Source organism: Peribacillus sp. B65, from assembly GCF_058513295.1.
In genome coordinates this window covers 1,569,896-1,685,238 of the sequence record NZ_CP195840.1, presented here as the reverse complement: position 1 = coordinate 1,685,238, position 115,343 = coordinate 1,569,896, and the positions used below count along the sequence as shown (strand labels likewise).

The 115,343-nt window shown below is 40.5% G+C and carries 109 protein-coding genes, 1 other RNA gene, 1 pseudogene, 1 riboswitch and 1 other annotated feature (1 of these 113 cut by a window edge); of the genes and pseudogenes, 12 read left to right on the top strand and 99 right to left on the bottom strand.

Annotated elements, in window-relative coordinates:
* The 5 genes from ACSR9O_RS08230 to ACSR9O_RS08210 form a co-directional block, all read right to left on the bottom strand.
* On the bottom strand, positions 1-241 hold the 5' portion of the coding sequence (locus ACSR9O_RS08230) for a YrhC family protein (RefSeq protein ID WP_230177044.1). The gene continues 26 nt to the left of window position 1, outside the view; 241 of the gene's 267 nt are visible here — the first part of the coding sequence; it begins with the start codon at positions 239-241; the stop codon falls past the left edge of the window.
* Between the two features lie 113 nt (positions 242-354).
* Complete coding sequence (locus ACSR9O_RS08225; protein ID WP_230177045.1) at positions 355-1,491, bottom strand: bifunctional cystathionine gamma-lyase/homocysteine desulfhydrase; 1,137 nt, start codon at positions 1,489-1,491, stop codon at positions 355-357.
* A 1-nt stretch (position 1,492) separates the two neighbouring features.
* Complete coding sequence (locus ACSR9O_RS08220) at positions 1,493-2,416, bottom strand: PLP-dependent cysteine synthase family protein (RefSeq protein ID WP_230177046.1); 924 nt, start codon at positions 2,414-2,416, stop codon at positions 1,493-1,495.
* A gap of 94 nt (positions 2,417-2,510) precedes the next feature.
* Positions 2,511-3,206 (bottom strand): 5'-methylthioadenosine/S-adenosylhomocysteine nucleosidase, encoded by a 696-nt coding sequence (mtnN, locus tag ACSR9O_RS08215; protein ID WP_101222634.1) that lies wholly within the window; start codon positions 3,204-3,206, stop codon positions 2,511-2,513.
* 16 nt (positions 3,207-3,222) lie between these two features.
* Positions 3,223-3,861, bottom strand: a complete 639-nt coding sequence (locus ACSR9O_RS08210; protein WP_230177047.1) for a class I SAM-dependent DNA methyltransferase — start codon at positions 3,859-3,861, stop codon at positions 3,223-3,225.
* Between the two features lie 159 nt (positions 3,862-4,020).
* On the opposite strand from ACSR9O_RS08210, the gene ACSR9O_RS08205 reads away from it, so the two are divergent.
* Positions 4,021-4,233 (top strand): DUF2536 family protein, encoded by a 213-nt coding sequence (locus ACSR9O_RS08205; protein WP_048682770.1) that lies wholly within the window; start codon positions 4,021-4,023, stop codon positions 4,231-4,233.
* Positions 4,234-4,296: 63 nt separating this feature from the next.
* Here the strand turns inward: ACSR9O_RS08205 and ACSR9O_RS08200 are convergent, their stop codons facing one another.
* The 8 genes from ACSR9O_RS08200 to mltG form a co-directional block, all read right to left on the bottom strand.
* On the bottom strand, positions 4,297-5,004 hold the full coding sequence (locus ACSR9O_RS08200; protein ID WP_101222636.1) for a YrrS family protein: 708 nt from the start codon (positions 5,002-5,004) through the stop codon (positions 4,297-4,299).
* A gap of 87 nt (positions 5,005-5,091) precedes the next feature.
* A complete protein-coding gene (locus ACSR9O_RS08195) occupies positions 5,092-6,843 on the bottom strand; it encodes a peptidoglycan D,D-transpeptidase FtsI family protein (RefSeq protein WP_491724280.1) in 1,752 nt (583 codons plus the stop codon).
* A 120-nt stretch (positions 6,844-6,963) separates the two neighbouring features.
* Positions 6,964-7,440: a transcription elongation factor GreA gene (gene greA / locus ACSR9O_RS08190; protein ID WP_101222638.1), complete on the bottom strand. Its 477-nt coding sequence runs from the start codon at positions 7,438-7,440 to the stop codon at positions 6,964-6,966.
* A gap of 304 nt (positions 7,441-7,744) precedes the next feature.
* Complete coding sequence (udk, locus tag ACSR9O_RS08185) at positions 7,745-8,383, bottom strand: uridine kinase (protein ID WP_034308619.1); 639 nt, start codon at positions 8,381-8,383, stop codon at positions 7,745-7,747.
* 1 nt (position 8,384) lies between these two features.
* Positions 8,385-9,656 (bottom strand): peptidase U32 family protein, encoded by a 1,272-nt coding sequence (locus ACSR9O_RS08180; RefSeq protein WP_491724279.1) that lies wholly within the window; start codon positions 9,654-9,656, stop codon positions 8,385-8,387.
* A gap of 32 nt (positions 9,657-9,688) precedes the next feature.
* Complete coding sequence (locus ACSR9O_RS08175; RefSeq protein WP_491724278.1) at positions 9,689-10,618, bottom strand: peptidase U32 family protein; 930 nt, start codon at positions 10,616-10,618, stop codon at positions 9,689-9,691.
* The gene (locus ACSR9O_RS08170; RefSeq protein ID WP_101222641.1) at positions 10,605-11,270 is read right to left on the bottom strand and encodes an O-methyltransferase; all 666 of its coding nucleotides are present in this window, start codon (positions 11,268-11,270) and stop codon (positions 10,605-10,607) included. The genes ACSR9O_RS08175 and ACSR9O_RS08170 overlap by 14 nt, the downstream gene beginning before the upstream one ends.
* 260 nt (positions 11,271-11,530) lie before the next feature.
* Positions 11,531-12,667 carry an endolytic transglycosylase MltG gene (gene mltG, locus ACSR9O_RS08165; RefSeq protein WP_397315185.1) on the bottom strand — a complete coding sequence of 379 codons (1,137 nt, stop codon included), beginning with the start codon at positions 12,665-12,667 and terminating at the stop codon, positions 11,531-11,533.
* 458 nt (positions 12,668-13,125) lie between these two features.
* On the opposite strand from mltG, the gene ACSR9O_RS08160 reads away from it, so the two are divergent.
* Complete coding sequence (locus ACSR9O_RS08160; protein WP_230177103.1) at positions 13,126-13,308, top strand: hypothetical protein; 183 nt, start codon at positions 13,126-13,128, stop codon at positions 13,306-13,308.
* A 567-nt stretch (positions 13,309-13,875) separates the two neighbouring features.
* Here ACSR9O_RS08160 and ACSR9O_RS08155 read toward each other — a convergent pair.
* The 14 genes from ACSR9O_RS08155 to cymR all read right to left on the bottom strand — a co-directional run bounded on the left by ACSR9O_RS08155 (position 13,876) and on the right by cymR (position 27,422).
* Positions 13,876-14,166 (bottom strand): DUF1292 domain-containing protein, encoded by a 291-nt coding sequence (locus tag ACSR9O_RS08155; RefSeq protein ID WP_063232962.1) that lies wholly within the window; start codon positions 14,164-14,166, stop codon positions 13,876-13,878.
* An 11-nt stretch (positions 14,167-14,177) separates the two neighbouring features.
* A complete protein-coding gene (ruvX, locus tag ACSR9O_RS08150) occupies positions 14,178-14,603 on the bottom strand; it encodes a Holliday junction resolvase RuvX (RefSeq protein WP_034308633.1) in 426 nt (141 codons plus the stop codon).
* Complete coding sequence (locus tag ACSR9O_RS08145) at positions 14,603-14,872, bottom strand: IreB family regulatory phosphoprotein (protein ID WP_034311358.1); 270 nt, start codon at positions 14,870-14,872, stop codon at positions 14,603-14,605. Before ACSR9O_RS08145 ends, ruvX begins: the two co-directional genes overlap by 1 nt.
* 66 nt (positions 14,873-14,938) lie before the next feature.
* Positions 14,939-17,575, bottom strand: coding sequence for an alanine--tRNA ligase (gene alaS, locus ACSR9O_RS08140; RefSeq protein WP_491724277.1), 2,637 nt, complete (start codon positions 17,573-17,575; stop codon positions 14,939-14,941).
* A gap of 310 nt (positions 17,576-17,885) precedes the next feature.
* On the bottom strand, positions 17,886-18,962 hold the full coding sequence (locus tag ACSR9O_RS08135) for an AI-2E family transporter (protein WP_101222644.1): 1,077 nt from the start codon (positions 18,960-18,962) through the stop codon (positions 17,886-17,888).
* A gap of 226 nt (positions 18,963-19,188) precedes the next feature.
* Positions 19,189-19,404, bottom strand: coding sequence for a YrzR-like zinc ribbon domain (locus tag ACSR9O_RS08130; RefSeq protein ID WP_034311361.1), 216 nt, complete (start codon positions 19,402-19,404; stop codon positions 19,189-19,191).
* The gene (locus ACSR9O_RS08125) at positions 19,394-19,852 is read right to left on the bottom strand and encodes a PRC-barrel domain-containing protein (protein ID WP_101222645.1); all 459 of its coding nucleotides are present in this window, start codon (positions 19,850-19,852) and stop codon (positions 19,394-19,396) included. Before ACSR9O_RS08125 ends, ACSR9O_RS08130 begins: the two co-directional genes overlap by 11 nt.
* A gap of 147 nt (positions 19,853-19,999) precedes the next feature.
* Positions 20,000-20,773 carry a TPM domain-containing protein gene (locus tag ACSR9O_RS08120; RefSeq protein WP_491724276.1) on the bottom strand — a complete coding sequence of 258 codons (774 nt, stop codon included), beginning with the start codon at positions 20,771-20,773 and terminating at the stop codon, positions 20,000-20,002.
* Positions 20,773-21,342 carry a LemA family protein gene (locus tag ACSR9O_RS08115; RefSeq protein ID WP_491724275.1) on the bottom strand — a complete coding sequence of 190 codons (570 nt, stop codon included), beginning with the start codon at positions 21,340-21,342 and terminating at the stop codon, positions 20,773-20,775. Before ACSR9O_RS08115 ends, ACSR9O_RS08120 begins: the two co-directional genes overlap by 1 nt.
* Positions 21,343-21,422: 80 nt before the next feature.
* Positions 21,423-23,828, bottom strand: coding sequence for an SF1B family DNA helicase RecD2 (recD2, locus tag ACSR9O_RS08110; protein WP_491724274.1), 2,406 nt, complete (start codon positions 23,826-23,828; stop codon positions 21,423-21,425).
* Between the two features lie 36 nt (positions 23,829-23,864).
* Complete coding sequence (locus tag ACSR9O_RS08105) at positions 23,865-24,530, bottom strand: tetratricopeptide repeat protein (protein ID WP_214745126.1); 666 nt, start codon at positions 24,528-24,530, stop codon at positions 23,865-23,867.
* 121 nt (positions 24,531-24,651) lie between these two features.
* Positions 24,652-25,767, bottom strand: a complete 1,116-nt coding sequence (gene mnmA, locus ACSR9O_RS08100) for a tRNA 2-thiouridine(34) synthase MnmA (protein ID WP_101222649.1) — start codon at positions 25,765-25,767, stop codon at positions 24,652-24,654.
* 29 nt (positions 25,768-25,796) lie between these two features.
* On the bottom strand, positions 25,797-26,942 hold the full coding sequence (locus ACSR9O_RS08095) for a cysteine desulfurase family protein (protein WP_491724273.1): 1,146 nt from the start codon (positions 26,940-26,942) through the stop codon (positions 25,797-25,799).
* Positions 26,943-27,002: 60 nt separating this feature from the next.
* Entirely contained in the window at positions 27,003-27,422 is a 420-nt protein-coding gene (cymR, locus tag ACSR9O_RS08090) for a cysteine metabolism transcriptional regulator CymR (RefSeq protein ID WP_034308657.1), read from the bottom strand.
* Between the two features lie 666 nt (positions 27,423-28,088).
* On the opposite strand from cymR, the gene ACSR9O_RS08085 reads away from it, so the two are divergent.
* Both ACSR9O_RS08085 and ACSR9O_RS08080 read left to right on the top strand, forming a co-directional pair.
* On the top strand, positions 28,089-29,081 hold the full coding sequence (locus tag ACSR9O_RS08085; RefSeq protein ID WP_491724272.1) for a nuclease-related domain-containing protein: 993 nt from the start codon (positions 28,089-28,091) through the stop codon (positions 29,079-29,081).
* Between the two features lie 387 nt (positions 29,082-29,468).
* Positions 29,469-30,740 (top strand): replication-associated recombination protein A, encoded by a 1,272-nt coding sequence (locus ACSR9O_RS08080; RefSeq protein ID WP_491724271.1) that lies wholly within the window; start codon positions 29,469-29,471, stop codon positions 30,738-30,740.
* A 29-nt stretch (positions 30,741-30,769) separates the two neighbouring features.
* Here ACSR9O_RS08080 and ACSR9O_RS08075 read toward each other — a convergent pair whose 3' ends face one another.
* The 3 genes from ACSR9O_RS08075 to ACSR9O_RS08065 form a co-directional block, all read right to left on the bottom strand.
* Positions 30,770-31,417, bottom strand: a complete 648-nt coding sequence (locus ACSR9O_RS08075; RefSeq protein ID WP_101222705.1) for a DUF2642 domain-containing protein — start codon at positions 31,415-31,417, stop codon at positions 30,770-30,772.
* Positions 31,418-31,628: 211 nt separating this feature from the next.
* Positions 31,629-32,603, bottom strand: coding sequence for a hypothetical protein (locus ACSR9O_RS08070; RefSeq protein WP_101222706.1), 975 nt, complete (start codon positions 32,601-32,603; stop codon positions 31,629-31,631).
* Positions 32,604-32,628: 25 nt separating this feature from the next.
* A complete protein-coding gene (locus ACSR9O_RS08065; protein ID WP_260358148.1) occupies positions 32,629-32,757 on the bottom strand; it encodes a hypothetical protein in 129 nt (42 codons plus the stop codon).
* 615 nt (positions 32,758-33,372) lie between these two features.
* Between ACSR9O_RS08065 and tagU the strand changes: the two genes are divergently transcribed.
* Positions 33,373-34,302, top strand: a complete 930-nt coding sequence (gene tagU / locus ACSR9O_RS08060; RefSeq protein WP_491724270.1) for a polyisoprenyl-teichoic acid--peptidoglycan teichoic acid transferase TagU — start codon at positions 33,373-33,375, stop codon at positions 34,300-34,302.
* A gap of 228 nt (positions 34,303-34,530) precedes the next feature.
* Here the strand turns inward: tagU and ACSR9O_RS08055 are convergent, their stop codons facing one another.
* From ACSR9O_RS08055 to ACSR9O_RS07900, 32 genes are all read right to left on the bottom strand, one after another.
* Positions 34,531-34,935, bottom strand: a complete 405-nt coding sequence (locus ACSR9O_RS08055; protein WP_491724269.1) for a hypothetical protein — start codon at positions 34,933-34,935, stop codon at positions 34,531-34,533.
* Between the two features lie 4 nt (positions 34,936-34,939).
* Positions 34,940-35,176 (bottom strand): hypothetical protein, encoded by a 237-nt coding sequence (locus ACSR9O_RS08050; RefSeq protein WP_491724268.1) that lies wholly within the window; start codon positions 35,174-35,176, stop codon positions 34,940-34,942.
* Positions 35,177-35,252: 76 nt separating this feature from the next.
* Entirely contained in the window at positions 35,253-35,441 is a 189-nt protein-coding gene (locus ACSR9O_RS08045) for a hypothetical protein (protein ID WP_491724267.1), read from the bottom strand.
* Positions 35,442-35,535: 94 nt separating this feature from the next.
* Positions 35,536-35,667, bottom strand: coding sequence for a YwzD family small protein (locus ACSR9O_RS08040; RefSeq protein ID WP_260358157.1), 132 nt, complete (start codon positions 35,665-35,667; stop codon positions 35,536-35,538).
* A gap of 276 nt (positions 35,668-35,943) precedes the next feature.
* Positions 35,944-36,081: a hypothetical protein gene (locus ACSR9O_RS08035; protein ID WP_459734933.1), complete on the bottom strand. Its 138-nt coding sequence runs from the start codon at positions 36,079-36,081 to the stop codon at positions 35,944-35,946.
* Between the two features lie 491 nt (positions 36,082-36,572).
* Positions 36,573-36,677 carry an anti-repressor SinI family protein gene (locus ACSR9O_RS08030; protein ID WP_491724266.1) on the bottom strand — a complete coding sequence of 35 codons (105 nt, stop codon included), beginning with the start codon at positions 36,675-36,677 and terminating at the stop codon, positions 36,573-36,575.
* Positions 36,678-36,695: 18 nt separating this feature from the next.
* Positions 36,696-36,779, bottom strand: a riboswitch (cyclic di-GMP riboswitch).
* Between the two features lie 386 nt (positions 36,780-37,165).
* Positions 37,166-38,965: an ABC transporter ATP-binding protein gene (locus tag ACSR9O_RS08025; RefSeq protein WP_491724265.1), complete on the bottom strand. Its 1,800-nt coding sequence runs from the start codon at positions 38,963-38,965 to the stop codon at positions 37,166-37,168.
* A 199-nt stretch (positions 38,966-39,164) separates the two neighbouring features.
* Positions 39,165-39,647, bottom strand: coding sequence for a lasso peptide biosynthesis B2 protein (locus ACSR9O_RS08020; protein ID WP_491724264.1), 483 nt, complete (start codon positions 39,645-39,647; stop codon positions 39,165-39,167).
* A gap of 33 nt (positions 39,648-39,680) precedes the next feature.
* A complete protein-coding gene (locus tag ACSR9O_RS08015) occupies positions 39,681-39,965 on the bottom strand; it encodes a lasso peptide biosynthesis PqqD family chaperone (protein WP_491724263.1) in 285 nt (94 codons plus the stop codon).
* The gene (locus ACSR9O_RS08010; RefSeq protein WP_491724262.1) at positions 39,955-40,896 is read right to left on the bottom strand and encodes an HPr kinase/phosphorylase; all 942 of its coding nucleotides are present in this window, start codon (positions 40,894-40,896) and stop codon (positions 39,955-39,957) included. The genes ACSR9O_RS08015 and ACSR9O_RS08010 overlap by 11 nt, the downstream gene beginning before the upstream one ends.
* Before the next feature lie 192 nt (positions 40,897-41,088).
* The gene (locus tag ACSR9O_RS08005) at positions 41,089-41,220 is read right to left on the bottom strand and encodes a paeninodin family lasso peptide (protein WP_491724261.1); all 132 of its coding nucleotides are present in this window, start codon (positions 41,218-41,220) and stop codon (positions 41,089-41,091) included.
* Between the two features lie 15 nt (positions 41,221-41,235).
* Positions 41,236-43,176, bottom strand: a complete 1,941-nt coding sequence (locus tag ACSR9O_RS08000) for an asparagine synthase-related protein (RefSeq protein WP_491724260.1) — start codon at positions 43,174-43,176, stop codon at positions 41,236-41,238.
* A gap of 768 nt (positions 43,177-43,944) precedes the next feature.
* Entirely contained in the window at positions 43,945-45,171 is a 1,227-nt protein-coding gene (locus ACSR9O_RS07995) for a nucleotidyltransferase domain-containing protein (protein WP_491724259.1), read from the bottom strand.
* A gap of 845 nt (positions 45,172-46,016) precedes the next feature.
* Positions 46,017-47,054, bottom strand: a complete 1,038-nt coding sequence (locus tag ACSR9O_RS07990; RefSeq protein ID WP_491724258.1) for a GDP-mannose 4,6-dehydratase — start codon at positions 47,052-47,054, stop codon at positions 46,017-46,019.
* Positions 47,029-48,405 carry a UDP-glucose dehydrogenase family protein gene (locus tag ACSR9O_RS07985; protein WP_491724257.1) on the bottom strand — a complete coding sequence of 459 codons (1,377 nt, stop codon included), beginning with the start codon at positions 48,403-48,405 and terminating at the stop codon, positions 47,029-47,031. The genes ACSR9O_RS07990 and ACSR9O_RS07985 overlap by 26 nt, the downstream gene beginning before the upstream one ends.
* Positions 48,406-48,712: 307 nt before the next feature.
* Positions 48,713-50,221 (bottom strand): lipopolysaccharide biosynthesis protein, encoded by a 1,509-nt coding sequence (locus ACSR9O_RS07980; protein WP_491724256.1) that lies wholly within the window; start codon positions 50,219-50,221, stop codon positions 48,713-48,715.
* Positions 50,222-50,305: 84 nt separating this feature from the next.
* Positions 50,306-51,376, bottom strand: a complete 1,071-nt coding sequence (locus ACSR9O_RS07975; RefSeq protein WP_491724255.1) for a glycosyltransferase family 2 protein — start codon at positions 51,374-51,376, stop codon at positions 50,306-50,308.
* 18 nt (positions 51,377-51,394) lie between these two features.
* Positions 51,395-52,645, bottom strand: coding sequence for a hypothetical protein (locus ACSR9O_RS07970; RefSeq protein WP_491724254.1), 1,251 nt, complete (start codon positions 52,643-52,645; stop codon positions 51,395-51,397).
* A 38-nt stretch (positions 52,646-52,683) separates the two neighbouring features.
* A complete protein-coding gene (locus ACSR9O_RS07965; RefSeq protein ID WP_491724253.1) occupies positions 52,684-53,832 on the bottom strand; it encodes a glycosyltransferase in 1,149 nt (382 codons plus the stop codon).
* A 1-nt stretch (position 53,833) separates the two neighbouring features.
* The gene (locus tag ACSR9O_RS07960) at positions 53,834-54,376 is read right to left on the bottom strand and encodes an acyltransferase (RefSeq protein ID WP_491724252.1); all 543 of its coding nucleotides are present in this window, start codon (positions 54,374-54,376) and stop codon (positions 53,834-53,836) included.
* A gap of 15 nt (positions 54,377-54,391) precedes the next feature.
* Entirely contained in the window at positions 54,392-55,456 is a 1,065-nt protein-coding gene (locus ACSR9O_RS07955; protein WP_491724251.1) for a glycosyltransferase family 4 protein, read from the bottom strand.
* 1 nt (position 55,457) lies between these two features.
* The gene (gene wecB / locus ACSR9O_RS07950; RefSeq protein WP_491724250.1) at positions 55,458-56,582 is read right to left on the bottom strand and encodes a non-hydrolyzing UDP-N-acetylglucosamine 2-epimerase; all 1,125 of its coding nucleotides are present in this window, start codon (positions 56,580-56,582) and stop codon (positions 55,458-55,460) included.
* A 3-nt stretch (positions 56,583-56,585) separates the two neighbouring features.
* Positions 56,586-57,695 carry a capsular polysaccharide biosynthesis protein CapF gene (locus ACSR9O_RS07945; protein ID WP_491724249.1) on the bottom strand — a complete coding sequence of 370 codons (1,110 nt, stop codon included), beginning with the start codon at positions 57,693-57,695 and terminating at the stop codon, positions 56,586-56,588.
* Positions 57,696-57,795: 100 nt separating this feature from the next.
* Positions 57,796-58,827 (bottom strand): polysaccharide biosynthesis protein, encoded by a 1,032-nt coding sequence (locus ACSR9O_RS07940; RefSeq protein ID WP_491724248.1) that lies wholly within the window; start codon positions 58,825-58,827, stop codon positions 57,796-57,798.
* The gene (locus ACSR9O_RS07935) at positions 58,820-60,064 is read right to left on the bottom strand and encodes a glycosyltransferase family 4 protein (protein WP_491724247.1); all 1,245 of its coding nucleotides are present in this window, start codon (positions 60,062-60,064) and stop codon (positions 58,820-58,822) included. The genes ACSR9O_RS07940 and ACSR9O_RS07935 overlap by 8 nt, the downstream gene beginning before the upstream one ends.
* Positions 60,065-60,086: 22 nt before the next feature.
* A complete protein-coding gene (locus tag ACSR9O_RS07930; protein ID WP_491724246.1) occupies positions 60,087-60,938 on the bottom strand; it encodes an NAD-dependent epimerase/dehydratase family protein in 852 nt (283 codons plus the stop codon).
* Positions 60,935-61,570, bottom strand: coding sequence for a sugar transferase (locus ACSR9O_RS07925; RefSeq protein ID WP_491724245.1), 636 nt, complete (start codon positions 61,568-61,570; stop codon positions 60,935-60,937). The genes ACSR9O_RS07930 and ACSR9O_RS07925 overlap by 4 nt, the downstream gene beginning before the upstream one ends.
* A 111-nt stretch (positions 61,571-61,681) precedes the next feature.
* Positions 61,682-62,575: a UTP--glucose-1-phosphate uridylyltransferase GalU gene (gene galU, locus ACSR9O_RS07920; RefSeq protein WP_491724244.1), complete on the bottom strand. Its 894-nt coding sequence runs from the start codon at positions 62,573-62,575 to the stop codon at positions 61,682-61,684.
* 19 nt (positions 62,576-62,594) lie between these two features.
* Positions 62,595-64,415 (bottom strand): polysaccharide biosynthesis protein, encoded by a 1,821-nt coding sequence (locus ACSR9O_RS07915; protein ID WP_491724243.1) that lies wholly within the window; start codon positions 64,413-64,415, stop codon positions 62,595-62,597.
* A 295-nt stretch (positions 64,416-64,710) separates the two neighbouring features.
* Complete coding sequence (locus ACSR9O_RS07910; RefSeq protein ID WP_491724242.1) at positions 64,711-65,475, bottom strand: tyrosine-protein phosphatase; 765 nt, start codon at positions 65,473-65,475, stop codon at positions 64,711-64,713.
* Between the two features lie 135 nt (positions 65,476-65,610).
* Positions 65,611-66,291 carry a CpsD/CapB family tyrosine-protein kinase gene (locus ACSR9O_RS07905; RefSeq protein ID WP_491724241.1) on the bottom strand — a complete coding sequence of 227 codons (681 nt, stop codon included), beginning with the start codon at positions 66,289-66,291 and terminating at the stop codon, positions 65,611-65,613.
* Between the two features lie 34 nt (positions 66,292-66,325).
* A complete protein-coding gene (locus tag ACSR9O_RS07900; RefSeq protein WP_491724240.1) occupies positions 66,326-67,015 on the bottom strand; it encodes a YveK family protein in 690 nt (229 codons plus the stop codon).
* Positions 67,016-67,492: 477 nt separating this feature from the next.
* Here ACSR9O_RS07900 and ACSR9O_RS07895 point away from each other — a divergent pair, with 477 nt between their 5' ends.
* On the top strand, positions 67,493-67,822 hold the full coding sequence (locus tag ACSR9O_RS07895; protein WP_491724239.1) for a helix-turn-helix domain-containing protein: 330 nt from the start codon (positions 67,493-67,495) through the stop codon (positions 67,820-67,822).
* Between the two features lie 66 nt (positions 67,823-67,888).
* Here the strand turns inward: ACSR9O_RS07895 and ACSR9O_RS07890 are convergent, their stop codons facing one another.
* Positions 67,889-68,731: an SGNH/GDSL hydrolase family protein gene (locus ACSR9O_RS07890; protein WP_491724238.1), complete on the bottom strand. Its 843-nt coding sequence runs from the start codon at positions 68,729-68,731 to the stop codon at positions 67,889-67,891.
* A gap of 1,639 nt (positions 68,732-70,370) precedes the next feature.
* Between ACSR9O_RS07890 and ACSR9O_RS07885 the strand changes: the two genes are divergently transcribed.
* From ACSR9O_RS07885 to ACSR9O_RS07875, 3 genes are all read left to right on the top strand, one after another.
* Positions 70,371-71,894: a right-handed parallel beta-helix repeat-containing protein gene (locus ACSR9O_RS07885; protein WP_491724237.1), complete on the top strand. Its 1,524-nt coding sequence runs from the start codon at positions 70,371-70,373 to the stop codon at positions 71,892-71,894.
* Between the two features lie 867 nt (positions 71,895-72,761).
* Positions 72,762-72,980, top strand: coding sequence for a hypothetical protein (locus tag ACSR9O_RS07880; RefSeq protein ID WP_197483649.1), 219 nt, complete (start codon positions 72,762-72,764; stop codon positions 72,978-72,980).
* Positions 72,981-73,107: 127 nt separating this feature from the next.
* Positions 73,108-73,581: a VOC family protein gene (locus ACSR9O_RS07875; RefSeq protein ID WP_491724236.1), complete on the top strand. Its 474-nt coding sequence runs from the start codon at positions 73,108-73,110 to the stop codon at positions 73,579-73,581.
* Positions 73,582-73,630: 49 nt separating this feature from the next.
* Here the strand turns inward: ACSR9O_RS07875 and ACSR9O_RS07870 are convergent, their stop codons facing one another.
* The 19 genes from ACSR9O_RS07870 to ACSR9O_RS07780 all read right to left on the bottom strand — a co-directional run bounded on the left by ACSR9O_RS07870 (position 73,631) and on the right by ACSR9O_RS07780 (position 93,995).
* Positions 73,631-75,514 carry a S8 family peptidase gene (locus ACSR9O_RS07870; RefSeq protein ID WP_491724235.1) on the bottom strand — a complete coding sequence of 628 codons (1,884 nt, stop codon included), beginning with the start codon at positions 75,512-75,514 and terminating at the stop codon, positions 73,631-73,633.
* Between the two features lie 712 nt (positions 75,515-76,226).
* Positions 76,227-76,934 carry an ABC transporter ATP-binding protein gene (locus tag ACSR9O_RS07865; protein ID WP_101222746.1) on the bottom strand — a complete coding sequence of 236 codons (708 nt, stop codon included), beginning with the start codon at positions 76,932-76,934 and terminating at the stop codon, positions 76,227-76,229.
* The gene (locus ACSR9O_RS07860; RefSeq protein ID WP_101222747.1) at positions 76,934-77,716 is read right to left on the bottom strand and encodes an ABC transporter ATP-binding protein; all 783 of its coding nucleotides are present in this window, start codon (positions 77,714-77,716) and stop codon (positions 76,934-76,936) included. Before ACSR9O_RS07860 ends, ACSR9O_RS07865 begins: the two co-directional genes overlap by 1 nt.
* Positions 77,688-78,653: a branched-chain amino acid ABC transporter permease gene (locus ACSR9O_RS07855; RefSeq protein WP_101222748.1), complete on the bottom strand. Its 966-nt coding sequence runs from the start codon at positions 78,651-78,653 to the stop codon at positions 77,688-77,690. The genes ACSR9O_RS07860 and ACSR9O_RS07855 overlap by 29 nt, the downstream gene beginning before the upstream one ends.
* Before the next feature lie 13 nt (positions 78,654-78,666).
* A complete protein-coding gene (locus tag ACSR9O_RS07850) occupies positions 78,667-79,545 on the bottom strand; it encodes a branched-chain amino acid ABC transporter permease (RefSeq protein ID WP_101222749.1) in 879 nt (292 codons plus the stop codon).
* Positions 79,546-79,708: 163 nt separating this feature from the next.
* Positions 79,709-80,887 (bottom strand): ABC transporter substrate-binding protein, encoded by a 1,179-nt coding sequence (locus tag ACSR9O_RS07845; protein WP_101222750.1) that lies wholly within the window; start codon positions 80,885-80,887, stop codon positions 79,709-79,711.
* 463 nt (positions 80,888-81,350) lie between these two features.
* The gene (locus tag ACSR9O_RS07840; RefSeq protein ID WP_157831011.1) at positions 81,351-81,497 is read right to left on the bottom strand and encodes a hypothetical protein; all 147 of its coding nucleotides are present in this window, start codon (positions 81,495-81,497) and stop codon (positions 81,351-81,353) included.
* Between the two features lie 113 nt (positions 81,498-81,610).
* Entirely contained in the window at positions 81,611-82,318 is a 708-nt protein-coding gene (locus ACSR9O_RS07835; RefSeq protein WP_491724234.1) for an ABC transporter ATP-binding protein, read from the bottom strand.
* Entirely contained in the window at positions 82,318-83,097 is a 780-nt protein-coding gene (locus ACSR9O_RS07830) for an ABC transporter ATP-binding protein (protein WP_491724233.1), read from the bottom strand. Before ACSR9O_RS07830 ends, ACSR9O_RS07835 begins: the two co-directional genes overlap by 1 nt.
* Positions 83,072-84,043 carry a branched-chain amino acid ABC transporter permease gene (locus tag ACSR9O_RS07825; protein ID WP_260358219.1) on the bottom strand — a complete coding sequence of 324 codons (972 nt, stop codon included), beginning with the start codon at positions 84,041-84,043 and terminating at the stop codon, positions 83,072-83,074. The genes ACSR9O_RS07830 and ACSR9O_RS07825 overlap by 26 nt, the downstream gene beginning before the upstream one ends.
* A gap of 13 nt (positions 84,044-84,056) precedes the next feature.
* The gene (locus tag ACSR9O_RS07820; protein WP_101222754.1) at positions 84,057-84,935 is read right to left on the bottom strand and encodes a branched-chain amino acid ABC transporter permease; all 879 of its coding nucleotides are present in this window, start codon (positions 84,933-84,935) and stop codon (positions 84,057-84,059) included.
* Positions 84,936-85,011: 76 nt separating this feature from the next.
* Positions 85,012-86,202 carry an ABC transporter substrate-binding protein gene (locus ACSR9O_RS07815; RefSeq protein ID WP_491724232.1) on the bottom strand — a complete coding sequence of 397 codons (1,191 nt, stop codon included), beginning with the start codon at positions 86,200-86,202 and terminating at the stop codon, positions 85,012-85,014.
* A 190-nt stretch (positions 86,203-86,392) separates the two neighbouring features.
* Positions 86,393-87,154: a tRNA threonylcarbamoyladenosine dehydratase gene (locus ACSR9O_RS07810; protein ID WP_101222756.1), complete on the bottom strand. Its 762-nt coding sequence runs from the start codon at positions 87,152-87,154 to the stop codon at positions 86,393-86,395.
* Positions 87,155-87,265: 111 nt separating this feature from the next.
* The gene (locus ACSR9O_RS07805; RefSeq protein ID WP_491724231.1) at positions 87,266-88,372 is read right to left on the bottom strand and encodes a M20 family metallopeptidase; all 1,107 of its coding nucleotides are present in this window, start codon (positions 88,370-88,372) and stop codon (positions 87,266-87,268) included.
* A 259-nt stretch (positions 88,373-88,631) separates the two neighbouring features.
* A complete protein-coding gene (locus tag ACSR9O_RS07800) occupies positions 88,632-89,648 on the bottom strand; it encodes an NERD domain-containing protein (RefSeq protein WP_491724230.1) in 1,017 nt (338 codons plus the stop codon).
* Between the two features lie 433 nt (positions 89,649-90,081).
* A non-coding RNA gene (ssrS, locus tag ACSR9O_RS07795) (6S RNA) lies at positions 90,082-90,267 on the bottom strand.
* 86 nt (positions 90,268-90,353) lie between these two features.
* On the bottom strand, positions 90,354-92,123 hold the full coding sequence (gene aspS / locus ACSR9O_RS07790) for an aspartate--tRNA ligase (RefSeq protein ID WP_260358223.1): 1,770 nt from the start codon (positions 92,121-92,123) through the stop codon (positions 90,354-90,356).
* Between the two features lie 12 nt (positions 92,124-92,135).
* The gene (gene hisS / locus ACSR9O_RS07785) at positions 92,136-93,407 is read right to left on the bottom strand and encodes a histidine--tRNA ligase (RefSeq protein ID WP_101222759.1); all 1,272 of its coding nucleotides are present in this window, start codon (positions 93,405-93,407) and stop codon (positions 92,136-92,138) included.
* A gap of 99 nt (positions 93,408-93,506) precedes the next feature.
* Positions 93,507-93,743: a binding site (T-box leader), on the bottom strand.
* Between the two features lie 78 nt (positions 93,744-93,821).
* Positions 93,822-93,995 (bottom strand): hypothetical protein, encoded by a 174-nt coding sequence (locus ACSR9O_RS07780; protein ID WP_034308777.1) that lies wholly within the window; start codon positions 93,993-93,995, stop codon positions 93,822-93,824.
* A 129-nt stretch (positions 93,996-94,124) separates the two neighbouring features.
* Here ACSR9O_RS07780 and ACSR9O_RS07775 point away from each other — a divergent pair, with 129 nt between their 5' ends.
* Entirely contained in the window at positions 94,125-95,894 is a 1,770-nt protein-coding gene (locus ACSR9O_RS07775; RefSeq protein ID WP_230176811.1) for an N-acetylmuramoyl-L-alanine amidase family protein, read from the top strand.
* A 64-nt stretch (positions 95,895-95,958) separates the two neighbouring features.
* Here ACSR9O_RS07775 and dtd read toward each other — a convergent pair whose 3' ends face one another.
* The 6 genes from dtd to ACSR9O_RS07745 form a co-directional block, all read right to left on the bottom strand.
* Entirely contained in the window at positions 95,959-96,402 is a 444-nt protein-coding gene (gene dtd / locus ACSR9O_RS07770; RefSeq protein ID WP_137020406.1) for a D-aminoacyl-tRNA deacylase, read from the bottom strand.
* A 15-nt stretch (positions 96,403-96,417) separates the two neighbouring features.
* Complete coding sequence (locus ACSR9O_RS07765) at positions 96,418-98,616, bottom strand: RelA/SpoT family protein (protein ID WP_101222762.1); 2,199 nt, start codon at positions 98,614-98,616, stop codon at positions 96,418-96,420.
* A gap of 317 nt (positions 98,617-98,933) precedes the next feature.
* The gene (locus ACSR9O_RS07760; protein ID WP_034308789.1) at positions 98,934-99,446 is read right to left on the bottom strand and encodes an adenine phosphoribosyltransferase; all 513 of its coding nucleotides are present in this window, start codon (positions 99,444-99,446) and stop codon (positions 98,934-98,936) included.
* Entirely contained in the window at positions 99,437-101,812 is a 2,376-nt protein-coding gene (gene recJ / locus ACSR9O_RS07755; protein ID WP_101222763.1) for a single-stranded-DNA-specific exonuclease RecJ, read from the bottom strand. Before recJ ends, ACSR9O_RS07760 begins: the two co-directional genes overlap by 10 nt.
* A 146-nt stretch (positions 101,813-101,958) precedes the next feature.
* The gene (gene secDF / locus ACSR9O_RS07750; RefSeq protein WP_230176810.1) at positions 101,959-104,220 is read right to left on the bottom strand and encodes a protein translocase subunit SecDF; all 2,262 of its coding nucleotides are present in this window, start codon (positions 104,218-104,220) and stop codon (positions 101,959-101,961) included.
* A gap of 196 nt (positions 104,221-104,416) precedes the next feature.
* Positions 104,417-104,722 (bottom strand): post-transcriptional regulator, encoded by a 306-nt coding sequence (locus ACSR9O_RS07745; protein ID WP_157831013.1) that lies wholly within the window; start codon positions 104,720-104,722, stop codon positions 104,417-104,419.
* 171 nt (positions 104,723-104,893) lie between these two features.
* On the opposite strand from ACSR9O_RS07745, the gene spoVB reads away from it, so the two are divergent.
* Positions 104,894-106,456, top strand: coding sequence for a stage V sporulation protein B (gene spoVB / locus ACSR9O_RS07740; protein ID WP_101222766.1), 1,563 nt, complete (start codon positions 104,894-104,896; stop codon positions 106,454-106,456).
* A gap of 28 nt (positions 106,457-106,484) precedes the next feature.
* Here spoVB and ACSR9O_RS07735 read toward each other — a convergent pair whose 3' ends face one another.
* Entirely contained in the window at positions 106,485-107,165 is a 681-nt protein-coding gene (locus ACSR9O_RS07735; protein WP_101222767.1) for a DUF421 domain-containing protein, read from the bottom strand.
* 169 nt (positions 107,166-107,334) lie between these two features.
* Between ACSR9O_RS07735 and ACSR9O_RS07730 the strand changes: the two genes are divergently transcribed.
* Positions 107,335-107,706 carry a TIGR04086 family membrane protein gene (locus tag ACSR9O_RS07730; protein WP_174524159.1) on the top strand — a complete coding sequence of 124 codons (372 nt, stop codon included), beginning with the start codon at positions 107,335-107,337 and terminating at the stop codon, positions 107,704-107,706.
* A 46-nt stretch (positions 107,707-107,752) separates the two neighbouring features.
* On the opposite strand, the gene yajC is transcribed toward ACSR9O_RS07730, so the two are convergent.
* The 10 genes and pseudogenes from yajC to ACSR9O_RS07680 all read right to left on the bottom strand — a co-directional run.
* A complete protein-coding gene (gene yajC, locus ACSR9O_RS07725) occupies positions 107,753-108,037 on the bottom strand; it encodes a preprotein translocase subunit YajC (protein ID WP_076365002.1) in 285 nt (94 codons plus the stop codon).
* A gap of 42 nt (positions 108,038-108,079) precedes the next feature.
* A complete protein-coding gene (gene tgt / locus ACSR9O_RS07720) occupies positions 108,080-109,219 on the bottom strand; it encodes a tRNA guanosine(34) transglycosylase Tgt (protein ID WP_101222768.1) in 1,140 nt (379 codons plus the stop codon).
* Positions 109,220-109,255: 36 nt separating this feature from the next.
* Entirely contained in the window at positions 109,256-110,284 is a 1,029-nt protein-coding gene (gene queA / locus ACSR9O_RS07715; RefSeq protein WP_230176808.1) for a tRNA preQ1(34) S-adenosylmethionine ribosyltransferase-isomerase QueA, read from the bottom strand.
* Positions 110,285-110,322: 38 nt separating this feature from the next.
* A complete protein-coding gene (locus tag ACSR9O_RS07710) occupies positions 110,323-110,529 on the bottom strand; it encodes a DUF2905 domain-containing protein (RefSeq protein ID WP_137020415.1) in 207 nt (68 codons plus the stop codon).
* On the bottom strand, positions 110,526-111,524 hold the full coding sequence (gene ruvB, locus ACSR9O_RS07705) for a Holliday junction branch migration DNA helicase RuvB (RefSeq protein WP_034308811.1): 999 nt from the start codon (positions 111,522-111,524) through the stop codon (positions 110,526-110,528). Before ruvB ends, ACSR9O_RS07710 begins: the two co-directional genes overlap by 4 nt.
* An 11-nt stretch (positions 111,525-111,535) precedes the next feature.
* The gene (ruvA, locus tag ACSR9O_RS07700) at positions 111,536-112,150 is read right to left on the bottom strand and encodes a Holliday junction branch migration protein RuvA (RefSeq protein ID WP_101222771.1); all 615 of its coding nucleotides are present in this window, start codon (positions 112,148-112,150) and stop codon (positions 111,536-111,538) included.
* 343 nt (positions 112,151-112,493) lie between these two features.
* Positions 112,494-112,994 carry an intercompartmental signaling factor BofC gene (locus ACSR9O_RS07695; RefSeq protein ID WP_230176806.1) on the bottom strand — a complete coding sequence of 167 codons (501 nt, stop codon included), beginning with the start codon at positions 112,992-112,994 and terminating at the stop codon, positions 112,494-112,496.
* Positions 112,995-113,103: 109 nt separating this feature from the next.
* Entirely contained in the window at positions 113,104-113,703 is a 600-nt protein-coding gene (locus ACSR9O_RS07690; protein ID WP_491724229.1) for a YhcN/YlaJ family sporulation lipoprotein, read from the bottom strand.
* Between the two features lie 102 nt (positions 113,704-113,805).
* On the bottom strand, positions 113,806-114,762 hold the full coding sequence (locus ACSR9O_RS07685; protein ID WP_491724228.1) for a phosphotransferase: 957 nt from the start codon (positions 114,760-114,762) through the stop codon (positions 113,806-113,808).
* A pseudogene (locus ACSR9O_RS07680) lies at positions 114,743-115,343 on the bottom strand (hypothetical protein); the annotation flags it as partial. The gene ACSR9O_RS07685 and the pseudogene ACSR9O_RS07680, both read right to left, overlap by 20 nt.

Genomic DNA, 115,343 nt, shown 5'->3' with positions numbered 1-115,343 from the left:
CCATTTCGGCCAAGATCTTTTTATATTTTTTGGATAATGAGAAAAATACTATGGATATGCCCAGGAACGTTATTGTCGCTCCCATATAGACATATGTGTCAATGATCGCTTTGTCGCCAGAGGGAAGGATGGTTCCTAAATAGAAGAACGAACCCACACATAACAAAGTGATCGCAAATTGTTTAAAATCGACCATTTTCGAACGCAGCATTGCCGCCGTTTGTATTTTGCGGTTTCTCATGCCATTCCACCTTCTTTCAAGCTAATAAGATATCGATATCTCATTCTACCATATTTATTCCAAATTCCAGGGTGTAAATAATGGCAGTAAGCTTGGAAGCGTTCCCTCTCAGATTATCCTTGCAGCGCCTGTTCCAAGTCTTCCAACAGGTCTTCAACATCTTCCAGGCCAACTGAAATGCGAATCAACCCATCGGTTATTCCAAGCTCAGCACGGCGCTCAGCCGGAATGGAGGCATGTGTCATCAGGGCTGGAATGGAAATTAAGCTCTCCACTGCTCCCAGACTTTCCGCAAGTGTAAAGAATCTCACTTTATTCAAAACGGATGCGGCTTTTTCGGCACTGCCGACATCAAATGAAACCATACCGCCGAATCCACGCGATTGTTTTTTGGCAATTTCATGATTCGGGTGGCTTTCAAGACCAGGGTAATAGATTTTCGAAACGTCTTTATGCCCGGATAGGAAACGGACGATTTCGGATGTGTTTTTTTCATGCTCTTCCATCCGGATACCCAGCGTTTTAATGCCTCGCATCAGCAGCCATGAATCCTGGGGCCCTAGCACGCCTCCTGTAGAGTTTTGGATGAAATGAAGGTCATTGCCAAGTTTTTCATCATTCACCACCACAAGACCCGCTACAACATCGCTGTGTCCCCCCAGGTACTTCGTGGCGCTATGAAGCACGACATCGGCTCCAAGTGCAAGTGGATTTTGCCAGTACGGCGTACTGAAGGTATTATCCACAATGGTCAGGATGCCGTTTTCTTTAGCTATTTTTGATACTTCCCCCAAATCGGTGATTTTCAATAATGGATTCGTCGGGGTTTCAATGAACAGCGCCTTCGTATTGTCCTTTATCTCTTTTTCGATCGAGTGTATGTCACTCGTATTGATGAACGTAGCCTCCACCCCGAAGCGATTAAGCACTTTAGTGATGACCCGGAAAGACCCTCCATAAACGTCATCGGTCATCAATACATGATCACCTTGATTGAACAGCATCATAACCGCGGTCATCGCTGCCATTCCTGATCCGAAGGCAAAGCCTCTTTTTCCTTCTTCGAGATCCTTGATCAACTCTTCTAGGGCATGGCGGGTTGGGTTTCCTGTGCGGGAATATTCATAGCCCCGGTGATTTCCCGGTCCATCCTGTTTATAGGTGCTCACTTGATAAATCGGCACCGAAACCGCTCCTGTTTTTTCATCACCAACAATGCCGCCATGGATCAATTGTGTTTTTTTTCTCATTTTACATACCTCCCTGATAAATTTTTTTGCTTAAGTATCGTTCACTGGAATCCGGAAATATGACGACGATATTTGACCCACGTGGAGCCTTGGCTGCTTCTTTCATGGCCGCTGCAAATGCCGCGCCCGAAGAACTGCCGACAAGGAGGCCTTCTTTAAGCGCCAATTCCTTTACCATATGGAAAGCGTCATGATCGCTTATCGTATGGATTTGGTCAAAATACGTTGCATCCATATAGGTTGGCAAAAATTCCATCCCGATGCCCTCTGTTTTATGGGGTCCTGCTTTGCCGCCGTTTAAAATCGATCCTTCTGGTTCGACGATGACCGTTTTGACAGCAGCGTTCTTTTCTTTTATATATCGCGATGTTCCCATGAATGTCCCGCCCGTCCCGGCGCCGGCAACAAACACATCTACATCGCCTTCCATCTGTTCCCATATTTCAGGTCCCAGCGTTTTATAATATGCATCAGGATTGGAAGGGTTGGCGAACTGCTGAGGACAATAAGATCCCGGAATTTCAGCCAGCAGCGCCTTAGCCTTGGCAATCGCACCTGTCATTCCTTCCTCTGTCGGGGTCTGGATCACATTCGCTCCAAGAGCACGCATCAATTCCTGTTTCTCTGCACTGAATTTCTCCGGAACGCAAAAAATCACGTCCACGCCACTGTTTATCGCAGCCAACGCCAATCCGATTCCAGTATTTCCGGCAGTCGGTTCGATGATCGTCCCGCCCTTTTTCACCTTCCCTGTCTGTAACGCTTGAGCTAACAATTCCTGACCAAGCCGATCCTTCACACTGCCTCCCGGATTAAAGTATTCCAGTTTGGCAAAGATACGGACTTCATCCGGAAGCGGGAAATGGGTGATTTCCATCATCGGTGTTTCCCCTATCAACTCATGAATGTTTTTAAAGACTTTCATATTCGGACATCCTTTCATAGTTATCCTACCAATTTAATAAGGATTATGCAATAAAGAATGATCAGCGGAAAGGCTTCCGCTGATCACTTACCATTCATTTCATTTTTTCAACCATTTTCAAAATCAGTGCCGCTGAATGAAGAGCCGCAGTTTCCAGGAATTTATCAAAGGAAATATTGGACTCCTTACCTGCGATATCCGAAAGGGAACGAATGATGACAAACGGTGTTTTGAATTGGAAGGCTACCTGTGCAATGGCTGCCGCTTCCATTTCCACCGCGTATAAATCAGAGAATTTCCCTCTGACGAATTCAACCCTGACAGGATCATTCATGAAAGAATCCCCCGTAACGATCAACCCTTTCGCCACTTGAATATCCTCGATTTCTTTTGCTGCTTCTTCTGCGATTGCGAGAAGCTTTTCATCCGGGATGAAAGCTGCCGGAAGCTGAGGGACTTGACCGTACTCATATCCAAAAATCGTCACATCTACATCATGGTGGCGAACTTCCGTGGATATGACCACATCCCCTACATTAAGTGCTGGATGATATCCGCCGGCAGAGCCAGTATTGATGACTGCATCCGGTTTGAATTTTTCTAACAGGATCGTTGTTGACATTGCCGCATTCACTTTACCGATTCCCGATTTAAGCAAAATGACCTCGACACCATTCAGTGTTCCTGTATTGAACTCGGAACCGGCAATGGTCACCCGCTCCAAACCTTCCAATTTATCACGTAAAATCGTAACTTCTTCTTCCATTGCTCCGATTATGGCTACCTTCATTAGTAAAAACCTCTTCCTATAATTTTTCCGCCTCCATAATCCAGACAAATTGATTGCAGCGCTCGAAGTTCACCTTGTATCCATTTGCTTCAAGTGCTTTTTCCAAAAAAGGAATCGTAGTATAATATTCCGTTTGCAAATCGTTCGCCAAATTATGAAAGCCTGCCTGCCTTGCATCTTGAATCGCCCGTTCATGAGCTTCCCTTGATTGATACATCGTATCCGCAAACACTATTTTACCACCAGTATTCAGTAACTTTCCATAGTTGGCTATCGCTTTTTCTTTTTCTTCATCGGTTAAATGATGAAACGCATACGTGCTCACGATCGAATCGACCTGTTCCGGCTTCGGAAAATCGATAAAATCCCCATCTGCAATTTCTGTTTTTCCACGCAGCTTGCTTACCGCTATTTCCCTCATCGCAGGTGAGGGTTCAATTCCCGATACCTTTAGGCCTTTCCTCAAAAGCCTTTCCGTCAAATTCCCGGTACCTACGCCGAACTCCAGCACATGACCATGAGCCCGGTCCGTGACGCTATCCAATATCCTATCATAATGTTTAAAAACCTCTTGATACTCAATATCGTGTCCACTAACCGTATCATCATACGATTTCGACCATTCTTCAAATAAATCGATAAATTCTCTGCCCATTTTTAATCACCTTTTTATGATAAGATAATAAAACCTATAAGCATAATATGAAATAAACACAGAAACAGTTCTTGTTTTTTAGGCAAATCCATCATTCGGTTCAGATTCGGAGAAAATGGTGTTAAACTAACAGTATCTAAATGTTGGAGGGGAACAGTCATGAGTTTTCAACTTGACTTAAACTTATTCGAAGATAAAATAGAATTTTTCGAAGCAGAAAGCATCAAGAATCTTGAAGAAAAAATCCAATCACAAATTGAAATCAATAAAGCGATCATGCTTCAGGTGGAATCCGTATCACACCAAATGTATGTAAGTGAGGAAGGCAGACGTTTTTATAGTGCTGTCGTCCACTTTAAAGCAAAAAAATGATCACGATGAAAAACCCCCGAAAGCGGAATTCCTTTCGGGGGTTTTATGTTTATGATTTGAACATTACCTTTTATCGTTTGTCTTCAGTTCTTCGACTTTTACAGGTTTCCAACCTGATCCGTCCACCCATTCAATATAAACACGGAAGGTTTTAGGATTATCTCCTTCAGAAACGGTTCCGATTGCGGTGTTTGACGAACCGCCGTTTTGCAGCCACCATAGCTTCATGCTGCCTTCATCGATTCCAGCTCCGCTTGCTATGGCTTTACTCATTTCATTCCAATCGACCGAGCCCTTATCGAAGCTTGTAGTGTGCTCCCCGGATTGCTCAGTTCCTACTGGTTTCCAGCCTTCACTCTTATAAGTGGCCGCAACATTGCCATCACCGCTGCCTTCCACTTCCACAAGGTCGGCATCCCCTGCTTTTTCTGGATCTGCACCATCTTCTACGTTCTCTTCTGAATCTTCCTCTGTTGCTTTACTATCTTCTTCTGCATCTTCCTCTGTTGTTGCTTCACTATCTCCTACTGCGTCTTCCTTCTCTGAATCCGTTTCTTCCTTTTTGCCAGCAGGCTTGTCCGCTACCTTCCCTGAATCTGTATCGGCGATTTGCTTTGGTTCAGTCGTGGCTTTTTTTGTTTCGGTGCCATCGTCACTTAAGAAAATCGTGACTGCGACAATGACGATTAAAATGGAAACGATGGTGATAGCAATATTATATATTTTATTTACTTTTCTTTTTTGATCTCTCTGATTAAAACGTGAGCCCAAGGTCCATTCCTCCCTTACCTTTTCTTACTGCCTCATTTTAACATGATTTAGCTAGAGATAGAAGGGAAGGGTTTCCTACACTTTTCGTCAATTCTCGCTATTGTCCTGGTCCTTGGAGTACAGGACTTTTACAATATCTGAAAAAAGAGGCGTCATACTGGAACTGTTTTCCTTTGTTTCAAAACTTACGGTAACAAGAGCATATTTGGGATCTTTATATGGAAAGTAGCCCGCAAACCATTTATTGAGCTCCCCTTTTTCGATATTGGTCTGAGCTGTTCCAGACTTGCCGGCGACCTCAACAGGCAAATCTCTCAAGGCAGCGCCCGTCCCCTTCTCTTCCGTCACGACCTTCCTAAGAAGATGCTGCATCTTCATCGCCGTATATGGAGACAGTGTCTCGCCGCCAATACTTTGATTGGGAAAATCGACTACGGTCGTACTGTTGTTAAATTCGACCTTTGAAACGGCTTTGACCTGTTCTTTCTTGCCGCCGCGAGCAATCGTAGCCATCATATTCGCTATAGCGAGCGGTGTCGTTTGGACATCCTGCTGGCCAATTGCCGTTTTGGCAATCATTTTCGGATCTTTTTTTAAATCGTCATCATGCCAGACCTTACCGGCTTGTTCATGATGTAACTGAGTGACTTCGGTGTGATACACGTCCCCTTGCCAGCCCGTTTCACCAACCAGCCCTAACATTTTAGCATATTTATCCAAAAAGTCCGGATCCTTCTCGGATATTTCCTGTGACAATTCGGCAAACGTCCTGTTGCAGCTTTGGGCAAAGCTATTTTCAAAATTAAGCATGCCCAGTTCCCTCTGTTTATCCATTTTCCCGTCTATCGTCAAATTACAATTAAATGTCCGGGTGTGACTGGCGGCTTCATAATCGATGGCAGCTGCTGCCGTGACCGTTTTAAAGACGGAGCCCGGTGTTTTTTGAGTCAGCATCATATTGACGGCTCCTTCGCCATTCGGATCTTTTATATTAAGCGCCGGACGTGATACCATTGCGACGATTTCACTTTTTTCAATATCGATCAGTACAAGACCGCCTTTTTTTATCCCGCGTTCATCGACGAGCTTCTCCGCTTTTTCCTGAATTTCTTTATCGATCGTCGTCACGACCTTCACCGGGTAAAGCGGATTTGCAGGTTCCACATATTTAACATCGACACCGAACATTGGTCCTCCGCTGGCGTCCACGTGAAAAACGAGCTTCGATTCCCCAGCGGAAAGCAAGAACTCATCGAAGGTCCTTTGCAGCCCCGTATTGCCTATTTTCGTTTCAGGAGATAAATTCATGTCCGGATAACGTTTTTTCTTTTCCGCATCTGATATATTCGTCGTGCCAATCAATTGCGCTGCAGGAGTTTGATCATGATATAATTTCTCGTTCACGGCAAAGACCCCAGGAATCTTCAGTTCATTGATTGCCTTCGATTGGCTGGATGACAACTCTATCGGTTCATCCCCGCCAAATACGAATGGTTCTTCCGCTTGTTCTATCGCACGTTTTAACTCCGCTTCCGATTTGCCTATTATCGAGGCCACTTCATCTATAGGCCAAGTCATTTTTTTTAAAAATGGAAATAGGACGAGCGTCGGGATTTCTTCATGTGCAAGCGGTTCTCCATTTCTGTCATAAAACTTTCCGCGTCCATCATCAATCTTTAATATCTGTGAACGCTGATTCACGCTTGCCTCTAACAGGTTCACATTATGCTTTGAAAAAGATTCTGTCGATACAAGTTGGATGTAGGCAAGCCTGCCTATGAGCATCAGCATGAAAGCCGTCAAAAAAAGAGCCAGCAACCTCATTCGTTTCTTTTTCATAAAATACACCTCGTAACCATTGTTGACGAGGTGCGAATTTTTAAACAATTATGAACAAATTTAACGCGGCATTTTTCCATAAAAAAGAGGATGCCCAATGGACATCCCTTTTGCATTTAATTAGTCGATGGAAACAATCTTGACGCTCATTTCGCCGCCAGGTGTCATGATAGATACCTTGTCGCCGACCCTTTTCCCTATCAGGCTTTTCGCGATCGGGGAATCATTGGAGATTTTCCCTTCGAATGGATCCGCTTCAACGCTTCCTACGATGGAATATGTTTCTTCGTCACCATTTGGAAGTTCAACGAATGTTACCGACTTTCCAAGTGAAACTGTATCTGTATTCGAATCATTGCCTTCAATGATTTTTGCATTACGGATCATGTTTTCGATAGTTGTAATACGTCCTTCAACGAAAGCCTGCTCTTCTTTTGCGGAATCGTACTCTGAGTTCTCGGAAAGGTCTCCAAAACTGCGGGCGATTTTGATTCTTTCCACCACTTCTTTACGTTTAACCGTTTTTAACTGTTCAAGTTCCTGTTCAAGCTTTAACTTACCTTCAATAGTCATTGGATATTCTTTTTCAATTGCCAAAACCCTTCACTCCTTCAAATTCTTTACAGCAAGCATTCGCTGTGACAAGTTTATGTACTATATAGTGCTTAACCCTGAAATCGAGTCAGAATATATAATTGCGCGACTTAAAAAGTACGCGCTTCGATACTAAGAAACATCCGTTCCTTAGTATATAAACCGACTGCGGTGTGCAGCCGGTTCGTTCTGTATCAAGAATAGAGTATTGCGTTTTCCAACATTTGTCCAGTCTTTCCCAATAAATAGTTGGGATTATTTAAATAAACGGAGGAAAATGGCACCTATCATTATTTATGCTATGTTATTACAAAAAAGACTTTTGTTCAAGGATTGTTTGAATTTTTGTCACCATGAGGTCAATTGCCACATGGTTTTGACCGCCTTCAGGAATGATGATGTCGGCATAACGCTTCGTCGGTTCTATGAATTGATTATGCATCGGCCGAACGACACTGATGTATTGTTCGATGACGGAATCTATGGAACGGCCGCGCTCTTTAATATCACGGGTCATCCGACGAAGGATCCGCAAGTCTGCATCCGTATCAACATATAGCTTCATATCCATCAGGTCCCGGAGGCGCTCGTCCTCCAGCACAAGAATCCCTTCAAGGATGATGACATCCTGGGGCTCAACTGTGATGACTTCTTCCGAACGCGTATGGATCGAATAATCATAAACCGGTTTTTCTATCGTTTCATAGCGCAGCAATGCGTTAATGTGATCGATTAGCAAATCATTATCAAAGGCAAGCGGATGATCATAGTTCGTTTTCAAGCGCTCTTCAAAAGGCAGATGACTTTGATCTTTATAGTAATAATCTTGTTCGATCATCAGGATGGAATGTCCTTGAAAGAATTCAAAAATGGAACGGGTAACACTTGTTTTACCTGATCCAGACCCTCCGGTAACTCCGATGACCACTGGTTTCTTTCTTGTCATGTCAATTCTCCTTCCGCATCATATTGTTCACATAAACTCTATTATCTACTTGAATGCGGACAATTTGAAGCGGATGGCGGGCTGCCTCCAGCTCCTTACCTGACTCATCCCAGATCGTACCGATTTTTTGAGTGAAGTTTTCGATTTCCGGTCCAAAAAACTCCACTTCATCTCCAGGCTTGAAGAAGTTACGTTGCTGCATGGTAACGATTTTAGTTTCCTCGTCGTAATCAAGCACCAACCCTGCGAAGTCGAAGCGAGTCTTTACGGTATGATTCCCGAACATTTGCTGTTTATACCCAGGAATTTCACCTTCCATGAACGATGATGCCGTCTCACGATTCGCACACTTATCAAGCTCTTCCAGCCATTCTTGTTCAATCTTGAAATTGTCCGGATCGGCACAATACGCATCAATCACTTTACGATAGACGCTGACAACTGTTGCTATATAATGAATGGACTTCATTCTTCCTTCGACTTTTAAGCTGTCTATGCCAATTTCAATCATGCCTGGCAGTGATTCAATCAGCTTCAAGTCTTTTGGACTCATTGCGAATGGAGCATCTTCTTTATCGAATAAAGCCTTTTCCCCGTCTTGATCCAACTCATATAAATCATAATCCCAACGGCAAGACTGACAGCAGCCGCCGCGGTTCGAATCACGCGCCGTCATATGATTCGAAAGGGTGCATCGTCCAGAATAAGCAATGCACATGGCTCCATGAACGAAAGCCTCGATTTCGATATCGACCTTCTCCTTCATTTCACGGATTTCATCAGCACTCGTCTCACGGGCCAAAACCACCCGCTCCAAGCCTTCCTCTTTCCAATACTGAACAGCCTTCCAGTTCGATAGCGATTGCTGTGTGCTTAAATGGATCTCGACGTTCGGAGCGACACGTTTACAGGTTTCGATGATTAATGGATCGGCTACGATGATACCATGAACCCCAGCCTCCTGAAGTCCTTCCAGGTATTCATCCAGGCCATCGATATTTTCATTATGGGCGAAGATATTTGTCGTTACATATACTTTAGCGCCATACTTTTTAGCGAATTCGACGCCTTCCTTGATTTCCTCAAACGTGAAGTTGCCGGCATTGGAACGAAGACCATATTCCTGACCGCCAATGAACACGGCATCCGCGCCGTAATGGACGGCAATTTTTAATTTTTCAAGGTTGCCGGCCGGAGCCAGCAATTCCGGTTTTTTTACAATGACTCTCTTTCCATCAACGATCTTGGAAATTTTATCAGCAATAGCATTCAAGGCTATTCCTCCTCTTTCTCTTACCCTTTTCTTTAATAAACCGATTCTTTAAAGAAGAACCCGGTATCCAACTCGCGGTTATCCGGCTGAACCGCTTTGACCTTTTCAAAGAGCTCAGATTTCATATCATCATAACGGTCAGGGTCTTCAGCACATACGTCAATCGCTTCCCGATATAGCTTTGTCATTTCAATGATATACTCCGGTGTTTGCAATACCCCTTCGATTTTCAATGAATCGATTTCCGCTTCAATCAATTCCTGAAGTTCATCAATCATGCACATATCATTCGGACTCATGATATGTGTGCCATTTTCATCTTCATAAATCGGATATTTATTTTCACGTTCCTTATCATGCAAGAACATACTTCTATTTTCCTTCCGATTTTCCACTTCCATTGCCTTGCCTTGGTATTCAAAGTAATTACCTAGAAGCGTACGCTTCGATTGGAACATGCATGTCATGCCGTGCACTTGCACTTCAATCTCCACTTCGGCATTTTCCTTCATTTCCACTATCTCGTCCAGACTTATCTCACGGGCAGCCACGGCACGGACAGCACCGCGTTTCCCCCAGTAATTACATGTGTACCAGTTCGTTACCGTCATCTCCGTATTCCAGTGCAGGGGCATATCAGGTGCCACTGCACGGACAGCCATCAAGACTGCGGGATCACCGAATATGATCCGGTCGGCACCAGCTTCTTTAAGGAAAGTGACATACCCTTCAAGCTCGTCCACTTTTTCATTATGATATATGGCGTTCATGGATACATACACTTTCTTGCCCGCGGCATGTGCAAGCTCAATCGCCTTCTCGACATCTTCACGTTTGAACTCTCCTGCCAGCCTTAGTGCATAGCGTTGTTCGCCAATGACGAAGGCGTCAGCGCCTGCACCGATGAGTTCTGTTATATGATCGACACTTGTCGGAGTCACGAGTAATTCAGGCTTTTTCATTTTTGTCACCTCTATGTTTACTTATGGCCACACCATCACCAATCGGCAAAATTACGGTATCGAAATTGGGATGGTCTTGTAACCAGATGTTAAAGTCTCTGATTTTTTTGATGAGAGCTCGCTTTCTTCTCGTCATTTCCATTTCTTCAATGTTTTCGGCAACCAGGCCTTTGAATAAAACATTATCAGTAATGATTATGCCAGCACCAGCCAGGAACGGTTCAAACAGCTCAAAGAATCGCTTGTACTGCCCTTTAGCTGCATCAACGAAGATGATATCAAACGGACCATGTTCCATGACTTTCGGTCCAGCTTCAAGGGCATCCCCTTCAATGAGGGTGATCCTTTCCGACAGTCCCGCCTTCTTGAAGTTAGCTCTTGCCTGCTCAATACGGGCTTCATTCCGTTCAAGTGTGACGATTCGAGCTTCCGGAAGGGTCTCAGCCATCCTTATTGCCGAATAGCCAATCGCCGAACCAACCTCCAATATCGCCTTAGGCTGATGAAGCCTTAAAATCTGAAGCAGCACCTCAATGCCTTCGGGCTCCATGATCGGCACATTATTTTCCATCGCAAAATCTTCCAACTCCTTAAGCAAACCCGTACGCTCCGGAATTAAGGAATGAAGATATTGTTCTATTTTTCCGTTCAAAACGTTTCCTCCAATTATAAGGAAAACAAAAGCGCTTGGTCAGTATCATGAAGAAATTGATAGGTCAATTTCCTCACAAGGAGCAGCTGAAACAAGTATGCTTGACGATCTACATTTCCTTATCTTTCAAAATAAAACCCGGCATTCGCCGAGTTACGTCACCGATAGGAATCGGATCTAAAATTCACTTGTACTATTCTATCATAAAAACAAGGGGAAAGTAATATCTCTCCCCCCTCAGTCTCATTGCATTTTTTTATTTATTTATTGGAAATATGCTCTGCCTTTTTGACATTGTGGTCATCCAAGGTCTTCGAGTAAAGGACTTCCCCTTCAGGTGTTGCCAAAAAGTATAGGTAATCCGTTTTCTCAGGCTTCAGTACCGCATCGATCGATGTCGTTCCGGCATTTGCAATCGGCCCTGGAGGCAGCCCCTTATTCTTATACGTATTATAAGGCGATTTCACCTCAAGGTCTTTATAATACACCCTGCTCTTATGTGAACCTTTTGCATACAAAACGGTCGGATCCGTTTGAAGCGGCATATCTTCCTCGATACGATTGTAAAAGACGGAAGCTATTTTTCCGCGATCGACCTGTGCCGTCGCCTCTTCTTCAACAAGCGAAGCGAAGGTCAGCATCTCATGTACGGAATAATCGTTTTTGTCCATCTGGGTCTCGTATGCCTGCAACGTCTCTTCGGTTTTCTTCAGCATCTCGATGACGATCGATTCCAGTGTCGGCTTTTCCTCATAAAAGTCATAAGTAGCTGGGAAAAGGTATCCTTCAAGCGGATATAAAACCTTTTCATTTTCAATTTCCGAGGTCAAGAGCTGCGGAAATTTCTCTTGCATGGAATTAACGAATTTCTTATCATTCAATTTCTTAAAGACCTTTTTCGGATCTTCACCCGTCTTCACTGCGATGATATCGGCAATTTGAACAAGCTGCTTTCCTTCAGGAATCGTTATCTTCATTGCAGCTTCCTTCATGAGTTTTCCGGTTTTGATGCTTGTGACGATATCTTCAATTGGCATGGAAGGTGATAATTTATACTCTCCTGCCTGAAAACCGGATTCATTGCGGAATTTAATATAATATTTGAATACGCGTGCGTCCTTGATTATCCCCTGCTCTTCAAGCAGTGTTGAAATTCCGTTAACGGAAGAACCGATTGGGATTTTCACTTTCTTGATGGTATCATCATCCGGATCGACTGGTTTCATGGCTGAGTTGATATATAAAAAGCCCACAAGACCAACTATCCCAATTAGTACAATAAGCGAAGCAATCGTAATCATGATGATTTTACGAACCAGCTTGGCTTCTCCTTGCTGTTCTAACAATTTCATTCGGATATGTTCCTTTTTAGATAAATTTTTATCTTTTTCATCCATGTTCATTCCCCCTGCAAACTCACACCAACTACAGAATGGTTTCTAGATGATGCTTTCTCTAATTAATCTTTGCTTCGAACATTATACTAAAATCAACAAATAATTACATGTTTTTTGCAAAACTACATTCATCAATACTCTATTTATGGCAAAAACGCACTAGTTTTGTCAATATACAGGTGTGATTTAATAGGAAAATAGTGATATCTTTGTCTAAATTTTTTTTGAGGGTATATTGATTTTCGCTCCAGGCACTCGCTTTCCGCGGGCGGTCCGGGAGCCTCCTCGGCGTACGCCTGCGGGGTCTCCCCTAGACGCGCTTTTCCCGCAGGAGTCTCGCACCTTACTCTCCAATCAACTTTGTTTTAATTATTTACTCAGCTTAAAAATTTGTTTCCTGCATGTGTCAGGCATTTCAGGCAAGGGCAGGAATATTCATATAGGAATGCCATAAAAATTTGAAGAAAAAGAAAGGTGTGAAGGAGTTGGATAATTCTTATTTTGTAGGTTGGGGGACATTGGCACTCATAAACGCCGGACTTGCTCAAGGTAAAAATAGAACGGCGTTGAATTGGTTCTTGCTATCATTATTTTTAGGTCCGTTCGCTACTTTTATGCTTTTATTCGCAGAGAAAAGATAAGGTGTTACTGGTACATAAATGAAAAAACCGACTTCATGTCCACAGTTTATTACAGGTTTGTTGAACGTTGATTTCCTTTCCAAGCGCTCGATCCAATCGATTCAGATTGAAACCCTTTTGCCTAAAAAAGTGGCTCGGAATGTCACCACCGAACCATGAAATATTATTTGGTGGTGGACTTAAATTTCCACTCCAGGCACTCGCTTTCCGCGGGCGGTCTCGGGAGCCTCCTCGGCTTCCGCCTGCGGGGTCTCCTTAGACACGCTTTTCCCGCAGGAGTCTCGCACCTTCCGTTCCAATCGACTTTGTATTAAAAATTCAGATTGAAACCCTTTTGCCTAAAAAAGTGGCTCGGAATGTCACCACCGAACCGTGAAATATTATTTGGTGGTGGACTTAAATTTCCACTCCAGGTACTCGCTTTCCGCGGACGGTCTCGGGAGCCTCCTCGGCTTCCGCCTGCGGGGTCTCCTTAGACACGCTTTTCCCGCAGGAGTCTCGCACCTTTCGTTCCAAATCTTCCTCTTTTCAAAAAAAAAACCGACCTTTAAGGGCCGGTTTTTTCTCTTATTCTTCTTCCGCTTCTTCTTGGTCAAGGAATGTATTTAACATTTCTTCGACAAGATCCCACTCTTCTTCTGTTTCGATCGGTGTAAGTTCACCATCTTTATTATCTTCGCTTGGTACGAATGATGAAGCGTGGATTTCGATTTCTTCCTCATCATCTTCTGCAGACATCGGATAGTAAAGTACATAAGATTTGTTGAATTTATCTGAGTCGAATGTGAAAAGGATTTCGCAAAGCTGCTCGTTTCCGTTTTCATCTACTACTGTAATGTTGTTTTCGCCGTGTTCCATTTGTATTCACCTCATATTGAATTTGTTTGTCTGTCCAAGAATCCTTGCAGAATCATGACAGCCGCCATTTTATCAATGACTTTCTTGCGTTTGCTTCGGCTCACGTCCGCCTCAAGAAGGACACGTTCAGCCGCCATAGTTGTCAACCGTTCATCCCAGAGAAACACCGGCAGCTTGAATTTGTTTTCTAATCGTTTAGCGAAATCTTGGCTGATCTCGCCTCGCGGTCCAACGGTACCATTCATGTTTTTAGGTAAACCGAGGACAATTTTAGAAACATCATGCTCTTTTATGATTTCATTGAGGCGTTTAAAGCCGAAGTCATTTCCAGCTTCGTTAATTTTGATCGTTTCCAATCCTTGTGCAGTCCAACCCATCGCGTCACTCAGGGCAACGCCGATGGTTTTTGAACCTAAATCAAGTCCCATTGTGCGCATTAGTATTCCTCTCGATGGTTCTTAAGATACGACTTAACCAATTCTTCGATGATTTCATCGCGTTCAAGCTTACGAATAATGTTTCGAGCATCCATATGGCGCGGGATGTAGGCCGGGTCACCAGATAATAGATAACCGACAATCTGGTTTATCGGGTTATAACCTTTTTCCTGAAGTGCAACATAAACTTGAGACAATACTTCTTGTACATCTCTTTCGAATGGTTCTTCGGGAAAATTAAATTTCATCGTTTTATCAAAGGAACTCATAAACATGCACCTCTCCTCAGCGTCCAGAATCCACTATTACCTACATTGTACAACACTTTCCATTGATTATGAAATCGATAAGACCCATTCTTCAACAAAATTAAGCGCTGCATCCAATTTTTCAGGGTCTTTTCCGCCGGCTTGGGCCATATCTGGACGTCCGCCACCGCCGCCGCCGCAACGGGAAGCAACTTCTTTGACCAATTTACCAGCATGGAAGCCGCGGTCGATGTAATCCTTAGTCACCCCGGCAATCAAATTGACTTTATCACCTTGGGCCGAACCTAATACGATAATGACAGAATCGAGCTTTTGTTTCAAATCATCCGCCATGGCACGCAGATTATTCATGTCGGTAGCTTGAACCTTCGCCACCAATACTTGAACGCCATTTACGTCTTTTACGTTAGAAACAAGGCTGCTTGCTTCAATATTACTTAATTTTGAAGTAAGGCTTTCATTCTCACGATGAAGATCCTTCACTTCAGCTAGTACCGTTTCAATTCTTGAAGGTACATCTTTCAAGTTCGTTTTCAATTTGGCAGCCGCGTCTTTCAAGACACCGATTTGATCAGTCATCAATTTGTATGCCCCTGCACCCGTTACCGCTTCAATACGGCGAGTACCTGCACCGATGCCGCTTTCAGATACGATTTTGAACAAGCCGATTACCGCTGTATTCGGAACGTGGACACCCCCGCAAAGCTCGAGGCTGTAATCGCCGATTTGAACGACACGGACAATCTTGCCGTATTTTTCGCCGAACAACGCCATTGCGCCCATAGCCTTAGCTTCCTCGATGTTTTTATAGTCCGTATTCACTTGTAAGCTTTGCCAAATCTTTTCATTTACAATCGTTTCGATTTGTTCAATCTCTTCAGCCGTTATCTGGCCAAAATGAGAGAAGTCGAAGCGAAGGCGTTCAGCCTGTACGAGTGAACCTGCTTGATTGACATGTGTACCAAGCACATCTTTCAACGCTTGATGAAGAAGATGCGTCGCTGTATGATTTTTCGTGATATGGATCCGATTTTCTTGATTTACAATAGCAACGATATCGGAATCTGCTGTTAAAGTGCCGGCAGTAACTGTTACACGGTGCAGATTTTGGCCATTAGGAGCCTTTTGGACATCATGGACATCAACCTTCACTGATTCACTGGCCATCGTTCCTATATCGGCTATTTGTCCGCCGCTTTCCGCATAGAAAGGAGTCTTGTTCAGTATCACTTGAACTTCTTCACCTTCTTGTGCCTCCGTTACAAGCTCGCCATTTTTTACTATGGCAGCAACTTTGGCTTCGACAGCGACTTGATCATAGCCGACAAATTCACTTTCAACTTTAATATCTCCCAATACCCCGCCTTGGATTTGCATGGAATCCACATCTTGACGCGCTGAACGGGCACGTTCACGCTGTGCATCCATTTCCTTTTCAAATCCAGCATGATCGACCGTCATGCCTTCTTCTTCTGCATATTCTTCCGTTAACTCAATCGGGAAGCCATATGTGTCATATAAACGGAATGCATCACTGCCAGGAATGGTTGTACCGCCTTTTTCCTTTTCCTTTTTAATGACTTCAGAAAGGATGGCGAGTCCATCATTTAGAGTTTCATGGAAGCGTTCCTCTTCATTCTTGATTACTTTTGCAATGAACTCTTTATTCTTAAGGACTTCAGGGTAGAAGTCTTTCATGATTTCGCCGACGACCGTCACAAGCTCGAACATGAATGGTCGATTGATGTTGATTTGCTTAGCATACCGAACCGCTCTGCGGAGTAGACGGCGCAATACATAACCGCGGCCTTCGTTGGATGGAAGAGCCCCGTCACCTACTGCAAAGGCTACCGTACGAATATGGTCTGCAATGACCTTGAATGCAACATCTTTTTCTGAATCAACACCATACTTCACATCGGAAATCTCTTCGACTGCCCGGATGATCGGCATGAATAAATCTGTATCATAGTTCGTCGCCACATCTTGAACGACGGAAGCCATACGTTCAAGGCCCATGCCTGTATCGATATTTTTCTTTGGAAGCGGTGTGTAAGAACCATCCGGATTATGGTTGAATTGGGAAAACACAAGATTCCAGACTTCTAGATGCCGTTCATTTTCCCCGCCTGGATATAATTCCGGATCATTCGGACCATCGCCATATGCTGGTCCGCGGTCATAGAAAATCTCTGTGTTCGGGCCGCTTGGACCTTCACCGATATCCCAGAAGTTCTCCTTCAGGCGAATGATCCTTTCAGCAGGAACACCGATTTTCTTATTCCAGAGTTCGAATGCTTCATCATCTTCAGGATGGATCGTAACGGCCAATTTGTCTTTGTCGAACCCAATCCATTTTTCATCGGTCAAAAATTCCCATGCCCATGTGATGGCTTCTTCTTTGAAGTATTCACCAATGGAGAAGTTTCCGAGCATTTCGAAGAACGTATGATGACGTGCCGTTTTCCCCACGTTTTCAATATCGTTTGTACGGATGGCCTTTTGAGCATTTGTAATCCTTGGATTTTCAGGAATCACCCGTCCATCAAAATATTTCTTTAACGTCGCCACCCCGGAATTGATCCAAAGCAATGATGGATCTTCATGAGGAACCAATGACGCACTTGGTTCGATGTTATGGCCTTTTTCACTAAAAAAATCTAAATACATTTGGCGGATTTGAGCACCAGTTAAATACTTCATATATATATCCTCCTTTAAAAATTATGTAATTTTGAGCACACAAAAAACCCCCATCCCAAAAACAGGGACGAGAGTTGACTCGCGGTACCACCCTGATTATGGACGCAGGAATTCATCCCAGGTCCATCACCTTCATAAAAGCCTTAACGCGGCATGACGGCAGGTATTAGCTGCTCTCAGGACTAGCTTTCTGCTGCTCTTCACCTTGCAGCCCCTTTCAGCCTGGGGGACCACTCTCTTTTAGATGGACTTCAGCATACTTCATCCTTCAACGAATTATCTTATGTAATGGATTATATTCACAAGACTTTTATTTGTCAATAAGGGGCGGCTTCTTTCTAAAGTGAACGCGGGCATGAAGTACAAAAACTTTCAATACTGCCAATATGGGAATTGAAAGGACCATGCCCATGATACCTCCTATTTCACCCCCGGCCAATAATGCGAGCATGATGAACAGCGGATGCATATGGAGGCTTTTACCGACTATAAGCGGCGAAAGGATATTTCCCTCAAGAAATTGAAGTACAAGCACGATGACCGCGATGATCAACACCATCTTAACCGACATTGTCGCGGCGATGACCAGTGCAGGAATCGCCCCAATAATCGGTCCGAAATACGGAATGACATTCGTTATCCCGATTATCGCCCCCAATAGAAGCGGATATTGCATTCCGACTATCCAGAAGAGCAGCGAGGAAATCAAACCGATCACGACACAGACGATGATTTGTCCGCGGATATATCCGCCAAGCGACGCATCCACATCACGAATGAATGCCCGTCCCTGCTTGCGCCATTTTTTCGGCGTCATATACCATGCCATTTTTTTTAAAACAGTGAAATCTTTCAGGATATAAAATGCGATGAATGGAATCAATGCAATCAGGACGATGAAATCAATCATCTTCATTGCATACTCCATCGCCTTTTCAGGTATACGCTTCAACCAATCTTCGAAAAGGGTGACACCTTCTTCGAACCTTTCATGAATTCCGAACGGCCAGGCCGCCGTTTGATGATTGAGTTTATCGATGCTGCCCCGGTACTGTTCAACGAGTTCCGGCACGCTTTCCGACAGCTCGCGGACCTGGCTGACCATCACTGGGATACCTTTATAAACAGCAAAGCCGATCCCTCCGAAAAACAATAAATAGATGATTGTAATCGAAAGCCAGCGACGCATCCCCTTCTCATTTAAATATTCCACTACAGGGTGGAGCAAGTAACTGATGAACGCACCGATCAAAAAAGGCAGCAGTACCGTCACACATACAGCAACGACAGGTCCCCACATGGGCTTAAGTTTCATAAAAATATAGATAACGAAAAATAAGAGCAATAAAAAACCCAGGCGATAAAACCACTTTAGACGAATACTCACAATAAACACCTCCCGCTCATTTATTCTTCGAAAGGCGGGAGGTTTTCATACATAAAAAAGAGTGCCCTCATTATCAGGACACCCATTCCTGCTATAATAATGATTTTAATCTTTTGCGTATTTTCTTCATGTTCCGTTTAAACATCTTCGAGTTCATCAAGTCCGAACCCATATTCATTAGAGTATTGCGTGAACGTCTAGCCATTGCAAACACCTCTTCCGTTATTTACATACCGAAGCGGCGGTCATTTTCCTCAAACAAATCGTCCAATGAGCTTAAACTTCCATCTTCCTCGACTTGGTGCGTATTTATGAGCCCTTCGGATAGAGTCATTTCAATAAAGCAATTCCAACAATAATATTGATTTACGCCAATCTTCCCAACATCTTTACTGCGGCAATTCGGACATTTAATTTCCAAAATGGACACCTCACTGTTCATAAACTGAAACAATGATGGTATCCTTCCCTAATGCAGGCGGCTGTTTTGATTCTATCACTGTCGACTCCGAGAAAAACCCATCCGTTGTTTCATACGCTATAATCGTGCCCATTTTTTCCTTGAAATATACATCCTGCAGTAAACCAAGCTCTTCGCCCATTTCTGAAAAAAGCATGCGTCCCAATAATTCGTCCTTCGAGAGGCAAATGGAATCCGCAGGCACCTTCCTTAAGGTTGAATCCTGTTGCATGATGACGATCCCATCTGGACCGAATGAAGAAATATCGTCGAGTTTCAAATGAAAAGCTCTTTTGAACAATGCATGTTGATGAACGACCAACCCTGTTACCTGACCCATTTCAGAAATTGATAAATCGTGGACCGTACCGATTTTTTCTCCTTTGATTGTAAAAACCGGCATCCCTTTCAATAAAGAAAACGTCCGCAAGGTCATCCCGCCTTTCCGAACATTTTTATTATCTCTTTACTATTGTAAATAGATGTGCTGAAAGGTTTTCCATTGTTGGTCCCTCTTCCGGTAAAACAGAAACCAGGCCATAAAAAAAGACCGGTTTCCCGGTCTAATACACTTACTTTACCATCCTCTGCTGGCACCTCCGCCACCGGAACTTCCTCCGCCGCCGCCCCGTGGACCGCCGCTGCCGCCTCCACGGCCGCCGCCACCTCCGCGACTGATGATTATCAAGAGAATATTGATTAGCGTTTGAAGGAAAAATCCTTTAAAGAACTTGGCATCGAGGATGACTACGATGATGACTACGATGATAATGAGGAAAATCTGTAAACCTGATGGCTGAAAGGTTTCTGACTCGGGCTGAACGGAGAGATCTTGATAAAACTCGTCACCTAGGTCGTATTCCTTCGTGACATCGTTATATACAGCCTTATAGGTCTCCGTCAGGGCAACATCATATTTACCCTCTTTCAGCGCAGGGATAGCCACATCATCCAAAATCTGTCCAGATCTTATATCGGTAATGGCCCCTTCCAAACCGTACCCCACTTCAATGCGGATTTTCTGTTCTTCCATGGCCAGCACAATGAGGACTCCATTGTTCAGCTCGGCATCACCAAGCTTGAATGATCTAAATGCCTCGACCGAGTACTCCTCGATTTCGGATCCTTCCATCGAATCAACCGTCAAAATGGAAATTTGTGCTTTTGTGGCATCATCCAATCGTTTCCCAAGTTCGATGAGTTCGGATTTTTCCTGATCATCCAGGACTCCAGCAAAGTCCTGAACATATATATCCCCAACTGGTTCAGGGATGTTAGGTTGTGCTGCGGCTACGTTTGCTAAACCGAACGTGAGAATGAAGAATAGCGCAAACACAGCGAGTCTTTTCATTATTTATTGCTCCCGAAATCAACCTTTGGCGTTTCTTTTTCTTGATCGGTCACTTCAAAATATGGTTTGGCATCGAACCCGAACACTCCTGCCATCATATTCTTCGGAAAGCGTTTAATCATTTTATTATAGTTGGTAACTTCATCATTATAGTCTTTTCGTGCTACCGTCAGCCGATTTTCCGTTCCTTCCAAACTATCCATGAGACCCTTAAAGTTCTCATTGGCCTTTAAATCCGGATAGTTTTCGACAACCACCAAAAGTCGGCTCAAGGCCCCACTCAATTCTTGATCGGCATCAATCGCATCTTCAGTGGAATTGGCACCGGCCAGCTTCGAGCGTGCATCACTCACCGCTTTAATGGCTTCCGTTTCATGCGAAGCATAACCCTTCACCGTTTCGACAAGATTTGGAATCAAATCCGCTCTTCGTTTTAATTGATTATCCACTTGCGACCATTTATTGTCGACGTCTTCACTGGCACTTACAAGGCCGTTGTATGAAGATGCCCCATAAATGACAAGTAAAACGACAATGACTATTCCTATTATCCAACCTTTTTTCATCAAATCCCCCCTACTCTTTCACATATTAGTTATAATTCCACCAAAACTATGAATTTTAAACAAAATGCATCCTAAAGAACCCGCTACATAAAATCATAAGGCGTGACATTCTCCATCCCGATCATCGGGTCAGCATGCATGAGAATATCAAGATAACTCGATTGTTGCGGTACTTCTCCCTTTTCCGCCGGCATTTCTTCTTCGCTCAAAATCTCCCGCAGCTTTTCACGCAAAGTCGTTTTGCGGCGCATCTCATCATTACGCTCGATCCCTAAACGGAATGCATCTTCTTCACCACAAAGGATCAAGAAATTTTTACTGCGCGTAATCGCCGTATACAATAAATTACGTCGGAGCATCCGATAATAGCTTTTCACTACAGGTAAAATGACAATGGGGAATTCGCTTCCCTGCGACTTATGGATGGAGCAGCAATATGCATGTGTGATCTGGTTCAAGTCCTGCTTCGTGTATGTCACCTCGATGCCTTCGAACGATATGATTACTTTATCGACATGATCGGTATTTTCTTTAGCGAACAATATGGACACGATTTCTCCCATATCGCCATTAAAGACACCCTCCTCTGGCTGGTTCACCAGTTGAAGCACCTTATCTCCCGTTCTGTATATTACGTCTCCGAATTTTATTTCCCGCCGCTTTTCATCCGCATTGCTATTGAACACTTCCTGAAGCATTTTATTCAGTGCATCAATCCCGGCAGGCCCTCTATACATGGGAGCCAGCACCTGTATATCCTTGGCCGTGAAGCCTTTCGTCCTGGCATTGGCAACGACTTTCTCGATTACTTGGGCGATTTGACCGGTTTGGCAGCGAATGAACGATCGGTCTTCTTGCTGTTTCGTGACATCAGCCGGAAGCCTTCCCTTTTTGATTTCATGGGCCAATTCAATGATCGACGAGCCATCGGCTTGACGATAAATATGTTCCAGACTGACAGTCGGTACACAATTCGATGCAAGCAAATCCTTTAAAACCTGCCCAGGGCCAACAGATGGCAGCTGATCTTCATCACCAACCAATATCACTTGGACATTTTCCGGCAGAGCTTTAAACAATTGATGGGCCAGCCACGTATCCACCATGGAAACCTCATCGATGATTACAATACGGCCATCCAGCTGATTATCCTCATCATGGGAAAAGCCTTCACTCCCGTTCCACCCGAGCAAACGGTGGATCGTAACAGCGGGAAGCCCAGTCGATTCGGCCATGCGTTTCGCTGCCCGGCCAGTAGGAGCCGCAAGTACGAATGGAAATGGATCGCTTCCTTCTTTTTTATAATCGTTAATGTCCATGGATACGCCATGCAGCTCTGCATATAGCTCAACGATTCCTTTAATGACTGTCGTTTTACCGGTACCCGGTCCGCCCGTCAAGATTAACATGGGTGATTGCAGGGCCGTTTGGATCGCTTCCTTTTGGGCCGGGGCATAGGAAACATCCAGACGCTCTTCCAGCTCCCCAAGTGCAAGCAAGAACTCAGATTCGGGGAACTGGTCCTCATACTCGCTTTGAGCAAGCAGCCTCTTTATGTTCATTACGATTCCCTTTTCCGAATAGAATAGCGAAGGCGGATAAATTCGTTGATCCTCGACAACTATTTTCCCCTCTTGCGTCAATTCGATTATTTCCGAGGAAATGTTCGTGAATTCAATACGATCCCGTTTATTTTCCTCCAGCAGCCGTTTGACTGCTTCCAAAAGCTGCTCGGCTTCTATGTAGATATTTCCTTCCTGCAGGCATTGTGATTCAAGCGTATACAAGCATGCAGCCTTGATTCGGTCGGGATGGCTGCCGGAAATGCCCAGCTGATGCCCAAGCTCATCCGCCCGTCCAAAACCAATCCCTTCAATATCCTCTACGAGCTTATACGGATTCCCCTGAACCATCGTGATCGTATCCTGTTTATACATTTGATATATCTTCATCGACACCTGCGGACCGAAGCCATATTGATTCAGGGCGATCATCACCTGCTCCAGACCTTGATGCTCGACCAATGTATCATAGAGGCCCTTTGCCTTTTCACCGGATAGCTTCGGGATATCATCAAGCAGCGAGGGCTGAGCCAGAATTTTTGAAATTGCCTTTTCACCCAGTGTCTCAACAATGCTTTCAGCTGTTTTCTTCCCAATGCCCTTGAAAAGGTCACCTGATAAATAACTGACGATGCCTTCCTTGGATTGAGGCAAATCCTTGCGAAAATGCTCTACATGAAATTGAAGGCCAAAACGCGGATGTTCCTTCATGGCCCCATAAAAAATATAGATCTCATCCTCATGCATCCTTGGAAAATAACCAGTTACGACCGCTTCCTTCTCTTCATAATTCAGATTCGTTTCATGCACACGAATTCTTACAACCGAGTACATATTTTCTTCATTATGAAAGATCGTCACTAAATGACTTCCCTTCATGAACATTTTCTCTTCTGAAAACAAATCCAACGAGTCTTGCTGGCTCAACGCTTCTCCCCACCTTTCCATGCATATGCTTTTTATTTACTCTGCATTCATTTCTTCCAACAGTTTCTTACCGTGTGCAGCAAGCATATGGTCTGGCTGTGCTTCCAAAGCCTTGTCAAAATAAGCCATCGCTGCTTGAGCATCCTCACGATACCCTGCAAACGCAACACCTAAATTATAATAAGCATCCGCATGTCCCGGATCCTGTTCCACAACTAAATTCAGCTGATTGATCAATTCATCATATAATTCCGCATTAGCAAGACATAACGCATATTGGAATCTTGCATCAACGTCCTCAGGGCTCAGCTCCACAGTTCTCTGTAAATAAGGCATCGCCAATTTCGGCTGATCCAATGCCATCAATGTCAATCCAAGCATGAAGTAAGCATCGCTGTTATCCAGTCCCAATCGGATTGCCTTTTCGAACATATCCTTCGCTTCGACTAGTTTAGAATCTGATTCATAATATAAGTTTCCTAATGAATAGTAAGCCGCTGCCGCATTTTCATCCAGCTCGATCGCCTTTTTGTAAAACTTGACCGCTTTATCCGTTTCACCAACGGCAGTCAATACATTCCCAAAGTTTATGTAGGCAACAGGCTCATTCGGATTTTCCTCGATCGCCTCATTAAAAACCTTCGCCGCTTCTTCGTATTTCCCTTGCTGCATAAATTCAATTCCTTGTTGATTCTTATCCATATCCATTCACACTCCATTTTTATATTAAAAAGTATAGCATAAGCCAGTGGCCCAATTCAGGCGTATACCCGCAATCCAAAAGAAGTCCCCAACCGCAAACACAGCTGGGGACATGCTTATTTTACCCTACGTAAGTCAGTTTTTCACCTTTTTTAAATACTTCATCAATCGTACCGCCGCCAAGGCATACTTCACCTTCATAGAATACGACTGCTTGTCCAGGTGTGATCGCGCGGACTGGCTCGTCAAAGATGACTTCGACGTCACCATTGTCCAAGACCTTCACCTTAACACCGCTATCCTCTTGACGGTACCTGAACTTTGCCGTACATGTAAATTCACCCGCAGGTATATGTTCCGCTACCCAGCTGACATTCACTGCACGAAGGGAATTGGAATACAGTACATCATTATCAAAGCCTTGACACACATATAAAACATTGCGTTTCAAGTCTTTTCCCGCAACAAACCAAGGTTCGCCGCTGCCGCCGATCCCTAGACCGTGACGCTGACCGATGGTGTAATACATCAATCCGTCATGCTTGCCCATGACCTTGCCATCCATCGTGACCATATCACCGGGCTGAGCTGGGAGGTAATTGCTTAAAAACTCTTTGAAATTGCGTTCACCGATAAAACAGATGCCTGTAGAATCTTTTTTCGTTGCCGTGGCAAGACCCGCTTCTTTCGCAATTTCACGGACTTCCTTCTTATCAATGTGTCCAAGCGGAAACATGACTTTTTCCAACTGTTCTTGAGTAAGCTGGTTCAAGAAGTACGTTTGATCTTTATTATTATCGACACCGCGAAGCATTTTGTATTCGCCATCCCGGTATTCAACCTGTGCGTAATGACCTGTGGCCACATAATCGGCACCAAGGCTTACGGCATGTTCAAGAAATGCCTTGAACTTGATTTCCTTATTGCACATTACATCCGGATTCGGGGTGCGCCCCGCTTTATACTCATCCAAGAAATAAGTGAAAACTTTATCCCAATACTGCTTTTCAAAATTGACCGCATAATAAGGGATGCCGATTTGATTACAAACGGCAATTACATCATTGTAATCTTCCGTTGCCGTACAGACTCCGTTTTCATCTGTATCATCCCAGTTCTTCATGAAAATCCCGACCACATCATAGCCTTGATTCTTCAATAGCAGGGCTGACACAGAAGAATCCACGCCTCCTGACATACCCACGACGACGCGGGTGTCCTGTGGTGCTTTTCTCATTCTGTCACCTCATTTATTTAAAGTGAGAATTATCTTCTCACTAATCTATTAACGATTTTAACGGTAGTTTCAGCCGCCTGCCTTACTTCCTCTTCCGTGTTGTTCAGACCGAAGCTGTAACGAATCGAATTCTTCGTCCGCTCCGAATCTTTCCCGAACATCGCCACAAGCACATGCGACGGATCGATTGACCCAGCAGTACAAGCGGATCCGCTCGATACAGCAACACCTGCCAAGTCCATATTAACGAGCATCGATTCCACATTCGTACCAGGAAAACTAACATTCAGCAAATGCGGCAGCGACTGTTCCATAGCTCCGTTAATTTCATATTGTACATCCGCCTCATCCAAGACGGCAAGCAATACGTCTTTAAAACGCTTGTATTGCTCCTTTTTCTTTTCCATCGTGCTTTGTGCAATTAAAACAGCTTCTGCAAAACCGGCAATTGCAGGCACGCTCTCCGTACCAGCACGGCGCTTGCGTTCTTGTTCCCCGCCATATAAATGAGGATTCAGCTTCAAGCCTTCACGTATATAAAGAAAGCCGATTCCTTTTGGACCGTTGATTTTATGTGCGGATACGCTAAGCAAATCCACACCCAACTCACGGACGTCGATAGAGATCAAACCATATGCCTGAACCGCATCCGTATGGAAAATGGCTTGATGCCCCTTGAGCAGCTGCCCAATTTCAGCAATCGGCTGGACCGTTCCAACCTCATTATTGCCGAACATGACCGAAACCAAAATCGTGTCATCCCGCAATGCGGCCTTTAAATCGGCAATTGAAATAAGCCCCGCTTCATTCACAGGTAAATATGTGACCTCAAAGCCAGACTTCTCAAGGTATTGGCATGTATGCAAAACCGCATGATGCTCAATCTCCGTAGTAATGATGTGCTTTCCTTGTTCTTTATAAGCATTCGCAACACCAATGATCGCCGTATTATCCGCCTCGGTTCCGCCGCTCGTGAAAATGATTTCATTCCGCCCCGCACCGATGCTCGCTGCAATACTCGAACGCGCCTCATCTAAAACATGGCGCGCCTCCCGCCCGAACGCATGAATGCTCGACGGATTCCCGAAGTCATTGCTCATGACCGTCATCATCCTATCGATCACATTCGGATGCATCGGTGAAGTCGCAGCATGATCTAAATATATTCTGTCCACTTTTTTGTCGCCTCCATTAAAAAACGCAAGCGCCTACATAATAGGCGCATTGCTAATCACTTAAATATAGTACATATAAGAATCGATTTCACCCGTATCCTTGTAGCTCGCCAAATCCATAAGCGTCGTATTATCCAATACATCCTTCACAGCATCGCGAATCCGGATCCAAAGCTGGCGCTTCACCGGCTCCTCATCCTCAATTCCTTCAACAGGGGTAATCGGCCCTTCCAATACACGAATCACATCACCCGAAGTAATCTCCTGAGGATCCTTAGACAGGACATACCCGCCATACGCACCGCGCACACTCTTCACCAATCCCGCATTACGAAGCGGCGCAATCAACTGCTCCAAATAATGCTCCGACAGATTATGCGTCTGGGCAATCGATTTCAAACTCTTCGGGCCTTCACCATAATGTTTAGCAAGCTCGATCATAATCGTCAAACCATAACGGCCTTTAGTAGATATCTTCATACATATACACCTCAAATTATTTATCCGTTTCTAAATTCTTTTGAAATTATAGCATATTCCCGCCGGAAATGCATTCACCCGCCCTTCATTTGTCAAATTATCCTAATTGGAGAGGTAGGAAAAGATAAAAAAAGGTTGGGTTAGGACGGAATTTTGGCCTGGACGGTCGGATTTTTGCGGGGTTAGGTCGAATCTTTCACCCGGACGGTCGGATTATTGCAGAGATAGGTCGGATCTTTCGCTCGGACGGTCGGATTTTTGCAGGGATAGGTCGGATCTTTCGCCCGGACGGTAGGATTATTGGGTGCTAGAACGAATTTTTCGATCGGAAGCTGGATTATTTACGCTAGGTCGGATTTTTCGATCGGACGGTCGGATTATTGCAGAGATAGGTCGAATCTTTCGCCCGGACGGTCGGATTATTGCAGGGATAGGTCGGATCTTTCGCTTGGAAGCTGGATTATTTACGCTAGGTCGGATTTTTCGCTCGAACGGTCGGATTTTTGTGAGGATAGGTCGAATCTTTCAACCGAACGGTCGGATTATTGCAAGGATAGGTCGAATTAATACAAAAGTTCATCCATGCCACATTTAATTTCACTAAAATACAGGAAATCACTTTATTAACCGAGAATACTTCACTTAAATCTATAAGGAGTGGTTATCATGATTATTAAAAACTGCAAGAGGCCTTTAAAAATAGACATGCTCGAAGCTCTGATGAGACGCTTACCTCCTGGGCATGCGAAGCACCCGGCAATTATTGAAGATATCAAAAAAATCAAGGCTGGATACAACGGTGAAAACAGAGTCTTTCAATCTCTTAAATCCCTTCCTGAAAAAGAGTATCTACTCTTTCATGACCTCCGACTTATTGGATCACCTTTCCCCTTCCAAATGGACATCCTCATTCTCACATCCTCTTTCCTTTTAATCCTTGAAGTCAAAAACATGGCTGGTGAAATTTTTTTCGATAATGCATTCAATCAACTTATCCGTACAAATACAGATGGAAAAACCGAAGCTTTTGATGATCCCATATTGCAAGTGAGCCGGCAGCGCCAGCACTTGTTAGACTGGTTAAAAACAAAAAGAACGAACAACCTTCCAGTTGAAACTCTCGTAGTCAGTGCCAATTCTTCAACGATCATTCGGGCCGGGAATACGGATATTAATAGAATAGTGACACGTAAGGATCGGATTCTACTTAAAATTGAGGAATTAAAAAACAAGTATAACGAAGCGGTCCTTTCTACTAGAGCAATGAAACGATTATCGAATTTATTGCTTGATAGTCACATCCCTTATATTCCTAAACCGCTCGAGAATTATAGAATTCCGATTACCGCCCTCCAAACCGGAGTATTCTGCGATAAGTGTCATGCATTTTCGATGGAGCGGAAATCAAGAAAGTGGATTTGCCGTACCTGTTTGGATATTTCCCTCGATGCACACATTTCGGCACTATATGATTATCTATACCTCGTCAAACCTACCATTACCAACAGGGAATTTCGAAACTTCCTACAACTCCAATCCCCATCCAGTGCAAAAAAACTATTACTTTCACTAAAACTGAATCATTCCGGCCATACTAGAGGCAGATATTATATATTAAATTCTCTCATAGAAGGAGAGGTCGGATTTTTACGTCGGTAGGTCGGATTAGTCCTCTGGTAGGTCGGATTTTCCGCCGGTAGGTCGATTTAGTTCCCCGGTAGGTCGAATTCGTCTACCGCTAGGTCGGATTTTTACGCCGCTAGGTCGAATTAGTCACCTGCTAGGTCGGATTTTTCCGCCGGTAGGTCGAATTAGTCAACCGCTAGGTCGGATTTTTCCGCCGGTAGGTCGAATTAGTCAACCGCTAGGTCGGATTTTTCCGCCGGTAGGTCGAATTAGTCCACTGCTAGATCGAATTATCGATCTCACAGCATAAATTAAATCCCGAAACGGACTACTATAATAGGAATTCACCCTCTTTTACAGCATAATCAGCGCATTTCCCCCATCAGTTGTGATACCTTATATAAAAAGGAGAGGTGCGCAATGAATATTAAACCGCTTGCTTTCCGGATGCGGCCTCGGTCGATAGATGAGATCATCGGGCAGGAGCATCTGGTCGGTGAAGGGAAAATTATCGCAAGGATGGTGAAAGCCAAGCAGCTTTCTTCCATGATACTGTATGGTCCGCCGGGAATTGGCAAGACTTCGATTGCAAGTGCGATTGCCGGAAGCACGAAGTTTGCTTTCAGGACACTGAACGCGGTGACCAATAATAAAAAGGATATGGAAATCGTGGCAGCAGAGGCTAAGATGTCCGGAAAAGTGATTCTGCTGCTTGATGAGGTTCACCGGCTCGATAAGGCGAAGCAGGATTTCCTTTTGCCTTATCTTGAAAACGGGATGATCACCTTGATTGGTGCAACGACCAGCAATCCCTATCATGCAATCAATCCGGCCATTCGAAGCAGGTGCCAGATTTTCGAGCTCAAATCATTGGAAACCAATGATATTACCAAAGCTCTGGAACGGGCACTTCATGATGAAGAGCGCGGGCTTGGTGCGTATATAACGGATGTCAGCCTTGATGCCCTTACCCATTTCGCGACGGCTTCGAACGGAGATGTCCGCAGTGCGCTTAACGCTCTTGAGCTCGCCGTCATTTCCACCGAACCCGATGAGTCCGGAACGATACATATAGATCTGCAAATTGCCGAGGAATGCATGCAGAAAAAAAGCTTCTCACATGACAAGGATGGAGATGCCCATTATGATGTTCTGTCGGCTTTCCAAAAATCTATTCGCGGCAGTGATGTGAATGCAGCCCTTCATTATTTGGGGCGCTTGGTCGAAGCCGCCGATCTTGTCAGCATTGCCCGCCGCATGGTGGTCATTGCCTACGAAGACATTGGTCTCGCCAATCCGCAGGCTGGTCCCAGGGCCCTCGCTGCAGTCGAAGCCGCTGAACGGCTCGGGTTTCCCGAAGCCCGGATTCCACTTGCCAACTCCGTGATCGAGTTATGCCTATCACCTAAATCGAATACCGCCATTACCGCAATTGATGCGGCTCTTTCCGATATTCGCAGCGGCCATAGTGGAGATGTACCGGATCATCTTAAGGATGCCCATTACAAAGGGGCCACTGAACTCGGACGCGGCATCGGCTACCTTTATCCGCATGACTACGAGAATGGCTGGGTGAAGCAGCAATACTTACCCGACAAACTGCACAGAAAAAAATACTACAAACCGAAAAAGAGCGGGAAATTCGAACAAGCCCTTGCCTCGGTATATGAAAATATCGAGAAAAAGAAATAACTCCGGATCGCTTCAGACCCGGAGTTTCTTTATTGTGGGAAATGAAAACTTTTAACATGCCTCATGTTGACAAAAATCGCCTCCCCTTGAGCATTCACCATCTCAATGATGCCATCTTTCACTGCACTGATCATCCCGATATTCTGCGGATGCATCCCCAAGTCGAGCACCACCAGTTTATTGGTTAACTTTTTTACCTGTTCCTCCAATGTCCTGGCCCAGCTTAAAGATGAAACCTGTGCCAATTGTTCCCCTTTATTCAAACCGTATGGACCCTTTTCATCATTACAAACCGAAAGCCACTTTAAATGATCCATCGAAATGAACATCGTTTTAAATACTGGCGAATAAAAGACGAAATAGTTATTCATGATGCCCACGATATAACCATGAACCGAGTTTTTTTTCGTGAGCAGGATTTCAACAAACATCCCCTTCGCATTCATCAGTAATTTTCGGAACGAGGTCTCGTCAATCTCCGGCTCTCCTCCCGAACCAATCTCCTCATCGATTATAGGAAAGGAAAAATTCTTAATGTGCCGGAATGGAACGTAACGGTAGGCTTTTCCAGTATACAAAACGATGATGTCAGAACTTACTTCAATTAAAATCCCCGCTTCATGTATATTCCCTGAGAGCTCCAGTTCCATATACTGGCCTATATGTTTTGCTAACAAGCGACGCTTCCCCCTTTATATTAAGATCAACCAAACAAAATGGTTGCTTGGCCATTTTAAAAGCATTTGAACATAAACTTTTGCAAATGAAAAAATAAATCAAAGGTGTATTGAATCCCAATGAATCCATCTTTGGCAATAACGGCATGTCCACCTTCCATAAGAAGGCACAACAACTCGATTTTGGTTGCTGTACCTGTTTGGTATTTCTTTACCGGATATTTTGATTTGAAGCTTTGATTAAGTTCTCAATCCAAATTTGCTTGAATGCATTTGCACGAGGACTTCTGCGTCTTCCTGATCTTTCATCTGAGCTTGAGCTTGAGCTTGAAGAGCTTTCATATGAGCTTGAGCTTGAAGAGCTTTCATATGAAGAACTGCTCTCTTCTAATGAACTGCTTTCATCCTTTCTACTTCCGTTTGCTGAATTTCCATTTGCTGAATTCGCGTTTGATGCACCTCCGTCCGACGAACCTCCATCTTCGGAATTTTCATCTGTCTCCTCTTCAGCTTCTTCCTCTACCTTCACAGTTAAGGCAACGAATTGGACATGATCAGTTGGCACATAAAATAATTCTTCTTTATGCACAACGATAAGGTACGTATCAGCCACTTTCATCAGGATGCCCTCAACCCTCTCAGGTCCACCAGCGAAAACGGATACCCAGTTGTGGACTAAGCGAGTCAGAAGGCCATTAAGTGTATCGGTTCCGTTATAAACAAATTCAGGCAATAATTGTTCGTCTGATTCTTCGATCACTGTTACACTTTTAATATGGGAAATCGGGTATAAAACAAGCCCATCCTTCTCCGTGGATAAAACTAAAAATTCATCTTTCACATCTACAACCCGGCCAACTTTAGATCCCGGACCGCCGCCATTCACTTGAATGCAGCTAGTTTGAAGTGTTGACAGCACTCCTAAAAAACTGGTCGGAAATACTGTTTCTTCTTCCTCGGCCAATAAATCGACTTGTGACTTTTTCGCATTCGCGACAACTATTTTCAAATGATCCCTTGCGTAATACACAAGTTGAGTTTGTTCATCTTTCCCTGTTTGTAAAACGATATAATCGCTTAATACTCCTATAAGCCTGCCTTCTCTAGAATCAGGCCCGCCTTTAAACACCCTCACCGATTTTCCTGTTAAAGCATCAAGGTACGGTAAACCAACAGTCTCTGCCATTTTTCCTTTAGCCTCCAATAGTTATTTATACTTTAATGATATCCGTACTGCATATATATGCGCCTGCTTTCCAATACGGACTCTGCTTATCACCCATTTTGTAGGAAATCGTCGTACGCCTAGAAATTCCCTTTTGAAAAATCACTTTTTCCATTCTATTCAACTTTTAAAAAAGGGCCTTACTTTTTAATAAAAAAACTCGGGAATTTTTTCCGGAGTTACATCAACATATTTCTATATAGAATGAAATGGCTACACAGGAGCTTTACTTTGTCCGGATTTTGTCACGGTTCATGCAGCTTGCCAAACTATAACTTCGTTTACATCACAGAATAACAGGTGATTTTTAAATCTGATTCTGTATATAGCTCCACATACTGCTCAGCTGAAACATTTTGCGGAGCTGCCTCGATCAGCGGCGGATACCGTCCTTCCCCTACCGGGAATTGAAAAGGTAGCTGGAACTCACCGTTTTCAAAACAGCCTACCCTTCATAAATTCCACGACTATTTACCTAGAGGAAATCCAGACTTTTATATAGCCGTGCTGCTACAATGTCATAGCTTTAAACCCTTGCTATATCAGCATTCAATTCAAAAAAATTCAAACCAATTATAAAAAACAATTAAACTTTTAAGTCATAACAAAAACCTTTTATTGGCTTCCAAATATGTCAAAGGTATTATAAAGTAGCAAAATATACTATTCTTTTATTATGAAATTAAATATAATAGATGAAGTGGTTACAAAAAGAGGAAGGAAGTAAAATATGAGACATGAAAAAAAGAAGAAAAAGAAGCGGACATGGCTGAAGGTAGTCGGGGTAATTGTCCTACTATTCATATTAGCTGGGGGAGCCTTTGCCTACTCCGTATGGAATTCACTGACAAAAACCGTTGACACGATGCATACACCAATAGACCGTACCACCGATAAACGAAATAAGGACCTTGCACTATCAGATCAGGAGCCATTCTCGATGCTCATGCTCGGTGTCGATGAACGTGATGGCGACAAAGGCCGTTCAGATACTATGATCGTCTTGACGGTCAATCCACAAAAGAAATCGGTCAAAATGCTAAGCATTCCGCGTGATACACGGACTGAAATCGTCGGTCATGGAACACAGGATAAAATCAATCATGCATTTGCCTTCGGCGGCGCGAAAATGTCCATGGATACAGTTGAAAACTTCCTTGATATCCCAATCGACTATTATATGAAGATCAATATGGAAGGCTTTAAGGATATCGTTGACGCAGTCGGCGGTGTGACCGTACAAAACGATTTGGATTTCACATCCGATGGCATTCATTTTGCAAAAGGTACGCATACTCTTAACGGGAAAGAAGCCCTTGCCTATTCAAGAATGAGACATGATGATCCTAGTGGTGATTTCGGCCGTCAATCCAGACAACGTGCCATCATCGAGGCTGTCATCAAGGAAGGCGCTAGCCTTTCATCATTGACGAAATACGATGAAGTCTTCGCTGCACTCGGTAATAATATCCAGACGAATTTGACGTTTGATGACATGATGGACATCCAAAAGAACTACAGGGACGCAAGCAAAAGCATTACCCAATCATCTATAAATGGCAACGGTACGAAAATCGACGGAATCTACTATTATATCGTGTCGGATGAAGAAAAAGAAAAGGTTCAATCCGAATTAAAAGAACAATTATCCATCAAATAAGAAAAAATGAAAGAGCTGTCCGGACCCGCATCCTGACAGCTTTTTCATTTTCCCCGTCCAATATTCTGACAAAAAACGAACACCAATTGTAGAGATTTGTTGGAATTTTTGTTGTTTATTAGGCACTAAAAGACGGTATAATCTAATATGAGCTGACAATTCCATCTTCCCCTTGCCCCTATAATCACTTGACACTATCATTCACTGGACCCGGAATTCCATCAACCGTCATTCATCAACTATAATAAATAATCCTAAACCAAAGGAGTGGATTTGTATGAAAATCAAAGCAGGCAGCTGGGCTATGCTAAGCAAACAGGACAAAATGTTTATTCTGAAAGCCATCAGTGATCGATCAAGAATGAAATATGTTTCATGAGAAGTAGCTCTTTTCGGCAATACATGAGAGCATTGCCTCTCCCTTTTCAATAAAACGAACTCGATCCTGAAAAAGGAGAGGAATCTATTTAAACCGATAATCCCATAACAAACAGCATTCGCCTTTTTCTGTGAAAACATAGCTATCTTGTTCAAGATAAACACCACAATGCGAGAATTGAAGACCTGTGTAACTGGAATTTCATAGGCCGTTTTATGCTGCCCTCCAACCTTATCCAGAATCCAGTTCTTCATATTCTTAAGTATCGGCCTGCAAATCATACTGAAAGGACTTCACATTCATATGCTGTAAAAATACATGTGACCGATTTTGCACATAATCTGCACGATTCGGAAATCGAAGCTTTATTTTAGAACTTAACAAATCCCAGGACTTCCCGAACTCCGCCTCACTTTCATCACGCGCTTTTTGAACCGATCGAAAAAAAAGAATGATACAAACTCCTGCAGCTAACACCCCGAGAATAGCCGTCAATTCTCCTCATACTCATCGCCCTCACAGGTTATCATTCATTTATATATAAATGAAAACGATAAAAAAGAAGCATGTTTTAAACATGCTCCTTTAGTATATGTAACGGAAATGATTTCTTAAATTCATTGACGCCTTCTCCTTCGAAACCAGAAAAGAGAAAAGAAGATTCCCAGCAAACCGCCAAACGTGTCCGTGATAACATCCACAAAGGGACACGGCCACCGGTTAGTTTTTGATGCAGATCATCTGCACTAAAAGGCAACATATAAGAGCCCCTGAAAACGATAGAATAACATTCTATACAAAACTGCACCAAACAACACCCAACGTCAATAAGCCCGGGAAGAAGTATCTACGAATCATATACTATCAGGATGTTCAATGATCCCGCTTAATTTCTCCTTAATCTCTTCCACAAGTTCATTTACAGAAACATCTTGTCCAGACTCACCCTTAGCAAAAGTGTCTTTTAAAATATCAAAAAAATCCATGCGAAATTCCCACTCCAATATATAATTGAGCCACCATTTCATACTGTTGTCCTAATCCTTTTTTCAAAAATAAGGAATATAGCTCATTTATTTGATAATCACATATAAAGCGGGAATTGGCAAGCAGAAACTAGTTTAAAAACCAAAAATTTACCCAATTTTAACATTTCTGAAATATCCCTTAGGAATGAATACTAGTAAGTTTTAGGTAAATAGTGTGGGTATAAAAAAAACAAAAAAAGGACCGATCCCTCAGCCCCTTCGATAAACCGTATATTATGCTTGTCCCATAAAATATGTCATTAATGCAATTAAAACTAATGTAATGGTAATATAAGTCCCAATAAAAATTTTCTTGCTTCTTTGTTTCTTTTCATAAACTTCCTCGAACGTAATGAACCTGTTTTTTGTCATCAAATAATCTCCTTCTATTTTGATGGCAGCTATCTGACATCGCCTTTTGCGAAGTCCCTTTGCTTGATCTCTATATGTAGTATCGGCACATAACCAAAAATATTTAAGTATTATTAACTATTTTTTTATAGGCTATATTTCTTAGATCTGTAGAAAGTAACGACTAACGTATTATGTACTTTAACTAAATTCTATAATCTTCTGTTAAATCCTGCCTAGGTATCGTTTTAATATCTAAATTTGTTAAGCGCTTACTTTATAAAATTCATTATTATTTTTATCCATCCGCAAAATGATAACCATAACGGTACACTGAATAAAGTTCCCCATATTAACCCCTTTATAAAAGCACAAGGTACATCCATAATAAAAATCCCTCTCATTTAGGTTGCATTTTTAACATTGTCCCCTTGTTCTTTATTTCAGATACCTTTTACGGTAATAAAAATAAAAAAAGAAGACTGTATAACAGCCTTCCCTAACGTATTTTTTCATTTTACTTTGATGAACTCTCGCACTTCTTCAATAGATAATCCTAAATTTTTAGCTTCCAAAATTAGATAAACCCATTCTTCTCGTTCATTGTTAGCTTCCATGATAATTCCCACCCAACTTGTGGTAAAACAGCCGTCTTAGCATTTAGCCTTAGACCTGTAATTTTGCGTCCCTACTTTTCAATAGGTTTGCCTTTCTCAAGAATATTTCACAAAACTCTTCGATTCCCATGTAAACCATTATGCCTTAAAAAAATTTCCCCTTAATTAAAACTATATTAATGTTAATTATACTTAAAAAAGTAATAATAGCTCTTAATACTATTCGTTTTTTTATGTCATTTTTCAACACAATTCATCAAAAAGTGACATTATAATGTAAAAACACTGGTAGAATGCGATTTCTTTAAAACAATTTTATTAAAAGCAGGGATATAATCGCTATTATAATCTAGTATTTACTATTCCACAAAAGTAATCTTCGAATCAAGTAGGCTAAGTGATTCATTATTAATTTTTCTCCCCTAAGAAAAAAAGCCAGCATTACAAACCCTAAAATGGCTGTAACCTGACTCTCGTTAACTTCCTATTTATACTCTTGATTCCATTTGGATACCTAATAAATTGCTAAACATCCCTCTTTTTTCATTTGCTAACTGGTTATATTCACCGACCTGAATGATTTCTCCCTGATCCATGACCAGCACTTGATCGGCATTGCGAATCGTCGATAATCGGTGAGCTATGACGATGATGGTCATTTTTCCTTTTAATCTTTCAATAGCGGATTGAATCTTCGCTTCGTTCTCCGTATCCAATGCACTTGTAGCTTCATCCAAAACAAGGATAGACGGTTTGCGTAAGATCGCTCTGGCTAATACTAGACGTTGCCTTTCTCCTCCTGACAGTCGGACACCCCGATCACCAATGAGTGTATCCAGACCTTGTGGAAGCTTACTGACAAAATCAGCAGCTGCCGCGAACTCCAAAGACTCCCATATGGATTCATCACTTGCCTCAGGGTCAATGATCAGCAGATTTTCCCTTATTGTTGAATTAAAGAGAAATGGATCTTGCGGGATATAACTTATGGACCTCCGCAGCGATAATAGGCGGTCATTAGTAAGGGGAATATCATCTATTCTGACTTCACCTCTATTAGGATGATTCAATCCCATTAATATATCTATTAAGGTGCTTTTTCCGGCACCCGATCTGCCGACAATAGCCGTCATACGGTTTGAGGGAATGTGTATGCTTATATTTTTAAGGGCATAATTGCGCTCATTTTGATCATAACTAAAATAAACATTACGGCAATCTAACCCTCTTATAATTTCAATAGACTTGATATTTTTATAATCAGATTCATATAACTCTCTTGCTTCTCTACATTCGTTTTGTAAATCCGACAATGCTTTAAAAGATGGTAGTGTAGACCCTATTTGCTCTAAATTGGATTGAATGCTAGTAAACCTTGGCCATAACCTCGAAAAAATAACCATTATCAGCATTAATTGTGCTGGCTGGGCCATGAACATCTTTATTGAAAAAAACACAAAAATGGCAATTAAGACTGAAGATACAATTTTGAAGATCATCTGGGAGGTAGTATTTAAAATCGTTAACTTGATTCTATTTTTTTCCATTTTTCCACTTAAAGATAGAAACCAATTCAAATGAGATTCCTCTAGTGAATTACTTTTGATATCTTTCATTCCGTTGAGATGATCAGTCATACCCGCTAAATAGGTTTGTGTTAGCTGAAAGGTTTCCTTTCCAATAGACTGAGACTTTTTAACAAACTTCCGTGAAGAAAAAATAAGAATGATCCCAAAGGCTATTATAAAACTCGTCATTGGAACAGATAAATAAAAAGCTATTCCGATTTGAATTAAAGTAAAAATAAGAGAAGATATAAACTGTAAAAATAAATTTATCCCTGCACTTACATTGAAGGTTTCATTTGTCATGATGTTGATAATATCGGATTTCCTCTTTTTTAAGTAAAATCCCCAATTGACCTGCAGCAGACTTCCATACGCCTCATTCCTTAACTTTTTAACAAAACCTTGTTGGATTTTAACTCCCAAGATTGTTTGATTCCGCTTAAATATACTTTGTCCTGTCATTAATATCACATAAACACCAAGTATTAATAAAAGACTGAGCGTCTCCGGAATTCCTGTGAATAATTCATTAATCCAGCTTAAGAAAGGAATGTCATCCGTTTTTATGTCCATTACACCGGTCACCCCAATCAATGGGATCAATAAGAAAATTCCTACCCCTTCTAAAAAGCCTATTAAAATCATACAAATAAGATTGATATATAGTATTTTCCCGGAATAATCATGTATTTGTTTCGTAAAAAGTAAAAGATGCTTCATAACCATATCCTCCATTTACAGGCCATATTTAATCGTTTTCCTCCATGTTACTAGTGATAAAGCGCGAAAATGGAAGGAAAGGTATTGGGTATCCACTTTTCTAAGATTATTATTCACAATGAAGATAGTAAGGGGGGGATGGTGATGCGTAGACTCCTTGATTAATCTTGAGGGTTTATTTAGTTATGTTTTCAGGTTATTAACCAGATTCTTGTTCTTTCAGTCCTCTAACTCCGTTCTTTTTAGAGAACTTAGAAACAACAGTGAACCTATCCATCACTTCAGCTCCGGTTATATAAAAAGGTCCACTGCGTAGCCAAGCATGTGCAATGAGTCCTCCATTCTCATCTTTGGCTGTACCTAAATAAAGAGTGCTATCAATCTTTCGTTTTTCCAGCATCTTCATAGCCGCAATTGCCTTTACAAGACACTGGCTTTCCCATATGGTGTAGCGGCTCATCATATTTACAGCCCGGGAAACATTTGCTAAAATCTCTTTATTCTCTGCATTCAATTCATATGAAGACTCTTTCATCTGTTCACCAAGTGTTGGGGCAACTTTTGAAAAGGAAATGCTTTTAAGATAACGGGCCCAGCCTAAATGTAAAAAGGCTTCGATATACAGCAGCTTTGTCTTTAAATCTAATCGAAGAAAAGTCTGAGCTTTCTTTACGATAGTCATTGTTTTAGCCTCCTAGACTAAAGATTCATGATACTAGGAATGGATGCTAACTATGCCTTGTTCTAACAATTGTTTTAAAAAGTCAGTGACATGTGCCTGACAATCAGCTTGATCGACATTGTATTGTGACTGTAATGTTGCAACTAACTCTTGAATCGTGATGGGTTCCTTCATTAACTCCCAAATTTCCCCGCCCAGTTCACCTAAATTATAATATTTTCCGTTTGAAACGCTTAGCATGACTTTTTCCCCGTCCATGTCACTTACTATGTTTCCTGGGCTTTGGCTATATTTCGTATCAAGTTGATTAATAATCATGAACTCTTTCCTCCCTATTTAACACGTTTAAAATTATTTCCGATAAGTCTGGCGCAGTGAAACGGTTTGTTGGCCTACGTAATTGGAAAAACTCGATTTTCTTAATCATTTTGGCAGAAGTATTAAAATGCCAGTCCATCAATCCAGATTTTTGTATAAAAAAATTACGGTATGTATGATGATACAATTTGTAAAATCTTTGAAGAGATGATATTGGCTTAATTTCTATCTCGGCATTTTCACTCTTGATCAATTCAAATACACCAGCAAGCGGGAGTTGTTCGGTAATAAACTGACTTTGAACAGGAACAGCGAATTTATCTTCTCTAACAATAAGTGGCTGATAGTTATTTGAATCCATTTCAAAATGATTTAAGCTTTCCAGCCATAATTTTTGTTGTGGATATGATGGTGTTACAATTGGTATATTTTCATTATTTAGTGTTACTGGTATGACATCATCACTCATGAGCTTATAGCCCCTTTTTAAAAAAGCTGATGCAAGAGTGGATTTCCCAGCGCCAGAATCACCTACGATTGCATATGCCTTTCCATCTATGGCTACCGCACTTCCATGTATAGGAAGGATTTTTCTTTGCATCAAAATTCCACCCATGCATGTTCCGAGAATATAAAGACGAATCTCATCCTCTTGTGCCGCATCAATTGGGCAAAATTCTATTCTATTTCCGCTTTGGATCAAGAAAATGGCCGTCTTGGAAACATGGAACATAATCCAGTCTTCCTTAATGACAAAATCATCATCAGGAACTGAATGCTCCGACCATAATGTATGTAGATCCGCTTTTTCAATAACAATATCCGTTTTATCATCCACTATATTAATAGGAAGCAATTCAGGCAAAGCTATATCACTTGAAACGGTTAAACCATACGCTTCATAAATAGTTCTTGTTTTGATACCGATCATATAATTATCACCACTTTATCAATAATTCATCCGCTTATTCTAATTACATATTTGAATAGAGAGGTACTTCTTTTATTTTAGATAAAGACCCCTATTAACCAACTCCAATTAGGGGTCAATTTTTGCAACTTAATATGTATATTTTCTTCTAAGTTGAGTGCACAAAAAATTTCATAACAAATTAACTTTCGTTTAACTAAAAGTTACTTTACCCTTAGGAGTATCATTTGGAAATGCAGCATCAGTATACTCACCATCAGCTCCAAGCATTGTCATATTTACATCAAGAACTTCTAATTCTGGTTTCTTCCATTCTTTTTTCATATTAATCACCTCCTTTTAATCAAACTGTTTTAAAAATCTAAAAACAATTAAACTGCGCATTAAAAACTTATAATCAGGATCAGTAGCATATTCTGGCTTAGCTCCTTCTTTTATCTTTATAAGAGCTTTGTTTATCACTTGACCATCTAAAAATTCTAAAACTTTCTTATCTGTACTAAGTTGCTCAATCTCTTCTATAAATTCGCCCCATTTAGGGACCATACGGTGAACCCAATCAGCTCCTTGGACACCCCTGTACTGCTGATTTAGTCTCACTTTATCTGGTAAGTAATTTTCTGTGGAGTTTCGAATAAGTGCACGATCCATGCCATTTTGTACATATTGATCCTCTGGAAGAGATAAACAAAAACGAATTACACGTATATCATTGGTCGGATCTCGTTTCCACAACTTGTATCGTAAGGAGAGCTTTGAGGAAAGTGTACTCCCTGAATTCCATTGAAAGACATCTTCAAAGTGCTTTTTTCTTTCATTAAAAACATTAGAATTTGAATACCATCCAGTTTGATCAATTCCGTATTCTTTAAATTTGTCATATACGCCCGTCTTTTCTGCGAAGCAAGGATTTATTAAGGAAGGAATTTTATATGGAACACCTTCTGGAAAGATTCGATCAATAATTGGAAATCCAATTCTTGCAATAGTTTGCACCTGGCGTCGTCTAGACCCACCCACGTTTTTCCGATACTGGTCTAACTCTTGATAAAGGCGAATCAACTTTAATCTTTTTAAAAGGAGAGAGTAATACTCTAAGGGAAATCCCCATGAAATTGAAAAGTTACCTCTATCACCATTAAGTAATACCCCTATGTCATTCTCATTTGCCTTTTCAAACATCCCCTTCAACCAAAAGGAATTTTCAAAGAACTTATATGGCATTTCCATGATGTCAAGAAAATCTTTAATTTCAGAATAGGAGTCTTTTCCCTTAAAGTCACAATAATGATCTGTAATACTCCCAACATACTCAACTGTAGATGTAATGAAAGGTCGCTCATCTGCTAATAAGTATTTAGGAGTAAAGTCTTTAAAATCTTCGGGAGGAATATAGCTATATGTATGTAGTTTATTATTTTCACTTTGTAGCTTCTTTATAGCAAAGCCAACAACAGCTCCTGAATCTAAGCCTCCACTCAATTGTGCGCCAACTTTTCGATGTGTCCTTAATCGAGAAGTTACAGCCTCCAGAAAGACACTTTGAAATGCTTCGATATATTCTTCATTTGACTTTAGTTTTAGTCTTTTCCCTTGAGTTAAATAGGAATACCTTTTTAACGTCAGCTTATTTTTCTCAATCGTCATGCTATGAGATGGTGGTATCTGATTTATATATTTATAAGGCGTTATTGTAGAATCTACAGCATCAATCATTCCGGATATAGCCAAAAATTCAGCCAACCACTGCTCATTTAATTTTTTTTCAATAAATGGTAGCGACAAAAGGGGGTCTATAGTAGTACAAAAGGCAAATTTCTGATGATTTTGGTGGTAGTAAAGCGTCCTGCTACCTGAGAAGTCTCTTGCCCCAAACATCTTCTCTCTTTTTTCATCCCAAATCACAAAAGCAAAATCTCCTACTAAGAACTTAGGGGCTTCTTCCTCCCACTTATAGTAAGAAAGTAAAATCAGTTCACTATCAGTCATGCCTTTTTGATGCATTGGTTTTATTTGCAACATCTGAAATAATTCTTCACGATTATCAATAATAGCATCAGCAGTGATTGTACACCGCCTTTCAAAATCGTAAAACGGGAGCTGTTCACCCACAGATTCGGGAGTAATCCATTGAGCGTGACAACCGAGAAAAACCTTATCTGAATGCCATATTTGGATAGAATCAGCAGGATATTTTTGTAAACCCGTCATCATATTTCGACACTGCTGAAGATTTACAGGCTCTTCATTCAAATGATAAATACCGGTTATAGCACTCATGTTTTCCCCCTGTTTGTTTTGTTATGTATGGTTTTTGATAAATATTTTTTAAAATCCACTATATACACAATTTAAGAGAGACCATAGAGTATTATTACTTTATCTTTCTCCTGCGTTGGTTCATTACCTTGATGAAAATACTTCTATCATCTGACTTAAAAAATTTCACCCCAACTAACTTTAAAGGTGTCCATACTTCTTTCATTAGAAATAGAGGCATTTATATTCATCCTTTCCTTTTTAGGCAACTACCTTGTCTTATTTGTATCCTTACTAATTGGATAAAAGGCTTCTCTCAAGTATGTTTCCATATTTTCACCCGAACACCACAAAGAACTTTTTGTTCTTTATAACGAATTATATAAGCTAAAATTACCACCTATTTATTCCTATGTCAACAATATTTTTTCTTATTCATATATGTAAAAGTCCGTAATAAAATGAACTAATACTTTTCTACATTTAACCTTTCTTAAATGGAAATCAAATTATATCCTCCATTTTTTAGAAGTACTTTACAAATGTATGGAAGAACCCAAAGTAAACAGGTACTGATTCATTAAATAACTAACAAACTTTTAAACACTACTACATGATATTATTCAAAATTTTTTTCAAACACATTTTTTTGTTATACATTAAACAAGAAAATCCAACAATATTTTCTTCTCCAAAAAAACTCTCATCCAACACAGATCGTATATTAAACAACCCCATATGGAAGTAAAATTCTATTTTTTTTGCAATCTCATATGGGGTTAATCTTTATCAGGACTTCCTTGTCTTTCTCCAGAATATTAAAAAGGGACGCAAAGGAAAATATAAAAAGTAAAGGGATTTAGGTAACATCAATGTTTCCATATCCGAAGAATTTGGCTTTAATACTTTTGCAATAAAAATAATTTTCTGAATATTCGTCTTTACTGAATATTCGTAAAGATTAACATAGAACACCTTTTTAAGACTCGTCTTTTTTATAAATGGATGATACTTATTGTAATTAGCCAATGCATCTCTTGACGACTGGTAAATATTTTTATGACCCATTTCAACAATATAAAATAATGCCAACTCTGCTAGTTTTCTTGAACGTTTTTCTTTTGTTAATGGTAGATTCTCCTTATGAATTGGAGTCTCAAATAACTGAGAAGCTAATATAAGTGCTTGTCCTATTAAATGAAGTTGATATTTTTTTTGAAATAAGTAATTTTCTTTTGTAATATTACTTTTCCGAATGATTTGATTAATGTCTGCTAACCATCGAAGACGAAACCACCCATGTTTGGCACCATGATTAACAAGGTAAAAAAACAAATCTTCATTTCCAAAGAGATAAACGGGATAGCTTGTGAGTAAACTAATCCTTTTCCGTTTCCATAATTCATCAAAGCTTGGCTCTTTTGCGGGAGGACGATAGAGTCTCCAATGAATTTCAATCTGGACATTCTTTTGAGTATGATAATATGATACGTGATGGCTCCCCCATTCCCTTTTTATTGAATTAGGTGTAATTCCCTCTTTTTCATAACCACAATTCAATAAAAGTTCTTCTGATTTTTCAAGATCAGTTATGGGAACTAGAATATCTAAATCTTTAGAAGTCCTTAAGGAAATATCTCCGTAAATATCAGCAGCAATTGCCGGACCTTTCAAGAAAAGGAGGCGAATGTTACTTTCAGTAAATAATTTACTTACTCGTTCCATTTCCCCGCTTAAGTGAAGCATTTGAAACGTATTTTCTTTGTACTCTTGATACAAGGTTTCAATAACATATAAAGGAATTAATTCTACATCTATCTTATTTAACTTTAAATATACTAATGGATATATTCGATGGTGCCTCGCCAATTCGAGGAATAACTCCCAATCAATATCTATAAAATGTTTTTCTTTAATTGGCTCTGTATCTTTTTTATTTTCCATATTAATAATTTGAAGTAATAATCTTAATTCCTTCGACATAATAGACAAGTCAATATTATAAAATTCCCCCATTATCCTGTCCTCCTCTACTCTTTTTCACCAAAGCTTTCCATATATAAAAAAATCTGCTGTATTTTTTTGAATGTTTATTTTTGATTTATAAGGATGTTCCTTGGAAATAACTAAAAACACATATAAAGTCCAACTCAAAATTTGTAAGATTTTCAAGGAAGGTTAATAATTCACTAATGGTGTATAAAGCTATTAGAATGAACGATACACATTAAATTTTCAATAAAAGATAATAAAAGATATTGATACATAATCTAAATTGTTAATGGATAAAGTAACTGGATTTTTAATTTAACTGGCGCTCTACAGTGAATTATAAAATAAGAAAAAGCAAAGTTAACGACCTTATCCTCTCGATACATTTGTTATATTCACTGCTTGGAGTATCTATTTTCTTAAAAACTATTACGATTTTTCATACTACCTTCCCTTATAAAATATTATTTACTTTTAAGATTATCATAGCAGAATAAATAAATAGTCTTGATACTTATCTAGTAAATCCCCAAAAAACATTTAGGTACATAGTAATGCATATGGTAATTTAAACTGGTGTAATTTTAATTGGTTTGATTACAGAGATTTACCTGTCAGCTTCAGATTCTCTCAAATCAAGAGTATATAGATTCATTCTTCAGCAATAATACCTATACTTTTAATTATAACAAAACTATTATATTCTGTTAAACATGACTTCGCATTGTTAAAAGCGAAACAAAAAAGACAAAGAGCAATTCAATAACTCTCTGTCTCTATTAATCTTATGAGAAATTTCGAGTGGTGACAGGCACCCAAACCGAAATTCAAAGATGTATTTCATTATCTGTCCTTCACAATCTTTCAAATTATACAAAAATCTTCCTATAATATTCCACATACCAATTTACAAACTTTTGCAAACCCTCTTCAATCGAAGTTTCCGGCTTAAATCCGACAGCCTTCTGCAGCAAATCAGTAGAAGCATAAGTGGCAGGGACATCTCCAGGTTTGATTGGCTCGAAAACCTTATTAAATTCCACCTCTTTACCTAAAGCATTACTTAAACATTTCTCCAAAGTTTCAATGAAAACCATCAACTTTTCAGGATTGTTGTTTCCAATGTTAAATACTTTGTGAGGAACAGCATTTTCTTCAACTGAAGGATTGGAAAGAAGCCGCTCAATTCCCTCCACTATGTCATCAATGTAGGTGAAGTCTCTATATAGATCATTTTCAAAATCACCATTATTAAAGATTTTAATTGGTTCATCAGCAAAATACTTATCAGTAAATCCAAAGTAGGCCATATCCGGTCTTCCCATAGGGCCATAAACCGTAAAGAAACGGAGTCCAGTTGCTGGAATATTATATAGATGACTATATGTATGGGCCATCAATTCATTTGATTTCTTAGTCGATGCATAGAGTGATACAGGATTGTCCACAAAATCCGTTTCTTCAAATGGAACCTTTTTGTTAGCTCCATAAACAGAACTCGATGATGCGTATACAAGATGGTCCACAGGATTGTGCCTGCACGCTTCAAGGATGTTGTAAAAACCGATGATATTACTTTGAATGTACACATCCGGATTCTCGATCGAATATCGAACTCCCGCTTGGGCAGCCAGATTTACTACAATATTAGGTTTATACTCTTCAAAGATATTAGTAATGACCGCTTTGTCGGAAATATCACCTGTGATAAAGGTAAATTTCTCATAAGGTTTAAGTTGCTCCAAACGAGCATATTTAAGCTTTACATCATAGTAATTATTTATATTATCAACACCAATCACATTACAGCCTTGTTCTAATAGTTTCCTTGATAAGAAAAAACCGATGAAACCTGCCGCTCCAGTTATTAGGTATGTTTTACTAGGATCTAGGGATTTGTAATTCAACTTGTTTCGACTCCTTTATAGCTTCTCTACTTGCAGATTTTCTTCCAATGGAGTGATACTCTACCCCTGATTTTTGCATTTCTTCAACATTATAGATATTTCTTCCGTCATATACTAAAGGAGTCCTCATCAACTTTTTATATGTTTCAGGAGTTAATGCTTTCACTTCTCCCCATTCAGTAAAAATAAAACAGACATTTGCACTTTCTAAGGCATGTTCTATATTCGCAACATACGTGATACTGCCTTTACCATTCTTACCTTCTGGATACATTTTAGCAAAATTCTCTGCTCCAACAGGATCAAAAGCATAGATATCGGCACCTTGCTCTAATAATAATGGCACATTCTCAAGAGATGCAGCTTCTCTTAAATCGTCAGTACCAGGCTTAAAAGTCAATCCTAGCACGGCTACTTTCAGTCCGTTAAATGTAATCAGTCTTTTACTAGCTTTTTTATATAGCATCGTCTTTTGGTCCTTATTCACATCAATAGCAGCTTTGACTGTTTTAAGTTCATAACCATTTTGTCTTGCCAGATACTCCAATGCTTTAGTATCCTTTGGAAAACATGAACCGCCATAACCTATACCCGCATTTAAAAACTTGCTTCCAATACGGTTATCGAAGCTCATCCCTCTTGCTACATCCTGAATATCCGCGCCAACAAGTTCACAAAGATTGGCGATATCATTCATATAAGAAATTTTAAGGGCCAGAAAATCATTAGAGGCATACTTGATCATTTCTGCGGACCTTCTATTGACTGAAACAACAGGTAAATGAAACGGTTCATAGATATTCTGCATGAGTTCTTCAGCCCATTTACTTTCCGTTCCGATAATGATCCGTTCGGCATGTAATGTATCATGTACAGCAGAACCTTGTGCCAAGAATTCCGGGTTCGATACAACTTCCACTTTTACATCATTAACTAAAAAGTCTTGGATAAACTGCTCGACTTTATCATTCGTTCCAACCGGGACCGTTGATTTCACAACGACTAAACAGTCCTTTTCCACCGATTCAGCAATTTGCCTTGCAACAGTTGCGATATAAGAAAGATTGGCAGAACCATCTGATTGCTCTGGAGTACCGACACCGATAAAGATCGCATCAGCATCCTTATAGGCTGATTTATAATCAGTTGTATAATCAATCCTTCCACCAGCATAATTCTTCTGCATTAAAACTTCTAAATCAGCTTCATAGATAGGAGAAATCCCAGATTTCATTACGTTTACTTTATTTTCATCTATATCAACACAGGTCACTTGATGACCAACTTCGGCAAAACATACACCTGCCACCAAACCGACATAACCTGTTCCGGCTACTGCTATTTTGTTCATAATAACGCCATCCTTTATTAGGTATTCTTATCATAATCTTCAAAAGAATCTACTTCTATATTTTAATAAGTTGCAAATGAGAGATATTTCGTATTTAGTTTAAGGATAAGCGAAGACAGAGGAAACAACAATTGGAAGTAAGAATTTTATTACCACTTTATTTACATTAAGTTATATAATAATTGAATAAAATAATACATTCTGTGTATAAAATAGATATATAAATGTTACAATAAAATTAAATTGTTAATAATTTCAAATTATGCATATTTTTATTCATCTTATAGTCTACTATTATGAAGTGCATTTAGGTTTTATTTTTAATCATTCTTTTTACAATGTGTCCTAGGTTTTTTAAATCCTGATAATACAATATATAATTGATTAAAAGAGTTACAAAAAAAGTTATTGTTGTTATCTGGATTGCGAATATTAGCCAATTAACGTAGTTATTTAAATTTATTGTTGGAATTAATCTAATGATAATCAAGCTAACTACAACTGAAGATAAACTAACAAGAATTCTTTTAATTGATTCTAATATTCTTCTACCTAAAATGTTTTTTGAAAGATAAAGGATATACTGAAACGTTCTAAAAAGCATTGCACATAAAGCTCCAATCGCAACACCTAAGAGTCCAAAAAAATTAACCAAAACAATTGACAGCACAATATTAATTATCGCCTCAATAAAAGCACCATTCCTTGTTTGCCTAAAATGTCCAGCTGCTATTACTACAGAATGATACGGTAATCTAATACAATATGCAGCTCCAGCTGCTACTAATACATACGCAAAAAGCGGTCGAATGTAACTTACATCAGTAATACCTCTTGTATAAATTGAGATAAAGGGAAGTATTAACATAGCACCACTTGTAAAGAATACTGTTGTAATGAAAAAAGATACAAACTCAAAAGTCCTGAAATTTGTATTAAGAGCTTTTCTTTCTCCATTTGCAATCATATTTCCAAAAGCAGCTTCTATTCCTGAGGAAAAAGTAGTTGTAATATTCCTAATCCCCGCTACAATCATCATATATATAGAATAGACTGATACTTCTTTAAGGTTTGTAAATAGTGTCAATACAACAATGCCAGTATTATTATTTATAAAATATGAAATATGGTGCGCAAGACCATCCCATTTTTGACTAAGTGCATTTTTGTCAGCTTGAATATCTTTAATTATTTTGTACTTACGCTTCACATATATATTTAGAACTAAGGGTCTAGCAATAAAAACCGCTGCACTAAATAATTTAACCAAATGAATACTTGTACCTACATTAATTAAAACAACTATTATTACTGTATTAATAACAACTGTTAATATTTGTAATACAGAAGTGAAATATAGTCTTTGATCAGCCTGTAACAATAATTGATAGGCTATTCCAAAAAAATATTGAGCGAAAGTTCCTATGCCAATTATAAAAACTAAGGTAATTATATAAATATCATCAAACTCACTACTAACTAATTTGGGAAAACCTATAGCAACTATTATCAAGTAACCGATAAGTATATACGCTATTATTTTAAAAAACTTTTCTGCTGACTTCACTATTCTACTAATCGTAATCTTATCTTTATTTGCTAACGGTTTATATAACGCTGCTCTAACTACACCACCAACACCTGCTTCAAGCAAAGCAATATATCCCAAAAATTGAGTAATCGAGATAATAATTCCATTAACCTCTGATCCATATGTTCTAATAATAAGTATTGGTATTATAAAGCCACATATGATTGTTGTTAGTTGCAACAGAAGTGATGAAATAATATTGGCTAACGCTTTTTTACTTCTCATTGGTACACTTCGCTCCTAGTTATATTGGCTGTTTTTAACTACTGGTTAGTATAACAGGAAAACCTTAAAAGGTATCTTTGTTACTTAAAAACCCAAACTCTTTTTAAAACTATGAAAATTGTTAAGTAACTTCAATGCTTTTTGTCTTATACTTAAATATTTAAAAAGCCTGATACTATTATGCCCCTTTAAAATACGACTAAATATCTTTAAAGAGATAGTATTCATTTTACTGTAATCTAGGCTTATTCTTTGATTCTCCTCTAAATACTGTTTATTTAAAGTATAGAATTCTTTATATTTAACCTTTAATTCTTTCGTGGTTAATCCTGAATTATAAATATCTTGGGAAGCTTCTCTTAAAAATTTAACATATAAACAACTAAGTTGTTTATTTATTAACTCAGAATAATTTAATTTTTCAACCTCGTTGATTATTTGCCCCATAATAATCATAAACCCTTTTTGTAATTGTTTATTTTTTCGTCTCACTCTAGAATTTTCTAAAATTTGATGGTTATATAATGGTTCATTTAATACAGAAATCTGTGGTAAATGAAGTAATAACCGATGATTAAAGGAAAGATCTGTTCCGTTATATTCTCGAGGTAAAGAAAACCTAACTTCTGAATTCCTTATAAAATTTGTTCGGTATATTTTATTCCAAGAATCACTCATATAATAGCGACCTAACAAATCGAAATAGTTCAATTCAATATCATGCATAGTAATTTTTTTTTTCAAGCTTATATTTTCACTATACCCATAAATTCTACTCAAATTATCTGAATAAAATCTGCTAGCGCACGCACATATATCGGATTCATCTTTATGAATTTTAGAATGCATTTTTTCCACAAAATCTTTCTCAATATAATCGTCTGAATCTACCATACAAATATATTCCCCATCAGCTTTATCAATTCCAGCTTGACGTGCACTGCTTAACCCTTCATTTTTCTTATCGATAATTGAAACCCTCTTGTCATTCAAATATTGCTTACAAATATCTAAAGAGTTGTCCGTTGATCCATCATTCACCAATATAATTTCAATTTTTGTATAAGTTTGATTTATAATGCTTTCTATACACTTTTTTAAATATTTTTCAACATTATAAACTGGAACAATAATGGTTATTGTACTTTTCTCCAAAGTTACCACCCTCTTTTTTTATTTCTCAGTAAGGTTGTTAGGGGAATTATCCTTATTACATATACTATATATATAAATCAAATAAAATAAATTTATAAATTCATTAACTGCATAAATAGTTCCCTTAAAATTACTAAATACTATAACCAATAGCAAAAATAAACTGAATAACGTCCCATTTAAATGCTGGCTATTAAAAGAAATCCTAATTTTATTTAATTTTATAAGTAAATAACCGTAGATAATTATTGAGTACAAAATCCCACCCAACCAAATGTCATTAATATAACCAACATCAGATTGGTATGTTGAGTTACCTCTAATTACCCTTTCAGAAGTTCCAAAGACAAAGTTTAGACCACTTGGTAAATTATAATTTGAGCTATCCGTAATATAACTTGTATACGAACCACTTGTATCCCCGCGATAAAGATTAACCAATTGATCTGTTCCATCCTTTAACCAATTAAATGTATCAGGGGAGTTATCCTGAATTATATTTGATATTGGATTAAATAAAATAATAAAGGCCGAAAAGGCAATTAATATCTTATACTTTTTATTAAGCTTCATCCCAAATGAAGCAATTAAAATTAAAACTATTCCAATAGTAATAATAACAATACTTATCCTTGCATTTATTATTCCTGAAAAAATTATAAACGGGGTAAAGATGAAGTACTTGATATTCTTGTTTATACCTAAGTATATAGATAGGCATGCAATTACTCCTTGAACTATAGGCATTGAATATGGAAATGTATAACTTAAACCAAACATTCTATGCTGTGAAAGTCTAATAATAACATCATTATATCCATATGAAAGCATAGTATTAATTACCCAAGATTGTATTTCTGGAATTAAAAAAGATAATACCGAAATAAGGCCTTGAATAAAACCTACATGTATTAATAAATCACTAATATCTTTTTTACCATTCAACTTTTTCATAAAGTATACAATTACAAAACTTATAGGTAATATTTCTAGGGCGAGAGTAATGAATACATAACTAATCAAAAGATTTGTGCTTCCATTTACTAGAAGGCCCAAATATAAATATGACGTTATAAACCAAGAAAAAAATATTTCTTTAAAATAACCGCCTCGCGAAAATAATAAAGAAAATCTTTTTGGATTAATGATGATTATGATCCAAGAAACAGCCCCTAAAATATGTAAAGTGTTTGTAATAAATATTGGCGGATAATATATAAATAAAAAGGTAAACACTATTAACAAAATATAAAGCAGTTTTTCTCTCAATCAATTCTTCCTCTCTATTAGCCTTCCATATTAAAAAATTAAATTAATCGTTTTATCTCATCTTTATAGTTTCTGTAATCAAAATATTTTTCAGATGTTTTTCTTGCATTAATTTGCAATTTATGTTTTTTTTCAGGTTTCAAACCAATAGCCTTCCGTAAGGCATTGCAAAAGGACTCTGAACTACAATCATCAACCACAATCGAATTCTCCATGTTTTTCAGGTAGTCTTTCAAATCAGAAGTAAGATTTGTAATTACTGGAGTTCCACTGGCAAGGCTTTCAACTACCTTTGTTGGAAAACCAGCTTTTGCATATCTCTGTTCAGCTGGACGTAATAGAACAGTGAAATCTGCCTCTTCTAAGTTACTTAATACTACTTCTCTTGATACTCTCCCAAAGCATTTTAAACTTTGAGAAAGTTTATTTAAAATTTCAGTTGGTATTCCTAAATCATCTTTTAGTTGATTATAGTTTATGCCGAATAAACGTAGTTCTACTTTCATTAGTTCTTCTTTTTTTAGCGACGATAGCCCATTAATAATCTCTTTTAGATAGTCCTTTTTCCCAACAGCTCCGGCATAAATAAGAACTAATTTTTCTTTATTAAATCGCTTTTTATACGGTACATCATGTATATCCATAATAACTGGTATTCTAATCGCACTAATCTTTCGAGATAAATAATGTGCTTGTAAATATTTGCTTATAGCTACAATTTTAAAATTCCCATCTATCCATTTAGTATTATATGCGTTATTAATTATATATGAGGGTGAGAAAACACCTAGTGAAAATTCTTCAGGAGAATACCATTCTACACTATCATGAATAAGCTCAACTTTATTTTTCTTCGCATAACTTTTCAGAAAAAATAAAGCTGCTATTGGTATGCTAACAACCATAATTTTCGAGAAATCTTTATTTTTTTTCAAAAAGTTCTTTAGTCGTGATTTGAATAGTATTAAATTTAATATACGATTAACTATATTATTATTTTTAGCTCTAAATGAAATATAACTAACCCCATCGTAATCTTCAATTTCGAAATTAGTAGATTTACCCAATCCAATTATACAAGGGGAATAACCACAAAGCTTAAAAAGTTTTGCAAAGGCGTGTTGACGAATGGCTCCTGCATTCCCGTTTGGATATTTCCCCATAGAAACAACCAGTATTTTTTCCATATCAATTAATCTCTCTCATTATTATTTCATTATTCAGCGTAACTATTGTATTTGCTGGTATATTTCTTGTAATTATTGCACCTGCACCAATTACACACCCATCTCCTATAGTAACACCCTTTAATATTATTGCACCTGTCCCAATCCAAACATTTTCACCAATAACAATAGCTGCTGTTTTAAAATTCTCTTTTTTGTTTTTTCCAAAGCTATGGTCGTGATCATAAACGGACACGTTAGGTCCCAAAGAAGTACCTTCTCCAACAATGATACTTTCTCTAGATACAATATTGCAATTTCTATTTATATATACATTATTGCCAATTTTTACATTTCCACCGCTTGATCTTATAAGGCTTCCACTTTCAATTACACATTTATTACCTAGTTTAATTATTCCATTATTAGAAACGGCGATCTTTACATTTGGTGATACAATCTCAATCAATGAAAACCTAAATCTTCCAAAGTTAAATAACCAAGTGATAGGCATACGAAAAAAATTGTAAATCACTACGCAGCCCCAACCAATTTTTCGCCACATAAACAACACCGCCATTTATTTATCTAATATATTTTCATAAGCATCCACATACTTATCAGTAACTAAATTGTCGATATAGTATTCTTTAACTTTTTTTATATTCCATTCTGACTGCTTTTGTCGTCTGTCTTTATTAGCTAAATCCTTTATTGCTTTCACCATTGAACCAACGTCCTTGACATTTACCACTATACCCCCATATTCTTCAACCATATCGCGGTTAGCTGCCCAATCTGTTACTATACATGGTAAACCATATGCCATCGCTTCTGCCAAAGCATTTGAGAAACCCTCCCCTGAAAAATATGAAACAAACATAAAGAGGTCAGCTTTATCTAGTTCCTGTTTTACCTCTTCTTTATTTTTCTCTCCGCATATAATTACATTAGAAGGTTTATTACTTTCCAATATTTTTTTATCCGGATTCCCTACAAGGCGAAATTGCATATTCGGAAATTCTTTCGCAACTTTGATAATGTCACAACATCCTTTACTTTCTACAACTCCACCAACATAAAGAACTCTCTTAATATTGTTTGATATTATTTTGGTATTTTCTTCCTTCACTGAATTTTTCTCAATGAAATTTGGTATCAATATTACAGGGGTATTACTATGTCTTTTAACAAACTCCACTGAAGGACTATTAAGTGTTATTACGAGATCACTTATATTTGTAAGATATCGAAACATTAATAGTCCCATCCTACTTTTCACCATGTTAGGTAGCGTACAACGATAATGTATAATAAACTTTCTTTTTCTTATTTTTGTTATCATTGCGCAAATATATTCTCTCAACATCCCTTTTGTGCTTGCTGGAATACAAGAGTGGACAACTTTCACTTCTGGATCCATTAAGGCCTTAAATAAATCTTTCCAAATTCTAAAGCACCGTTTTATTTCAATAAAAAGATTAGGCTTTGTATTAGGTCCAAAAACATCTCGATTTCCTATTAATTTTTCGTCTACGACCTCCACTTTCCAGCCATTCTTCAATGATGCATTCTGCATTCTCAAAGTCCAGCCCGCAATTCCACCTGCTGGTGGGGGTGTTGGTGCTAAAAGAACCACTTTCATATTACTTCCTCCAAACAACTCTATTTACATAATCTGTATATGAGAGAATTATCCTAAGGACTTTATCTGAAACATTTGGCATGCTATAGTCCTCTACAAGTCTAAGTGTAGCTTTTTCTTGTGTTTTCAATATCTCCAGTCCCTGTAATATCCTTTCCTTTTTCAAACCAACCATCATAACCGATGCTTCTTCCATTGCTTCAGGTCTCTCATGAGCTTGTCTTATATTCAGTGCTTTAAATCCAAGAATAGAAGATTCTTCACTAATTGTTCCACTATCACTAAGAACTGCCTTAGCTTTTGTTTGAAGCTTCACATAATCATTAAAACCTAATGGTTTCATCGTTTTTACTAAAGAGTTAAATTCTATCCCTTTAGCATTAATCATATTTCTAGTCCTAGGGTGGGTACTTACAATTACAGGCACGTTATATTTTTCTGCAACGGCATTTAAACTATCGACTAGATTCATAAAATTAGTTTCAGAATTAATATTTTCTTCCCTGTGAGCTGACACTACAAAATAATTTCCTTCTTCAAGATTCAATCTCTCTAAAACATCTGATTCTTCAATGTCACCTTTTCTTGAATTGAGGACTTCAAACATTGGACTTCCAGTTTTTATTATCCTATCTGCAGGTAGTCCCTCTCTTAATAAATATTCTCTAGCAATGTCACTATAAGTTAAATTAATATCAGCAGTATGATCCACTATTTTTCTATTAGTTTCTTCTGGTACTCTTTGATCAAAGCATCTGTTGCCTGCTTCCATATGAAAAATAGGAATATGTCTTCTCTTAGCTGCAATAGCACATAAACAGCTATTAGTATCACCAAGCACCAAAATAGCATCTGGTTTTACTTCTTCCAAAATAGGATCAATTCTAATCAAAATATTACCGATAGTTTCTACTGCCGTTCCGTTAGCAGCATCAAGGAAGTAATTAGGTTTTTTTAGTTTAAAATCATTAAAAAACACTTCATTTAATTCATAATCATAATTTTGACCAGTATGGACAAGTATATTTTCTACAGCCTCTGACTCTTCTAATTTATTAATAACAGCAGATAATCTTATAATCTCGGGCCTAGTGCCAACGACTGTCATTACTTTTAATTTCTTCATTAATTATACCTCCAAGAAGTAAGTATCTGGTTTTTCTGGATCAAAACATTCATTAACCCACATAACTGTTACAAGATCGCTTTCTCCTACATTTACAATGGAATGTGTATATCCAGTAGGTATATCTACAACTTGTAACTTTTCGCCACTAACTCTATATTCAATAATTTCATCTGAATCTATTTTTCTAAATCTAATAAGTCCTTCTCCACTTACTACTAAAAATTTTTCGTTTTTAGTATGGTGCCAGTGGTTTCCTTTGGTAATACCAGGTTTTGATACATTTACTGACACTTGCCCTCTTTCAGGAGTTCTAATAAACTCTGTAAAGGAACCTCTGTTATCACAATTCATTTTTAAATCATAGGAAAAGTTGTCTTCTGGTAAAAAGCTTAAATATGTACTGTAAAGCTTCTTGGTTAAGGCGTCTTCCATATCAGGAATGCATAACGCTGCTCTACTTTCTTTAAAGCCTTTTATACGTTCAGCTAAATCCCCTAATTTAATAGTATGTGTTGTTTTAACAAAGCAATATTGATCCTTTTTAGTCGGATTTCCTTCTAAAGCGTTAATAAACTCTTCTAGAATATCATCAATATAACAGAGCGTTAAATCGGCATCATGATTGTTAATTTGAATATCTATATTTCTAGCGATATTATGACAATACGTTGCTACAACGGTATTGTAGTTAGGTTTACTCCACTTTCCAAATAAATTTGGGAGTCTGTATACAAATGCCTCTGCTCCTGTTTGATGACTATATTCAAACAGAACGTCCTCACCGGCTTTTTTACTTTTGCCATATAAATTATCTTTTTCTGCTTGTATAGACGAAGTAATAAGTACAGGTGATTTATTATTATGTTTTTTTAATAGCTCTAGTAATCCAAGAGTAAAGTGGAAATTCCCTTGCATGAATTCCTTTTCATCAACAGGACGGTTTACTCCGGCCAAATGAAAAACAAAATCACATTCTTTTGTATAAGTATCTAATAAGGATGGTTCCGTTTCTCTAGTTACTTTAAGAATATTTTCATATCCTTTATTTTGTAATTCTGCAATTAAATTTTTTCCTACAAATCCATTTGCTCCTGTAACGAGTATTTTCACTATATAAACCAACCTTTCTAAGAACCTAAAAGAAAATATAATAGTTGAAGCTATGCCTGAACACGGATAAGGCGGAATAATTGCTTCATGTCATGTATTCTTATTTTGAAGAAAGAACCTTCATATACTTGAGTTCATTTTGAACATACTCTAATTCAAGTAGTTTTTCTTTAATCTGTTCTATACTTAAGATTTGCGTATTATGAGAGTTATATTCTTCTTCAGTAGATAACTTTTTATCTCCTTCAGCAAAATATTTATCATAATTTAAATCTCTTTTATCTGCTGAAACCCGGAAGAAACCACCTAAATCCTCTGCAACTACATATTCTTCTCTCGTAAGCAGGGTTTCATATAATTTTTCTCCATGTCTTGTACCGATAACCTTAATCTCATTATCTGCCTTAAATAATTCTTTAATAGCTTGAGCTAAATCTCCAATGTAACTTGCAGGTGCTTTCTGTACCATAATGTCACCAGCAACTGCATTTTGGAACGCAAATATAACTAGCTCGACTGCTTCTTCAAGACTCATGAGATACCTAGTCATATTAGGGTCGGTAATTGTTAGTGGCTGACCACTTTTGATTTGTTCAATAAATAACGGAATGACAGATCCACGTGAGGCCATTACATTACCGTACCTAGTTCCACAAATAAGTGTTCTTTCTGGATCGACAGTTTTTGCTTTAGCAACAAAAACTTTTTCCATCATAGCTTTTGAAATCCCCATGGCATTAATTGGATAGGCGGCTTTATCAGTCGAAAGACAAATTACCTTTTTGACTTCATAATCTATAGCTGCTGTTAATACATTGTCTGTCCCTAATATATTCGTTTTTACAGCTTCTAGTGGAAAAAATTCGCAAGAAGGAACTTGTTTAAGAGCAGCGGCATGAAACACATAATCTACTCCGTGCATAGCATTTTTTACACTAGCAAGATCTCTAACGTCACCAATATAAAACTTCAATTTTTCATTTCTATATAACTTACGCATATCATCTTGCTTTTTTTCGTCCCGTGAAAAGATTCGAATTTCTTTAATATCACTATCCAAGAACCTCTCCATAACCGCATTTCCAAATGAACCAGTACCACCTGTGATTAGTAATGTCTTATTCTCAAACATTTTGTATTCCCTCCATTTTTAAGTTATCTCTAAAGTGTTCATCCATTCTGTTCAATAGTTCTTCTTTATTAAAGTTTTTATCATAGTAGTTTTTAGCATTTAAACCTATTTGTTTTAATTCTTTGCTAGATTTAGAAGTTAATTCAATAATAATTTCCGAAAGCTTTTGTACATCACCAGCCGGACTAGATAAACCTGCATTTGACTCTTTAATTATTTGACTTGTTTCACCTTCAGCAGAAGCAATAATTGGAATCCCACATGCCATATAAGATTGGAGTTTTGCTGGAATTGTCATTGCGAATAATGGATTATTTGTTAAGCACAAAAAAGCGGAGTTGCTAACTGCCATAAATTCTGGAATCCTGTATGCAGGTTGTTTGGGAATAAAATTGAACATATCATGGACATTATTAGATTTAACCATTTCTACTAAAGTTTCCTTATACCTTCCATCCCCAACTATATTAAAACGAATATCTCTATTTAGTTGCCTCGCTTTAATCAACACAGCTACTTTTGGTAAAATATCTAAACCTTGTGCGTTACCAATATTACCAGCAAATATTATATTAAAGGCATCATCATTTGGAATTTCTACCATATGTTCTTTCTGTAATGGTTTATAAAAGTCTTCCGCATATTGTGGCCAATACTCTATTCGTTCTCTCGGCACATTGCGTTTTACTATTGAATCTACAAAACTATTAGAAGTTGTAAAAATTTTAGTGCACCGGGCATAGATATAATCAACCATTTTGCCAATAGCACCAATAATATGTTTATTAGTTATTCCGGTTATTATTTCTACATTCTCAGGCCACAGATCTTGCACGTAAAGATAACACGGTATTTCCATTTTTTTAGCATACCAAACACCAGGCAAAGCTTGTGTCATAGGTGATACTTCAAATATAAAGACATAATCAGCTTTTATTTTCGTAAATACCTTCCAAAAAAAACCAGATACTACAAAAGATAAATAATTCATAGCAAGCATTATCGAAGTATTTCCCCTAGGTATAAGAGGAATTCTAATAATTTCAATTCCGTTATACATTTCCTTTCTTTTCTTAAACATCCCATACCCATTATAATATTTCCCCTGTGGGTAGTTTGGAATTCCAGTTATAACCGTAACTTTATATCCCCTTTTAACCCATTCAGTACAAATATCATTAATACGAAATTGCTCAGGATAGAAATATTGCGCTATAACTAAAATATGTTTTTTCAAATCCTTCCCCCTCCCTTCACCATTACTTTTCCGTCAACTCAATTGTTTTCCGTAAATCCCCTATTTGGTAATTCTCTTTATAGAGACTCATACCTTGATCATAAATGAAGTTACCAAATACCTTATTTATAAGTCCCGACTTAAAACCTATAACCTTAAGAATTGGATTGAACAGCTTTGTGAGTTTTATTTTCTTACCATGCACATCAGCTATCACTTTTACCATCTCACTTGTCTTAACATATTCCTTGTTTTGCGGAAAGAACAATCCATTTTCTTCATTATCAATCATTAATCTGATAAATTCACAAAGATTATCAATATGAAGCATACTTCTCTGATTATCAATGTCAGGAAATACAGGTAACTTTTTAGCTACTTTTACAAGCTTCGGAAAATTACCTTTGGAACCTTTTCCATAAATCATTGGTGGCCTAAGTATAGTAACTTTGAAATTATCACTTTCTAAAGGTTTGATACCTTCTTCTGCCTGCAGTTTACTATTTCCATAAAAATTACTTGGCGTAGGCACTGTATTTTTATCAATGACATCACTGCGACTATCACCGTAAACAATCATACTGCTCATAAAAATAAACTGCTTAACTCCTTCAATTTTAGCCTTTTCAGCTGCACCAATTGTAAGATCGCGATTTACTTTATAATACATTTCTTCCATCTTAGGATCAGAAGAGACATGCGCTATTCCTGCTACATGAAAAACAACATCAAATTCAGAAAATTTTTTTTCTTTCCATAAATCGTTTCTTAAACTAATTGAATCAATAGAATATCTATCAGGATATTTCCCTAGCCATTTCTCTAGACTTTTACCAACATAACTGTTCGATCCTGTTATCAATATTTTTTTCATTTTGATGTAGTCTCCTTAGTACTCGTCACTTCCTTCTTTCCCATTCTTCCTGTTCCACCTTCAACAACACCATCACTCTTAACAACACTAACGATGGTCCCAAAGAAACACTTAACATCCATCCAAAAACCTATCTTTGCAACGTACTCTCCATCCAGCCTTGATTTAACTTCGATAGGGAGCTCATCTCTTCCATTAATCTGCGCCCATCCAGTAAGTCCAGGTGGTACATCGTTCGCACCATATTTATCTCTTTCTTCTATGAGACTATATTGATTCCAAAGCGCAGGTCTTGGTCCAATAATACTCATCTGACCAACAAAAATATTCCAAATCTGCGGGAGCTCATCAAGTGAGGTCTTTCTCAGAAACTTACCCGTCTTGGTAATATATTGCTCAGGGTTTTGTAATAAATGAGTAGGAGTATCTTTAGGTGTATCAATTCTCATAGTACGGAATTTCAAAATATTAAAATGAGTCTTATATAAACCGACACGTTTTTGTTTAAATAACACCGGTCCTTTGGAGTCGAGTTTAATAGCTAAAATAAGAAACAAAAAAATTGGCGATAAAATAATTAGTCCCATTAAAGAAAGAATGATGTCTATCAATCTTTTTAACTTCAAATACATGCACGTTACACTCCTTGATTGTTATTTAACACTTAATTGTCCCTCCAAACCATGCTTTATCTACTTATCAAACAAAATATAAATTCCATCTAACCAGCAAAGCCGAGATTCTTATGCATTAATCTTTTGTTTAGAAATATTTATAATCGTTTGTTCTAAAAACTCTACTAAATCATCCTTGATTTCTTCATTCTGAAGTGCAAACTCTATCGTCGTTTTCACGAACCCTAACTTCTCCCCAACATCATATCGTTTTCCTTCAAAATCATAAGCAAAAACTTGCTGTATTTGGTTTAACTGTTGAATCGCATCCGTTAACTGAATTTCCCCGCCTGCACCAGCCTCCTGCTGATCAAGCATACTGAAGATTTCAGGTGTAAGGATATATCTTCCCATTATTGCCAAATTGGAAGGAGCTGTTTCTAAGGCTGGTTTTTCAACAAAGTTTTCAACTTGATATAACCGTCCATGTTGAAAAGAAGGGTCTATTATCCCATAACGATTGGTTTCTTCCTTAGGTACAGATTGAACTCCGATAACTGAATTGTTTGTTTCCTCAAACTGATTCATTAACTGCTTTAAGCATGGAGTTTCACTCTGAACAATATCATCACCTAAAAGTACGGCAAATGGCTCGTCCCCAATGAATTTACGTGCACACCATACAGCGTGACCTAATCCTTTTGGTTCTTTCTGTCTAATGTAATGGATATTAGCAAGTTTAGAGGAATATTGTACCTTATTGAGCAACTCTACTTTTCCTTTTTCCAATAGATTTTGTTCGAGCTCTGGAGCATAATCAAAATGATCCTCAATCGCACGTTTACCTTTTCCTGTTACGATGATTATGTCTTTTATTCCTGATGCAACGGCTTCCTCCACTATGTACTGAATCGTTGGTTTATCAACGATTGGCAGCATCTCCTTTGGCATAGCTTTTGTGGCAGGTAAAAAACGAGTACCCAATCCTGCTGCAGGAATGATTGCTTTTGTGATTTTTTTCACTTCTTAGTCCTCCTTATGGTTATTTCACTACAGAGTAAGTTTTGTTCTTTCTTCGATTTGCTAAATTTATTACGAATTCTTTAAGTTCTGATATGGAAAAATCATCATAGGAGTTTAAAAGGTACTGTATTTCCTCTTCCTGTTCCAGTACCGCTTTTCCTATAAAGATTTTAGGGAACACAGCTACACTATGAACCTCTTTCTCCCCTAATAGTTCTTCATACATTTTCTCACCAGGTCTGATACCAGAAAATTCGATTCCAATTTCCTCAATTGAATAACCTGATAACTGGATAAGATTCGTTGCTAATTCAACAATCTTAACGGGTTCACCCATATCAAGTACAAAGATTTCTCCACCTCGAGCCAAGGAACTTGCCTGAATGACTAATCTGGATGCTTCGGGTATAGTCATAAAATACCTAGTCATATCTGGATGGGTGACCGTTACTGGTCCACCGGCTTGAATTTGTTTTTTAAATAAAGGAATAACACTCCCTCTGCTACCTAAAACATTTCCAAAACGAACCGCAACAAATTTTGTTGAGCTATTTTTTGCTAACTGCTGGATGATCATTTCAGCAATGCGCTTGGTTGATCCCATTACGTTTGTTGGGTTAACTGCTTTATCAGATGAAATCATCACAAACGCACCTACACCAAAAGTATCTGCGGCTTCTGCAACATTCTTTGTACCAAAAACATTATTCTTAATTGCTTCACGTGGATTGTACTCCATTAATGGAACATGTTTATGTGCAGCCGCGTGATAAACAACATCAGGTCTGTAGGTTTCCATCACTTCAAAAATTCTATCTCGATCTTGAATATCTGCGATGACAGGTATAATTTCAATTTGATCGGCATTTAACTTTTTTAATTCCATGTCAATCAGATAAATACTATTTTCTCCATGTCCGAGGAGAATAAGCTTGCCAGGTGAAAATCTGCATATTTGACGGCAAATCTCTGAACCAATTGAGCCTCCAGACCCTGTAACCAGGATTGTTTTCCCTGTTACATATTCAGATATACTTGTTATATCCAATTCAACGGGTTCTCTTCCTAAAAGATCTTCCACTTCCACTTCTTTAAACTGGTTAACAGCTACTTTCCCTAACATAATATCTTCAATCATCGGCATGATTTGTGTTTTTGCATTCGTTTTTACACATTCATCAAAGATGACCTTCAATTCTTTTTTACTTAATGAGGGTATCGCAATAACTATGTTATCAATATGATATTTTTCCACCATTTCAGGAATATGTTTTGAGTTACCCACAACTGGTATTCCTAATATGTCTAGCTTATCCTTTTTCGGATCATCATCAATGAATGCTACTGGTTTAAGTTCTGTATAATGATTATTGAGGAGTTGACGTACAACCATGGTTCCTGCTGATCCAGCACCGATAACCAATGTGTTTCTGGTTTCCTTTTGATTATTTATCAAACGATCGCGGAGCATTCTCCACGAAAAACGGGAACCGCCAATAAGGATGACATGCATCATCCACGTCAATGCCATAGCTCTTACATAAACATCTTGAAAAACCAATAATTGGATGGAAATAACTGTAATAACCGATAGACTTACTGCTTTAACAATGGACAGCAACTCTCCAATACTCGCGTATTCCCAGGCCTTCTTATATAGTTTATAAATAGACGCAAAAAAATGATGGCTAATTAATAGAGAGACTGATGTTACTAAAAGAGTTGGTAATTTAAATATTTCCAAATAGGGATACAAGAATAAATAACTTACATAAATGGCCGATAATACTATTAATGAATCTAATAGGGCCAGGAGTGTTAAACGTTTTCGGTAGGCCAACCACATTTCCCCCTTTAATATTGTTCGATTTACTCTCTATAAATACAGTTTTAAAATATTGTATTCTATTTCACATGATATTAATTATTAATATTAAGAATGAATTATGCCTGCTTATGTACTCTTTTAATAATTTTTTATGCTTATAAGGACTATTTGTATTAGATCTGAGTACTAAATAGAAGGTGGTTTATCCACCTCCTATATTTGTTGCTCCAGCAACAAAAAACTAAAACTTTACACGAAGGCAAATTTTTTTTATAATGATGAAAGCGCTTCCTGAATATCTATCATACTAAAAGATCCCTAAAATTTTCTTTTTGAATGGCACTGGTTTTTCAACCGTAGGGCTTTGGTCCTTTAATAACTGTTCAACGTTTTCTTTGAAATGTAATGTACGTTCAATTCCATATGCTTTTGTAATTGTTTCATAGGCCTGTTGTAACGAGAACCCTCTAGAGCCTATATTATGTGCATCTGTTGCAATAAAATGAGCCAGATTATGTTCGATTATCTTTTTTGAAAATGCTTGAATATTTTTACCGAAGTTCCCGATGATACTGCCAGAGGTAATTTGAGTTAACGCACCTTCCTGGACCAATTCAAATAATAATTTATGATTTTCAATCAATTCCTTATTTCGCTCTGGATGTACGATAATCGGTGTGATTCCTTTCAGCAGCAGCTCATAAATCACTTCTTGTGTGTATGTAGGAACCCTTCCCGATGGTAGCTCTAGTAGCAAATATGTACCGTTATCGTCTAACGTTAGGATTTCTTCCTTTTCAAGTGAAGTAAATATATCCCGGTGTATTCTTACTTCTTGTCCGAGATGAATGGTAAGAGGAATATTGTTTTGTTGTAAACTCTCATTTAAACTCACTACGTTGTCAATGATATCCACCTTAACATTTGCATATTTCTCATTTAAGTGATGTGGCGTGGCAAATAAATGCGTGATTCCTACTTCTACCGCTTTTCTTGCCATGTTCAAGCTTTCCTTCATGTCAGCGGATCCATCATCAACTCCTGGGAGAATGTGACAATGTATGTCAATCAAATTTCACACTTCCTTTTAACAAAATAGGGATATCAGACTTATTCTATAAGAAAAACTACATAGGAATTAATACCCTGGTTAATAGTAGCATATAAAACTGCCATTAAACAGGGTGTAATTTTGTCGAAAATTGTTTTATTTTGTTTGATAGTAATAATAATTGCTGTTATCCGTTTCAACGCCATTTAACACAACTCCAAGCAAGGATGTATTAGCCTTCACTAAAAGCTCCTTTGCTTTTACTGCACTTTGTTTGTTTGTCTTGCCGCTCGCCACAACCATGATCACGCCATCACATTTATTGGCTACAATTTGGGAATCAGGCACTACCAGAACAGGCGGTGTATCAAAAATGATATAATCATATATTTCTTTTAGTTCATCAATTGCAGCCTCTATCGCTTTTGAATTCAACAATTCCGAAGGGTTAGGCGGTATCGGTCCACTTGTCAAAATTTCCAGATTAGGCACATTCGTTTTCATGAGTGCTTTTTCTATTCTCATCTTCTTGGTTAGCACACTCGTAAGTCCCTCTATATTACTAAGGCTAAAGGCATAATGAACCGACGGTTTCCTTAAGTCTGCATCTACAAGCACCACTTTTTTCTCCTCTTGTGCCAAAACGATGGCGAGGTTTGCAGCTGTGGTTGATTTCCCATCATTAGGCTCCGAAGAAGTTACCACAATGGTTTGTATTTCTTTATCTACTGAGGAAAATTGAATGTTCGTTCTAATTAATCGATATTGTTCAGTGATAGGTGACTTAGGATTATTCTGTGCAATCAAGTTCACTTGTTTTTTATCTTTACTTCTCAAAAATCCCGCTTCCTTTCATATGCTTCTTATCTGATTATCCTTTATTATGTACCTGTGTAATCTTTTGAATCGATCCAAGTATAGGTAATTCTAGGAGTCTCTCAATATCATCCTCGTCCTTAATCGTATTGTCCATATACTCCAGTAGGAATGCCAAGCCGACCCCAGCCATCAAACCGACAACCACAGCAATTACGATATTCAATACTGGATTAGGTTTTACAGGAGTAGGATTTTCCATTATTTCTGCCTTGGCAAGAACGCTCACATTGTCGACGTTCATTATATCCTTGATTTCTTTTTGGAAAGTTTCAGAAACCGTGTTGGCAATCTCAACTGCTTTTATAGGGTTACTATCTTGAACCGTTAGAGAAAATACCTGCGAATTTTCTTGACTGTTAATCGTAATTTTTCCGCTAAGTTGATCAACGCTTTGGTCCAGTTCAAGCTCTTCAATGACCTTCTCCAAAATGACAGGGCTTTTTATGATCACACTGTATGTATTGATCATATCGATATTAGATCGTATTTGATTTGAGTCCAATTGGTTCTGCGATTGTTTCTGATTAACGAGAATTTGTGTTGAAGATTGGTAAACTGGTGTTAATAAGAAATAAGAAATTGTTCCACTAATCAAAGCGGCAATTAATGTTAGCAGCATGATTAGCTTCCAACGTTTCTTTAATGTTTTTATAATATCTTTAATACTAATAGTTTCTTCCATTTCATCCTCCTGTTATGTTAAAAATGACCTATTGCATTATACCATAATATTACCTATTATTATGTATTTTCAAGGAAATTTACATGAAACTTACAATCTAAGAATACTTTTCAAATGCCAAAGTAATTTTACAAAAAAGAAAATGATAATACAAAGGAAATAATTTCTAATTTTTTAATTATTGCATTAATAACTTATATATAACCCATTTTCCAGAATATTTGTGAATTAAATTTCAATAAATCTAAGTATACACTAAATCCCAATTTTTCTTATATGCTTTATCATATTCACAATAATTTCTTGAAAATAACCTATCTAAATGCCTACCAAAACTGAAAAATCCGTTTATACATATAATAATGTGAAGTATTTTAGTGCCTAGTTATCATTAAAAATGAAAGTAAAATGTGTAAACTGAAAGTAATAGTTTAAATTAGTATATTATTTTCATATTAATGGTTAGGTGTGGTCTATATGATTGGTTACCGAGTTAAGTCGCTTAGGGAAGAAAGGAAAATGTCAATAAGTGAACTCTCCGCAAAATCCGGCGTTGCCAAATCCTATATAAGCTCACTGGAAAGAAACCTTCAAACAAACCCTACTATTTTAGTTTTGGAAAAAATCGCTAGAATTCTTTGTATTAAAGTGGATGCTCTGTTGTTGAATGAACAAGCAGACAAGATCATGGATGAAGAGTGGCTTGAAATAATGCAGGATGTTATGGGATCAGGAATATCGAAAGAGGAAATGCGCGAATTTATTCAAGATAGAAAAGTGATGTCTTTAAGGATTAAGAAACTATGATAACGTCTTCTTGTAGAAGAAGGTAAAAAAAGGGAAAAAATGGTTATAGCCATTTTTTCCCTTTTACTACTTCTTCAACTTAAAATATTCCTCCAAAACTTCGAACCATATGTGATGCCCTTGGTCATTGGGATGGATGTTATCATTAGTCAGGATATCAGCCAATCTCATATTCTTTTTATTTAGTTTCTTTTCTATCTCTTCTTTGCTATTCAAATAAGACCATTTATTCGTTTTGATGACCTGCTCGGAAGCTTTAATATAATCTAAATAATTCAACCCTAAACTATTCTCCGTTTTACCATTTGCGACTGGGTTTGGTGAAAGTATTAGAATCTTTGCATTTGGCAGCTCTTTCTGTAACTTTGCCATGATGCTTTCCAAATCTTTTTCCGTCTGTTCCAAGCTTAATGATTGATAATGATTATTTATCAGCGAATTTTCAAAAATAATCAAATCGGGATCATCTTGTATGACCGCTTCAATTTTTTTACCTTCTAACAAATCCTTTGTTGAATACCCCTCTTGTCCGTGATTACTAAAACCTAATGTTTCTAAATCATCCCTTTCAGCACGTAAACTCTTCTCTAAGCGTCCTGCCCAACTATTAGAAGTATTACTTGCACCGGTTCCTGCAGCACCATTACTTCCCATTAGGGATACAACAACCTTATCTTGTGTAAGCGACTTATACTGTAGATAATCTATTAACGACTGCTGTTTATTATTTTCTGGTCTTAAATTTTTTATCAAAGCTTCCCTTTCTTCTTTTTCCTTTTCTTTTTTTCTTTCTTCAGCTTTTTTACCTTCTACACCCGCTGCCTGACTCATGTTTTTCCAATGAAGATGACCAAAAATCAGTACTACCAAAAAAATTCCAGCCATAAATAATATACCATATTTCTTCATCTTTACCTCCAAATTTTTAACGTTAAGGACTGACGTGGAAGTCTTAACAAGTTCAATAAAATAATAGGCTAACAAGCATTATCATTACTTTATATATTCCACTTGTTTTTCTTTAATTAATTATAACTTTCATAATTGAAGCAATAAAGTATAATTTTCTAATTTATTCCGACATCACTCGACTTTGATTTCATTATTCATATAATCTTACTTTACAGCTTCTGTAATTCTACCAAAACTAACTCTCCCGCTAAAACTAAAAGGTTTGACATTTATGAAAAAGCACTGTTGCGCCGTCCGTCCCTTTTTGTGTTTTTCATTATTGTGTCTTGTGGTGAGGTTGCTATATCTTACCACTTTATACAATGGAAAAAGTCCTGAAAGGTAGTTTACTTTTTTCTTTAAGTATTATCTCTTATTTCCACAAGAAAGTTAGCTAGCAAAATCCATATTCAAAGAGGATCAAGCCCACTTCATTCATCTCCCCTTTGCCGAGATGCTACTGCTAGTCTCGATACCAAGTAACATAATTTTGTATATTGCAGCTATTTATTATGGCATGGGAATCGGTGCCGTCCAACCGGCTCTTCAAGCCTGGTCTCTTGACCAGGCGGCTCGAAATCGAAAAGGCATGGCCACTCACACTTTCTATTCCTCTCTTTGACTTTGGATTTTTTTTGCGCCACGCCTTTGAGAAATCGGCTATCTGTTAGGCCATACAATTATTTATATTGTGGCAGCTTTCTCAGTTCTGATATCCATTTTAATGTATGAAAATTTAAAAAAGAAATGAATTAATAATAAAAGAAAATTGTTAATGTCTCTCATGCCCTGTACTTTTAATTGCTCGATCATGTCATATATCACTATTTCCAACACCAACTAGTATTAATAGATAAATAGGTAAAATAGATTCTTGATTAGTATGGAAAACAAAATACGTATATGCATCTGTTTCGCTTAACAGCACTTATATAAAGACCTTACTTTATTTCTAATATCAATTCTGTTGGTTGTAAATGATGATTTGTCTTGTTCTTATATAGATGTGTTCCATTCACCATTGTAATAATCCAGAGAATTTAGGAAAAGACAAATTCCTTACTTAATCAAAAAGGGAATGTCGATTTCAGTATTAAGTGTAGAAAAAAATGATTCAACAAACTTCTTCTTTGAAACAACCGGATTCACAGGGAAATCGCTCAAAGATTTCAGAAAAAACTCAGTAACCGTGAGGGAAATCGATGGTAAGTTATTCGACATATAAAGTTTAGCTTTGCCGGAGTTATTATCGGTTTGTGAAGATAATCATTTTCCTACTAAGAATACACAAAAATTTGGTTCTAATGAAATCGGGAAACACAAATCAGATGATGCAAAAAATAGTTATTATTTTTTCACCTTTAAATTGAGCAATTGTTTCCTTCAGCTAGCAGAACGAATTACGTTAAAAGTGGAACACAAATCTATGATTACACATTTAATAATATAAATAACACCACAAGCTTAGTGATTTGGCGATATGCATGTACAAAAATCGCAGATCAATAATTATATCGTGAAGCAAGGGAACAGTAATTATCAATTGTTCTTGTCACAAACAACGCACTACAGAAACATTTAGAAAGGAGGTACTTGAATGGCAGACTTAATAGCTGCTGACTTTGGTATTTTTCCGTCTAATGAAGATAACCACGATAATATCATTGGTGCTTTAGATAAATTAAAAGTTAATGGTGGTGGAACTTTACTCTTGCCGAATGGAACCATTAAAACTACACCAATCGATTTTAAAGGATACAATAACATTGTGATTAAGGGCGTAGGGAAAAGTTATCCCCAAACTGTTAATACTACCATTAAAATTGTCGGAACCAATCCATCAGGAAGTGTCGGTTTAAAATTTGCTGACACTACAAATCCTTACCCTGACAACTATAGTTCATGGGCATCACGCTTTTGTAAAATTCAAGGTATTTTTCTTGAATGTGACAATAAATGCGACATAGGTATCAACGGCAATAGAGGGTTGGAATTAACGGATGTGACTGTAAGACGCGCTAAAATTGATGGAATTGTACTCGAGGATTACACCTATCCAATGTATTTAAGGCAAGTGGAATCTTCTTATAATGGTAGACATGGGTTATACGCAAGAGGAAAAATGTCTACTGTATATTCTTGTACAGATTGTGAGTTTAGTGGTAATGGTGGTTATGGTGTTAATTTAGAAGGTGGTGCTGCCCCCACTTTTACAAATGTACTTTTACAATCCAACACAATCGGTGGATTAAAAATTAGTATGGTAAGTGGGTATACTGGAAAGTATTTTCTAAGCGAAGTAACCTTCTTTAACTTATACACAGAAGCTAATGGAAAATTACCTGATACTGATCCTTTATATGAGGGGAACTGTGCTGTCTATATAACTGGATACGATAAAACGAATTCAAGCGCAGGAAAGCCAACTAACCTAAAATTTGTTGGTGGTAAAATAAATGCTATATCAGGTGGAACTTCTGTCAAAATTGACTCGGTATGGGGTTGTAAATTTGACACGCAAATAAATGGCAACATGAGTATTGCTTCACTTGGTGTCTATGGACTGGAGTTCGCTACAGTGGCGTCAAGTGCTATGATTCCCACTGGAACATTAGGTTCTTCCCTTACTTCATACCGAAAGGTAAGTGGAGTTGAAGGGATTATTTATAATGGCGGTTTATTTCCTTCTAGGGGTAGAGTTTTATTATTAGACTTTTTTTTATCAACCATTACGGCGGGTCAAACCGTTAATATGGATACATTGTTAACCAGAGTAGGGTTCGGAGGGGCAAAAGGTTATTCTATGTTAAATGATGGGTCTATATTAGGAATCCAATTATTGAAAAAAAGTAAGGATTATTCCTCAGGAACCATTACAGTAAAACCACAATATCAAGGTGGTACACAATTGATCACAGACCCTAATAACAATTTTTCAAACTTTACACCATTGACGATCGACCTAAATACTACGCATAAAGTTGTTGCTACATTTTCACCTGATACCTATAAATTCACTAAAGGTTGGGTGGTTGGACTAGTTGTAACAGCTAGTGTAGATTATACCATGACAAATTCAACTTATGACGGATTTGTAGCACAATTAATGATAGAAATATAATGAACAATCGGAATAAGCTACATGGTAACTAACTCATTCATAGTAGCAGCCTCTGTTTTGGTTTCCAATTGGCCTAATAATGGATTTCAATCAAGGATTCTGTTAAACAATATTGTTGATATTCAAACTAAATAAAAGGAACTATATTTTGGTCGTTTATGGTTTTTTGCACTAACTCACTAACTCACTAATTCACTAACCCGCCGTTAGTTCAACAAGAATTCATGGAATGCTGCCGTTTAATAAACACTTCAATCGCACACAATAATTGGGTTAAATTTTCTGGATTCATTACTTCTTCTTTTTAGTAACAGGTTTTTCGTTAGGCATTCTTGATAATTAATTCAATATTTTCAATTTCGGAAAAATTGGATTCGGTGCTGTCCAACCCATTCTTCAACCGTGGTCTCTTTACCAGGCGGGACGAAATTCAAGATGCCATGATCAATACTAATACCACGTTCTATTCCTTCTTCGAACTTGAAACGGTTTAGGTGCCTTCCGCTTCGGACAAATCAGCTATCTGCTCGGGTATAGAAGCATCTTCATAATGGCAGCAATCTCTGTAGGGATCTCAATAGTGGCTTACTTATGGATTTTGAAAAAAGTGAAGTAATTATAAATTAATTGGACATCTTTATGGATGTCCTTTCTTAATAAAAATAGAAATGAGCTTGTAGCCCAGTTGGCGAATTTATCCACAGATTTGGAGAACCACAATATCGTTATTGATATTCCCACCTCAAAATCGAAAAATACACTAAACTATAAATCCCTATTTTTTAACCCCATGTAAACTATGTTATGGTTTTATTTGTTTTAAGTAATGTTATTGTATTTCCAGTTTCCTTCTCTCTTTTTCGTTGTATGATAGAAAAAAAAGGAGTTTTGGGAATGATTATTCTGCAGTATATTGGAAAAGTTTTTTCATTCATGCATAAGGATATACCGGAAACTCATGTTAAATGCCATGTTTGTGCAGGTACAGGTGCCTACGATATTTATACGGATTGTCTTACCTGTAATGCAAAAGGGTTAATAAGTAAAGTTGAGTATAATAGGAGGCTTGAAGAGGGTGAGATTTAATGAATTTCATGAGTCGATATATGTAATCAAAGAAGCAGTATTGGCTATTGCTTCTTTTTTTTGTTCTAAAACGGTACCGTTTGTCCCTCCCCTTTAAAGGGTATTTTAATGATCAGGGGGGATACATATGACAGCAATTACTCATGTTGGATTGGCTGTACCTGATTTGGATGCGGCGATTAAGTGGTATGAGCAGGTGTTGGGATTCAAATTATTGGCGGGTCCCTATTCGTTTGATGCGAGTGAGGAGAATGAACATAATATGACGAATGATCTTCTTGGTGATGAAGTTAAAAAGATGCGTAATGCTCATTTGATATCGGACAATGGAGTGGGGATTGAGCTTTTTGAGTTTGAGGAGCCGAGAATGCCAAAAGGTGAGAGTCGCGGTTATAAGGGCTTTTTTCATATTTGCTTAGTATCGGATGATATCGAAAAGCTGGCTGATGATATTGCTGCTTCTGGCGGAAGAAGGAGAAGCGATATATGGAATACCTGGGAGAACAAGCCCTATTATTTAATCTATTGTGAGGATCCTTACGGCAATATCATTGAGCTTTACAGCCGAAGCACGGAATTGATGTATGGAAATAAAGATTGATATAAGATCAGCCCCCAATTTATTATTGGGGGCTGTTCTTGTTTTTCTATTACTTTTTAACTGTTACTTTTCTTGATTCGCTTACGTTTTTCGCTTTGTCTTTGGCATAAATATATAGGTTCTCTCCGGCTTTTTGCTTGGGAATTCTAACCGAGAATGTGCCTTTAGTCGTGGCAGTGGCAGAGCCGATCACTTTTTTTGATGCTTTGATGGACACTGTGGAGTTGGCCTCTGCTTTGCCGGTTACTATTGTCGTTTTTGTCGTTACTGTGTTGACCGTCGGTTTACTTGGTGCTGTTTTGTCTGCAACGGTCACGGTTTTGATCGAGCTTATATTGCCTGCTTTATCGGTTGCTGTAACGGATAGGACTTTTCCGGCTTTTTGTTTTTTTGCCATCGTTACGGTGAAATTCCCTGCGCTGTTAGAATTTGCTTTGCCTAGAACCGTACTGCCAGTTTTGACGGTGACGGAAGAGCTCGCTTCCGCTTTGCCGGTCACTTTTACGGTATTGTCACCTACCGTATTTACCGACGGTCTTGCAGGAGCCGTTTTATCTGCCACTTTAAATGAAACGGGTATACTTTTATTTCCCGATTTATCGATGACCCTAGTAGAGATGGTCGTTCCGGCTGTTTGTTTTGCGATAGTCGCTGTAAACGTTTTTTCGCCGTTGATCTTCACTGTGGCGAGTTGTTTATTACCGGTATAAATGGAGACGGTCCCCGTTTTGAAATCGGTAGGGATTTTCCCATTGATCTTGGTGTCCTTATCGGATATTGCTGTCACGGCCGGTTTGGTCAGCGTCTTCATTTCCAGTGCTTTTTTGGCATTGACCCGCCCGTTTCCATAGTAGATGTCTTTCCCTTTTGCACCTAGGTCCACGGCTGAATCATAGAGGCGGTATTCGACCTCCTTTGTGTTGAGTTTGGGCTCATGGGACCAAATCAGTGCCGCTACACCCGCCACCATCGGCGTTGCCATCGATGTTCCGCTCATCCAGCCATATTTACCATAAGGCAGGGTCGAAAGGATATCATCTCCTGGGGCCGCGATATCGACTGTTGAATGGTAGTTGGAATAACTGGGACGCTTGTCACTTGAGTTAGTGGCAGCAACGGAAATGACATGGCTGAATGCGGCAGGGTACACACGCTGTACATTTTTCCCCATATCCCCTTCATTCCCGGCAGCCGCAACGATCAGGACGCCTTTTTTATAGGCTTCCTGGACAGCCTTGTTCAAGGCCTCCGAATAACTGGTGTCTCCTAAACTCATATTGATGATGTTTGCCTTTTGCTGAACGGCATAATGTATTGCTTCAATGATATCGGCCGTATCGGCAAACTCCCCATCAAAGACATTGATCGGCATTAGTTTAACATTCGGGGCAACACCCGTTCCGCCTATGCCGTTGTTCGCAGAACCGGCAATGATGCCTGCGATATGCGTTCCATGCGCCCCTTTTGGGACGATATGCTTCCGATTGCGTATCGTATCATAGGCATTGACGATCCTACCTTTTAAATCTTCGTGGTTGCGATCGATGCCGTCGTCAATGATGGCGACGGTCAATTCCTTCGAGCCCATTGATTTTGTCCACGCTGCACTCGTACCAAGCCTTTTATGATGCCATTGGTCTATGTAGGCTGGATCGTGCGGACTTTCCATCTTCTTGAAAAGATAGTTTGGTTCTGCATATTCCACATTCTTCTGTTCTTCAAGTTCCTCTATCAGGTTGTCGGTTGTTTCCCCTTTAGGAACCTCCACCTTTTCTATCAACTCGTTGATCGGCTCATCGTTTTCCTCTTTATACTTGACGATGACGCCATCAGATTGCGGCGTTTCTTCTGCAGAAGCAAAATCTGGCTGGTAGATTGGCAGAATCATAAACAGTAATAATACCGGCAATTTGCCCTGAATAAATTTGTGCATACAATCACTCCAAAAAATATGATTAAGAATAGCTAACGATGAGGTTTTATCATGAACCAATTCTACTATTATTCCTAACTAGATTGTATACCGTCTGATTTGGATTTACTAACCTTTTTATCTAGTTAAATTAACTTATTTGCACAACAAAAAAACCGCTATGAAACGGCTTCAGTTTGTCGACAAAATGGGGTCTACCTAAATCTTAAAACAAAGCAGTTGACTGTAGGTAATAATTTTACTGTAAAATTTGCACTTTGATTTCCACTCCAGGCACTCGCTTTCCGCGGGCGGTCCGGGAGCCTCCTCAGCGCTTCGCGCCTGTGGGGTCTCCCCTGGACTCGCTTATCCCGCAGGAGTCTCGTGCCTTCCGTTCCAATCAACTTCATTTAAAAAAATTCAGACAGAAGCCCTTTTGTCTATAAAGGCAGTTCCGATTGGTCTAATCCTAAACTATGATTTTAAAACAAGACTAAATTATTCTTCATGTTTTTTTACTGTAATCCTTAATAGATGGAAGAAATTTGCGACACTCCTGCCGAATTAACTGGCTAGCCGAGACACCGCAGCCGCTAGGCGAGGAGGCTTGGCAGGCAGTCGGCGGAAAGGGAGCGGATTTCTGAAATCAACTGGTACTTTTTTCAATAAAAAACTGCAGGTAAACTCGCTTTTCCTCGAGTTCGTCTGCAGTTTGTAACCGCTATAAAGCGGTTTAATGTCCGCCTAAATAGGCATTCTTGATTTCTTCACTTGCGGTCAGTTCCTCTGATTTGCCTGATAGGACAATTCGGCCGGTTTCGACAACATAGGCTCTGTCCGCGATGGATAGTGCTAAGTTGGCATTTTGTTCAACCAGCAGAATCGTTGTACCCGTTTTATTAATCTCTTCGATGATATTAAAGATTTGCTTCACCAATAATGGCGCAAGTCCCATGGATGGCTCGTCCAATAACAGGAGCCGGGGCTTGGCCATGAGTGCCCTGCCCATTGCGAGCATTTGCTGTTCCCCGCCGGAAAGTGTTCCGGATTGCTGTTTCAGGCGCTCTAGCAAACGCGGGAATAATTCATAGACTTTCTCCATATCCTGCTTGATGCCTGCCTTATCCTTACGTAAATAAGCACCTAGCTGAAGGTTTTCTTCGACGGTCATGTTAGCAAATACCCGCCGGCCTTCAGGGACATGCGAAATGCCCATTTTCACGATGGATTGTGCTGCCTTTCCGCCGATGGATTGCCCTTCGTATACGATCTTCCCTTGTTTTGGTTTTAATAGGCCGGAAATGCTTTTCAGCAGCGTGCTTTTCCCGGCTCCGTTCGCCCCGATCAGGGTTACGATTTCGCCTTCGTTAATAGAAAGCGAGATTCCTTTCAAGGCTTGAATGTTTCCGTAATAGACGTTGATGTCCTCGATTTTTAACATTATGAAACCTCCTCGCCCAGATAGGCCTCGATGACTTTTGGATTGTTACGGATTTCCTCTGGCTTTCCTTGAGCGATCAGTTGTCCGTGATCGAGTACATATATGCGTTCGCAAACACCCATGACGAGCGGCATATCATGTTCTATCAATAATACGGTCAAATCAAATTTCTCACGGATGAGGGCAATCAGGTTCATGAGCTCATGCGTTTCCTGAGGGTTCATCCCCGCAGCTGGTTCATCCAGCAAAAGCAGTTTCGGGTTGGCTGCAAGTGCACGGGCGATTTCCAAACGTCTTTGTTTACCATATGGCAGGTTCTTCGCCTTTTCATCCTTATATTGATCGAGGTTGAAGATCTTCAGGAACTCAATCGCCTTTTCATCCATTTCCTTTTCGCCTTTAAAATGGATCGGCATGCGGAAGATCGAACTTAAGATATTATGTTTCGAAAGCGAATGATAGGCAACTTTTACATTATCGATCACGGATAGCTCACTGAATAAGCGAATGTTCTGGAATGTCCGGCTGATACCTTTTTGCGTGATTTTATATGGAGGCAGTTTTCTTAAGTTCTCACCTTCCAAAGAAATCGTGCCCTCCGTCGGGACGTAAACTCCTGTCAGCAAGTTAAAGAAAGTCGTTTTTCCAGCGCCGTTCGGCCCGATCAAGCCAATCAGTTCTCCTGGATATAACTCGACGTTAACATCAGAAACGGCTTTAAGACCCCCGAACTGGATGCCGACCGAATCGACTTTAAGCAGCGGTGTTTTTATTTTTTTCATGGCTGCTTCCTCCTTTACGTTTGAACATGGATGTTATTTCTTTTGTCCCCATTAAGCCTTGTGGACGATAGAGCATCATCACGATTAGCACAAGGCTGTAGATGATCATTCGTGTTTCCGGATAATCCTGCAGGAAAGTCGTGACAACCGTCAATAATATCGCGGCCAATACGGCACCGGAAAGACTTCCAAGACCGCCAAGCACGACTAGGATCAAAATATCAAATGATTTCAGGAATCCGAAGTTCGATGGCTGGATGATATAGAAGTTATGAGCGTAAAGCCCACCGGCAATACCGGCAAAAAAAGCACCGATCGCAAACGCGACAACTTTGTAATACGTCGTGTTGATTCCCATCGAATCGGCAGCCGTTTCGTCCTCGCGGATCGATATGCAGGCCCTGCCGTGGGTCGAGCTAGTAAAGTTTCGGATGACGATGATTGTTACGATAACGGAAGCGAATACCCACGGCCAAGTGGTCAAATGGGAAACCTGCATGCCGCTCGCCCCGCCGACATAATCGATATTCAACAGCATGATCCGGACGATTTCACCAAAACCAAGGGTTGCAATCGCCAGGTAGTCACCTTTTAAGCGTAAGCTTGGAATTCCGATGATCAAGCCTGCCAGCGCTGACGCCAAACCGCCGACTATCAATGCCGCATAAAATGGCATTTCCAGCTTCATCGTCATAACGGCTGAAGCATAGGCACCGACTGCCAGGAATCCGGCATGTCCGATGGAGAACTGCCCGGTTATCCCGATGATCAAGTGCAGGCTCGCTGCCAGAATGATATTGATCCCGATGAACATGAGCGTATTTTGATAAAAAGGATTTAGCGATCCGCCGCCGATTAACACCTGAACTGCGGCGAAAAAGATCAATGATAGTGAAATCGAGAGCCAAAAACCTTTTGCTCGCTTAATTGTAGTCATTGCTTTGTCTCCCCTATACTTTTTCTTTTTTGTTTTTACCGAATAAGCCTTGTGGCATGAAAATCAAGATAAGAATCAGTACGACGAAGGCTACAGCATCACGCCATAATGAGTAACCGGCGGCACTGACCAAAGCTTCGATGACACCTAGCAATAGGCCACCGACCATCGCGCCAGGAATAATCCCGATCCCTCCAAGAACGGCGGCAACGAATGCCTTCAGTCCCGGAAGCACACCCATTAGCGGCTCGATCTTGATATAGTAAATACCGAAAATGACGCCCGCTGCCCCAGCCAATGCGGAACCGATTGCAAAGGTGGCAGAAATCGTGTTATCGACATTTATCCCCATCAGTTTGGCTGCATCCGCGTCAAAGGAAACGGCACGCATCGCTTTTCCTATTTTTGATTTATGAACGATGATTTGAAGGATGATCATTAGAACTACAGCCACTCCAAAAATCAATACCGATTGGCTATTGATGGAAACTCCAAAAATATTGAACTTGTCTGCCGGCAATACATCATTCGGATAAGCTTCCGGCTGTGCACCGCGGACGTAGATGAATCCGTATTCGATCAAAAGGGAAACACCGATGGCAGTGATAAGTGCCGCAATACGTGTTGCGTTACGCAATGGCTTGTACGCGATACGCTCGATCAATACACCAAACAGCGCACAGACCGTCATCGAGATTAATAGGGCGGGCACGAATGACAGATCCAGGACCGTTATCGAGTAAAAACCAACGAATGAGCCGACCATGAATACATCGCCATGTGCGAAGTTTATCAATTTAACAATCCCGTAAACCATCGTATATCCGAGAGCGATAAGGGCATAAATACTTCCTAATGAAACCCCGTTTATTAACTGTTGTATCAATTCCATGTTCGACTCTCCTTGAAAATCTAATTTTATGATTGGTTGGTCCAGACTCTTTTCATTCCGCTAAGGGGAAGATCAGCGACCTGGCATGCTTGAAAAATGAGAATTCGCCAGCACCTTCTTATTTACGAAGGGCCGGCGAAAGGATTGGAGTTGTTCTCCGAAATTAAGGATTGATTTTCGTGTTGAATACTTGTTTTCCCTCTTTAAACTCAAGGATGGTAGCAGATTTGATTGGATTATGTTTTTCATCCAATGTGAATGTACCCGTTACAAGCTCAAGGTCAGCCGTTTTTTCCAGCGCTTCTTTGATTTTTTCCGAATCCGCTGATCCAGCACGTTTAATCGCGTCTGCAAGGAAGTATCCTGTGTCATATCCTAGAGCGTTAAATGCATCCGGGGATTTATCTTTGTACTTCGCTTTAAATGCAGACACAAAATTCTGAATTTTCTCATCAGGGTCACCTGAAGAATAATGGTTCGTGATGAACGTATTATTTAGAGCTTTTGCACCGGCAATTTCAACTAGCTTAGGAGAATCCCAGCCGTCGCCGCCCATGAAAGGAACGTCAAGTCCAGTTTCACGTGCCTGCTTCACGATAAGACCAGCTTCCTCATAGTAACCAGGAAGGAAAATGAAATCAGGTTTTGCCGATTTCAAACGAGTCAATGTGGAACGGAAATCAGTATCCTTCGCGATGTAAGCTTCCTCAGCAACGATTTTTCCGCCATTTTTTTCGAATTGTTCTTTAAAGGCTGCAGCTAATCCTTTTGAATAATCACTTGAGCTGTCAATATAGATGGCTGCACTTTTCGCTTTGATTTCTTTAGTTGCAAAGTTCGCAGCTACCGTCCCTTGGAATGGATCGATGAAGCTTGTCCTGAAAACGTAATCGTTCAATTTATCCTTGCTGAAAGTGATTTCAGGGCTTGTACCGGAAGGTGAGATGACCGGCACTTTATTATCTTGGGCAATCTGTACTTGTGCAATCGAGTTCGTGCTTGTCGCTGCACCTACGATTGCTGCAACCTGATCTTGTGATGTCAGCTTGATCGCTCCGCTAGTCGCTTCTGACGCTTCTGATTTATTATCGACTTTAATAAGTTTGATTTTTTTACCGTCAATGCCTTCTTTATTTATTTCTGCAGTCGCAAGCTCCAGACCTTCTGCAATCGATTGTCCATATGAAGCAACACCGCCTGATAATTCAAGGTTGACACCGATTTTTATCGTATCTCCATCTCCGCCTGATTTTTCTGATGAACCAGAGCTGGAACAACCGGCTAGCACTCCTGCAGCAAGTGTTAGAGAAAGGAATGCACCTGCTAGTTTTTTCTTTTTCATAAATAATCCCCCCGTTTTGTAATCATCGCTCTGATGCATGAATATTTATTCAAGATGCCTCAGAAAAAGTTGATTAGATGAAATTTTTGAAATTAAATTAATATTTCGAAAAATAGTTTACCGCATAATTTTCATTCCGTCTATATAATAATTGTGAGAAGATTGCGCCAAATAGGATATTTTTCACAGGAAGTGCTATATCATTTTTATCTTTATATATTTTAAATATTGCGAAAACAGGCGGTATAGTCAGAAAAAACTGATAATTTAATTATATTAATATTACAAATCCCTTATTTACTGCTCAAAAAAATTTATTCATTTCCTTATTTTTTTCATCCTTTTAATTACATTTTTACCAAAATAGAAGTATATTGATAGGGAATTAAACCCATTTTCTTTGTTCTTTTTTAGTCTTAATTCCTATATCAAAATTGAATAATACTATATTGGATGTATAAAATCATGCATGAAGCTCCTCTGCTTTTTTATCTTTCTGTATATTTTGCATAACCCGATCATCAAACAAAAAACCGCCAAACGGCGGTTCATGACTGTAGACAAACTCGATAATATTTGATTTTTGTATAATTCGACCTTTGATATCCACTGCAGGCACTCGCTTTCCGCTGGCGGTCCGGGAGCCTCCTCGGCGCCCTTTGCGCCTGAGGTGTCTCCGTCGGTTGCACTTTTCCCGCAGGAGTTAATTTATGAAACGGAGGTTCAATGTCCTCCTAAATAGGCCATTTTTATTTCTTCACTTGAAGTGAGTTCCTCGGCATTGCCCGACAGGACGATTCGGCCCGTTTCAACTACATAAGCCCGATCTGCAATCGATAATGCAAGGTTGGCGTTTTGCTCGACCAAAAGGATCGTTGTTCCGGTCTCACTGATTTCCTGGATGATGTTGAATATTTGTTTCACCAGAAGCGGTGCAAGGCCCATCGAAGGTTCATCGAGCAGTAATAACCGTGGTTTGGCCATTAAGGCCCGGCCCATTGCAAGCATTTGCTGTTCACCGCCTGAAAGCGTGCCAGCCTGCTGTTTGATTCTCTCCAGCAGCCTCGGAAATAGCTCGTATACCTTTTCCATATCCTTATGGATGCCATCTTTGTCTTTCCGCAAATAAGCCCCTAGCTCCAGGTTTTCGGCTACCGTCATGTTGGCAAAGACACGTCGTCCTTCAGGTACATGGGATATGCCCATTTTCACGATGGACTGTGCAGCTTTTCCTCCAATCGGCTCGCCTTCGAACAGAACTTTTCCTTGCTTTGGTTTTAACAGACCGGAAATCGTTTTGAGCAGCGTGCTTTTTCCCGCTCCGTTCGCCCCGATCAAGGTCACGATCTCGCCCTCGTTAATCTCCATGGAAACCACTTTTAACGCTTGGATATTGCCATAAAAAACATTGATGTCCTCTATTTTCAGCATCAGGAAACCTCCTCCCCTAGATATGCCTCGATGACCTTTGGATCGTTGCGGATTTGTTCCGGCTTTCCGTGAGCGATAAGCTGTCCATGATCAAGAACGTAAATCCGTTCGCATACCCCCATGACAAGTGACATATCATGCTCGATGAGCAAAACGGTAAGGTTGAATTCCTTCCGGATAAAAGCAATGAGATTCATTAATTCTTTCGTTTCGTGCGGGTTCATCCCGGCTGCGGGTTCGTCCAGTAAAAGAAGTTTCGGATTGGCGGCAAGGGCACGGGCGATTTCCAGCCGCCTTTGCTGTCCGTATGGAAGATTCTTCGCTTTTTCATCCTTAAAATGGTCAAGATTGAAAATCCTCAAGAACTCCAGCGCCTTTTCATCCATTTCCTTTTCCCCGGAAAAATGTCCCGTCAGCCGGAATATGGAGCTTGGAATTCCATGATTGGCAAGCGAGTGGTAAGCAACCTTCACGTTATCGATCACGGATAACTCACTGAAGAGGCGAATGTTTTGAAAGGTCCTCGAGATCCCTTTTCGGGTAATTTTATAAGGTGGCTGCTTATTTAGATTTTCCCCGTTCAAGGCAATCGTTCCTTCTGTTGGTACATACACACCCGTCAATAAATTGAAGAAAGTCGTTTTCCCAGCTCCATTCGGCCCGATCAGGCCTACAAGTTCCCCTGGAAATAATTCCACATTCACATCGGACACAGCTTTCAAACCGCCAAAACGGATACCCACCGAATCTACTTTAAGCAACGGTATTGTGGCTTCCATCCTTTGGGCCCCCTTTCGTTTTTTTATTTGTGAACAATGCCGTGATTTCTCTTGTTCCCATTAAACCCTGCGGGCGGAAAATCATCATCAGGATCAGGACAAGGCTGTAGATGATCATTCTCGTCTCCGGATAATCCTGTAGGAATGTCGTCACGATCGTCAGTAAAATTGCGGCCAAAACCGAACCTGAAAGACTTCCAAGACCGCCAAGTACGACGAAAATCAGAATATCGAAGGATTTTAGGAAACCGAAATTCGATGGCTGGATAATATAGAAATTATGGGCATAAAGCGATCCGGCGATTCCGGCAAAAAAGGCTCCGATGACGAAAGCCGCCACTTTATAATAGGTCGTATTGATTCCCATCGCATCAGCGGCCGTTTCATCTTCCCTTACGGATATGCATGCCCTTCCGTGAGTCGAATTGGTGAAATTCCGGATGACTAAGACGGTGATCATCACACAGGCAAAAACCCATGGCCAAGTAGTCAGGTGGGATACCTGCATCCCGCTTGCCCCGCCTACATAATCAATATTCAAAAGGACGATCCGGACGATTTCCCCAAATCCAAGCGTAGCTATCGCCAGGTAATCCCCCTTCAGGCGCAAGCTCGGTACCCCGATCACCATGCCCGCAACAGCTGCTATTACGCCCCCAGCCAATACAGCTATGATGAATGGAAGTTCCAGCTTCATTGTCATGACTGCCGAAGCATAGGCCCCTACCGCTAAAAAACCTGCATGCCCGATCGAGAACTGTCCGGTTATTCCAATGATTAAATGCAGGCTCGTCGCCAGCATGATATTGATGCCGATGAACATGAGCGTGTTGATATAAAATGGGTTGAGCATACCGCTTGAAATGGTGTACTGCATGATTCCGAAAAAAATAAGTGCGAGCACGATCGAGAGCCAAAAACCCTTTGAATTCTTTAAAGTAGTCATCGCCATGTCTCCCCTATACTTTTTCTCTTTTATTTTTACCGAACAGACCCTGCGGCAAGAAAATCAAAATCAAGATAAGTACGACGAAAGCCACACCATCGCGCCATAATGAATAACCGGCAGCACTGACCAAAGCCTCGATCACTCCAAGCAGCAGACCGCCGACCATCGCGCCAGGAATGATGCCGATGCCGCCCAAGACTGCTGCAACAAATGCTTTAAGGCCAGGAAGGACACCCATCAACGGCTCGATTTTAATATAGTAGATTCCAAAAATGACACCAGCCGCCCCTGCAAGGGCTGAACCTATGGCGAATGTAGCTGAAATCGTATTATTCACATTGATTCCCATCAGCTTAGCCGCTTCGGAATCGAATGAAACGGCACGCATCGCTTTGCCGATTTTGGTTTTATGGACAACGAATTGTAGGATGATCATTAATATGATGGAAACAGATAAGATCAATATCGATTGGCTGCTGATGGAAACTCCCAATATATCGAGTTTATCCATCGGAAGGACGTTATTTGGATAGGCTTCCGGCTGGGCGCCCCGGATGTAAATCAGCCCGTTTTCTATCAGAAGGGAAACACCGATGGCCGTTATCAAGGCCGCGATCCGTGTTGCATTACGAAGGGGTTTATAAGCAATGCGTTCAATTAAAACGCCAAAGATGGCACATGAGACCATCGAAATCAATAAAGCTGGGATGAAGGATAAGTCCATTACGGTAATGGCGTAAAACCCTACAAATGAACCGACCATGAATACGTCTCCATGGGCGAAGTTTATGAGCTTGACGATTCCATATACCATCGTATAACCAAGCGCGATCAAAGCATAAATGCTTCCGAGTGAAATGCCATTTACCAATTGCTGAATCAGTTCCATATTGCACTCTCCCCGTTAAGGTGTTTTTTAAGTGAATATAGAATAGGGGGGACTTGCCCCCTATCCACGTAAGGTATTATGGATTGATTTTTGTTTTGAATGTTTGTTTGCCATCCACATATTCCAAGATGGTCGCCGATTTGATCGGATCATGGTTTTCATCGAGGTTCAGCGTTCCGGAAACTAATTGAAGATCTTTGACATCTTCCAACGCTTGTCTGATTTTTTCGGGAGAAGCATCACCAGATCTCTTGATGGCATCAGCCAGGTAGTAGCCAGTGTCATAGCCAAGTGCTGCAAAGGCATCCGGTGTTTTATTGTATTCCTTTTTGAAGGCTGCAACGAAATCCTGGATCTTTGCATCTTCATCTTCCGGAGAATAGTGATTCGTGATATAGGTATTTTTCAAAGCCTCAGCTCCGGCAATTTCAACGACCTTCGGGGAATCCCAGCCGTCTCCGCCCATGAATGGAAGGTCTATGCCGTCTTCACGAGCCTGTTTTAAGATCAATCCGACTTCCTCATAATAACCAGGAAGGAAAACGAACTCCGGTTTTGCGGATTTGATACGTGTCAATGTAGAGCGGAAATCAGTATCTTTAGTTACATAAGCTTCTTCCGCCACGATTTTACCGCCCTTGGCAGTGAACGCTTCTTTAAAAGCTGCGGCCAATCCCTTGGAATAATCACTTGCGCTATCCACATAGATCGCAGCCGTCTTTGCCCCTATTTCGTCAGTTGCGAAATTGGCTGCAACCGTACCTTGGAATGGATCGATAAAGCACGTCCTGAACACATAATCATTTAATTTTCCAGCTTTGTTGGTGATGTCGGGATTTGTTGCAGTTGGTGTGAGTAGAGGAACTTGATTATCCTGTGCGACTTGAACCTGTGCCAATGTATTAGTGCTTGTCGCAGATCCGACTACAGCCACAACCTTGTCCTGGCTGACCAGCTTGATCGAACCGCTTGTAGCTTCTGCAGCATCTGATTTATTATCAACCTTAACGATTTCCAGTTTTTTACCGTCGATGCCCTCTTTATTAATCTCATCGACGGCCAGTTGCAAACCATCGGCAGCCGATTGGCCGAATGATGCCGTGCCTCCGGACAATTCAAGGTTGGCCCCAATTTTGATTGTGTCACCCGAGTTTGATGAACCCCCGCCTGAACTGCTAGTTTTCGAGTCGCCGCCACTACAACCTGCCAGCGCCCCTGCAACCAATGAAAGTGATAGAAACACTCCTGCTAGCTTTTTCTTCTTCATTTGAAACCCCCTTGTTTTGTATGTTCTTTTAAACAAACAGAATATCTGAATAAAAATAATATTCTGAAAACAAGTTTATCTCATTCTTTCGACCCCGTCTATATGATATGGATAAAAAAGTTATTAAAAGGGAATATCTACTATTCGACACAAAAAAACTGACCCTTTATAGAGTCAGTTAACTTTCTTATCAATCGTTAACACGGCGAACTTCAATGTCTTTTAAAATATCATTGATCACCCAGCTAGCTGCAATCAAGCCCGCTACGGATGGTACGAAAGCATTCGAAGATGGCGGCATTTGCGCTTTACGGATTTTTGCCTCATCATTGCCGACTTCTTTTCGGACATCCTCACGAATGACAATAGGGCTCTCATCGGAAAAGACAACCGGGATTCCCTTTGTTATGCCCTCTTTACGCAATCTAGTACGAATGACCTTGGCAAGCGGATCGGTATGCGTTTTGGAGATATCAGCAATTTGAAAACGCGTCGGGTCCATCTTATTAGCGGCACCCATGCTTGAAATCACCTTGATATTCCGTTTCAGGCATTCCTTCATCACATGAATCTTATAAATGACCGTATCCGATGCATCAATGACATAGTCCAGGCCATAACTGAAGAATTCCTCAAACGTTTCTTCTGTATAGAACATTTTAAGAGCGATCACTTCGCAGTCGGGATTGATGTCTTGAATGCGGTTTTTCATCAATTCCGCTTTCGGTTGACCGACTGTTGATAATAGAGCATGGATCTGCCTGTTTACATTTGTGATGTCGACATCGTCTTTATCCACAAGAATAATACGGCCTACCCCCGTACGTGCCAAAGCTTCGGCTGAAAAGGAACCAACGCCTCCTACACCCAGGACAGCAACGGTCGTGTTTTTCAGAATATCGATTCCTTCCTTGCCAATTGCCAATTCATTTCGTGAAAACTGATGCAGCATATATATTCAACTCCAATAAATTCTGTTCTTATTTAGCTTCCCAATAAACAATATATCATAAACATCATTTATGACAAGCGAAATATGAGCAGTCTAATCGGAATTAGTGCACTAGGTCATTTTTGATAATTTTTGAAGGACGGTAGCCAAAAGGAGCGTCCTTTCCGTCAGGCTCGGAATTTCCAAATACTCCTCTTCACTATGTGCATTTCCTCCAATGGGCCCGAGTCCATCCACTGTAGCGATTCCCAATTCAGAAGTGATGGAAGCATCCGAGCCTCCACCCGTGGCCGTATCCGTGATTTCGATGCCGATTTCCTTCCCAGCCTGACGGATCGTCTCTAAAAGCAAGTTCGATTTCTCATTCTTTTCCATGGGAGACCGGTCCATTTTTCCGCTTAATGTCGTTTTCGTTCCGGGAATATAGGTTTCTGCACAGATTTTTTTCAGCTGCTTGAGAACGGTGCCTTCCTGCTTTTTTTCCGAAATCCGCACATCGACGAAGGCAGCCGCATGGGAAGCGATCATATTGACAGCGGAGCCTCCTTCAATTTTGCCGACATTAACGCTGATTCCTTTCTTTTGATCATTCAATAGGTGTAAGGCGATGATCTTATGGGCCAATTCTTCAATTGCACTTCGTCCCTTTTCCGGTTCGATCCCCGAATGGGCAGCAACTCCCATAATATCGACTTTAAACTGACCGCAGCCCCTTCTTGCCGTGACAAGCGAACCGTCCGTCCTTGCCGGTTCAAGAATTAACGCAAACTTCTTACCTGCCGCCTTTTCCGAGATGAGTGAAGCAGACGACGGAGACCCGATCTCCTCATCACTATTAAGAATGATTTGGATATGCTTATAGCCTGTCTGCCCCGTCTGTTTCAAGCAAAGGATCGCATAAAATAACTCAACCAAGCTAGACTTCATATCCGCCACACCAGGACCGTATGCCCGATTTCCTTTCACCTTAAAAGGACGTTTTTGCGCTGTCCCCTCCGGAAACACCGTATCCATATGGGCAACGATCAAAATATGCGGTTGATTCGCCTCACGATGCTGGATGACCAGCTGATTGCCATAATTCTGTTGCTCAACGGTATTTACAATAAAATCCAGACTTTCAAATTTCGTTTTTAAAATCGAACCAATTTCATCAATACCCTTTTTCGTATGAGAACCACTATCTATATTCACTAGCCGCTCCACTAATTGAAGCATTTCCTTCCTCTTTGCATATAATAAATCTTTCAAAGCCCTCACTACTTTCTATCCTTGGCTGAATATTGCTCAACCTTACTATAATTTACGAATCTATATTGCCGAATGTTACTTAAATGGGAAGATTTGAAGTATATTCGAGGGTTTTTGGGTTTTATTCGTAAGATTGGGGTGTTTACTCGTGAGTTTAGCTCGTTTACTCGTGAGTTTGCGCCATTTACTCGTGAATTTGGCTCGTTTACTCGTGAGTTTGCGCCATTTACTCGTGAATTAATCCATCAAGTCTATAAGCTCTATTTTTAAATTGCCCCGAATAAGGCAATTCCAGTGCAGACAGCATCCGTTGCATGATATCAATTGAATCTATTTGTAAAAAGAGCCGAGCTTGTTTATTCGTAATATTGGGTTTTATGAGGAGAGCAAAATCACGAAGAGTTTTAATGTGGGCATCTTTGGAGGCGTAAGAACAGTGACTGCAAGACCATTTGCCCCAGTGATATTGCATATGGAGAGCAGAGCATTCAGGACATTGAACGCTTTTTAGCAGATCTTGCTCATCGATCTGATACAAATCGAGTATATCAGGATTATGCGGAGTGTTTTTTTGCAGAATCGTGTTCGAAAGTCTATTGCTCTGCCTTTGGGTTAAAGGCTTAGAAGAATACTTTTCATCGAGAGTATGAATTTTAGAGATCAGGGTTTCTTTTCCCGTGATTTTTTTGAAAATGGGGGTAAAACCTGGGGTAGTCCTGATGATGGTATTCGAGTTTGCATTGGCAATGAGCGTTTCAATCGGCAGCGAGGGAAATTTGTGAAAAGTAAGCCAATCATTAAATCGGGATTTTTGCACGTCAACCTGGATCAGCGGATCTAGATAAGCTTGTTCCTGTCCATCTTTTGTCCGAATCAATTGGGGATAGGTGCGGTCAAAATAGAGCGTTCCAGCAAAGTTTTTTACTTCAATGATTATGCCGTAATTCCAGCTGATTATTAGGAAATCCATTTGAAAATAACGGCTCCCGTCGTAGCCTAACCTCAAATCATGAAATACTCGATATTCTTTCGGAAGATTCTTCAGTTCTTTTCCGATACTCCGCTCCCCGTTAAATCCTGTACGGATTTTCCGGAGATCATTCCTTATTCTTTCCTGTTTTGGATGATTTGCTGATAGCCTCCTGCTTAATGCCTCCAGTTTGAGCATTTTCATAGGCCTTTCACACGGTTTTAGCATCCATTTATCAACTCCTTCTCCTTTAGCTTCTTTGTTAATGCCCATTTTTCCTGCCACATACTGAAATCAGGCATTTTACCGTGAGTTTGCTCGGTTTATTTCTTGAGATTTATAGCTCAGTCGGACGTTATCGTCATTTACTCGTGAGTTTACGCCATTTACTTGTGAGTTCGCACCTTTTACTCGTGAGTTTGCACCATTTACTCGTAAGTTTGCTCCGTTTACTCGTGAGTTCGCACCATTTACTCGTGAATTCACGCCTTTTACTCGTGAGTTTACGCCATTTACTCGTGAGTTTATGCTATTTACTCGTGTGTTCGCTCTATTTACTCGTGAATTTACGTTTTACTCCTGAATTCGCACTATTTACTCGTGATTTACACCATTTACCCGTAAATATACACATTCTCCTGTAAATTGACTATTTTTACGCACAAAAAAACCCATGTTATGTAACATGAGTTGCTTTGTAAGGTGTAAGAGTCCCAATTGTGCCGTTTACGCCTTTGTTTTGAACCCGCTCTCCGCAGGTGGGTGCTCGGTTCCTCGCGTTTGTAAGTCCTCTTCGAGGGAGGCTTTTACGCGGCCAGGAAACTAGTGCTCCCGGTAACTATAAGTGTTCGGTCAAAACTTATAGGTTAAAGAACGAACACATCAGGACTCTTACTTATTGGAAATATCATATCATAATGCTTAGCTCAGTTTCAAGAAAAAACACCTAGGTATTTTTTCATATTTTTCCCAAATGAATTATTTTTTAAGTGCAGCAAGTCTTAGGTTAAGTTCAGCTAATTGCTTGTCACTTACAGTACTCGGTGCGTCAACGAGCAGGTCGCTTGCGCTTGCTGTTTTCGGGAACGCGATGGTGTCGCGAAGGTTCGTGCGGCCTGCGAGCAGCATGACCATGCGGTCCAATCCAAGGGCGATTCCGCCGTGTGGAGGCGTTCCGTATTCGAATGCATCCATTAGGAAGCCGAATTGTGCGTTTGCTTCTTCTTCGGAGAATCCAAGTACTTTGAACATTTTTTCCTGAACGTGACGTTCGAATATCCGCAGTGATCCACCGCCAAGTTCGTAGCCGTTCAGTACAAGGTCATATGCTTGGGCACGGACGCTTGCTGGGTCTGATTCCAATTTGTCCATGTCTTCACGGAATGGCATTGTGAATGGATGGTGTGCTGCATAGTAGCGTCCTTCTTCTTCGTCATATTCAAATAATGGCCAGTCGGTCACCCATAGGAAGTTGAATTTGCTTTGATCGATCAAGCCTCTTTCTTTACCAAGCTTGATGCGTAGTGCTCCAAGTGAATCAGCGACTATGCCTTTCTTATCCGCCACGAATAAGATTAAATCGCCCACCTCGGCTTCCAATACAGATACTAATTGCTCTTGATCTTCAGCGAAGAATTTGGCGATCGGCCCTTTTACGCCGTCTTCTTCAACTTTAAGCCATGCAAGGCCTTTTGCACCGTAAATCGCTGCAAATTCAGCCAATCCATCAATGTCTTTACGGGAATAATCCGCATTTCCGTCTTTAACGACGATCGCCTTTACTTGTCCGCCGCTTGCAACAGCGCCGGTGAACACTTTGAAATCACTGTCTTTGACGATTTCGGAAACATCTTTAAGTTCCATTCCGAAGCGTGTATCCGGTTTGTCGGATCCGTAACGGCTCATCGCTTCATTGTAGGTCATTCTAGGGAATGGCAGTGTTACGTCCAATCCTTTTACGTCTTTCATCACTTTAGCCATCATGTTTTCTGCGGTCTTGATGATATCTTCTTGGCTCATGAAGCTTGTTTCGATATCGATTTGCGTGAATTCAGGCTGTCTGTCAGCACGTAAATCTTCATCACGGAAACAGCGGGCAATTTGATAATAACGTTCGAAACCTGATACCATCAATAGCTGCTTGAAGATTTGCGGTGACTGCGGAAGTGCATAGAATTCCCCTTCGTGCACACGGCTAGGCACTAAATAGTCACGTGCTCCTTCAGGTGTACTTTTTGTTAAGATAGGTGTTTCGATATCAAGGAAGCCTTCACCATCCAAGTAATCACGGATCGCTTTTGTTGTTTGGTTACGCATTTTCAGCGTTTCGAACATCGCTGGACGGCGCAGGTCCAAATAACGATATTTCAAGCGGATGTCTTCTGATACATCCGTTCTTTCATCAATGATGAATGGTGGGGTCTTTGCTTCGTTTAAAATTGTAACGTTTTCGGCTTGAACTTCGACTGTCCCTGTTGTTACGTTCGGATTGAAGTTGGCTTCATCACGTTTGATGACTGTCCCTTGGATATCAAGGACGTATTCATTACGGATTTTTTCGGCTGTAGCCAGCGCGTCTGCCGAAATGTCCGGATTGAATACGACTTGGACGACTCCGCTTCTGTCACGTAGGTCGATAAAGATGACACCGCCCAAATCCCGGCGTTTTTGTACCCATCCTTTTAATGTTACTTTTTCACCAATAGCTGCTTCTGTCACTTCACCATTGAAGTATGTTCTGCCAAACATGGTATTTCCCCCTTAAGCCTGTAGCTTTTTAAATTGTTCTACGAATGTAGCAAGATCCATCTGGACTTGTTCACCGGTTTCCATGAACTTCACATTGATTTTATTATTTGCCAATTCATCATCCCCGAGTGTCGCCACATATCTTGCTTCAAGGCGGTCGGCTGATTTGAATTGTGCTTTCACTTTACGGTCTTGATAGTCTTTTTCGACGGTAAAACCGGCATTCCGCAATTGATGGGCAAGTTTGACGGTATAATCCTTGGCTGTTTCACCTAATGAAACAAGATAGCAGTCAATTCCCTTTTTGATCGGAAGCTCGATGTTTTCTGCTTGGAGGGCTGCAATCAGGCGTTCAATGCTAAGTGCAAAGCCGATTCCTGGTGTTTCCGGTCCGCCAAGTTCTTCAGACAGCCCGTTATAACGGCCGCCTCCGCAAAGTGTAGTGATGGCGCCAAAGCCTTCTGCATCACTCATGATTTCAAAGGCGGTATGATTATAGTAATCCAAGCCGCGCACTAGAGTCGGATCTTCTACGAAATCGATTTCCAAATCGGTTAAATGCTGTTTCACCTTTTCGAAATAAATACGGGATTCATCATTTAAATATTCAATGATGGATGGAGCCGTGTTCATCAATTCGTGACCGTGATCCTTTTTGCAATCCAGGATACGCAAAGGATTCTTTTCCAGACGGTTTTGACAATCGCCGCAAAACTCGCCGATGCGGGGTTCGAAATGTTTGATTAACGCATTGCGATGCGCTGTCCGGCTTTCCTTATCACCAAGGCTGTTGATCACAAGTTTCAGCTTTTTCAAACCAAGTTCCTTGTACAGGTTCATCGCAAGTGACAGAACCTCTGCATCGATTCCTGGATCCTTACTTCCTAAAGCTTCGATGCCGAATTGAACGAACTGGCGGAATCGGCCTGCTTGCGGACGTTCGTAGCGGAACATCGGCCCGATATAATAAAGCTTGACCGGTTGATTGGCCCACCCGAACATTTTGTTCTCGATATATGACCGTACAACAGATGCAGTGCCTTCCGGACGAAGGGTTAAGTTCCTTTCACCGCGATCTTGAAATGAATACATCTCTTTTTGTACGATATCGGTTGTATCCCCTACACCACGTAAAAATAATTCCGTGTGCTCAAAAATTGGAGTGCGGATTTCTTTATATTGATAACGGTGACAAATCTCACGCGCCGTGTTTTCGATATACTGCCAAATTTCCGTTTGGCCAGGCAATAAATCCTGAGTACCTCTAGGAATCTGAATAGACATGTGTGTTTCCTCCTTTAAAGCAAGGCGCCCTTTCTGATACGGCGCGCTATACTGATTTTTTCCAAACAAAAAACTCCCGCCCCTTGTAACTTATATGTTACAAGGGACGAGAGTTTGGATATCCCGTGGTGCCACCCTAGTTGAAGCACAAAAAAAGTGCCCCCGCTCAAAAACAGTTAACGCCTGTTTTACGTTCATCTCCTATTAAGTAAATCCGTTCGGAGTGAAGCCTACGGAGGGTTCTTTCATTAAGTCATCATGTGGAATGCTTTCAGCCTCGGCATTTCCTCTCTTTTCATGTGTTTCTTAATTACTCTTCTCCATCATTGGTTATTGCAGTAATAAGTCTGATATTTTATAATCATACGGACGTTAACATCAAATGTCAAGGCAGACTGAGGATTTTGTCGCATTTTATTGGTTCAAACGTTTTTTCAGATTTTTGATTGTCCGGACATTGACTCCGAATTCAGATGCCAATTCAACAAGGTTTGCGCTTTGTTCCTTTTGGATGAAATCGTGAAAATCGACACCCAATACTTGATTGCCTCCGCTTAAGCTCGTTTGATCTTTTTCGCTGAATTTCATGTGGTTTCCCTCCTAGAGTTATATAAGCTCTATTCTTTCCTAAAAAAAATGTTTTTTGCACAAGGAAAGAGGGAAATTTTCATTGAACGAGAATACATACATATAGACATTAAAAGGGAGAGACAACTTATGAAGAAGAAATCAGGTTTATTTGGCCTGACACTGATGCTGATATTCTCAGCGATTTTCCCCGTCAATCACGCTTTTGGAAAAGATGAAGGGGAAAATATCGTGACGACCCAAGTGGTCAATGTCCGTGAAGGTGCAGGCCTCAGTTTCCCTATCGTGAAAAAACTGGAAAAAGGGGACTCGTATCCCATTCTGAATGAGGATGGCGACTGGATCGAAATCCGGATTGGCGCCGGCAAAACGGGATGGGTTGCCAATTGGTTAGTGGAGAAACAAACGGGGTCTGAAACCAATCAGGTCAAAAAGGAATCCGGACAAGGCGTGATATCAGGCAGCTCGGTCCGCGTCCGTACAGGTCCAGGCACTACATTTCAAACGGTTGGGTCCTTGAGTAAAGGTACAGCTGTTGACATCATTGAAAAAAATGAAAATTGGATAAAGATCAAAACGGCGGATATCGAAGGTTGGGTCTCTTCTGACTACCTTAATCTCCCCGCCGCATCAGGAAATGCAGCGAAGAAAGATTCAACTAAGGAAAAAGAAACGAATCAATCCGTAAAAACCGGAGTAACTTTGGTGGACCGGCTCAATGTCCGTTCGGAACCATCGACAAGCAGTGCCTCGCTAGGAAAGCTGAATAAAAATACGTCAGTGACCGTTTACAGGGTTGAAAATGAATGGGCTGAAATAGATTTCCAAGGAGTCCGCGGTTGGGTAGCTGAACCTTACATACAAGTAAGCGAAGGTAAAGAAGACATGAAAAGTGAAACGGCAGGCGCCACTGCAAGGGTGACCGCTGCAGGTTTAAATGTCAGGAAAGAAGCCTCTCTCTCCAGCAAGGTCATCGGTTCGGTGAACAAGGATGAGACTTACGCCGTGCTGCAAACAAAGGGAAATATGACACAGATCAAGCTCTCCGGTTCAAAAAAGGGCTGGGTCGTGAGTTGGTACCTGGAAAAAGAGAATGTTGAACAAACGGCTAAGGAAAAAAAGGTTGATGTAAAAGGAAACGAGATTACCATCATTCATGATGGTACGATTCTTAGAAGCGAGCCTGATGGCAACTCGAAGATTGTCGAGCAGGCCAATGCAGGTGAAACGTTCTCCGCATCAGGTATGGAAGGCGACTGGTACTCCATTAAACTGAAGAGCGGAAAAACGGCTTATGTGGCCGGATGGATCGTGACGATCGAAGGGAATTCGGAGCAGATCCAACGACCTGGCGTTGAAAAGTACTTAAAGGATAAAACCATTGTGATCGATCCCGGCCATGGTGGCAGGGATAGCGGTACGATAGGCGTCGGTGGAACACTCGAGAAAAACCTGACGATTCGTACGGCAGAGCTGCTGCGGGACAAACTTCAGGCGGCAGGAGCTAAAGTGATCCTGACCAGAAGCGGAAATACCTATGTTCCACTCCCTTCCCGGGTCAGCACTTCTCATATACATAACGCGGATGCTTTCATCAGCCTCCATTATGATAGCACCAAGGACCAGATCACCAGCGGGATAACCACATACTACTATCATGACTACCAGCATGCATTGGCGGCTACTCTGGCCAATTCACTCGGTTCAACCATGCAGGTGCCCAATCGCGGATCACGTTACGGTAATTTTCATGTTACCCGCGAAAATAAACGGGTAGCTACACTTATTGAACTAGGTTATTTAAGCAATCCAGTGGAAGAATTGACGTTAACATCGAATGAGTATCAAGAAAAAATCACATCTGCCATCTATAATGGATTGGCGCGGTATTTTAAATAAGAATTAGAAAAGCCAGCTTCGAATCGAAGCTGGCTTTTCTACAAAAATAACCTGCCGCAGCAGGTTATTTTTTGCTTTCAAGTATTAGTGTAACGGGACCGTCATTAGTAAGCTGAACATCCATCATGGCACCAAATTGACCGGTTTCAGTATGGACGCCTTTCTTGCGGAGTTCCTCGTTAAATGCTTCATATATTTCATTCGCCTCTTCAGGACGGGCGGCGTCCATGAAGTTCGGTCGACGGCCTTTGCGGCTATCGCCGTATAAGGTGAATTGTGAAACTGATAAAATCGAACCTCCCACATCCAAGAGTGAATGGTTCATCTTTTCATTTTCATCTTCAAATATTCTGAGATTTACAATCTTATCGGCCAAATAGGCGGCGTCATCGATGGTATCCCCATGGGTGACACCAACCAACAGGACAAGCCCGCTGTCGATTTGCCCGATGACTTGGTCTGCGACAACGACTTTTGCCGCTTTGGAACGTTGTAAAACAACACGCATGGCAATAAAAACTCCTTAGTTCATTATCCTTCTAACGGAATAAACATCTGAAATTTGTTTGATACGGTCGACGACCTTTTGTAAATGGGCAATGTTATGGATATAGATCGACATGTGAATGGTCGCCACCTTATTCCTGTCCGATTTACCCGAGACCGCCGAAATGTTGGTCTTGGTTTCATTGACGGCCTGCAGCACTTCGTTTAATAAGCCGCGACGGTCATAGCCGCTGATTTCAATTTCAACGATGTATTCCTTGCGTTCATTAATGGTACTTTCCCATTCAACAGGTACAAGGCGATGGTCGGAATCCCCGCTATCCAGGTTCGGGCAGTCCTGTCTGTGAACTGAAACTCCACGGCCTTTGGTTATATAACCAACGATTTCGTCCCCTGGCACTGGGTTGCAACAGCGCGATAAACGGATAAGCAGGTTATCAATCCCCGGTACCTGTACACCTGAGTCACGTTTTTTCGATGTATTGGAGAAGGTTTTCAGGTCGGCTACAGCTTCAGAAATATCCGCTTCTTGCTCGACCATTTTCTGCTTACGCCATTTTTCGGTAAGGCGGTTAGCTACCTGAAGGGCAGTGATTCCGTTATATCCGACTGCTGCATACATATCTTCTTCATTCAGGAAGTTAAATTTATCTGCAACACGCCTGATATTCTCGGCCGTCAGGATTTCCTTCAGGTCGAACTCCATATCCTTGATTTCCTTTTCAACAAGCTCTTTGCCTTTTTCGATATTTTCTTCCCGGCGCTGCTTCTTGAAAAATTGGCGGATCTTGTTTTTCGCCTGAGATGTTTGCGTTAGTTTAAGCCAATCCTGACTTGGACCATAAGAATGCTTAGAAGTTAAGATTTCTATGATGTCGCCAGTTTTCAGTTTATAATCCAGCGGCACCATTTTCCCATTCACTTTGGCACCAATCGTTTTGTTTCCTATTTCCGAGTGAATCCGGTAAGCGAAATCTATCGGGTTGGATCCTGATGGCAGTTCGATGACATCGCCTTTTGGTGTAAAAATGAATACCATATCAGAAAAAAGATCTATTTTAAGGGATTCCATGAATTCCTCTGCATTAGTCGCATCATCCTGGAATTCAAGAATTTCCCGGAACCATGTCAATTTTTCTTCCAGTGATGGCTGTTCACCGACATCTTTTCCTTCTTTATAAGCCCAGTGCGCGGCAACCCCGAACTCGGCAATGCGATGCATATCGGAAGTACGGATCTGCACTTCCAGCGGGTCGCCTTTCGGTCCGATCACCGTCGTATGGAGCGATTGATACATATTCGGCTTCGGCATCGCAATATAATCTTTGAATCGGCCTGGCATCGGCTTCCAGCATGTATGGATGATCCCTAAAACGGCATAGCAATCCTTTATGCTATTGACGACGATACGAACGGCAAGCAAATCATAAATTTCGCTGAACTGCTTATTCTGCAAAGCCATTTTACGATAAATGCTGTATATATGTTTCGGTCTCCCGGAAAGGTCAGCCTTAATATTGACTTCCTCAACGTTTTTACGCACTTCATCAATGACTTCTTCCAGATACTGTTCACGTTCTGCACGCTTTTTCTTCATCAGGTTGACGATTCGGTAATACTGCTGAGGATTCAAATACCTTAGTGCAGTATCTTCAAGTTCCCATTTAATTGTACTGATACCAAGACGATGAGCAAGCGGTGCGAAAATTTCCAACGTCTCGTTCGATATCCTTCTCTGCTTTTCCTGCGGCAGATGCTTCAATGTCCGCATATTATGAAGTCTGTCCGCAAGCTTGATCAGGATGACCCGTATATCCTGGGCCATCGCCACGAACATTTTCCGATGGTTTTCCGCCTGTTGCTCCTGCTGTGATTTATACTTGATTTTCCCTAACTTTGTCACGCCATCCACAAGCATGGCGACTTCAGGACTGAAATTTTCTTCAATATCCTTCAGAGTGATCTCCGTGTCTTCAACAACATCATGTAAAAAACCTGCCGCAATGGTTGCAGGGTCCATTTCAAGTTCAGCAAGAATGCCCGCCACTTGAATCGGATGAATAATATATGGCTCTCCCGATTTACGAAATTGTTCTCGGTGAGCATATTCTGCATACTTAAACGCTCTATGAATAAATTCAGCTTCTTCCGGCTGAAGATATAAGCTGGCCCGTTCTACAACCTGCTCGGCAGTCAATATTTGATCATTAGCCATTTAATCACCTTTACCCCACTTTAACTGCCACCGGATATGATCCGGATTGAGTATGATTGGTAGCACTTCCCTTTATTCTGCAAAACGTGACAATTTTTGCGAAAAAAAATAAATCCGCTTAAACGGATAAAAGTGCAAATAAACTTATTAGCAGAAAAACTCTTTATTATTACTATTATCGAAAAAAAAGGCAAGGATGTAAAGAGATAAACGTGTATTTTATAAAGAATACTGCTTTTTTTCACTGGAAATTCGACAAAATCCAGAAAAAACGGGTAAAAACAGAAAGAGCACCCTGGTCAGAGTGCTCTTCTTTATTAAAAGCTCATTAATGTCAAGACATCATAGCCGTCTAATTTATCTTTACCATCCAAGTCAGTCAATTCAATGAGGAATGCAATCCCGGCTACAATTCCGCCAAGCTGTTCAACCAATTTGATCGTCGCTTCGATTGTTCCCCCGGTAGCAAGTAAATCGTCCGTAATCAATACACGCTGTCCCGGTTTAATGGCATCTTTATGGATTGTCAATACATCCTTGCCATATTCTAATCCATATTCGACTTTTATCGTTTCACGTGGAAGTTTTCCTTCTTTTCTCACTGGAGCAAAGCCCACTTCCAATGAGTATGCGACTGGACATCCGATAATGAATCCGCGCGCTTCCGGCCCGACCACCAAGTCGATATTCTTATCGCGAGCGTACTCGACGATTTGGTCTGTTGCGTATTTATAAGCTGCACCGTTATCCATTAATGTTGTAATATCTTTGAAGACAATACCCGGTTTTGGCCAGTCTTGCACAATTGTTACATATTGCTTTAAATCCATTGCTTTGTTTCCTCCTCAAGGTCTGTTGCCTCATGAACTAAATAATGATTGAACCAATCGAATAATTGCTGATAGGAAGAATAAACAAGCTCTTGTTCAAGCTCAAATTGCTCTTTCTTTCTTGTATACGATTCAGATTCACTGAGATCGCGTTTTTTCGCATTGGTTGTGAGCATAATTAACCCATTCTCTATTGTAACAAAATCAAGCTCAAAAAACACCTTAGAAATGAAATCCACAGTATCTCTTGACCAGCCGCGATATTTGGCTAGGTCATCACCATATCTTTTCACATCGAGCGGTCCCTTTTTGGCAAGGAAGGCATAAAACCATTTGAAATGATCCCTTGTTGGCATCGTACTTAGGAAATGGTCCTGTTCATGGGAAAAGTGAGCGTAGATACGCGAAGGGTGCTTATCGGCAACCACCCGTTTCAAATATTCCCTTGACGGCGGCATGTCCATGAATGCCAAATGACCTTCGAAGCAGTCGAGCTGCTCTGCATCCAGTTCATTCTTGATAATAACGAGATCCGGATGATTTTGTAAAAATGGATATCTGCTATAAATATCTTCCGAAAATATGACGATCTTCCGATTTTGTGCAGGAATGTCGGCAAGCCACTTCTCTGCCTGTCCCTTGCCGCGGTAATCGAATAACTGCCAATGGTTCACCGAGACATCCTGGACAAAGATCTGGGGCTTTTTCATATTATTCCACTCATTGATGGAAAGCTCACCAATAACCGAGACCTCAGCGTGTGGAGCTATTTCATCGACAAAATGACCAAGACCGAAGCCCACACCGTCAAGTTTGTGATTTTCACCATCTTCCAGCTGGACCTTCAAGTGATTTTGGTTGGCACCTATTTTGCGGACACTTGAAAGCTGTACGGAATCTATCAATATCTTCGGCTTGGGATTCGTTACCCCAAATGGCGCCAGCAAGCTCATTTCCTGAATCGTTTGAATGGAAACGTCAGCTAAAGTCGTAGCCCCGTCCAAGTTTGTAATCGGTGTGAAGTCCTCTTCGTTCAGTTGTTCCTTCGCAATCAAATTCATGCGGTCCCTGAGCTCCTGGACATCTTCAATTTTCAATGTCATTCCAGCAGCCATCGGGTGCCCACCGAAATGAGGCAGCAGTTCACGGCAGGCGGAAAGACTTTGAAAAAGATCGAAACCGGCAATGCTCCGAGCAGAACCTTTCGCGTATCCCTTTTCCCGGTCATAGCTCAATACAATCGTGGGCCGGTAAAAGCGTTCAACAAGTTTAGAGGCAACGATCCCCACGACTCCTGCGTTCCAGCCTTCCCTTCCGATGATGAGCACGCCATTGGACTCCGGCGGGAAGTTTTCCTCGACCTCAGCAATCGCTTCCGCCGCCATTGCAGCAACCATTTCCTGCCGCTCTTTATTGATATCATTAATTTCATTCGCAAGTTCCACCGCTTCTTCCAGGCTTTGTGACATCAATAAATCGACAGCGGGATCGGCATCTCCAAGGCGCCCGACAGCATTGATCCTCGGTGCCATCGCAAAGCCGATTGATTCTTCATTCAATGCTTCCTGCTGAACATTCGCCACTTTCATTAACGCAACAAGTCCCGGGCGGCGAGTCAAACGTAACTGCTCGATGCCTTTCGCAGCAATGAGGCGGTTTTCCCCTTGCAATGGCACTAAATCCGCTATCGTGCCGATTGCCGCTATTTCAAGCAGATCCTCAGGCAATTCCCCAAGCAGGGCGTGCGCAAGCTTAAATGCGACCCCTACTCCGGCAAGGTCTTTAAATGGATAGGAACTGTTCTCAAGTTTAGGATGGATGATTGCCAATGCCTCAGGCAGTTCCGGCCCCGGTTCGTGGTGGTCGGTCAATATATAATCCATGCCAAGCTCGCCGGCAAGTTTCGCTTCATCGATTGCAGAAATTCCGGTATCGACGGTTATTAATACCTTCACCCCTTGCTCAGCTGCAAGGCGGAACGCCATCGGATTCGGACCATACCCCTCTGTAAACCGATTCGGGATATAAAAATCAACATTGGCCCCCAATTTCATCAGCGCCGTCATCATCACTGTGGTCGATGTCACGCCATCCGCATCATAATCACCGAATATACGTATTTTTTCCCCATTTTGAATGGCTTCTCTTATTCTATATACTGCTTTATCCATATCCTTCAATAAAAATGGATCATGAAAAGTTTGATTTTTTACAAATAAAAACGATCGGGCACTTTCAATTGTATCCAGGCCTCGATTCACAAGCAGGGCTGCAACCAAAGGTGTGATATGAAGCTCTTCAGCTAGTACAGCAACTTTGTTTTCATCGGCAGATTGCAAGTTCCACCGTGTTTTTGGCTTTAACATTTATTCACCCCTCAACCTACTCATTATACAAAACGAATATACCAGTTTCAATTTTATTTTAAACTCATAAATGGCTGTAATTCCCTATCAAATAAACTTAGTTTAACAAAAAGAAGGCTGGCATCATGCCAGCCCCCTCTCACCTATTAAACTTGTCCTTCAAGACTTTGTTTCTTTTCTTTTGCGGTATTCAGCGGACCCTTCTTCTTCAATTCCTTGATTTTTAAATCAAGCCAGAATTGGGAAGCGATCAATAGCGATGAATAAACGCCGCATATCAAACCGATGAACAAGGCAATGGAGAAGTTTCGGATAGCTTCACTACCGAAGATCATCAATGCGATGACCGTAATGAGAACGGTCAGAACCGTGTTAATGGATCTCGTCAAAGTTTGCCTGATACTGATGTTAACAATGTTCTCAAGCTCTTCGGCGGTTTTGATTTTACGGCTGAAGCGTAGGTTTTCACGAATACGGTCAAAGGTTACGATCGTATCATTGATCGAATAACCGACGATCGTCAGAACCGCAGCAATGAAGGTGATATCCACTTCGAGCCGGAGTAAGCTAAAAATCGTGATGATGAAGAATGCATCATGTATAAGCGCGACAACGGCAGGAACAGCCATTCGCCATTCAAATCGTATCGATACATACAATATGATTCCGATTGATGCAATCGCTAACGCAAACATGGCATTTTTCGCAAGCTCTTTCCCTACAGTCGGTGATACGGTGCTGACATTCGGTTCTGCTCCGTAATCCTTCTTGAAATGGTCCTTCAATTCAGCAATCTCTTGTTTATCAAGGACACCGACTGTCCGAACGACAGCATTCTTATTGTCTTGTCCAGCGAGCCTGACATCCTTGATATCTTCTTCGTCGATACCGACCTTTTCCATTTCGGTTTTGACTTGCTGTGTCGTCAAGACGTCTTTGGAAGCAATCTCGATTCGAGTGCCGCTCGTGAAATCAATCCCGAGATTCAATCTAAAGACGAGCAGGAATATGATCCCGATGATGGTGACACCAATTGAAATGCCATAAAAAACTTTCCTATGTTTGACGAAATCGATTTTATCAAAGCGTGTTGGCAATGACATTAAATCCATCTTCTCGGATAAATTGTGAATGTGCTTCTTCTTCACGCCAAACCATCCTGTACGTTTGTCGAGGAACCCGCTATTCACCCACAGGCTCATGAAGAGGCGTGTACCATAAACGGCTGTAATGAAACTCATTAAAATCGAAATGATCAAAGTGGTGGCAAACCCTTTAACCGAGCTTGTTCCATAATAGAACAGTACGGCCGCAGCCAGCAGGGTCGTTAAATTCGCATCCGTGATTGTAGCAAGTGAATTCTTAGTACCTTCTTTATAAGCCGCCTTAACGGATCTACCAAGTTTCAATTCATCCCTGATTCGCTCATAGGTTATGATATTGGCATCGACAGCCATCCCGACCCCGAGTACCAATGCCGCAATACCAGGCAGCGTAAGGACCGCATTCATCCAATCAAACACTAATAGAGTCAAGAAAATGTATATGCTTAAAGTAACGACTGCAATGAATCCCGGGAAGCGGTAATACACAAGCATGAAGATAAAAACAAGTGCAATTCCGATGATTCCTGCAAAAATAGTATCATTCAGTGCACCTGCACCAAATTGGGCACCTACAGAAGTGGAGTACTTTTCTGTTAAATCCACAGGAAGGGCACCTGCATTCAGAAGGGCTGCAAGCTCTTTCGCTTCTTCAACCGTGAATTGACCGGTAATATACACCTTCTTCGTATTAAAAACTTCACTGACAGCTGGAGCTGAAATCATATTGTCCTGTGAAGAGGTATCTTTGATGGAATCTTTTCCTTCCTCAAAATCCAGCCAGATTGCAAGTACATTAGTCGGACTTTCCATCGTGGATATTTTTTGAGTGATGTCCTTAAATTTATCCACATCTTTCAATGTGACTTCAACAACCGGTTGATTATCTTGGAACGTTTGTTTCGCCCCGCCTTCTTTCAGGTCGGCCCCGGTCATCATTTCCTTATCGTTGTAATCACGGAAGGATAATTTAGCTTGTGTCGAAAGGATTTCCCGAGCGTTGTTCTGGTCTTTGACCCCAGCCAATTGAACGCGGATCCGATCTTTCCCTTCGATTTGAATGTTAGGCTCGCTAACACCCAAAACATTGACACGCCGCTCAAGCGAGCTTACTGTAGCCCGTAAAACATCCGGGGTGATTTTCTCCCCAGACAGCGGTTTTACTTCATATAACACTTCAAAACCGCCTTGAAGATCAAGACCCAGCTTGATATCCTTTAGGATTCCTTTTGAAGTCGTCCCCATCGCTGCGAAAATCAAAAGTGCGATTAGAAAAAACGCAACGATCCTGCTTCTTTTTACCATTATGTAGTAGGCCCCTTTCTATAATACGCCTGTTCCTGAAGTTAAAAAAACTGTCATTTTTTGTTCATATGATAACTGCATTCCCTTTTCATTCTTGAGAAAAAAGACACAGCTTTCCATGCTTTTCCAAAAAAAGCATGACCATATCTATTATGAGTCAAATACAAACAGCTGTCAATTTAAGTATATCTTTGCGTCATTCTTTCAAAAGTTCCTTCAGTTCATCTTCAGAAAGCGGCTCAAATAGGTTTGGTGATTTATAAGCTTCGACCATTTGGAAGGTCATGAACTGGTTGCTCGAAAATGTCACGATATCTGCGACAAGTTCATGTATGTGAATGTTTTCCTGAGGACGCTTCCATTTATTTTTGGTTAAGGTTCCCCATATGTCTTCCTCCGTTACGGCATTCAATCCGACCATTTGGAATTCCTCACGCTTGCTCTTTAAAAATGGACGCACCTTTAGATAATACCTTTGATAGGGATGATTCTTTTTTGCCATCACTTTGCCTCCAGTAAAAATGATTCTCAAATGAATGCGCATTTTCTTAGAAGGGTTTCTTATCATTTGTTAGAACGCAAACAAACACTTTTGTCATGCTTTGTCCAAGTACAAGCATATAGATAATTGTATAGCATAACCGCTTTTTTGAGAAGGCAGGGAGGGAGTTCAATGTCCAAATTTTTAAAAGGGACGCTGATTTTATTAATCGCAAGCCTGATTACACGGGTTCTTGGTTTCATTAACCGCATTGTCATCGCCCGCTTCATCGGCGAAGAAGGCGTTGGTTTATATATGATGGCTTTACCGACCCTCTTTCTCGTCGTGAACATAACCCAGTTAGGCCTGCCAATCGCCATTTCGAAATACGTGGCTGAGGCCAATGCCAGAGGTGATGAACGGAAAATCAAGAAAATCCTTGTCGTCTCTTTGGCTTGCACCTTTACTCTATCGATGATTTTCACTCCTGCGATGCTGCTTTTCGCACCGGCTCTCTCAGAATACCTATTCACTGATAAACGGACTGTATGGCCGCTCATGGCGATTGCCCCTATAGTACCGATCATCGCCATATCTTCCGTACTGCGCGGTTATTTCCAAGGCAAGCAAAATATGAAGCCATTCGCTTTCTCACAAGTTATCGAACAGGTGGCCCGAATCACTTTCATAGCTGTCCTGACAAAGGCCTTTTTGCCATATGGAATCGAATATGCTGCAGCCGGGGCGATGTTCGCATCGATTATCGGTGAGCTTGTATCTCTCATCTACTTATTGACCAGCTTTAAATTAAAGAAACATTTTAAGTTCAGAAAGGGTTTCTTCAAGAATGTCAAATCCGGAAAAGGAACGTTCACCGAATTGATGGGAATTGCCCTTCCTTCCACCGGAAGCAGGATGATTGGATCGGTTTCATGGTTTTTCGAACCGATAGTGGTCGCCCAGAGTTTGGCACTCGCCGGAGTCACCGCGGCCGCAGCCACAAGTCAATACGGGGAGCTGACAGGGTACGCCCTGCCTTTACTCATGCTTCCTTCCTTCGTTACGTCATCATTGGCGACGGCACTTGTCCCGGCAGTGAGCGAAGCCCGTACGACAGGGAACTTTTCACTCGTTGAACACAGGCTTCAGCAGGCACTGAAAATCACCTTTATCACAGGCTGTTTAGCTATCGTCATTCTGTTCATCTTTGCCGAACCGATTTTACAAGTCATGTATGGCTCTTCGCATGCTGCCGTTTTCATTAAATTCCTGGCACCCTTTTTCATCCTTTATTACTTTCAATATCCGCTGCAATCCATGCTGCAAGCACTGGATCTTGCAAAGGCAGCAATGTTCAACAGCCTGGCAGGTAACATCCTTAAAATCGGTGTGATCTGGCTGCTGGCGTCAAAGGAAAGTTTCGGGATCATGGGCGCCGCAATCGGGATAGCCGTCGGTACGATGCTCGTTACCTTCCTGCATTTTTCAACTGTACTGAAGGTCGTCCCTTTCACGCTTCATTTCCGCAGCTATATGTCAGCATTGGTCCTTGCCTTAATTTCCGGGTGGGGAGGTTATTATCTTTATCAATTCCCGCTCTCCTCACAGCCTCTTGGCATACGGCTTTTGCTTTCCGTGACGGTCGTTATCCTGCTGTTCACATTTTTCCTGCTCATGACCGGCAGCATAAAAAAGGCGGATCTGATCAGGATTCCTGTAGTGGGCGGCTTTTTATCAAAATTCGCTTGGAAATAAAATGAACCGAAGCATTAAAAGGCTTCGGTCATTTCTTCGTTTCATTTTTATCGATATAAAATTGGCCATCTATGTACCCACAAATCGAAATCTCTTTAATCTTCGTTTCTCCCAGCTTTTTCAACTGGTGCCGGAGCCAAAAATGATTTTTGCCAATTCTATCGAGATTCCTCTCCTGTATCTCCCCGTCGATTATAAGGGGATAAGGTGTTTCCTTGGTTTTAGACCTTTTATCTTTGGTATTCTTGATGATCGAAAGCTTCCCGGTAGATTCGAGGATTGCGAATTGCACCTCATTTAAATCACTAATTCCCTGTTCTCGCAGCTGGGTCAATAAATCATCGAAAGTATATCGTTGCTTACGCATCGCTTTTTCATCTATTTTCCCTTGATTGATGATGATCTGGGGCGTACCGTCCACGATGTTTCGAAATCTAATGCTTTTCAATGAAATGAAAGCCAATATTATTTGGATGAAAGCAAGAACGAACATCGGAATGATTTGCCTGAAAAATGGTCTATCCAAATCTTCAAAGGAAAGGACGGCAATGTCCCCGATCATGATGGATACCACTAAATCAAGAATGCTCAATTCCCCAACTTCCCGCTTACCCATCATTCGAAAAAGGATTAAGATGACTAGATAGATCACTGTTGTTCTAAAAATAATAGCCAGGATATCCACTTCAATACCACATCCTTCATCCATAGCATGGCTTGGGAACTGAAAAATTACTCCATATTCTTTTCTAATTTTGCGGGAAGCTTCCTAAACCTGGTCTAAAGGTTCGATATTGGGAATATGCTTGTACAAACACATAAACAGGCTATACGTATCAGCCTTTCAAAAAGGAGGAATACCCATCGAAACTAAAAAAATGAGTGTCGCCGTAATTTATGGCGTAGGCTCCATCTTTGCCATAGCGATGATTGCTAGTTTAATCGTTTCCATCCTTCTTCGTTTTACTTCACTGACGGAATCATCCCTGACATACGTGATCATGATCGTGTCCTTTTTATCGCTGTTCATTGGTGGATTCATTTCAGGAGGCAAAGGGAAAAAGCAAGGACTATTCTTGGGCGGGAGCACTGGGCTGCTTTATCTGTTGGTCGTGTTCCTTTTTCAATATTTAGGTCACGATGCACTTTTCACCATCAAGCAATGGATATACTATGGCTGTTTCGTGATTACGGCCATGATGGGCGGCGTGCTTGGGGTCAACATGAGTTCCGACTCCCGCACCGATTAAAAAAACAGCAAAAAAAACCGGGCACATGGCCCGGTTTTCGTTTGTCTTATACGGATACTTCCTTATTCGGTGCGCTTTCCGTAATTTCACGGATTGCTGCACGGTCAAACGTCAGTTTTGTGCCGTCTGGTGATTTAATGACGATTTTCAGGTCATCGATTGCATCGATTGTTCCGTGCATACCGCCGATAGTAGCAACTTTATCACCTTTTTTCAGACTGCTTTGCATGCTTTGCGTAGCCTTTTGGCGTTTTTGCTGCGGGCGGATCAATAAGAAATAGAACAATACGAACATTAAAATCAACGGAAGTATTTGTGTTAAAGAACCCATTCTGTATATTCACTCCTTTCGCTCATTAAAATATTTATGGAATTAGAAGTTTCTCGCATTTGGTTCATTGAAACCATACTGCTCAAAAAACTCTTCCCTAAAGTCTCCAAGACGATCTTCTCGAATAGCTTGTCTGACCTGTTCCATCAAGTTTAACAGAAAATGAAGATTATGGTAAGTCGTAAGACGAATCCCAAAGGTTTCTTCACACTTAATCAAATGGCGGATATATGCCCGGCTATAATTCTTGCAAACATGGCAATCGCAATTTTCATCGATTGGACCGAAATCGCGTGCATACTTCGCATTTTTCACAACCAGCCGCCCATTGCTCGTCATGAGCGTACCATTACGCGCAATTCGCGTCGGCAGTACACAGTCAAACATATCGATACCGCGGAGTGCACCATCGATCAATGAGTCCGGCGAACCGACTCCCATCAGGTAACGAGGTTTGTTACTTGGCAGCAGCGGACTTGTAAACTCAAGGACGCGGTTCATGATATCCTTCGGTTCCCCAACGGATAACCCTCCAATAGCATAACCCGGGAAGTCAAGGGAGACAAGGTCTTTTGCACTTTGTTTGCGAAGGTTTTCAAACTCCCCGCCTTGAACGATACCAAACAGCCCTTGGTCATTAGGACGCTCATGTGCATTCAAACAGCGTTCCGCCCAGCGCGATGTCCGTTCAACCGACTTCTTCATATACTCTTCAGTCGCCGGAAATGGCGGACATTCATCGAATGCCATCATAATATCTGAGCCAAGCGCATTTTGTATTTCCATCGCTTTTTCCGGGGATAAGAATAATTTATCGCCATTCAGATGGTTCCTGAAATGCACGCCCTCTTCTTCAATTTTGCGAAACTCGCTCAAACTGAAGACTTGAAAGCCGCCTGAATCGGTCAAAATCGCCCGATCCCAGTTCATGAACTTATGCAATCCGCCAGCTTCCTTGATGATTTCATGCCCCGGACGCAGCCATAAGTGGTAAGTATTGCTCAGGATGATGCCAGCCCCCATTTGTTTCAAATCTTCCGGGGACATCGTTTTGACAGTAGCCATCGTTCCAACCGGCATAAATGCCGGCGTTTCGAAAGAACCATGCGGCGTATGGACCCGGCCTAGCCGTGCCCCTGTCTGTTTACATGTTTTGATTAACTCATATCGTATTGCAGTCAACGCAATAACTCCCTTCAAGAGCTTCTCACTCTTATATTACTTAATTAACATTGCATCTCCAAAACTAAAGAACCTGTATTTTTCTTCCACAGCCGTTTCATAGGCATGAAGGACATGCTCCCTGCCAGCAAGTGCAGAAATCAGCATGATTAAAGTCGATTTGGGCAAATGGAAGTTCGTTATCATCGCATCGATTCCTTTGAACTCATAACCAGGATAAATGAAGATGCTCGTCCAGCCATTTTCTTCCTTGAAAACCCCATCATTGCGGGACGCAATCGTTTCCAATGTCCTTGTGGACGTAGTGCCGACCGTAATGATTTTCCCGCCTTTTCCTTTCACATCATTCAGTAATCTGGCAGTGCCTTCCGTCATTTGATAAAATTCGGAATGCATTTCGTGGCTATCAATATCGTCGACACTTACTGGACGGAATGTACCAAGCCCGACATGCAGCGTGATGAATGCGATGTGGACACCCATCTCTTTAAGTTTCCCGAGCAACTCCTCCGTAAAATGCAGGCCAGCGGTAGGTGCGGCTGCAGATCCCCGTTCACGCGCATAAACCGTTTGATAGCGGTCCTGGTCGTCTAGTTGTTCCTTGATGTATGGAGGTAACGGCATTTCGCCAAGCTTCTCCAGTATTTCATAAAATATGCCTTCATATTTAAATTCAAGGATTCGGCCGCCATGCTCAAGTACACCTGTACAAACGGCACTCAGCTTACCATCGCCAAAAACGATTGTCGAGCCTTCTTTTATCCGTTTGGCCGGCTTCACAAGCGTTTCCCATACATCATCATGCTCTTGCTTAAGCAGCAAGACTTCTATTTTTGCACCCGTTCCTTCTTTACTGCCGTAAAGCCGGGCCGGAAGCACCTTCGTATCATTCAACACCAGGCAATCTCCCGGTTTGATATATTCCGTGATATGGCTGAATACATCATGCTGAAGCTTGCCGGTTTCTTTGTCCAGCACCATCAATCTACTTGCTTCCCTATCCTCCAAAGGAACTTGGGCAATCAGTTCCTCCGGTAAATGAAAATCAAACATATCCAATTTCATCTGTTCCACTTCCTTACGTGTCTATCAAGCTGTAATCATTATTTAAAACGGCCGATCAAATAAAAAATCGCGGACAATACAACACTGACGATGATTGATGTAACGATGGGAAAGTAAAACGTCGTATTCCCCTTTTTCAGAAAAATATCTCCCGGCAGCCTGCCGAGACTGATATATTTCATCGCAAAACCAATCACGAATATAATCACACCCAGAATCATAACCATCTTTGGTATATTCATCATTCAGGCATCTCCATTCCGAAATGCTCATAAACAAGCTGTGTTGCCATCCGGCCTCTTGGGGTACGCTGAAGAAAACCGACTTGTAACAGATATGGTTCATACACATCTTCGATCGTATGTGCCTCTTCGCCAATCGTTGCAGCAATCGTTTCCAGACCCACGGGCCCGCCACGGAATTTTTCAATAATCCCTTTAAGTAATTTATGGTCAATATGATCGAGTCCTAAACGGTCGACCTGCATTAATTCAAGCGCATAATCGGCAAGCTCGGCCGTTATCGTACCATCACCGCGTACCTGGGCGAAATCCCTGACCCTCCGTAAAAGCCGATTGGCTATTCTTGGTGTGCCCCTTGATCTTCTTGCAAGCTCTGCCGCTGCTTGATCATCCATTTCCGTATCCATGATTCTTGCAGTACGGATGATGATATCAGTCAAATGGTTTTCCGTATAATATTCAAGACGGCTCAAAACGCCAAAACGGTCCCTGAGCGGTGCAGACAGTGAGCCTGCACGTGTCGTGGCCCCTACGAGGGTAAACGGCGGCAAGTCGATCCTGATCGAACGGGCTTCCGGCCCCTTACCGACTACAATATCCAGACAGAAGTCCTCCATAGCCGGGTATAGCACTTCTTCAACGACACGGGGAAGACGGTGAATCTCATCAATGAACAATACATCACCCGGTTCAAGTGCACTCAAAATGGCCGCCAGATCTCCCGGCCGCTCAATGGCGGGACCGGAAGTCGTGCGGATATTCACACCCATTTCATTGGCGATGATGACGGCAAGCGTCGTCTTTCCAAGGCCAGGCGGTCCATATAAAAGTACATGATCGAGCGTTTCTTCACGCATCCTTGCCGCTTCGATATATACACTTAAATTCGCTTTCACTTTATCCTGTCCGATATATTGCTTTAAGTTTTGCGGCCGCAGGCTTTGTTCAAAGGACAGTTCGTTCAAATCGGCTTCCTGATTGAATATTCTCTCCTCCATTGCGCCACTCCTTATCTTAACATCATTTGCAATGCTTTCTTAATATATTGCTCGGTCGTCATATCTTCAGCCTGCAATTTCTTGGCAACCTTTTGGACTTCCTTTTCAGAATAGCCAAGAGCCTTCAATGCAAGAACGGCTTCATCCAATTCCTCTGTATAACCATTTGGACTTAGTGCAGCCGTGACGCCTTCGTTAAACAAGCTTGGAAACGCATCCGGAATTATATTCTCAAGTTTCCCTTTTAAATCGAGGATCATTTGCCTTGCCGTTTTCTTTCCGACTCCCGGGAATTTCACCAAAAACGATTCATCTTCATTTTCGATTGCCTGCACCACCTGATCAACCTGGCCTGATGCCAATATGGCTAGAGCACCCTTCGGCCCGATTCCGGTTACATTCAATAATTTTGTGAATAACGCCTTTTCTTGACGAGTCTGGAATCCATATAATGCTGCCATATCCTCACGAACATAATGATACAGGTAAACTTGAATTTCTTTCTGGTATTGAGCGGAAAAAATAAAAGGATTCGGCGTCATCACTTGATATCCGATCCCCCCATTTTCCACAACTATGTATTCAGGCCCAATATAATCGACCTTGCCTTTTATATAATCATACAAATTAATTCTCTCCCTGATTTTGCTGTACCTCTCATTTTATCATAAAAAGGGGGTGTTGTTCATTAAAAGTTATTTCATAGTCTGCAAAGTCCTTTCACATTACTTCCGGTGTCATTATCATCCATAAAACAATGTTAATTGGAATGGGTATGCGAGACTCCTGCCGGAAATACGCGTCCAAGCGAGACCCCACAGGCAGAAAGGCTCCGAGGACGGACCGCCCGCAGAAAGCGAGTGCCTGCAGTGGAAATCAACAGTTAAATTGTAAATATAAAAAAACTGTAGACAAACTCCATTATTATCGAGTTTATCTACAGTCTGAAGGATCGGATATCATCCCACCCTAGTTTACCGAATATGGCTCATATTCTTTAATAAGCTGTTTATATTGGTCTTTATTCATGATCGGAATCCCTTTTTGCAGTTCCTCCTGCTTGTATGCTTCTAGTTTACCAACGTCTATTTGGTAGAAAGTATGAATGATCTTGGCATGCTCAGGCCTTCCGATAAAAATGGATAACGTACCATCTTCCCTCATACCAAGGTAACCGTTCGCTTTTAAGAGCGGAGATATGTCATTTTCAATTTTCTTCATGACAATCTGCTCTTCATTTTGATCGACTACTTTCCATCCTTCATATTTTGACCAAAAGTCCTCCATCGACCAAATGGTTTCTGTCAATTTCTCTTCACTTAACTCGCCATCCAGATACATACGCTGAAGAATGACCTTCCTCTCAATTGGATCATTTTCCTTTTGAACGGTTTCTTCGGCAAAAACGGTTAAGCAAAATGGCAATATGAAAAGCGTCATGAAAAATTGGATTCTGAGTTGATTAATCAATATACTCACCTCTTAAGGCGTTTACTTTTTATGTAGTTTGACCCAAATAAGGATTATTAACCAGAAAAAAATCAAAAAGAGCTGACTCCATATCGGGTCAGCTCACTAATTATTTCAAGTGATTTTCGTGAATGTTAAGGTTATCGAACATGTCATTGGCATCCAAAATGATCATTTCCCTCGTGTCGCCATCCCGAAGATTGTTATCAAGTGTCATCGTCCTGAAATAGACACCTTCATCGGTGGTGACATATAGGGTACGGCCATTGGTAAGCGGTCCGATTTCCTTCTTGATTCTTTCTTTAACATCTTTTGCTTGGTTATAGTCATCAAGCAGCAAGGCTACCAGCATTTCGTCTTTCATGATGATCGTCCTGGTATCGATGACCGGCTCCACTTTATTGGCGACACCATTGACTTTGTCGGCTAAAGCGCCTTCATAGGAATTATAATAAGATGATCGCGCCTTAAGCGGTTTACTCTCATGTCCATGGTAGTTACGGTCACTTTTACTGTACGCATCATCTTTATTGTATAAACCTTGCACCATATTCTCATAATTGATGTTGCGTACCAATGCATCTTTTTCATGGTATCCTGTATCATTCGTGATATTTTCATTTTCCGCTGTATCATTATTAGCACATCCAACCAAACTGACGGCGGCCAATACCGTACAAAGCGGCTGTGCCCATTTTATTTTCTGCACCAATAACCCTCCCATTGCAATTGAATGAGCTAAATTCCGCTCATAATTAGCATGGGTGTCGAACGGGAAATGTACTCTGTAAGATACGGCCAAAAAACCGTTTTAATTCCTATTAAGGGAAGAAATCCTTTTTGCCAATTTTTCATTCATCGCCATCCGCTCCGAAAAACCTTCCACGGACATTTTCCAGACCGAATGAAGCTGGGAAGAACTTTTATTAAGGCGATTCCATTCACGGAAAATATCGGTAGGATAAGTTAAAGCATATAAAAAGGCCGGGTCTGACTGATACCTTTGCAATTGGGGCACTTCCCACAGATCGGTGGCCGCATCTTCCAAATGATGCGATATTCGATTTGCATACTGTAAATAATCAATGCACCTCGGGGCATTTGCCATTAAGTCAAAATCGATTAAAGTCAAAGTGCCGTCCGCTCTGCGCAAGAAATTATGGTGGGCACAATCACCATGAATGATTACTTTCTTTTCCTTATTCCATAAAGACTGATTTTTATCAAACCCCTCTAGCGCCCACTCACCCCATCTAATCCATTCCTTGATAATATCTTCAGAAACATATTGGCGAACATAAGAAAAGTTCTTTTTAAAAAGTGATAAACGTTCTTTCCACTTTTTTGATTGATTGAATACAGGCGCGTTAATGGAGAGATGCTCCGACACATCATGAAAGCTTTCCAGTAACTTAATTCCCTCTAAACGGTCTTTATGATTGGAATATTTGAATTTTTTCTTGCTCGGCGGAAAATAGTCCATACTCCCATACCATTTCCCTTTAAATTCAAAGGGCATTAAATTCTGATGAATATAATACGTTTGATGAAAACCCTTTTGTTTTAACAATGAAGTCAATTCTCTTTGCCGATCCCACTTTTCAAAGCTGTCGAATCCTTTAAGGATCATTGGATGACCCTTTTCAAAAGTTATTAAATAGACACTGCTTTGAATATGTTGGACATTCCTTGGCTTACGATTTAAATAAGAGAGGAGACGAGTGTTAAAAACACTGTCTCCTTGATAATTAGTAGTCATCGCTTTCATCTACATATGTCGGTATCCCAAATGTTTCAGGCGCACGAACGCCCCCGAATTGGCCTGGCTGGCCACCCATTTGTCCAGGTAACATAGCTTCAGGTTGCCCCCCTAGCTGACCGCGCATCATGTCCGGCTGACCACCAAATTGTCTAGGCATCATTCCCGGCTGGCCTCCGTTTTGATCGCCCATCATCCACGGCTGACTTCCATTTTGACGGCCCATCCACGGCGGACCTCCGGTTTGACCGCCCATCATCATACCTGGCTGGCCTCCATTTTGGCCGCCCATCATCATGCCTGGCTGACTTCCGTTTTGGCCGCCCATCATCATACCTGGCTGACCTCCGTTTTGGCCGCCCATCATCATACCTGGCTGACCTCCATTTTGACCGCCCATCATCCACGGCTGACCTCCATTTTGACCGCCCATCATCATCACGGGCTGGCCTCCGTTTTGGCCGCCCATCATCATGCCCGGCTGGCCTCCGTTTTGACCGCCCATCATCATACCTGGCTGGCCTCCATTTTGACCGCCCATCATGCCTGGCTGGCCTCCATTTTGACCGCCCATCATCATACCTGGCTGG

Excerpts from the sequence above, each read along its gene's own strand:
- ACSR9O_RS07980 (WP_491724256.1), bottom strand. The coding sequence starts at position 50,221 with ATGAGAAGTAAAAAAGCGTTAGCCAATATTATTTCATCACTTCTGTTG.
- ACSR9O_RS08070 (WP_101222706.1), bottom strand. The coding sequence starts at position 32,603 with ATGGCAGAGACTGTTGGTTTACCGTACCTTGATGCTTTAACAGGAAAA.
- mnmA (WP_101222649.1), bottom strand. The coding sequence starts at position 25,767 with ATGAGAAAAGCACCACAGGACACCCGCGTCGTCGTGGGTATGTCAGGA.
- ACSR9O_RS07730 (WP_174524159.1), top strand. The coding sequence starts at position 107,335 with ATGAGTGTCGCCGTAATTTATGGCGTAGGCTCCATCTTTGCCATAGCG.
- ACSR9O_RS08155 (WP_063232962.1), bottom strand. The coding sequence starts at position 14,166 with ATGGAACACGGCGAAAACAACATTACAGTAGTAGATGAAAACGGAAAC.
- ACSR9O_RS07890 (WP_491724238.1), bottom strand. The coding sequence starts at position 68,731 with ATGAAGAAATATGGTATATTATTTATGGCTGGAATTTTTTTGGTAGTA.
- wecB (WP_491724250.1), bottom strand. The coding sequence starts at position 56,582 with ATGAAGAAATTAAAAGTAATGACAGTCGTTGGCACTAGGCCCGAGATT.
- ACSR9O_RS07835 (WP_491724234.1), bottom strand. The coding sequence starts at position 82,318 with ATGCTGAAAATAGAGGACATCAATGTTTTTTATGGCAATATCCAAGCG.
- ACSR9O_RS08035 (WP_459734933.1), bottom strand. The coding sequence starts at position 36,081 with ATGACAAAAAACAGGTTCATTACGTTCGAGGAAGTTTATGAAAAGAAA.
- ACSR9O_RS08220 (WP_230177046.1), bottom strand. The coding sequence starts at position 2,416 with ATGAAAGTCTTTAAAAACATTCATGAGTTGATAGGGGAAACACCGATG.
- ACSR9O_RS08210 (WP_230177047.1), bottom strand. The coding sequence starts at position 3,861 with ATGGGCAGAGAATTTATCGATTTATTTGAAGAATGGTCGAAATCGTAT.
- ACSR9O_RS08015 (WP_491724263.1), bottom strand. The coding sequence starts at position 39,965 with ATGATTATTAATCAACTTGATACGAAATATAGCCAAAGCCCAGGAAAC.
- ACSR9O_RS08020 (WP_491724264.1), bottom strand. The coding sequence starts at position 39,647 with ATGACTATCGTAAAGAAAGCTCAGACTTTTCTTCGATTAGATTTAAAG.
- ACSR9O_RS07860 (WP_101222747.1), bottom strand. The coding sequence starts at position 77,716 with ATGAAAAAAATAAAAACACCGCTGCTTAAAGTCGATTCGGTCGGCATC.
- ACSR9O_RS08080 (WP_491724271.1), top strand. The coding sequence starts at position 29,469 with ATGAATATTAAACCGCTTGCTTTCCGGATGCGGCCTCGGTCGATAGAT.
- ruvX (WP_034308633.1), bottom strand. The coding sequence starts at position 14,603 with ATGCGCACAATGGGACTTGATTTAGGTTCAAAAACCATCGGCGTTGCC.
- ACSR9O_RS07995 (WP_491724259.1), bottom strand. The coding sequence starts at position 45,171 with ATGGGGGAATTTTATAATATTGACTTGTCTATTATGTCGAAGGAATTA.
- ACSR9O_RS08175 (WP_491724278.1), bottom strand. The coding sequence starts at position 10,618 with ATGAAAAAGCCTGAATTACTCGTGACTCCGACAAGTGTCGATCATATA.
- ACSR9O_RS07880 (WP_197483649.1), top strand. The coding sequence starts at position 72,762 with ATGATAGAAAAAAAAGGAGTTTTGGGAATGATTATTCTGCAGTATATT.
- ACSR9O_RS07940 (WP_491724248.1), bottom strand. The coding sequence starts at position 58,827 with ATGTTTGAGAATAAGACATTACTAATCACAGGTGGTACTGGTTCATTT.
- mtnN (WP_101222634.1), bottom strand. The coding sequence starts at position 3,206 with ATGAAGGTAGCCATAATCGGAGCAATGGAAGAAGAAGTTACGATTTTA.
- ACSR9O_RS07885 (WP_491724237.1), top strand. The coding sequence starts at position 70,371 with ATGGCAGACTTAATAGCTGCTGACTTTGGTATTTTTCCGTCTAATGAA.
- ACSR9O_RS08025 (WP_491724265.1), bottom strand. The coding sequence starts at position 38,965 with ATGAAGCATCTTTTACTTTTTACGAAACAAATACATGATTATTCCGGG.
- dtd (WP_137020406.1), bottom strand. The coding sequence starts at position 96,402 with ATGCGTGTTGTTTTACAACGTTCCAAAGCGGCAAAAGTCGTTGTCGCA.
- ACSR9O_RS07745 (WP_157831013.1), bottom strand. The coding sequence starts at position 104,722 with ATGGCAAAAAAGAATCATCCCTATCAAAGGTATTATCTAAAGGTGCGT.
- cymR (WP_034308657.1), bottom strand. The coding sequence starts at position 27,422 with ATGAAGATATCTACTAAAGGCCGTTATGGTTTGACGATTATGATCGAG.
- ACSR9O_RS07900 (WP_491724240.1), bottom strand. The coding sequence starts at position 67,015 with ATGGAAGAAACTATTAGTATTAAAGATATTATAAAAACATTAAAGAAA.
- ruvB (WP_034308811.1), bottom strand. The coding sequence starts at position 111,524 with ATGGAGGAGAGAATATTCAATCAGGAAGCCGATTTGAACGAACTGTCC.
- ACSR9O_RS07865 (WP_101222746.1), bottom strand. The coding sequence starts at position 76,934 with ATGTTAAAAATCGAGGACATCAACGTCTATTACGGAAACATTCAAGCC.
- ACSR9O_RS07855 (WP_101222748.1), bottom strand. The coding sequence starts at position 78,653 with ATGACTACAATTAAGCGAGCAAAAGGTTTTTGGCTCTCGATTTCACTA.
- ACSR9O_RS08005 (WP_491724261.1), bottom strand. The coding sequence starts at position 41,220 with ATGAAAAAAGAATGGAAGAAACCAGAATTAGAAGTTCTTGATGTAAAT.
- ACSR9O_RS08000 (WP_491724260.1), bottom strand. The coding sequence starts at position 43,176 with ATGAGTGCTATAACCGGTATTTATCATTTGAATGAAGAGCCTGTAAAT.
- ACSR9O_RS07960 (WP_491724252.1), bottom strand. The coding sequence starts at position 54,376 with ATGTGGCGAAAAATTGGTTGGGGCTGCGTAGTGATTTACAATTTTTTT.
- ACSR9O_RS07685 (WP_491724228.1), bottom strand. The coding sequence starts at position 114,762 with ATGAAAGCGATGACTACTAATTATCAAGGAGACAGTGTTTTTAACACT.
- ACSR9O_RS07815 (WP_491724232.1), bottom strand. The coding sequence starts at position 86,202 with ATGAAGAAGAAAAAGCTAGCAGGAGTGTTTCTATCACTTTCATTGGTT.
- ACSR9O_RS08085 (WP_491724272.1), top strand. The coding sequence starts at position 28,089 with ATGATTATTAAAAACTGCAAGAGGCCTTTAAAAATAGACATGCTCGAA.
- ACSR9O_RS07735 (WP_101222767.1), bottom strand. The coding sequence starts at position 107,165 with ATGGATGAAGGATGTGGTATTGAAGTGGATATCCTGGCTATTATTTTT.
- ACSR9O_RS07775 (WP_230176811.1), top strand. The coding sequence starts at position 94,125 with ATGAAGAAGAAATCAGGTTTATTTGGCCTGACACTGATGCTGATATTC.
- ACSR9O_RS07810 (WP_101222756.1), bottom strand. The coding sequence starts at position 87,154 with ATGCTGCATCAGTTTTCACGAAATGAATTGGCAATTGGCAAGGAAGGA.
- ACSR9O_RS08120 (WP_491724276.1), bottom strand. The coding sequence starts at position 20,773 with ATGAAAAGACTCGCTGTGTTTGCGCTATTCTTCATTCTCACGTTCGGT.
- ACSR9O_RS07985 (WP_491724257.1), bottom strand. The coding sequence starts at position 48,405 with ATGAACAAAATAGCAGTAGCCGGAACAGGTTATGTCGGTTTGGTGGCA.
- ACSR9O_RS07875 (WP_491724236.1), top strand. The coding sequence starts at position 73,108 with ATGACAGCAATTACTCATGTTGGATTGGCTGTACCTGATTTGGATGCG.
- secDF (WP_230176810.1), bottom strand. The coding sequence starts at position 104,220 with ATGGTAAAAAGAAGCAGGATCGTTGCGTTTTTTCTAATCGCACTTTTG.
- aspS (WP_260358223.1), bottom strand. The coding sequence starts at position 92,123 with ATGTTTGGCAGAACATACTTCAATGGTGAAGTGACAGAAGCAGCTATT.
- ACSR9O_RS08195 (WP_491724280.1), bottom strand. The coding sequence starts at position 6,843 with ATGAAAAAGAAACGAATGAGGTTGCTGGCTCTTTTTTTGACGGCTTTC.
- ACSR9O_RS07930 (WP_491724246.1), bottom strand. The coding sequence starts at position 60,938 with ATGAAAAAAATATTGATAACAGGATCGAACAGTTATGTTGGTAAAAGT.
- ACSR9O_RS08130 (WP_034311361.1), bottom strand. The coding sequence starts at position 19,404 with ATGAACAGTGAGGTGTCCATTTTGGAAATTAAATGTCCGAATTGCCGC.
- ACSR9O_RS07820 (WP_101222754.1), bottom strand. The coding sequence starts at position 84,935 with ATGGAACTGATTCAGCAATTGGTAAATGGCATTTCACTCGGAAGCATT.
- ACSR9O_RS07710 (WP_137020415.1), bottom strand. The coding sequence starts at position 110,529 with ATGATGAATATACCAAAGATGGTTATGATTCTGGGTGTGATTATATTC.
- queA (WP_230176808.1), bottom strand. The coding sequence starts at position 110,284 with ATGAAATTGGATATGTTTGATTTTCATTTACCGGAGGAACTGATTGCC.
- ACSR9O_RS08045 (WP_491724267.1), bottom strand. The coding sequence starts at position 35,441 with ATGTTGCCTTTTAGTGCAGATGATCTGCATCAAAAACTAACCGGTGGC.
- ACSR9O_RS07805 (WP_491724231.1), bottom strand. The coding sequence starts at position 88,372 with ATGCTTCAATTAGTGGAGCGGCTAGTGAATATAGATAGTGGTTCTCAT.
- ACSR9O_RS07965 (WP_491724253.1), bottom strand. The coding sequence starts at position 53,832 with ATGGAAAAAATACTGGTTGTTTCTATGGGGAAATATCCAAACGGGAAT.
- ACSR9O_RS08225 (WP_230177045.1), bottom strand. The coding sequence starts at position 1,491 with ATGAGAAAAAAAACACAATTGATCCATGGCGGCATTGTTGGTGATGAA.
- ACSR9O_RS08010 (WP_491724262.1), bottom strand. The coding sequence starts at position 40,896 with ATGATCGGTATCAAAACAAGAACTATTTATGAAGCGTATGGTTTAACC.
- ACSR9O_RS07850 (WP_101222749.1), bottom strand. The coding sequence starts at position 79,545 with ATGGAATTGATACAACAGTTAATAAACGGGGTTTCATTAGGAAGTATT.
- ACSR9O_RS07870 (WP_491724235.1), bottom strand. The coding sequence starts at position 75,514 with ATGCACAAATTTATTCAGGGCAAATTGCCGGTATTATTACTGTTTATG.
- ACSR9O_RS07955 (WP_491724251.1), bottom strand. The coding sequence starts at position 55,456 with ATGAAAGTGGTTCTTTTAGCACCAACACCCCCACCAGCAGGTGGAATT.
- ACSR9O_RS07895 (WP_491724239.1), top strand. The coding sequence starts at position 67,493 with ATGATTGGTTACCGAGTTAAGTCGCTTAGGGAAGAAAGGAAAATGTCA.
- ACSR9O_RS08145 (WP_034311358.1), bottom strand. The coding sequence starts at position 14,872 with ATGAGTTCCTTTGATAAAACGATGAAATTTAATTTTCCCGAAGAACCA.
- ACSR9O_RS07825 (WP_260358219.1), bottom strand. The coding sequence starts at position 84,043 with ATGACTACTTTAAAGAATTCAAAGGGTTTTTGGCTCTCGATCGTGCTC.
- udk (WP_034308619.1), bottom strand. The coding sequence starts at position 8,383 with ATGACAAGAAAGAAACCAGTGGTCATCGGAGTTACCGGAGGGTCTGGA.
- ACSR9O_RS08065 (WP_260358148.1), bottom strand. The coding sequence starts at position 32,757 with ATGGAAAAAGTGATTTTTCAAAAGGGAATTTCTAGGCGTACGACGATT.
- ACSR9O_RS07925 (WP_491724245.1), bottom strand. The coding sequence starts at position 61,570 with ATGTATTTGAAGTTAAAAAGATTGATAGACATCATTCTTTCTTTAATG.
- ACSR9O_RS07830 (WP_491724233.1), bottom strand. The coding sequence starts at position 83,097 with ATGGAAGCCACAATACCGTTGCTTAAAGTAGATTCGGTGGGTATCCGT.
- ACSR9O_RS07845 (WP_101222750.1), bottom strand. The coding sequence starts at position 80,887 with ATGAAAAAGAAAAAACTAGCAGGTGCATTCCTTTCTCTAACACTTGCT.
- yajC (WP_076365002.1), bottom strand. The coding sequence starts at position 108,037 with ATGGGTTCTTTAACACAAATACTTCCGTTGATTTTAATGTTCGTATTG.
- ACSR9O_RS08030 (WP_491724266.1), bottom strand. The coding sequence starts at position 36,677 with ATGGAAGCTAACAATGAACGAGAAGAATGGGTTTATCTAATTTTGGAA.
- tagU (WP_491724270.1), top strand. The coding sequence starts at position 33,373 with ATGAGACATGAAAAAAAGAAGAAAAAGAAGCGGACATGGCTGAAGGTA.
- ACSR9O_RS08040 (WP_260358157.1), bottom strand. The coding sequence starts at position 35,667 with ATGGATTTTTTTGATATTTTAAAAGACACTTTTGCTAAGGGTGAGTCT.
- ACSR9O_RS07760 (WP_034308789.1), bottom strand. The coding sequence starts at position 99,446 with ATGGATTTAAAGCAATATGTAACAATTGTGCAAGACTGGCCAAAACCG.
- hisS (WP_101222759.1), bottom strand. The coding sequence starts at position 93,407 with ATGTCTATTCAGATTCCTAGAGGTACTCAGGATTTATTGCCTGGCCAA.
- recJ (WP_101222763.1), bottom strand. The coding sequence starts at position 101,812 with ATGTTAAAGCCAAAAACACGGTGGAACTTGCAATCTGCCGATGAAAAC.
- ACSR9O_RS08105 (WP_214745126.1), bottom strand. The coding sequence starts at position 24,530 with ATGGATAAGAATCAACAAGGAATTGAATTTATGCAGCAAGGGAAATAC.
- ACSR9O_RS08205 (WP_048682770.1), top strand. The coding sequence starts at position 4,021 with ATGAGTTTTCAACTTGACTTAAACTTATTCGAAGATAAAATAGAATTT.
- spoVB (WP_101222766.1), top strand. The coding sequence starts at position 104,894 with ATGTCCAAATTTTTAAAAGGGACGCTGATTTTATTAATCGCAAGCCTG.
- alaS (WP_491724277.1), bottom strand. The coding sequence starts at position 17,575 with ATGAAGTATTTAACTGGTGCTCAAATCCGCCAAATGTATTTAGATTTT.
- ACSR9O_RS08055 (WP_491724269.1), bottom strand. The coding sequence starts at position 34,935 with ATGAAGAACTGGATTCTGGATAAGGTTGGAGGGCAGCATAAAACGGCC.
- ACSR9O_RS07765 (WP_101222762.1), bottom strand. The coding sequence starts at position 98,616 with ATGGCTAATGATCAAATATTGACTGCCGAGCAGGTTGTAGAACGGGCC.
- ACSR9O_RS07800 (WP_491724230.1), bottom strand. The coding sequence starts at position 89,648 with ATGGGCATTAACAAAGAAGCTAAAGGAGAAGGAGTTGATAAATGGATG.
- mltG (WP_397315185.1), bottom strand. The coding sequence starts at position 12,667 with ATGGATGAAAAAGATAAAAATTTATCTAAAAAGGAACATATCCGAATG.
- ACSR9O_RS07780 (WP_034308777.1), bottom strand. The coding sequence starts at position 93,995 with ATGAAATTCAGCGAAAAAGATCAAACGAGCTTAAGCGGAGGCAATCAA.